Origin of the sequence: Bradyrhizobium sp. 172 (genome assembly GCF_023101065.1) — a bacterium.
In the GTDB taxonomy this organism is placed as follows: Bacteria; Pseudomonadota; Alphaproteobacteria; order Rhizobiales; family Xanthobacteraceae; genus Bradyrhizobium; species Bradyrhizobium canariense_D.
Map to the genome: position 1 here is coordinate 5,019,615 of NZ_CP064701.1, position 114,382 is coordinate 5,133,996.

The 114,382-nt window shown below is 63.7% G+C and carries 108 protein-coding genes and 4 pseudogenes (2 of these 112 only partly in view); 61 read left to right on the plus strand and 51 right to left on the minus strand.

Annotated elements, in window-relative coordinates; all coding sequences use genetic code 11:
* From IVB07_RS24295 to IVB07_RS24310, 4 genes and pseudogenes are all read right to left on the minus strand, one after another.
* Positions 1–829 carry the beginning of a cytochrome b5 domain-containing protein gene (locus tag IVB07_RS24295; RefSeq protein ID WP_018458797.1) on the minus strand. Its footprint begins 833 nt before the window's first position, so only the first 829 of its 1,662 coding nucleotides appear in the window; it begins with the start codon at positions 827–829; the stop codon falls past the left edge of the window.
* Positions 830–1,380: 551 nt separating this feature from the next.
* Positions 1,381–1,701 (minus strand): annotated as a pseudogene (locus tag IVB07_RS24300) (MBL fold metallo-hydrolase); the annotation flags it as partial.
* Positions 1,702–1,715: 14 nt separating this feature from the next.
* On the minus strand, positions 1,716–1,913 hold the full coding sequence (locus tag IVB07_RS24305; protein ID WP_051113050.1) for a Myb-like DNA-binding domain-containing protein: 198 nt from the start codon (positions 1,911–1,913) through the stop codon (positions 1,716–1,718).
* A 509-nt stretch (positions 1,914–2,422) separates the two neighbouring features.
* Complete coding sequence (locus IVB07_RS24310) at positions 2,423–2,641, minus strand: response regulator (RefSeq protein ID WP_018458793.1); 219 nt, start codon at positions 2,639–2,641, stop codon at positions 2,423–2,425.
* Positions 2,642–2,906: 265 nt separating this feature from the next.
* Between IVB07_RS24310 and IVB07_RS24315 the strand changes: the two genes are divergently transcribed.
* Entirely contained in the window at positions 2,907–3,200 is a 294-nt protein-coding gene (locus IVB07_RS24315; RefSeq protein WP_345946553.1) for a response regulator, read from the plus strand.
* Positions 3,201–3,292: 92 nt separating this feature from the next.
* On the opposite strand, the gene IVB07_RS24320 is transcribed toward IVB07_RS24315, so the two are convergent.
* Entirely contained in the window at positions 3,293–3,592 is a 300-nt protein-coding gene (locus IVB07_RS24320) for a hypothetical protein (RefSeq protein ID WP_143273925.1), read from the minus strand.
* Positions 3,593–3,911: 319 nt separating this feature from the next.
* Here IVB07_RS24320 and IVB07_RS24325 point away from each other — a divergent pair, with 319 nt between their 5' ends.
* From IVB07_RS24325 to IVB07_RS24340, 4 genes are all read left to right on the plus strand, one after another.
* Positions 3,912–4,334 carry a hypothetical protein gene (locus IVB07_RS24325; protein ID WP_018458790.1) on the plus strand — a complete coding sequence of 141 codons (423 nt, stop codon included), beginning with the start codon at positions 3,912–3,914 and terminating at the stop codon, positions 4,332–4,334.
* Positions 4,298–4,768, plus strand: coding sequence for a hypothetical protein (locus tag IVB07_RS24330; protein WP_018458789.1), 471 nt, complete (start codon positions 4,298–4,300; stop codon positions 4,766–4,768). The genes IVB07_RS24325 and IVB07_RS24330 overlap by 37 nt, the downstream gene beginning before the upstream one ends.
* A 5-nt stretch (positions 4,769–4,773) precedes the next feature.
* Positions 4,774–4,929, plus strand: a complete 156-nt coding sequence (locus IVB07_RS24335; protein WP_018458788.1) for a hypothetical protein — start codon at positions 4,774–4,776, stop codon at positions 4,927–4,929.
* Positions 4,930–5,177: 248 nt separating this feature from the next.
* Complete coding sequence (locus IVB07_RS24340; protein ID WP_018458787.1) at positions 5,178–6,380, plus strand: hypothetical protein; 1,203 nt, start codon at positions 5,178–5,180, stop codon at positions 6,378–6,380.
* Between the two features lie 306 nt (positions 6,381–6,686).
* Here IVB07_RS24340 and IVB07_RS24345 read toward each other — a convergent pair whose 3' ends face one another.
* From IVB07_RS24345 to IVB07_RS24370, 6 genes are all read right to left on the minus strand, one after another.
* Positions 6,687–8,312 (minus strand): FGGY-family carbohydrate kinase, encoded by a 1,626-nt coding sequence (locus IVB07_RS24345; RefSeq protein WP_018458785.1) that lies wholly within the window; start codon positions 8,310–8,312, stop codon positions 6,687–6,689.
* Positions 8,313–8,336: 24 nt separating this feature from the next.
* The gene (locus IVB07_RS24350; RefSeq protein WP_018458784.1) at positions 8,337–9,065 is read right to left on the minus strand and encodes an SDR family oxidoreductase; all 729 of its coding nucleotides are present in this window, start codon (positions 9,063–9,065) and stop codon (positions 8,337–8,339) included.
* 27 nt (positions 9,066–9,092) lie between these two features.
* On the minus strand, positions 9,093–10,349 hold the full coding sequence (locus IVB07_RS24355) for an ABC transporter permease (protein ID WP_018458783.1): 1,257 nt from the start codon (positions 10,347–10,349) through the stop codon (positions 9,093–9,095).
* Complete coding sequence (locus IVB07_RS24360; RefSeq protein ID WP_018458782.1) at positions 10,346–11,170, minus strand: ATP-binding cassette domain-containing protein; 825 nt, start codon at positions 11,168–11,170, stop codon at positions 10,346–10,348. The genes IVB07_RS24355 and IVB07_RS24360 overlap by 4 nt, the downstream gene beginning before the upstream one ends.
* Before the next feature lie 60 nt (positions 11,171–11,230).
* Positions 11,231–12,304, minus strand: coding sequence for a sugar ABC transporter substrate-binding protein (locus IVB07_RS24365; RefSeq protein WP_026233659.1), 1,074 nt, complete (start codon positions 12,302–12,304; stop codon positions 11,231–11,233).
* A 206-nt stretch (positions 12,305–12,510) separates the two neighbouring features.
* Positions 12,511–13,398 carry an AraC family transcriptional regulator gene (locus IVB07_RS24370; protein ID WP_018458780.1) on the minus strand — a complete coding sequence of 296 codons (888 nt, stop codon included), beginning with the start codon at positions 13,396–13,398 and terminating at the stop codon, positions 12,511–12,513.
* A 170-nt stretch (positions 13,399–13,568) separates the two neighbouring features.
* On the opposite strand from IVB07_RS24370, the pseudogene IVB07_RS24375 reads away from it, so the two are divergent.
* Positions 13,569–13,742, plus strand: a pseudogene (locus tag IVB07_RS24375) (acetyl-CoA C-acetyltransferase); the annotation flags it as partial.
* Positions 13,743–13,760: 18 nt separating this feature from the next.
* Here the strand turns inward: IVB07_RS24375 and IVB07_RS24380 are convergent.
* From IVB07_RS24380 to IVB07_RS24410, 7 genes are all read right to left on the minus strand, one after another.
* On the minus strand, positions 13,761–14,057 hold the full coding sequence (locus IVB07_RS24380; RefSeq protein ID WP_018458779.1) for a YciI family protein: 297 nt from the start codon (positions 14,055–14,057) through the stop codon (positions 13,761–13,763).
* A 152-nt stretch (positions 14,058–14,209) separates the two neighbouring features.
* Positions 14,210–15,220 (minus strand): nitronate monooxygenase family protein, encoded by a 1,011-nt coding sequence (locus tag IVB07_RS24385; protein WP_018458778.1) that lies wholly within the window; start codon positions 15,218–15,220, stop codon positions 14,210–14,212.
* Between the two features lie 22 nt (positions 15,221–15,242).
* Positions 15,243–16,430 carry an acetyl-CoA C-acyltransferase gene (locus tag IVB07_RS24390; protein ID WP_018458777.1) on the minus strand — a complete coding sequence of 396 codons (1,188 nt, stop codon included), beginning with the start codon at positions 16,428–16,430 and terminating at the stop codon, positions 15,243–15,245.
* Positions 16,431–16,444: 14 nt separating this feature from the next.
* Entirely contained in the window at positions 16,445–17,575 is a 1,131-nt protein-coding gene (locus IVB07_RS24395) for an acyl-CoA dehydrogenase family protein (protein ID WP_018458776.1), read from the minus strand.
* Positions 17,576–17,598: 23 nt separating this feature from the next.
* Entirely contained in the window at positions 17,599–18,780 is a 1,182-nt protein-coding gene (locus IVB07_RS24400) for an acyl-CoA dehydrogenase family protein (RefSeq protein ID WP_247393679.1), read from the minus strand.
* Positions 18,781–18,789: 9 nt separating this feature from the next.
* The gene (locus tag IVB07_RS24405; protein ID WP_018458774.1) at positions 18,790–19,527 is read right to left on the minus strand and encodes an SDR family oxidoreductase; all 738 of its coding nucleotides are present in this window, start codon (positions 19,525–19,527) and stop codon (positions 18,790–18,792) included.
* Between the two features lie 14 nt (positions 19,528–19,541).
* Complete coding sequence (locus IVB07_RS24410) at positions 19,542–19,787, minus strand: hypothetical protein (protein ID WP_157643067.1); 246 nt, start codon at positions 19,785–19,787, stop codon at positions 19,542–19,544.
* A 229-nt stretch (positions 19,788–20,016) separates the two neighbouring features.
* Here IVB07_RS24410 and IVB07_RS24415 point away from each other — a divergent pair, with 229 nt between their 5' ends.
* Complete coding sequence (locus IVB07_RS24415) at positions 20,017–20,760, plus strand: SDR family NAD(P)-dependent oxidoreductase (RefSeq protein WP_026233658.1); 744 nt, start codon at positions 20,017–20,019, stop codon at positions 20,758–20,760.
* Between the two features lies 1 nt (position 20,761).
* Positions 20,762–21,439 (plus strand): glutathione S-transferase family protein, encoded by a 678-nt coding sequence (locus tag IVB07_RS24420; protein ID WP_026233657.1) that lies wholly within the window; start codon positions 20,762–20,764, stop codon positions 21,437–21,439.
* A 33-nt stretch (positions 21,440–21,472) separates the two neighbouring features.
* On the opposite strand, the gene IVB07_RS24425 is transcribed toward IVB07_RS24420, so the two are convergent.
* Together IVB07_RS24425 and IVB07_RS24430 are read right to left on the minus strand one after the other, a co-directional pair.
* Positions 21,473–22,672, minus strand: coding sequence for a CaiB/BaiF CoA-transferase family protein (locus IVB07_RS24425; protein WP_018458770.1), 1,200 nt, complete (start codon positions 22,670–22,672; stop codon positions 21,473–21,475).
* Positions 22,673–22,770: 98 nt separating this feature from the next.
* Positions 22,771–23,403 (minus strand): 2-hydroxychromene-2-carboxylate isomerase, encoded by a 633-nt coding sequence (locus IVB07_RS24430; RefSeq protein WP_018458769.1) that lies wholly within the window; start codon positions 23,401–23,403, stop codon positions 22,771–22,773.
* Positions 23,404–23,641: 238 nt separating this feature from the next.
* Between IVB07_RS24430 and IVB07_RS24435 the strand changes: the two genes are divergently transcribed.
* Positions 23,642–24,154: a helix-turn-helix domain-containing protein gene (locus IVB07_RS24435; protein WP_018458768.1), complete on the plus strand. Its 513-nt coding sequence runs from the start codon at positions 23,642–23,644 to the stop codon at positions 24,152–24,154.
* 26 nt (positions 24,155–24,180) lie between these two features.
* Here IVB07_RS24435 and IVB07_RS24440 read toward each other — a convergent pair whose 3' ends face one another.
* From IVB07_RS24440 to IVB07_RS24460, 5 genes and pseudogenes are all read right to left on the minus strand, one after another.
* Entirely contained in the window at positions 24,181–25,983 is a 1,803-nt protein-coding gene (locus IVB07_RS24440; protein ID WP_018458767.1) for an AMP-binding protein, read from the minus strand.
* 57 nt (positions 25,984–26,040) lie between these two features.
* A complete protein-coding gene (locus IVB07_RS24445) occupies positions 26,041–27,240 on the minus strand; it encodes an ABC transporter substrate-binding protein (protein WP_018458766.1) in 1,200 nt (399 codons plus the stop codon).
* Between the two features lie 430 nt (positions 27,241–27,670).
* Positions 27,671–28,048, minus strand: a pseudogene (locus IVB07_RS24450) (efflux RND transporter permease subunit); the annotation flags it as partial.
* A gap of 70 nt (positions 28,049–28,118) precedes the next feature.
* Positions 28,119–28,574, minus strand: a complete 456-nt coding sequence (locus tag IVB07_RS24455; protein WP_018458764.1) for a nuclear transport factor 2 family protein — start codon at positions 28,572–28,574, stop codon at positions 28,119–28,121.
* Between the two features lie 39 nt (positions 28,575–28,613).
* Complete coding sequence (locus IVB07_RS24460; RefSeq protein WP_247299695.1) at positions 28,614–29,696, minus strand: efflux RND transporter periplasmic adaptor subunit; 1,083 nt, start codon at positions 29,694–29,696, stop codon at positions 28,614–28,616.
* A gap of 86 nt (positions 29,697–29,782) precedes the next feature.
* Between IVB07_RS24460 and IVB07_RS24465 the strand changes: the two genes are divergently transcribed.
* The 3 genes from IVB07_RS24465 to IVB07_RS24475 all read left to right on the plus strand — a co-directional run bounded on the left by IVB07_RS24465 (position 29,783) and on the right by IVB07_RS24475 (position 31,995).
* Complete coding sequence (locus IVB07_RS24465; protein ID WP_026233656.1) at positions 29,783–30,361, plus strand: TetR/AcrR family transcriptional regulator; 579 nt, start codon at positions 29,783–29,785, stop codon at positions 30,359–30,361.
* 35 nt (positions 30,362–30,396) lie between these two features.
* On the plus strand, positions 30,397–31,557 hold the full coding sequence (locus tag IVB07_RS24470) for an iron-containing alcohol dehydrogenase (protein WP_018458761.1): 1,161 nt from the start codon (positions 30,397–30,399) through the stop codon (positions 31,555–31,557).
* A 141-nt stretch (positions 31,558–31,698) separates the two neighbouring features.
* Entirely contained in the window at positions 31,699–31,995 is a 297-nt protein-coding gene (locus IVB07_RS24475) for a hypothetical protein (protein WP_231188681.1), read from the plus strand.
* 225 nt (positions 31,996–32,220) lie between these two features.
* Here IVB07_RS24475 and hydA read toward each other — a convergent pair whose 3' ends face one another.
* Together hydA and IVB07_RS24485 are read right to left on the minus strand one after the other, a co-directional pair.
* Positions 32,221–33,630, minus strand: a complete 1,410-nt coding sequence (hydA, locus tag IVB07_RS24480; RefSeq protein WP_026233655.1) for a dihydropyrimidinase — start codon at positions 33,628–33,630, stop codon at positions 32,221–32,223.
* An 11-nt stretch (positions 33,631–33,641) separates the two neighbouring features.
* A complete protein-coding gene (locus IVB07_RS24485; RefSeq protein ID WP_018458758.1) occupies positions 33,642–34,382 on the minus strand; it encodes an aspartate/glutamate racemase family protein in 741 nt (246 codons plus the stop codon).
* A 206-nt stretch (positions 34,383–34,588) separates the two neighbouring features.
* On the opposite strand from IVB07_RS24485, the gene IVB07_RS24490 reads away from it, so the two are divergent.
* Together IVB07_RS24490 and IVB07_RS24495 are read left to right on the plus strand one after the other, a co-directional pair.
* Entirely contained in the window at positions 34,589–35,305 is a 717-nt protein-coding gene (locus IVB07_RS24490) for a GntR family transcriptional regulator (RefSeq protein ID WP_018458757.1), read from the plus strand.
* A complete protein-coding gene (locus IVB07_RS24495; RefSeq protein WP_018458756.1) occupies positions 35,302–36,051 on the plus strand; it encodes an aspartate/glutamate racemase family protein in 750 nt (249 codons plus the stop codon). The genes IVB07_RS24490 and IVB07_RS24495 overlap by 4 nt, the downstream gene beginning before the upstream one ends.
* Here IVB07_RS24495 and IVB07_RS24500 read toward each other — a convergent pair.
* Positions 36,048–37,487 carry an amidase gene (locus IVB07_RS24500; protein WP_247363394.1) on the minus strand — a complete coding sequence of 480 codons (1,440 nt, stop codon included), beginning with the start codon at positions 37,485–37,487 and terminating at the stop codon, positions 36,048–36,050. The genes IVB07_RS24495 and IVB07_RS24500 overlap by 4 nt on opposite strands.
* Before the next feature lie 40 nt (positions 37,488–37,527).
* Here IVB07_RS24500 and IVB07_RS24505 point away from each other — a divergent pair, with 40 nt between their 5' ends.
* The 4 genes from IVB07_RS24505 to IVB07_RS24520 are packed head-to-tail and all read left to right on the plus strand — an operon-like array spanning position 37,528 to position 41,395.
* The gene (locus IVB07_RS24505) at positions 37,528–38,622 is read left to right on the plus strand and encodes an ABC transporter ATP-binding protein (protein ID WP_018458754.1); all 1,095 of its coding nucleotides are present in this window, start codon (positions 37,528–37,530) and stop codon (positions 38,620–38,622) included.
* A 30-nt stretch (positions 38,623–38,652) separates the two neighbouring features.
* A complete protein-coding gene (locus IVB07_RS24510; RefSeq protein ID WP_007608710.1) occupies positions 38,653–39,699 on the plus strand; it encodes an ABC transporter substrate-binding protein in 1,047 nt (348 codons plus the stop codon).
* 17 nt (positions 39,700–39,716) lie between these two features.
* Positions 39,717–40,580 carry an ABC transporter permease gene (locus IVB07_RS24515; protein ID WP_026233654.1) on the plus strand — a complete coding sequence of 288 codons (864 nt, stop codon included), beginning with the start codon at positions 39,717–39,719 and terminating at the stop codon, positions 40,578–40,580.
* Positions 40,580–41,395: an ABC transporter permease gene (locus tag IVB07_RS24520; protein ID WP_018458752.1), complete on the plus strand. Its 816-nt coding sequence runs from the start codon at positions 40,580–40,582 to the stop codon at positions 41,393–41,395. The genes IVB07_RS24515 and IVB07_RS24520 overlap by 1 nt, the downstream gene beginning before the upstream one ends.
* Here the strand turns inward: IVB07_RS24520 and IVB07_RS24525 are convergent, their stop codons facing one another.
* A complete protein-coding gene (locus IVB07_RS24525) occupies positions 41,396–41,731 on the minus strand; it encodes a hydroxyisourate hydrolase (RefSeq protein WP_026233653.1) in 336 nt (111 codons plus the stop codon).
* Positions 41,732–41,757: 26 nt separating this feature from the next.
* On the opposite strand from IVB07_RS24525, the gene IVB07_RS24530 reads away from it, so the two are divergent.
* Together IVB07_RS24530 and IVB07_RS24535 are read left to right on the plus strand one after the other, a co-directional pair.
* The gene (locus IVB07_RS24530) at positions 41,758–42,954 is read left to right on the plus strand and encodes an MFS transporter (protein WP_026233652.1); all 1,197 of its coding nucleotides are present in this window, start codon (positions 41,758–41,760) and stop codon (positions 42,952–42,954) included.
* Positions 42,935–44,302 carry an amidase gene (locus tag IVB07_RS24535; protein WP_018458749.1) on the plus strand — a complete coding sequence of 456 codons (1,368 nt, stop codon included), beginning with the start codon at positions 42,935–42,937 and terminating at the stop codon, positions 44,300–44,302. Before IVB07_RS24530 ends, IVB07_RS24535 begins: the two co-directional genes overlap by 20 nt.
* Positions 44,303–44,335: 33 nt before the next feature.
* Here IVB07_RS24535 and IVB07_RS24540 read toward each other — a convergent pair whose 3' ends face one another.
* Together IVB07_RS24540 and IVB07_RS24545 are read right to left on the minus strand one after the other, a co-directional pair.
* Positions 44,336–45,292 (minus strand): MurR/RpiR family transcriptional regulator, encoded by a 957-nt coding sequence (locus IVB07_RS24540; protein ID WP_018458748.1) that lies wholly within the window; start codon positions 45,290–45,292, stop codon positions 44,336–44,338.
* A 23-nt stretch (positions 45,293–45,315) separates the two neighbouring features.
* Complete coding sequence (locus tag IVB07_RS24545; RefSeq protein ID WP_157643066.1) at positions 45,316–45,516, minus strand: hypothetical protein; 201 nt, start codon at positions 45,514–45,516, stop codon at positions 45,316–45,318.
* 15 nt (positions 45,517–45,531) lie between these two features.
* On the opposite strand from IVB07_RS24545, the gene IVB07_RS24550 reads away from it, so the two are divergent.
* From IVB07_RS24550 to IVB07_RS24670, 25 genes are all read left to right on the plus strand, one after another.
* Entirely contained in the window at positions 45,532–47,073 is a 1,542-nt protein-coding gene (locus IVB07_RS24550) for an ABC transporter substrate-binding protein (protein ID WP_026233651.1), read from the plus strand.
* A 78-nt stretch (positions 47,074–47,151) separates the two neighbouring features.
* A complete protein-coding gene (locus tag IVB07_RS24555; protein ID WP_018458746.1) occupies positions 47,152–48,096 on the plus strand; it encodes an ABC transporter permease in 945 nt (314 codons plus the stop codon).
* Entirely contained in the window at positions 48,093–48,953 is an 861-nt protein-coding gene (locus IVB07_RS24560) for an ABC transporter permease (protein ID WP_018458745.1), read from the plus strand. Before IVB07_RS24555 ends, IVB07_RS24560 begins: the two co-directional genes overlap by 4 nt.
* A 3-nt stretch (positions 48,954–48,956) precedes the next feature.
* Positions 48,957–49,931 (plus strand): ABC transporter ATP-binding protein, encoded by a 975-nt coding sequence (locus IVB07_RS24565; RefSeq protein WP_026233650.1) that lies wholly within the window; start codon positions 48,957–48,959, stop codon positions 49,929–49,931.
* The gene (locus IVB07_RS24570; RefSeq protein WP_018458743.1) at positions 49,928–50,893 is read left to right on the plus strand and encodes an ABC transporter ATP-binding protein; all 966 of its coding nucleotides are present in this window, start codon (positions 49,928–49,930) and stop codon (positions 50,891–50,893) included. Before IVB07_RS24565 ends, IVB07_RS24570 begins: the two co-directional genes overlap by 4 nt.
* A 339-nt stretch (positions 50,894–51,232) precedes the next feature.
* On the plus strand, positions 51,233–52,483 hold the full coding sequence (locus tag IVB07_RS24575) for an ABC transporter substrate-binding protein (RefSeq protein ID WP_026233649.1): 1,251 nt from the start codon (positions 51,233–51,235) through the stop codon (positions 52,481–52,483).
* Between the two features lie 130 nt (positions 52,484–52,613).
* Positions 52,614–53,441, plus strand: a complete 828-nt coding sequence (locus IVB07_RS24580) for an AraC family transcriptional regulator (protein WP_018458741.1) — start codon at positions 52,614–52,616, stop codon at positions 53,439–53,441.
* Positions 53,442–53,641: 200 nt separating this feature from the next.
* Positions 53,642–54,652, plus strand: coding sequence for a branched-chain amino acid ABC transporter permease (locus tag IVB07_RS24585; RefSeq protein WP_247766703.1), 1,011 nt, complete (start codon positions 53,642–53,644; stop codon positions 54,650–54,652).
* Between the two features lies 1 nt (position 54,653).
* Complete coding sequence (locus IVB07_RS24590; RefSeq protein ID WP_018458739.1) at positions 54,654–55,775, plus strand: branched-chain amino acid ABC transporter permease; 1,122 nt, start codon at positions 54,654–54,656, stop codon at positions 55,773–55,775.
* Positions 55,768–56,550: an ABC transporter ATP-binding protein gene (locus IVB07_RS24595; protein ID WP_007593014.1), complete on the plus strand. Its 783-nt coding sequence runs from the start codon at positions 55,768–55,770 to the stop codon at positions 56,548–56,550. Before IVB07_RS24590 ends, IVB07_RS24595 begins: the two co-directional genes overlap by 8 nt.
* Complete coding sequence (locus IVB07_RS24600; protein WP_018458737.1) at positions 56,543–58,756, plus strand: ABC transporter permease; 2,214 nt, start codon at positions 56,543–56,545, stop codon at positions 58,754–58,756. The genes IVB07_RS24595 and IVB07_RS24600 overlap by 8 nt, the downstream gene beginning before the upstream one ends.
* Before the next feature lie 3 nt (positions 58,757–58,759).
* Positions 58,760–59,593, plus strand: coding sequence for a phosphoenolpyruvate hydrolase family protein (locus IVB07_RS24605; protein WP_018458736.1), 834 nt, complete (start codon positions 58,760–58,762; stop codon positions 59,591–59,593).
* 25 nt (positions 59,594–59,618) lie between these two features.
* On the plus strand, positions 59,619–62,522 hold the full coding sequence (locus IVB07_RS24610; protein ID WP_026233647.1) for a flotillin family protein: 2,904 nt from the start codon (positions 59,619–59,621) through the stop codon (positions 62,520–62,522).
* Positions 62,523–62,531: 9 nt separating this feature from the next.
* A complete protein-coding gene (locus IVB07_RS24615; RefSeq protein ID WP_018458734.1) occupies positions 62,532–62,969 on the plus strand; it encodes an SRPBCC family protein in 438 nt (145 codons plus the stop codon).
* 5 nt (positions 62,970–62,974) lie between these two features.
* Positions 62,975–63,424: an SRPBCC family protein gene (locus IVB07_RS24620; protein ID WP_018458733.1), complete on the plus strand. Its 450-nt coding sequence runs from the start codon at positions 62,975–62,977 to the stop codon at positions 63,422–63,424.
* Positions 63,421–64,239: an FAD binding domain-containing protein gene (locus IVB07_RS24625; RefSeq protein ID WP_018458732.1), complete on the plus strand. Its 819-nt coding sequence runs from the start codon at positions 63,421–63,423 to the stop codon at positions 64,237–64,239. The genes IVB07_RS24620 and IVB07_RS24625 overlap by 4 nt, the downstream gene beginning before the upstream one ends.
* A gap of 5 nt (positions 64,240–64,244) precedes the next feature.
* Positions 64,245–64,721 (plus strand): (2Fe-2S)-binding protein, encoded by a 477-nt coding sequence (locus tag IVB07_RS24630; protein WP_007593025.1) that lies wholly within the window; start codon positions 64,245–64,247, stop codon positions 64,719–64,721.
* Positions 64,722–64,732: 11 nt separating this feature from the next.
* Positions 64,733–66,328: a molybdopterin cofactor-binding domain-containing protein gene (locus IVB07_RS24635; protein WP_247766704.1), complete on the plus strand. Its 1,596-nt coding sequence runs from the start codon at positions 64,733–64,735 to the stop codon at positions 66,326–66,328.
* 1 nt (position 66,329) lies between these two features.
* Positions 66,330–67,352 carry a molybdopterin cofactor-binding domain-containing protein gene (locus IVB07_RS24640; RefSeq protein WP_018458730.1) on the plus strand — a complete coding sequence of 341 codons (1,023 nt, stop codon included), beginning with the start codon at positions 66,330–66,332 and terminating at the stop codon, positions 67,350–67,352.
* Between the two features lie 7 nt (positions 67,353–67,359).
* Positions 67,360–68,241: a MoxR family ATPase gene (locus tag IVB07_RS24645; RefSeq protein ID WP_018458729.1), complete on the plus strand. Its 882-nt coding sequence runs from the start codon at positions 67,360–67,362 to the stop codon at positions 68,239–68,241.
* On the plus strand, positions 68,238–69,359 hold the full coding sequence (locus IVB07_RS24650; protein ID WP_247766705.1) for a VWA domain-containing protein: 1,122 nt from the start codon (positions 68,238–68,240) through the stop codon (positions 69,357–69,359). The genes IVB07_RS24645 and IVB07_RS24650 overlap by 4 nt, the downstream gene beginning before the upstream one ends.
* Complete coding sequence (locus IVB07_RS24655; RefSeq protein ID WP_247766707.1) at positions 69,356–70,240, plus strand: amidohydrolase family protein; 885 nt, start codon at positions 69,356–69,358, stop codon at positions 70,238–70,240. The genes IVB07_RS24650 and IVB07_RS24655 overlap by 4 nt, the downstream gene beginning before the upstream one ends.
* A 41-nt stretch (positions 70,241–70,281) precedes the next feature.
* Positions 70,282–71,130, plus strand: a complete 849-nt coding sequence (locus IVB07_RS24660; protein WP_007593031.1) for an MBL fold metallo-hydrolase — start codon at positions 70,282–70,284, stop codon at positions 71,128–71,130.
* Between the two features lie 18 nt (positions 71,131–71,148).
* Positions 71,149–72,723, plus strand: coding sequence for an isochorismatase family protein (locus IVB07_RS24665; RefSeq protein ID WP_085394193.1), 1,575 nt, complete (start codon positions 71,149–71,151; stop codon positions 72,721–72,723).
* A gap of 3 nt (positions 72,724–72,726) precedes the next feature.
* Positions 72,727–73,353: an NAD(P)H-dependent oxidoreductase gene (locus IVB07_RS24670; RefSeq protein ID WP_026233646.1), complete on the plus strand. Its 627-nt coding sequence runs from the start codon at positions 72,727–72,729 to the stop codon at positions 73,351–73,353.
* A gap of 23 nt (positions 73,354–73,376) precedes the next feature.
* Here IVB07_RS24670 and IVB07_RS24675 read toward each other — a convergent pair whose 3' ends face one another.
* The 6 genes and pseudogenes from IVB07_RS24675 to IVB07_RS24700 form a co-directional block, all read right to left on the minus strand.
* Positions 73,377–74,426: a LacI family DNA-binding transcriptional regulator gene (locus IVB07_RS24675; RefSeq protein WP_247766709.1), complete on the minus strand. Its 1,050-nt coding sequence runs from the start codon at positions 74,424–74,426 to the stop codon at positions 73,377–73,379.
* Complete coding sequence (locus tag IVB07_RS24680; protein WP_026233644.1) at positions 74,423–75,067, minus strand: ThuA domain-containing protein; 645 nt, start codon at positions 75,065–75,067, stop codon at positions 74,423–74,425. Before IVB07_RS24680 ends, IVB07_RS24675 begins: the two co-directional genes overlap by 4 nt.
* Before the next feature lie 10 nt (positions 75,068–75,077).
* Positions 75,078–76,175 carry a Gfo/Idh/MocA family oxidoreductase gene (locus IVB07_RS24685; RefSeq protein WP_247299704.1) on the minus strand — a complete coding sequence of 366 codons (1,098 nt, stop codon included), beginning with the start codon at positions 76,173–76,175 and terminating at the stop codon, positions 75,078–75,080.
* A 22-nt stretch (positions 76,176–76,197) separates the two neighbouring features.
* A pseudogene (locus IVB07_RS24690) lies at positions 76,198–77,045 on the minus strand (carbohydrate ABC transporter permease).
* On the minus strand, positions 77,038–77,931 hold the full coding sequence (locus IVB07_RS24695; RefSeq protein WP_088930799.1) for a sugar ABC transporter permease: 894 nt from the start codon (positions 77,929–77,931) through the stop codon (positions 77,038–77,040). The pseudogene IVB07_RS24690 and the gene IVB07_RS24695 overlap by 8 nt, the downstream one beginning before the upstream one ends.
* 50 nt (positions 77,932–77,981) lie before the next feature.
* Entirely contained in the window at positions 77,982–79,241 is a 1,260-nt protein-coding gene (locus IVB07_RS24700) for an extracellular solute-binding protein (protein ID WP_018458720.1), read from the minus strand.
* Between the two features lie 163 nt (positions 79,242–79,404).
* Here IVB07_RS24700 and IVB07_RS24705 point away from each other — a divergent pair, with 163 nt between their 5' ends.
* On the plus strand, positions 79,405–80,163 hold the full coding sequence (locus IVB07_RS24705) for an SDR family NAD(P)-dependent oxidoreductase (protein WP_018458719.1): 759 nt from the start codon (positions 79,405–79,407) through the stop codon (positions 80,161–80,163).
* A gap of 34 nt (positions 80,164–80,197) precedes the next feature.
* On the opposite strand, the gene IVB07_RS24710 is transcribed toward IVB07_RS24705, so the two are convergent.
* Positions 80,198–81,346, minus strand: coding sequence for an ABC transporter substrate-binding protein (locus tag IVB07_RS24710; RefSeq protein ID WP_018458718.1), 1,149 nt, complete (start codon positions 81,344–81,346; stop codon positions 80,198–80,200).
* A gap of 1,067 nt (positions 81,347–82,413) precedes the next feature.
* On the opposite strand from IVB07_RS24710, the gene IVB07_RS24715 reads away from it, so the two are divergent.
* Positions 82,414–83,550 carry a GNAT family N-acetyltransferase gene (locus tag IVB07_RS24715; protein WP_018458717.1) on the plus strand — a complete coding sequence of 379 codons (1,137 nt, stop codon included), beginning with the start codon at positions 82,414–82,416 and terminating at the stop codon, positions 83,548–83,550.
* A gap of 30 nt (positions 83,551–83,580) precedes the next feature.
* Here the strand turns inward: IVB07_RS24715 and IVB07_RS24720 are convergent, their stop codons facing one another.
* Positions 83,581–84,804: an NAD(P)/FAD-dependent oxidoreductase gene (locus IVB07_RS24720; protein WP_018458716.1), complete on the minus strand. Its 1,224-nt coding sequence runs from the start codon at positions 84,802–84,804 to the stop codon at positions 83,581–83,583.
* Between the two features lie 433 nt (positions 84,805–85,237).
* Between IVB07_RS24720 and IVB07_RS24725 the strand changes: the two genes are divergently transcribed.
* From IVB07_RS24725 to IVB07_RS24735, 3 genes are all read left to right on the plus strand, one after another.
* A complete protein-coding gene (locus IVB07_RS24725; RefSeq protein ID WP_247766711.1) occupies positions 85,238–86,584 on the plus strand; it encodes a polysaccharide biosynthesis C-terminal domain-containing protein in 1,347 nt (448 codons plus the stop codon).
* Positions 86,585–86,885: 301 nt separating this feature from the next.
* Positions 86,886–88,061 (plus strand): glycosyltransferase family 4 protein, encoded by a 1,176-nt coding sequence (locus IVB07_RS24730; RefSeq protein ID WP_018458714.1) that lies wholly within the window; start codon positions 86,886–86,888, stop codon positions 88,059–88,061.
* A 30-nt stretch (positions 88,062–88,091) separates the two neighbouring features.
* Complete coding sequence (locus IVB07_RS24735; RefSeq protein ID WP_247766712.1) at positions 88,092–89,627, plus strand: hypothetical protein; 1,536 nt, start codon at positions 88,092–88,094, stop codon at positions 89,625–89,627.
* Here IVB07_RS24735 and mdlC read toward each other — a convergent pair.
* The 6 genes from mdlC to IVB07_RS24765 form a co-directional block, all read right to left on the minus strand.
* Positions 89,624–91,231 (minus strand): benzoylformate decarboxylase, encoded by a 1,608-nt coding sequence (mdlC, locus tag IVB07_RS24740; RefSeq protein WP_018458712.1) that lies wholly within the window; start codon positions 91,229–91,231, stop codon positions 89,624–89,626. The two genes, IVB07_RS24735 and mdlC, sit on opposite strands and share 4 nt — an antisense overlap.
* A 35-nt stretch (positions 91,232–91,266) precedes the next feature.
* Complete coding sequence (locus tag IVB07_RS24745) at positions 91,267–92,715, minus strand: aldehyde dehydrogenase (RefSeq protein ID WP_247766713.1); 1,449 nt, start codon at positions 92,713–92,715, stop codon at positions 91,267–91,269.
* 35 nt (positions 92,716–92,750) lie between these two features.
* Positions 92,751–94,076: an MFS transporter gene (locus IVB07_RS24750; protein WP_026233642.1), complete on the minus strand. Its 1,326-nt coding sequence runs from the start codon at positions 94,074–94,076 to the stop codon at positions 92,751–92,753.
* A gap of 89 nt (positions 94,077–94,165) precedes the next feature.
* Positions 94,166–95,875 carry an FAD-dependent oxidoreductase gene (locus IVB07_RS24755; protein WP_026233641.1) on the minus strand — a complete coding sequence of 570 codons (1,710 nt, stop codon included), beginning with the start codon at positions 95,873–95,875 and terminating at the stop codon, positions 94,166–94,168.
* Between the two features lie 46 nt (positions 95,876–95,921).
* Positions 95,922–96,389, minus strand: coding sequence for a MarR family transcriptional regulator (locus IVB07_RS24760; RefSeq protein WP_018458708.1), 468 nt, complete (start codon positions 96,387–96,389; stop codon positions 95,922–95,924).
* A 43-nt stretch (positions 96,390–96,432) separates the two neighbouring features.
* Complete coding sequence (locus IVB07_RS24765; RefSeq protein WP_018458707.1) at positions 96,433–97,356, minus strand: LysR family transcriptional regulator; 924 nt, start codon at positions 97,354–97,356, stop codon at positions 96,433–96,435.
* A gap of 108 nt (positions 97,357–97,464) precedes the next feature.
* On the opposite strand from IVB07_RS24765, the gene IVB07_RS24770 reads away from it, so the two are divergent.
* The 11 genes from IVB07_RS24770 to IVB07_RS24820 all read left to right on the plus strand — a co-directional run bounded on the left by IVB07_RS24770 (position 97,465) and on the right by IVB07_RS24820 (position 108,339).
* Positions 97,465–97,788 carry a Dabb family protein gene (locus tag IVB07_RS24770; RefSeq protein WP_018458706.1) on the plus strand — a complete coding sequence of 108 codons (324 nt, stop codon included), beginning with the start codon at positions 97,465–97,467 and terminating at the stop codon, positions 97,786–97,788.
* Complete coding sequence (locus IVB07_RS24775; protein ID WP_018458705.1) at positions 97,785–98,864, plus strand: maleylacetate reductase; 1,080 nt, start codon at positions 97,785–97,787, stop codon at positions 98,862–98,864. Before IVB07_RS24770 ends, IVB07_RS24775 begins: the two co-directional genes overlap by 4 nt.
* 4 nt (positions 98,865–98,868) lie before the next feature.
* Positions 98,869–100,239, plus strand: coding sequence for an amidohydrolase family protein (locus tag IVB07_RS24780; RefSeq protein ID WP_018458704.1), 1,371 nt, complete (start codon positions 98,869–98,871; stop codon positions 100,237–100,239).
* Between the two features lie 20 nt (positions 100,240–100,259).
* Positions 100,260–101,162, plus strand: a complete 903-nt coding sequence (locus IVB07_RS24785) for an NAD(P)-dependent oxidoreductase (protein WP_018458703.1) — start codon at positions 100,260–100,262, stop codon at positions 101,160–101,162.
* A gap of 15 nt (positions 101,163–101,177) precedes the next feature.
* Positions 101,178–102,062 (plus strand): intradiol ring-cleavage dioxygenase, encoded by an 885-nt coding sequence (locus IVB07_RS24790; protein ID WP_085352397.1) that lies wholly within the window; start codon positions 101,178–101,180, stop codon positions 102,060–102,062.
* A gap of 57 nt (positions 102,063–102,119) precedes the next feature.
* A complete protein-coding gene (locus IVB07_RS24795; RefSeq protein WP_026233640.1) occupies positions 102,120–103,514 on the plus strand; it encodes an FAD-linked oxidase C-terminal domain-containing protein in 1,395 nt (464 codons plus the stop codon).
* Positions 103,511–105,037, plus strand: a complete 1,527-nt coding sequence (locus tag IVB07_RS24800) for a sugar ABC transporter ATP-binding protein (RefSeq protein WP_018458700.1) — start codon at positions 103,511–103,513, stop codon at positions 105,035–105,037. Before IVB07_RS24795 ends, IVB07_RS24800 begins: the two co-directional genes overlap by 4 nt.
* Positions 105,030–105,980, plus strand: a complete 951-nt coding sequence (locus IVB07_RS24805; protein ID WP_018458699.1) for an ABC transporter permease — start codon at positions 105,030–105,032, stop codon at positions 105,978–105,980. The genes IVB07_RS24800 and IVB07_RS24805 overlap by 8 nt, the downstream gene beginning before the upstream one ends.
* Entirely contained in the window at positions 105,977–106,954 is a 978-nt protein-coding gene (locus IVB07_RS24810) for an ABC transporter permease (protein ID WP_018458698.1), read from the plus strand. The genes IVB07_RS24805 and IVB07_RS24810 overlap by 4 nt, the downstream gene beginning before the upstream one ends.
* Before the next feature lie 42 nt (positions 106,955–106,996).
* Positions 106,997–107,971 carry a sugar ABC transporter substrate-binding protein gene (locus tag IVB07_RS24815; RefSeq protein ID WP_085352393.1) on the plus strand — a complete coding sequence of 325 codons (975 nt, stop codon included), beginning with the start codon at positions 106,997–106,999 and terminating at the stop codon, positions 107,969–107,971.
* Between the two features lie 80 nt (positions 107,972–108,051).
* Positions 108,052–108,339 carry a YciI family protein gene (locus IVB07_RS24820; RefSeq protein WP_018458696.1) on the plus strand — a complete coding sequence of 96 codons (288 nt, stop codon included), beginning with the start codon at positions 108,052–108,054 and terminating at the stop codon, positions 108,337–108,339.
* Between the two features lie 179 nt (positions 108,340–108,518).
* Here the strand turns inward: IVB07_RS24820 and IVB07_RS24825 are convergent, their stop codons facing one another.
* The 6 genes from IVB07_RS24825 to IVB07_RS24850 form a co-directional block, all read right to left on the minus strand.
* A complete protein-coding gene (locus IVB07_RS24825; RefSeq protein ID WP_247766721.1) occupies positions 108,519–109,511 on the minus strand; it encodes an oligopeptide/dipeptide ABC transporter ATP-binding protein in 993 nt (330 codons plus the stop codon).
* Positions 109,508–110,497, minus strand: a complete 990-nt coding sequence (locus IVB07_RS24830; RefSeq protein WP_026233639.1) for an ABC transporter ATP-binding protein — start codon at positions 110,495–110,497, stop codon at positions 109,508–109,510. The genes IVB07_RS24825 and IVB07_RS24830 overlap by 4 nt, the downstream gene beginning before the upstream one ends.
* Before the next feature lie 19 nt (positions 110,498–110,516).
* The gene (locus IVB07_RS24835) at positions 110,517–111,440 is read right to left on the minus strand and encodes an ABC transporter permease (protein ID WP_018458693.1); all 924 of its coding nucleotides are present in this window, start codon (positions 111,438–111,440) and stop codon (positions 110,517–110,519) included.
* A complete protein-coding gene (locus tag IVB07_RS24840; RefSeq protein ID WP_085352392.1) occupies positions 111,437–112,378 on the minus strand; it encodes an ABC transporter permease in 942 nt (313 codons plus the stop codon). The genes IVB07_RS24835 and IVB07_RS24840 overlap by 4 nt, the downstream gene beginning before the upstream one ends.
* A gap of 17 nt (positions 112,379–112,395) precedes the next feature.
* Positions 112,396–113,997 carry an ABC transporter substrate-binding protein gene (locus IVB07_RS24845; RefSeq protein WP_018458691.1) on the minus strand — a complete coding sequence of 534 codons (1,602 nt, stop codon included), beginning with the start codon at positions 113,995–113,997 and terminating at the stop codon, positions 112,396–112,398.
* A 141-nt stretch (positions 113,998–114,138) separates the two neighbouring features.
* Positions 114,139–114,382, minus strand: partial view of an ABC transporter ATP-binding protein gene (locus tag IVB07_RS24850; RefSeq protein WP_018458690.1) — the final stretch only. It continues 1,427 nt past the right edge of the window; the window shows 244 of its 1,671 coding nt (coding positions 1,428–1,671); the start codon falls outside the window, past its right edge; it ends in the stop codon at positions 114,139–114,141.

A 114,382-nucleotide genomic window follows, 5' to 3' on the forward strand; every position in this document is an offset into this window, starting at 1 on the left:
TGACGGGAAACCAGTCGCCCTCCTCCTGCTCGAACGCGGCGGACTCAGGCTCATAATGCGCGATCCACACGTTCAACAACTCGCCGCCGCGTACCCAGTACGTGGTCGCGCCGCTCCTATCCGCCCGATGGCGGTCCATGCTGAAGGAGTTGATGGGATTGTGGTCCAGCGGGTTACCGTTCGCTTTGCGGAGGGACGCAACCCCCGTCCGCGGAATGAGTCCTCGAAAGCAGGTTACCTCCGTCCAACGCTTGGGACGCGAATTCGGCCACGCCAGCTGTAACGTCGCAGAGTTGATCCCGTCCGCACCTACGAGAAGCTCTCCCGTGGCGGTTCGACCATTCGAAAAGGTCGCTAGTACCTCGCCTGCGGTCTGACGCAGCTGCGTCAGTCTGCAGTCCATGTGCACCGCGATCGGGCATGGCGCGCCGCTGTCGATACCGAAGTCGGACACTCGCTTGTACAGGCACATCAAAAGGTCCAGCCTGTGCATGTGATGAAAGCCGGCGCCGTCGCCTGCGGCGGTGACATGATCGAATGGCCTCTTTGTCACGCTCCCATCTGCGTTGAACTGTCGTGTCGACTCCAGGATTGCCGCGCGGCCGCCGTCAATGACCCCGTCGGGGCCTTTGGAATCTCCCCCATCCAGGTCGACGCCTAGCCAACGACATATTCGCGCCCCGTTGGGCGGGATGTTCAACCCGGCGCCTGCGGTGCTAGGCACCTTCGTTTGCTCGTAGACATAGACCGATGCGAACGCTCCCGACTGACGCAGCGCCAAGGCCGTCATCAACCCGCCCATTCCCGCACCGACGATCACTGCCCTCATCCATCTTCCTTCCGATGCAATCGAACGCCCCTCAACTCGCGGCTGGAATAAGTTTAAGGCGCCTCAATGGGCTCGAGACTAGCGCCGGGCTGATTGGCAATAAAGGATCTTGTGGCACGCCAAATAGAGTTCTGGAGTTCCTCGGTCATCGGCCTCCGTGAGCAAACACGCCGACCGAGCGCCAACTTCCATTGAGGATGAGCCAGTCGCGTCGGCTTGGCGCTGCGTTGCAAACCTCGGTCCTCGTCTACGAACCGACATTTGGCGCCGCCTTCCGAAGGGAGCGACCGGGCAGTGCGAAAGGTCGTCGGACCTACCCGATCCTTTCATTGGCCCTCGCAGCCAGCAGCCAGACGGTGCGGTATACTCGGCGGTACAGGCATCATCGGCAGCACCGGCACGAATGGCGGCGCCCTGGCGCCCGGCAGCGGGTCCGGTACCCTGCGGCCCAAGGCAGCCTGGTATTCACGGCAGCATCGAGCCATTTGGTCGAGGTCTCGTCGGCGAGCAGCGACCGCACCGATGTAACGTGCACAGCTACGCTTCCCGGCATCCTCGACTTCGAACGAATGCGACAGCCGAGGATAAAGCATGTAGCGCCCGGTCGCACAGGCAAGCTCGCGCTCCTGAAGGTGAAACCGCGCATGCGCAAATCGGTCGAAATTGCCGGCGTGGTCGTAGTGCAGATGCGTGAGAATCACGTCCTTGACGTGGGCAGCGTCGATATCGAACGCGGCAAGCGTCTCTACCGGGCAGCGCAGGTAATTTCGCCTGCGCTGCTTCGCGACCTCGGCATTGAACCCGGTGTCGATGACGAAGATGCGGCCGCCTCCCCTCGCCAGCCACACGAAATAGTCCATCGGCATTGGTCCAAACGCGCCCTTGATCATGGGCCGTTTCGCTTTTGCATCACCAGTCGCAGCGGGATGTTATGCAGGTTGGCGCGGCCTCGCACGGCCGGCTCTGTCCTGCCGAGCGCCTGGGCGATCTCGTCGGGTCGGCGCCCAGCCGCCGCCATCACCAGCAGCTGTTGATGCTCTTCCGGTGTCCACCTCCGGATCAACGGATAGCGTGACTGTGCCATCGTCCCGCGTCCCCAGCCTGTTGCCAGGTTATCGGGCTGCAATTGCTGAGTCGCGCTTTAACATATGATGCCTATCTCGCAGGACGAGGCGAGCGGATGGCGCCGGACTGAGCGAGCACAGGGCTTGGATGGAGGCTCCACGGCGGGGCAAGCCGGTAGTTTTCCGGGCCGTAAATTTTCGTCGGCTTTAATAATTCGAGCGAATGATCGCTCCGATGACCGGAGACCTTGACCATCAAGCAGAGGCCATCGCCGCAATGCGCAAAGCGGTCGCCGCGACCTGTGCTGCCGAGCGTTTGAAGTGGTTGAGGGCCGCTTTGGCGTGGAAACATCTTGAAAGCTTGGCGAAGGGCAAGTTGGCAGCGTGAAACTCCCCGCGAGCGGCCTGTTCGCTGGTCAAGACCTGGCGCAGTTTTCGATCATCTCCGCGAGCGCGGAGCAGAGGACGGGCTTCTCCAATCGGGGAGCATTGCGGAAGCCGCCCGGCAATCCATCGGATGCGTGGCCGGTCAGGAGAAAAATTGCAACCCGCGACCACGAGTGATCTCCGCCACCAGTTCAGTTGTTTCATCGGCAAGCCTCAGGTCGAGAATGGCCAGATCGAAGTCAGCCACCCGCGCGACTTCGATCGCTTCCTTCAGGGTGCCTGCTTCGGCGATGACCTTGTCGCCCAACTCCTCCAGCATGTCGCAGACCATCATGCGGATCGGCGCTACGTCCTCCACCACGGAAGATTGAGAGTGCGCCCATGCTCCGTCTCGTCGGCCTTGATATCCGCCATGCAGCCGGCCAGCTCCCTGGGGCCCTCGGATCGGCCTATGTTCACTTTTGGACACATTTTCAGGGAACAAAGCGCCGCAACATAGTAGGTTCAGCGTTCCGAGACGGAGTGAACATGACAGCGCCGTCGCCTCTCATCTTGGTGGTGGAGGATGAATACCCATTGCAGGCGGTGTCGAGGAAGCCCTGCTGGAGGCAGGCTTCGCGACTGACATCCTCTCGTCTGCCGAGGAAGCCCTGACTCTCTTCAGAAGCGGCATGAAGGAGTACCGGGCGGTCGTCGCGGATGTGAACCTCAAGGGCACGCTCAGCGGCTGGGAATTGGCCAGACAGCTCAGACAACGAGAGCCGACGTTTCCCGTGGTCTACATGACGGGCGCTGCAGCGAACGATTGGGGTTCGCAGGGCGTCTCAAATAGCATCCTGTTGCAGAAGCCGTTTGCACCGGCCCAGCTTGTCACTGCGGTCTCGAAGCTCCTCAATGAGGTCCCACCGACGCACAAGTAAAAACCGCCGCCGTCACTGGCTCGCACAGCAAGCCAGCGTCCCAACCGTCCATGGCGGCAGGAACGAAGCTCGGCAATGAACATTTTTTAGTCTCAGTTGCCTCGTTCGCTCCGCCTGCAATAGCGCAGGGTATGCTCACGTGCGGCAAATGCGATGAGATCGACAACAAGATCGCGCGCCATAGTCGGTTGTTGTCTCTTGTCACTGACAAGATCGCGAGAGACGGTATCGCCGACTTGATCCAGGAAATGACGACGGCGAAAGCGGCACTTCATCCCAACCAGAGGAGAAGTAAGCTCGCACTCGAACGCGCCAATCGGCGGTAGATCCTCGCCGACAGTTCCATCAACATTCTCTTTCTCGCGGCCGCGACCGCAGATCGATGCGAGCAATCAAACTCTCTCCTGAATTCTTGCAAATCTCTGCCATTTACCAAGGGCAGATTTGCTTCCGGTGAACCGTGTCGATCAAGCGTGTCGCAAGACTGGTGCACACGTCCGGCCCGCTACCGACATGAAATGGGAGTTACGCCATGCAGCATCTGCCGAACGATACCTTCGACGTCATCCTTGACCAGTTTGGTCAAATCGAGACCGTGTACGGAGATCTCGGATTTCCCGCAGCCAAGGACGTCTCGGGCGGCAACGACACCGTGACGGCAACGTCACCGAGCTCAATACGAGGCTCACGATCTTCGGCGATGACCAGTCGATGCTGCTTGGTCACTCGCAAGGCGGAAACGACACATTGTTCGCCGATATCGGCGGCGGCTGGAACACCGCTCTCGTGGTGGGCGATGCCAAATCGATGATCGACGACGCCAAGGGCGGCAATGACACCATCGTCGCGGATGCCCATGGCACGGCCTATACCACTGTCTCGGCCTTCGGCGACGTCGCGGGGGACATGTCGGGCAACGCGCAGGGCGGCCATGACGAGATAACCGGCTCGATCGCGTGGCGCGGTGGCGCCAACCTGTTCGCCGGCGATGCCGGCGGTTCCATGATGACACCTCGCACGGCGGCAACGACACGCTCGATGTCAGCGTGCTCACCACGGACGGCGTGGCGACCGTCAGTGGCGACGCCATCGGCGCCTTGCGCGGCCTCGCGCAAGGCGGCAATGACAATATGACGGTCACCTTGAACGGCGACAGCGCCATAGCCGGCGCGACCTTGTCGGGGGACTCGTCGACGTCCCTGATGGATCTTACCGAGGGCGGCGACGATGTCCTGACCGTCAAGATCGAAGGCCAGTACGCGGATGCGGTCTCGTCAGTGTACGGCGACGCGCCGATCATGGCCGGTCATTCTCATGGTGGCAACGATATCAATGGCGGCGTCGGCCGGGATTTCATGTATGGCGATGCAGGAATCTATGAACCGGCGGCGCCAGGCTCGATCACCGGCGGCAGCGACACGCTGAACGGCGGAGCGGGCGACGACTGGATGTGGGGCGGAGGAAACAGCGACTTCTTCGCCTTCAGCACCGGCTCCGGCAACGACACGATCGCCGACTTCGATCAGGGCACAAGGCCGTCGGCAGCACCGCAGCGGAACACGATCTGATCGATGTGCAGGATTACGGCTTCGCGGACTGGGCGGCGCTGTCGAGTCTGATCAGCGACAATGCTTCCGGCGATGCCGTGATTCATCTCTCCGGCAACGACTCGATCACGCTGGACGGGATTCACGCGGCGAACCTGCATCCGACCGACTTCATCATCTGAGGGAATAAATCAAAGCGGCGATGTCGTACCCCGACGCGCGGGGCGACATCGCAATCGCGAGTGCGCAACGACCAGTTTCGCCGCACGGCGCAGCGAAACCTGTCGCGAACAAACTCTGTCCCGAATTCCAGCAAATCTCCGCCATCGACCAAAACTAGATTCGTCTCCGTGAAGCGTGGTCACAGCACTTCGCGCAAGAGTTTTGCCGATGTCAGGCCCGCCTCCGACAATGAAATGGGAGTTACGCCATGCAGCATCTGCCGAACGACACCATCGACATCCTGCTCGACCAATTTGGCCAAATCGAAACCGTCATCGGAGATCCGAACTTTCCGACCACCACGGACGCCCGGGGCGGCAACGACACCGTGACCGCAACCATCACTCAGCCCGAAGCAGAGGTCACGATCTTTGGCGACGACAACACGACGCTGCATGGCCAGTCCCACGGCGGCAACGACACGCTCACGGTCAACGTCAACTACGGCTGGAACGCCGCCCTCGTGGTCGGCGATGCCCAGGCGATGACCGACGACGCCAGGGGCGGCAACGACACGATCGATACCCAAGACCACTCGATGTACACCAACGTGCATGCTTTCGGCGATGTCGCCGGCGACATGTCCGGCAATTCGCACGGCGGCAGTGACACCATCACGGGCGCTGTGGGCTGGCGAGGCTTCGACAATGTGTACGCCGGCGATGCCGGTGGCTCCATGAGCGGCCCGGCGCAGGGCGGCAACGACACGCTCGACATCAGCTTGAACACCCGGGAGGGTTCAGCGAGAGCCAGCGGCGATGCCATCGGCTCCATCAGCGGCGATGCGCATGGCGGCAACGACAACATCATCTTGACCATGAGCGGCGAAAACGTCTGGGCCGGTGCGTCGCTGTCGGGAGATTCCTCCACGTCCCTGACCGACAACGCACAGGGTGGCGATGACATCCTCACGGTCAAGATCAGCACCGAGTACACCGACGATGCGCGCGATCTGCTGTTCGGCGACGCTCCGACCATGTCCGGCAATGCCCATGGCGGCAACGATATCCTCACCGGCGGAGCGGCCACCGACTTTCTGTATGGCGATGCGAAGGTCTATGATCCCGCAACACCGGGCTCGATCACCGGCGGCAAGGATATGCTCAACGGGGGCGCCGGAAATGACCAGCTTTCGGGCGGCGGAAACAGCGACACCTTCGTCTTCAACACCGGGTCCGGCAACGACCTCATCACCGACTTCGATCAAGGAAACAAGGCGGCCGGCAGCACCGTGACCGAGCACGATCTGATCAACCTGCACGATTACGGCTTTACGGACTGGACGGCGCTGTCGAAGCTGATCAGCGACAATGCCGACGGCGATGCCGTGATTCATGTATCGGCGAGCGACACCATTACACTCGACGGTGTCCACGCCGCGAGCCTGCACCCGACCGACTTCCTCATCTGAGAAAAGCAGGCATCTCGCCCCGCCTACAGCGGGGCGAGACCCGGGTTCCTCCCCGCCCACAGGATCCCTTCAGCCGCCCCCTGACGCTGGCCACCCGCCTTTGGCCGCGACGAGCGAGTTGATGTCGTCGAACTTCTCCGTCAGGTCCGCGACCAGATGCGTCGTGCCGGGATGTAGCGGTCCTGCCTCATTGGCGGTCACCGTTCACGAACTTGCCCCATGGGCTCTCCGAACCGCGGATAGTCTAGGATCGCGGCTCGGCCCGGGTCAGATGCCGTGCTTGGTGCCGGGTCCAGTTGGCAAGAGCTAAGAAGCTCTTCTAATTGCCCGGCCGACCTTCTGCAGAGCCTCGAAGGCTCCCATGCGCTGATCAACCCAGCCTGCCAAAGCGGCCTGGGGTTGATGGATGTCTCCCAAGACCGACATCGCCTGCATCGCCTCACTGAGGTCGGAATGGTCGCCCGAGGCAACTGATCCAAGCATCGCGGAGCCGAGCAGGACGGCCTCCGGAGAGGCTGGCGCAGCGACCGTCAAACCCGTCATATCGGCGAGGACCTGCCGCACGAGGCGGCTCTTTGCGGCACCGCCGCTGACCACGATCGTATCGACCGCAATGCCCTTGTCTTGCTGAGCGCGAACGATCTGCCGGGCCCCGCAGCCGAGGCCGCAAAGCCCTGCAAGATAAAGCGCGAGCAGACTCTCCAGATCCGAGCGCATATCAAGGCCCGCAATCAGTGCGCGCGCGCCGGGATCGGCGAACGGCGCTCGATTGCCGAGGAATTCGTGGACGACATGAAGCTGGCCGACCAAATCCGGGAGCATTTCGGCACCGCCGCGTGATTCGATTTCCGAGGCAAGCCAATCGGCAAGCGTCTGCTGCTTCTGGCCCGCAGCCTGTGTCGCTTGCGCGGAATTCGGATGCATCTGCAACAGATGCTCGATCGCAGCGCCGGCGGCCGACTGTCCGCCTTCATTGAGCCAAAGCCCAGGCACCATGGCCGAGAAATAGGGTCCCCAAACGCCAGGGACGAAGAAGGGGTCCGGTGTGGTCGACATGGTGCAGGCGGACGTTCCGAATACATAGGCCATGCGCGTGAGCACCGTGCCCGCCGCTCCGCGCGCCCCCACCGTACCAACACCGCCGGCATGTGCATCGATGAGGCCGGCGGCGACCGGCGTACCCATCGCGAGTCCGAGATCGGCCGCGGCCTTCGCCGTCAGGCCCGCTGCCAGCCTGGTCCCGCCGGGCACGATCTCGGTGCCGATCCTGCGGAACTGCTCATCCGGCAGCACGCCGAGGCCAATCCTGCGGAAGAATTGATCGTCCCAGCGGTCTTCGTGGCCCAGATAGGTCCACTTGCACGTCACGGTACAAATGGAGCGGGACAAACTCCCTGTTGCACGCCAAGTGAGAAAATCAGTCAAGTCCATAAACTGCCACGCATGGGAGAACGTCTCGGGCATGTTTTCGGCGAGCCACAACAGTTTCGGCGTCTCCATCTCGGGAGAGATCGTTCCGCCGACATAGTCGAGAACTTTCTCGCCCGTCTGGTTGATACGGCGCGCCTGATCCGCAGCGCGGTGATCCATCCATACAACGACGTTGCGAGCAGGATCGCCGGACGGCCCGACGGGCAGCGGCACACCCGCCTCGCCAAGCACCACCAGCGAGCAGGTCGCGTCAAAGCCTATGCCGGCGATACTGTCCGCCGCGATACCCGCCTGCACCACCGCGCTACGCACGCTGCGGCATACGGCACGCCAGATATCCTCGCTCGACTGCTCGACGACGTCGCCAGCCTCCCGCCAAAGTGCAACAGGGGCGCTGTCACTCGCCAGGAGCCTGCCAGAGCGGTCGAAGAGTCCGGCCCGTGCGCTGCCGGTGCCGACATCGATGCCAAGGAAATGGCGGTTATCGGGTTGCTTGTTCATCTCAGGATCGCCGATCGGAAGATGTTACAGATCGTTGCTCTGCGGCAGAATGACGAGGTCGCGGATGGTGACGTTTCTCGGGCGCGTCAACATGAAGAGCACTGCCTGCGCGACTTCCACCGGCTGCATCAAGCCACCGGCCGCCATTTCCTCCTCGATCTTCTCTTTGGGCCAATCCTTGATGAGCGCGGTCACGACTGGACCGGGCGCAACGGCGCCGACGCGCAAACCGTGTTTCGCGACCTGCCGGCGCAGAGTATGCACAAAAGCCTGCACGGCGTGCTTGGACGCGGTATAGATCGGTTCCCAGACGACAGGCACGAGACCTGCGATCGAACTGGTGACGATGATGTCGCCGCTCTTGCGCTCAACCATGTGCGGCAGCACCGCATGGATCGACCGGAACAGCGCATTGACGTTCAAATTGAGCATGCGGTCCCACGCGTCGGGATCGCCGCCAAGCACCTCGCCGCCGACATAGGCACCAGCATTCGCATGGAAGATGTCCAGTTGACCCGCTTTCTCCAGCACCTGCGGCATCATCGCTTCCATGCTCAGGGGATCGGTGAGGTCGATACGTAACGGAATCGCCTGATCGCCCAGCGCAACGCAGGCGCTGCTCAGCGCCTCTTCCGCCCGATCGATCAGCACCACCCGCGCGCCGGCCCCGATCAATGTTCTGGCGCATTCGAGACCGATGCCCGATGCGGCGCCGGTGATCGCCGCGACTTTTTCTGCAAGTTCCTGGGCCAAGGCTTGTCCTTTTCCTATGAGAGTTGTTCAAGCTCGGCCGTGGGAAAGGCGCGAGCGCCGTGCCAGCGAATCGACGATGACTGCAATGGCAAGGACCGCGCCCGTAATCATGTACCGCAGCGACGAGGAGAGATCGAGCAGCGTGAGGCCGCTCGCGATGGACTGGATGACGATGACGCCGAGGAGCGCGGAATAGGCGCTCCCGCGGCCGCCAAACAGGCTTGTGCCACCGATGACCGCGGCGGCGATCGCGTTGAGGTTCACATCCCCGGTCCCGGCCTGCTGGCTGGAAGATGCCAGCCGCGCTGCGGCCAGAATGCCGCCGGCCGCGGCCAGCGTGGAGCACAGCATGAATGCGGTCGAATAGACCCGGCGAACGTTGATGCCAGCCCGACGGGCCGCCTCGCGATTGCCGCCGACGGCAGACATCGAGCGGCCCCATTTGGTTCTCGTCAATGCGTAATTCATGATCACGCACAAGCCGACGAACAGACCAAACATCCAGGGAATGCCGCGCCCGAGATTGAGATAATAGACAACGAATTCGAGCACGATGGTGACCAGCAGCGCCTTCAGCACCATGCGACCAAGCGAACTGGCCGATAGCCCCGCCGCCCGCCGGCGCGCGGCCGTTCGGTAGCCGGTCACGAACATAACCACGCTCGCGACCGCCGCCAGCACGTAGGATACGATCGACGGCATGACGAGCATCTGTCCGAAATTGACCAGCGCCGATCCATACGGAAGGTTGATCGAGCCGGAGGAGCCGAGCAGATACAGCTGCAGGCCGAGCCACGTCAGCAGGCCGGCCAGCGTCGAGACGAAGCTCGGCATACCCAGACGATTGAACAAAAATGCATAGAGCGCGCCGATGGCAGCGCCCAGCACCAACGCCGTGACGATCGCCACGGCGACCGGCCAATCCTGAGCGACCCAAAGCACGCCGACGAGCGCCGAAGAGAACCCGCTCACCGATCCGACCGACAGATCGATCTCGCCGACCATCAGGATACAGACGATGCCCAGCGAGATCACACCCACTGTCGCGCAATCGAAAAGCAAATTGACCAGATTGTTCGGCGCGAGAAAAACAGGGTTGAGGGTCTCGAACGCCGCGCAGATGACGATGAGCCCGACGACCACCGGCAGCGATCCGAGATCGCCCGACCGCACACGGTCCACAAAGGCGCCGATCGTGTTTCCAAGCGTGTCCGCGTGCTTGACTCGTTCGTCACTGCGGTCGAGCAACCGCGCCGTCGAAACCTGTTGCGTGTCGTCGGTCATCGCCCAAGCTCCGGCGACTGATGGGCGCGGCGCCGCCTGGCGCGGCGCGAGACAGAATTTTCGTCCGCTCCGGTAATCGCCGTAACGAGATCCTGATTGGACACGTCGGGATCGAACTCGCCGTTGTTGCGACCGAGGCGCAGCACCACGATCCGATCGGCAACCGCGCGGACGTCCTCCATGTTGTGACTGATCATGATGACGCCGAGACCGCGTGCGCGAACGCGTTCGACGAGGTCTAGCACCTCAGCGGTTTGGGCAACGCCGAGCGCCGCAGTCGGCTCGTCGAGCAGAATGAGTTTCGGCTCAGTCAGCAGCGAGCGCGCGATCGCCACGGTCTGGCGCTGTCCGCCGGAGAGCGACGCCACGGGCTCTCGCACGCTCGGGATCCGCGCTGACAGCTCGTTGAGCAAGGTACAGGCGCGAAGCTCCATGGAGACCTCGTCGAGCCGCAGCGGGTTGAGCTCGCGGCCGAGGAAGATGTTTGCGACCACGTCGAGATTCTCGCAGAGGGCCAAATCCTGGAAAACGGTGGCGATGCCGAGGCCGAGTGCCATGGATGGGTCGGACAGGACAACATGTTCACCGCCGAACGTGATCGTTCCGGAGGTGGGTTGGTGCACGCCGGCAAGGATCTTCACCAGCGTGGATTTTCCTGCACCGTTATCACCCACAAGTGCCACGACTTCGCCGGCATGCACATCGAGATCAACATCGGTCAGGGCGGACACGGCGCCGAAATGCTTGGAAATTCCGCGAAGACTCAAGACCGGCTTGCGCGGTCCGCCCTGCGCGTCATCGGCATCCGAGATCGTGGTCATGTCCCAATTCGCCCTCTCATCCTTCGTCCCGGCCGCCGGAAGCGGCCGGGACCGACGTCGTCACTGCGTGATGCCAAGCTTCTTGCAACCCGCGGCATATCGGCCCGTGCAGAGCTGATCGGCCGTCTGGATCTTCTTATCGATAATCTCCGCCTTCAGGTTCTCCTGAGTGACGACGGCCGGCACGAACAACTTCGATGGCGCATTGAATAGCGTAGCTTCCGCCTTGGGCATCTCTCCGGAGAGGAATTTCACCGCCGCTTGCGCCGCAGCAGCTGCCACGATCTCACTGGGTTTGGAGATCGTGTTGTACTGATCGCCTGCGATGACGAGCTGAAGCGCGGCAATCGTCGCATCGTTGCCCGTCACCGGCGGCACCGGCTCGATACCTGCGGCCTTGAAGGCGGCAATTGCGCCACCGCCCGTGCCGTCATTGGCAGCTACGACGCCGAGGATCTTCTTGCCGAAGCGGGTGATCTGGCCACTCGCCCATTGCTGCGCCTTCGGCGGCGCCCAGTCCGGCGTGTCGTATTCGGCCAGAATTGGATAGCCGCTCTTATCAAGCCCCTCGTGGATCCCCTTCTTGATGAGTCCCGCAGCGGCATCGGTCGGCGATCCATTGATTTCGAGTACGCCTTCGCCCTCCTTCGCCGTCGCGTTGGCGGCCTTAAGATGCTTGACGAGCGATTCGGAGATAGCCTTGCCGATGGCTTGATTGTCGAAGGACACGTAAAAATCGACCTTGGCGTCGGGGACCGGCCGGTCATAGGCAATGACCTTGATGCCTTGCGATTGTGCCATCTTGACCAGGGATGCCGCGGCAGTGGAGTCGACGGGGTCGAGCACGATTACCTTGGCGCCCTGCGAAATCACCGAGTTGAATTGCTGTTGCTGCCGCGCGGCATCCGCGCTGGCGTTCTGGTAGATCACCTTGCAACTGTCGCACAGCTTCTTCATCTCTGCGACGAAGCCCGGATAATCATGTTGTTCATAGCGGGTGGAGGCCTGGTCCGGCATCAGGAAGGCGACGGTCGCGTTCTTCACCTCTGCGGCCCGCGAAGAAATGGCTGTTGTGCCGAGCAGCGAGAGGGCTATGCCAATTGTGCCCGCATATTTAGCAGAGAACTTTCTCATTTCAGATTTCCTTTCCAGACTGGGTGTCAGGGTGTCGTCGTTGATCCTTCGAAGTCAGGCCCTCGCTGCTTCCGTTTCCGACGGCACGATGAGCGCCGGTGCTCGGAGCCGCGCAGAATTCTGGTCGAACGATTGCTGTCGCGGACCGCCGTCGGCGTGTCCGCGTCATTCTTCCGTAACGATCCTCCTTCTTTGCTCCTATGCGGCTAGGCCGCGTGCGCCTCATCGATGTTGTGCGCCAACAATCGTCTGAAGCGCGAAGGGGGCATGCCTTTCTCGGCCAGGAACTGCCGGTTAAAATTGGAGAGATTGTTGAAGCCGACCTCGAAGCAGATGTCGGTGATGGAAGCCTGCTCGTCGCTCATCAATATCTGACAAGCGAGATTGATACGCAGCCGCTTAACGTATTGCACCAATGACATGCCCGTGTGCCGGCGGAACGAGCGCGAAAATGCGCTTTGCGATTGACCGGCGATCGCAGCAAGCTCCGCTTCGCCGAAAGGTTGCGTCAGATTCTTCCGGATGAATGCGAGTGCCTTGTTCATTCCCACGGACATGTAGCCAGACGGATCGGGCAGATAGTTTGGGCTGGACAGCGGACGCGCCTGTCGCGCGGCGCGACAGAGTATCCCCAAGATCATCAAGAACAGCTCGATCCGGCGCACGCCGTTCGCCGTGACGATCTCCTCCATGAGTGGGACGAGCGCATCGCTCGTGCTGCGGGTGAACAGCGCACCACGCCGGGAAAAATCCAGCAGTGCGGCAAGGCCCGAAAGCTCAGGCATGACCTTCATCAGGTCGCCGATGAATTCTTCGCTGAATTGAAGGATGCGTCCGCGTAGCGGGATGGCGCACTCTGCCGGCAGATCGCTCACCCAATTGTGCGGCAAATTGGGGCCGGTGAGCACGAGATTACCTGGTTCGAAGTCGCCGATGAAGTCACCGACGAAATAGCGTCCGCTGGTGGCCACGACCTGATGGAGCTCGTACTCGGGATGGAAATGCCAGCGGACGGTGTGGAATGGGTAGCCGTGCGACCACGCCTTGAATGACTCGCCGCGCCGTATCTGGACAACTTCCAGGTCCGGTTCCATGTCCCCTCCCTTCAGGCCGGTGCGGCTTGTAATGATCCGCCTCCGCTCCCTTATCGGCTGATTGGTTCAGCGCTTCCTCTCGTTGGCAGAGTAGCGACCAGTACCTAGGCACGCCACCACCATTTCAGATGTGAACTGATACTTTTTTGACGTGCAGCACGCCGTCCGGCCAAGTTCCCGGATTGAAGGCAGCGTTCCGCACCAACGGCACTATTACGCCGGCCGCCTCCCCCGCCAATGCCGACGGCGCCGCGGCTCCCATCCTTGCAAAACGCTGTCTCGCCGATCGCGATGGCCTACCCGTGCTGGCACAGATCAAAGGTCATGCCACCCACGCTGCCAAATTGGTCCAGGGGAGGATCTCAGCCGCGCGCCTTCAAATGCATCATCGGGTAATGCTCATAGTGGCCGGCGCCGTTCTTCACGACAGGATCTTCCGAGGTGACCGCCTCGATGTCGAGATCGTTTGGGATCTGATAGAGCGACACGCCATAACCGCCACGCGGGTCCGTGACGGGACCGTGCGCGACGATCTGCCCCTTTGCGAGCAGATCATCCAGGAACGCACCGTGCTGCTTCATCCATTGTTTCTCAGCGGCGCTCATGGTCGCCAGGAAATCCGCCCGGGGCGGAATGTACTTGCAGAGATAGTACTTCATTGGCCGCTCCTCGGTGAAAACGACATTTCAGCTTGCTTGTCGGCCTGGCCCGCCCCCCCAACTTGAGAGATCAATCGGTCACGCCGATCCGCTGCTCAATGCGATCAGCGAGCATTGATCTCGGCACTGAAGCGCTCGCATGCAAACCTTTGTCAAGCAACGGCGCGCGTGGCCAGATCGGCGACAGTACCGTCAAGAAATCCAGTCAGCCGCTGCCGGATGATCTGCTCGGCTTCCCTCATGATGCGGTCGATCAGCTCCTTCACCGTCGGGATATCGTGGATCAGTCCGACCACCATGCCGCAGCTCCAAGCACCGGCATCCATGTCACCATCGACCATCACCCTGGGGTAGACACCCGCGACCTGCTCATGGATGTCCTCGATCTTGAGGCTCGCCCCCTTCTCGCGCTCGACCTCGAGCAATTGATCGACACCCTTGTTCTTCAGCACGCGCTCGGTGTTACGCAGCGCGCGCATGACCAGCACGGTATCGAGTTCGGTGGCTTTGACGAGGGCCTGCTTGACGTTGGCGTGGACGGGAGCTTCCCTGGTTGCGACGAAGCGGGTACCCATGTTCATGCCGGCGGCGCCCATCGACAGCGCAGCAACGAGGCTGCGCGCATCCGCCATGCCACCCGAGGCCACGAACGGAATCTTCAGTTCATCCGCCGCGCGCGGCAGCAGGATCATGTTCGGGATATCGTCCTCGCCGGGATGGCCGCCGCATTCGAAGCCGTCGACGCTGACGGCGTCGCATCCGATCTTCTCGGCTTTCAGCGAATGCCGCACCGAAGTGCATTTGTGGATCACCTTAATGCCGGCAGCCTTCAGCGCGGGCATGTACGCTTCCGGGCTGCGGCCGGCGGTCTCCACCGCCTTGACGCCACCTTCCTTGATGGCGGCGATATATTCCGGATAAGGCGGTGCAGTGAAGCTCGGCAGGAAGGTCAGGTTCACACCGAACGGCTTGTCGGTCATGTCGCGACAGCGCGCGATTTCCTTCGCCAGCAGCTCCGGCGTCCGCTGGGTCAGGCCGGTGATGATGCCGAGACCGCCGGCATTCGAGACCGCGGCGGCAAGCTCGGCAAAGCCGACATAATGCATGCCGCCCTGGATGATCGGATGCTGGATGCCGAACAGTTCAGTGATTGCTGTCTTCACGTGCGCTTTCTCCGCTTTCCGATCAGTTGACGAGTTCAAATAGGCCGGCCGCGCCCATGCCGCCGCCGATGCACATGGTCACCACGCCGTACTTCGCCTTGCGCCGCCGCCCCTCGATCAGGATATGGCCCGCAAGCCGGCTGCCCGTCATGCCGTAGGGATGGCCGATCGCGATCGAGCCGCCATTGACGTTCAGCTTGTCCGGATCGATGCCGAGCTTGTCGCGGCAGTAGATCACCTGGACAGCATAGGCTTCGTTCAGCTCCCAAAGATCGATGTCATCGATCCTCAGGCCGTGGCGCTTGAGAAGGCGCGGGATCGCCGCGACCGGACCGATGCCCATTTCGTCCGGCTCGACTCCGGCGGCGACGAAGCCGCGGAAGATGCCGAGCGGCTTAAGGCCCTTCTTGGTGGCGGTCTTGTCGCTCATGAGCACGCAGGCCGATGCTCCGTCGGAGAGCTGGCTGGCATTGCCGGCCGTGATGGTCTTGCCTTCGAATACCGGCTTGATCTTCGCCAATCCTTCCGCCGTGGTCTCGGGGCGCGGCCCTTCGTCCTTCGACAGCGTCACCTGCTGATAGGAGACCTCCCTGGTGTCCTTGTTGACGACGGCCATCGTCGTTGTGATCGGGACGATCTCGTCATTGAAGCGACCGGCCTGCATCGCGGCACCAATGCGGCGCTGACATTCGAGGCTGTATTCGTCCTGCCGGTCGCGACCGATCTTGTAGCGCTCGGCGACAATCTCGGCAGTGTCGAGCATCGACATGTACATCTCGGGCTTCATCGCCATCAGCTCGTCGTCGACGGCGTGGAACCTGTTCATGTGGTCGTTCTGCACCAGGCTGATCGATTCGATGCCGCCTCCGATCGCGATCTCGACGCCATCCAGCATGATCGAGCGGGCCGCGACCGCGATCGCCTGCAGGCCGGAGGCGCACTGCCGATCGATCGTGGTGCCGGCGACGGTGACCGGCAGGCCGGCACGAACCGCCCCCTTGCGTGCGACGTTCATCACCATGGTGCCCTGCTGCATCGCGCAACCCATCACCACGTCTTCGACCTCGTCCGGCTCAACGCCCGCGCGCCTCACCGCTTCGGCCATCACATGGCCAGCCATGGTCGGCCCCTCGGTGTTGTTCAGCGCACCGCGATAGGCCTTGCCGACGCCGGTGCGGGCGGTGGAAACGATAACTGCCTCTGTCGTCATGGCTGCCTCTTTGGTTACGCTGCCGCGTCGAGCTGCACATAACGCAGCAAGTGGTGAGCGGGATCGCCGAACTGGATATTGATCGAGGAGATTCGCTTAAAGTAGTGACCGACGTTCAATTCGTCGGTCATGCCCATGCCGCCGTGGAGCTGCACCGCCTGGTCGGCGATGAACTTGCCGGCATAGCCGACCCTCGACTTGGCGCCGGAGGCGAGGCGCGAGATGCCACTTTCGCCGGCACCGAGGCTGAGACTGAGATGCTGCATCAGGGAAAGCGCCTCCTGATGCGCGATGAACATGTCGACCATCCGGTGCTGCAACACCTGGAAGCTGCCGATGGTGACGCCGAACTGCTTTCGGGCCTTGGCGTATTCCAGCGTCGCAGAGTTCAGTTCGGCCATCGCGCCGACCGCCTCGGCGCAGAGCGCGCCGATGGCCCTGTCGCGGCAGCCTTCCAGCAGGGCGACGCCTTCGCCCTCGCTGCCGAGCAACTCGCCGCGCACATCGCGGAAAGTGATCTCCGCGGCACGGCGGCCGTCGATGGTCTTGAAGCTCCGCAATTCGAGATTCGCCGCCCGGGCGTCGACGACGAACAGGCTGACGCCGCCACAATCGTCGCGCTTGCCGGCAGTCCGGGCGGAGACGATGAGATAATCGGCCCAAGGCGCCGCTATGACGGCGGTCTTCTCACCACTAAGCGTGTAGTCCTTTCCCTCTCGCCGCGCCGTGGCCGCGACATTGGCGAGATCGAAGCGCGAGTTTTTTTCGGTCCAGGCCAGCGCCCAGATCTTGTGTCCGGCGATGATATCGGGAATGAAGGCCTGCTTCTGCTCTTTCGTCCCTGCCTGCTCGATCAAGCCGCCGACCAGCACGACCGTCTCCACGTACGGCTCCACGACAAGGTGGCGGCCGAACTCCTGGGCAACGATCATAGTAGAGAGCGGGCCGCCACCAAGTCCGCCGCTCTCCTCGGAGAATGGCGCGGCGAGCAGGCCGAGCTCCGCAAAAGCGCCCCACTGCTTGCGGCTCCAGCCCTCTTCGCTGGCCACGATCTTGCGGCGCGCCTCGAAGCTGTATTGGTCGCGTAGCATACGCTGTACGCTGGAGCGCAACAGTTCCTGCTCTTCCGTGAACTGGATATCCATCCGATCCTCTTGTTGCGCTGTTGCTAGAGACCGAGCACCGCTTTGGCGATGATGTTGCGCTGGATCTCGTTTGATCCACCGTAGATGCTGAGCTTGCGCGCGTTCAGGTATTTCTCCGACGCTGTGTGGCCGTAATCGGCACCCGGCATGAACTGGTTTGCGCCCGACGGTTGCTCGCGAAGCGCCAGGCCATAGTTGCCGATGGCACGATGTGTGAGCTCGGTAATGCCCTGGAAGATCTCGGTGCCGCGGATCTTGAACAGCGAGGCCGCGGGCCCCGGATCGATGCCGCGCGCCATCTGGGCAACGACCCGCAGCTCGGTGGCCTCGAGCGCGAGCACATCGAGCTCGAGCCGGCCGATCTCCTTGCGAAATTCGAGATGCGCCGGATCGTCCGCTGCGATCTCCGCTTTCACGATCTTCTTCAACCGGTCGAGGTAGCGCGTCGACCGGCCGATCCCGGCCATGCTGGTGCGCTCGTTGCCCAGCAGGAATTTTGCGTAGGTCCAGCCCTTGTTCTCCTCGCCGATCAGGTTCTCGACGGGAACGCGGACATCCTCGAGGAAGACGTCATTGACCTCGTGCGAACCGTCGATCGTGATGATCGGACGCACGGTCACGCCTGGCGACTTCATGTCGATCAGGAGGAACGAGATGCCCGCCTGAGGCTTGGCGCTCGAATCAGTACGCACCAGGCAGAAGATCCAGTCGGCGTGCTGCGCCAACGTTGTCCAGGTCTTGTGACCGTTGACGATGTAATGGTCGCCGTCGCGCACAGCCTTGGTCCGGACGGTGGCGAGGTCTGAGCCTGAGCCCGGCTCGGAATAGCCTTGGCACCACCAGTCTTCACCCGACAGTATCCGCGGCAAGAACTTCTGCTTCTGGGCATCATTGCCGAAGGTGTAAATGACCGGACCAACCATGGTGACGCTGAACGCCAACGGCGGCAGCGTCCCGGCCCGGCTGGTCTCCTGCTCGAAGATGAAACGCCGGGTGATCGACCAGCCGGGGCCGCCAAATTCCTTGGGCCAAAGCGGCGCGATCCAGCCCTTCTCGTAGAGAATTTGGTGCCAGAGCAACGATTGCTCTTTGGTCAGGTCGGTCTCCGGATTAGGGACCCGCATTTCCTTCGGATAGTTTTCGGCGATGAAAGCGCGCACCTCATCACGGAAGGCCGCATCTTCGGGAGGCAGTGCGAGTTCCATCTGCGCTTCCTACCACTTCTCACCGAAGGGGCGGATTTCCAGCTCAAAGGTCCAGGCGCTCTTCGGCTGCTGATACAGCTGCCAATAGGACGCCGCGACCGAGGCCGGCGGCATCAGCAGATCCGGATCGTCGAGCGCATTAGGCCCGAGCGCTTCCAGGCGCCGCTGGCGGACCCATTCGGTGTCGACGCCGGAATCGATAACGAGGTGCGCGACGTGGATATTCTTCGGGCCGAGTTCGCGCGCCATTGCCTGCGCCACAGCGCGCAGTCCGAATTTGGCGCTGGCAAAGGCGGCATAGCCGCTGCCACCGCGCAATGAAGCGGTCGCACCGGTGAAGAAGATGTTGCCCTGGCCGCGCGGCAGCATCAGCCGGGCCGCCTCGCGCCCGGCGAGGAAGCCGGAGTAGCAGGCCATCTCCCAGACCTTGCGGAACACGCGCTCGGTCGTCTCGAGGATCGGGAAGTTGACGTTGGCACCGATATTGAAGATGCAGACATCCAATGGTGCGTGCTTGTCGGCGTCGCTCAGAAAGGAGACGATCTCCTCCTCCTTGCGCGCGTCGAGCGAACGTGCGTGGATCTCGCCGCCGGCAGCCTCGATCTCCTTGACCAGCGGCGCCAGCTTGTCGCCGTTGCGGCGACCCGCGAAGACAGTAAAGCCCTCGGAGGCAAATTTCTTGGCGATCTCGCCGCCGATGAAATCGCCCGCGCCGATCACGGCGACGGTTGCATTTCTCTTTTTCAAGGAACTTCTCCCAGTTAGGTTAGGCGCGCTGTGTGCGAAGCAGTTCTATCGGCCCTGGTGGACCACATTTTTTGAGCGAGACCAGAACGATCGGGATTCGCCATCGCGCCGATCGAGGCTACCATGGTCGTGGCGCAGTCCTCGATCGGCCCGATCTGGTCCACCGCTTTGGCAAGATGGCGATCTGTCGATTGGTCGATGCGGCCAGCAAACCGAAAAGCGGTTTGATCGAGACCGAGTGCTTGCGACAGCTTCGCCACGACTAACCGCCTCCCGACTGAAAAACATCGGCGCCTTTTTCAGCATTGCGCCTCGAAGCGAAACATGCGTTCTTTTTTAGAACTCGTCAATCGCTATTTTGTTGTCACGATCGGATCAGAAAACGGCAAGCTTACTGCCCTGTTCCAGCGCTCTTGAGAACACCGTTTACAACCGGACTTCCAACCGATACCCATAGCGTATCAAATAAGAACTTATGGGAGAGGCAGCATGGGAGAAAGTCGCGGGGTCGCGATGCTGGTCGGCGCGGGTGATGCCATCGGCGCTGCCGTTGCGCGGCGGTTTGCCAGCGGCGGCTACACTATTTGCATCTGCAGACGCGATCCGACCAAATCTCAGGCGCTTGTCGACGAGCTCAGGGCGAAAGGCCACAACATCCACGCCTTCAGCGTCGACGCCCGTCAGGAAGCAGAAGTCCAGAAGCTATTCGCGGGCGTCGAGCGCGACATCGGTCCGATCGAGATCTGCCTGTTCAATGCCGGTTCGAACGTCAACAAGCCCCTGCTGGAGACTACCGAAAAGCTCTTCTTCAAGGCCTGGGAGCTGGCCTGTTACGCCGGCTTCCTGGTCGGACGCGAAGCCGCGCGCGTCATGCTGCCGCGCCGATGCGGCACCATTCTTTTTACCGGTGCGACCGCAAGCATCCGGGGCAGCAAGGGATTTGTCGCGTTCTCGTCGGCAAAATTCGGCCTTCGCGCGCTGGCCCAGGCGATGGCGCGCGAGCTCGGGCCCAAGAACATTCACGTCGTCCATCTCATCATCGACGCTGGCGTCGATAGCGAGGCTATTCATCAGCGCATGAAAGCGGCCAGGGGGATCGAGGCCAGTGAGATCCCGCCCGACAGCCTGACCAAGACCTCCTCAATTGCCGAAGCGTATTGGTTTGCCCATCAGCAAAGCCGCGACGGCTGGACCCATGAACTCGATCTTCGCCCCGCCGTAGAGAAATGGTGACATGAGCGACAATCCAGACCTCACTTTGTGGGGCGTCGGGACAAGCCGCACCGTTCGGCCGCACTGGGCGATGCACGAGCTGGGGCTGGCCTACGAGATCAAACCGATCGGCCCACGGACCGGCGAGACCAAGACCGCCGAATATACCAGGCTCAATCCGCGCCAGAAGATTCCGCTGCTGCAGGACGGTGATTTCCGCATCGGCGAGAGCGCCGCGATCGTCGCTTATCTGTCGCGGATGTACTCAACGCCGGAGCGTGCATTGATCCCTGAATCCACCCGCGACTATGCCGCGTGGCTGGAATGGTGCTTCTTTATCGTCACCGAGCTCGACTCGACTAGCCTGTATGTGATGCGCCGTCACAGCGCCGATGCGCTCGGCCCAATTTACGGCGTCGCGACGGAGGTCGTAGCTCAAGCCGCAGAATACTTTCGGGCGCAGCTGCGCCATGTCGAGGTCGCGCTGGCCGACGGCCGACATTTTATCATGGGCGAGCGATTCAGCAGCGCCGACATCCTGCTGACGACGTGCCTGGACTGGGCGGTCGCCTACGGGGTAGGCATCTGCGACAATGCGCGGCCCTATCTCGAGCGCATGCGAAGCCGGGAGGCTTACCAGCGAGCGGTTGCCGCGAATGCTCCGCGCGCACCAATTAAACCGACGCCTGCCAAGGCCTGAGAACCGTTCGCCGGACGCGCGAAGCGCTTCGACCTACATGGCCACGCGTAGCGTCCGTGCAGCGACCATATCGTCGATCGCGCCATCATCGTAGCCCAGTTCGCGCAGCACCTCGCGCGAGTGCTCCCCGACGCGCGGGGCCGGTCCGCCGATGGCAGCCTGGTTGACCTCGAAGCGGGCCGCGGGTTTGGGCTGGCGCACACGACCGACCTTCGGTTGGTCGAACTCCGCGATGATTCCTCGCGCCACGACCTGCTCATTGTGGATGATCTCGCCGCGCCGCAGGATCGGCGCGCAAGGGACATCCGCAGCGTCCAACCGCTCCAGCCATTCGGCGGTCGTGTGCCGGCCGATATACTCCGCCATCTTGTTGATGCGCGCCGTGGCGTTCACCGAACGCGCGGACGGGGTCGCAAACCGGGCATCGTTGGCGAGCTCGGGATCGCCGGACGCGCGGCAGAAGCCCTGCCATTCGGAATCTGAGATGGTGCCGGCCGTGATGTAACCATCGCTGGTCTTGAACACGAGATCCGGGCGGTCGTTGGGATCGGCGGCAGCGGCCTCGGCTCCGACCACCGTGTACTGCATCATGCCTTCCGGCCAGAGGTAGGAAATCATCGCGTCCAGCATCGCGACCTGGATATGATCCCCCTGCCCCGTCTTCTCACGCGCGTAGAGCGCCGCCGCCACCGCCTGCGCGGTGAACACGGCGGTGGTCTTGTCGCACACGATGGTGCGGATCATCTGCGGGCGATTGGTGACCGGCTGCGACTGGATATCGGCAAAGCCCGACAGGCCCTGAATGATTGGATCGTAGACGCGCTTCTTCACATAGGGCCCGGTGTCGCCGACGCCGCTGATCGAGACATAGATCAAGCGCGGATGACGCTGGCGCAGTTCTTCGACGCCGAGGCCGAGGCGCTCCATGGTGCCGGGCCGGAAGTTCTGCACCAGAACATCGGCCTGCGCGACCAGCTTGGCCAGCACCTCGTGCCCGGCGGGGCTCTTGACGTCGATCGAGAGCGAACGCTTGCCGCGGTTGGACGAGATGAACAGCGCGGAGAACTCGCCGTCCTTGTCGATGGTGGCCCGGCTGCGACGGGTGATATCGCCACCGATCGGCTCGATCTTGAGCACGTCGGCGCCCTGGTCCGCCAGAAACATGGTCGCAAACGGGCCCGACACCACGCCGGTCAGATCGAGGACACGAACGCCGCTAAGCGGACCAGCCATTTCACTCTCCTGGATTGTTTTTCTGCCGACGGGCTGAGGATAAACTCCGGCTTACCGTCAGCCCTTCGCCTCAACCCGCACGGACCGCAAGTCGGTAACTAGCCGGTCTTGGAAACGGGCTGCCGGGTCTGTTCGACGATCGATTCCTCGACGTCCCGGAGTTGATCCTTGCCGAAAAACATCTCCTTACCGACGAAGAATGTCGGCGAGCCGAAGGCACCGCGGGCGACCGCGTCATTGGTCAGGTCAATCAGCTTCTTTTTGACATCATCCTGCTGCGCGCGCGTAACCAGCCTGTCGATGTCGATCCCCGAGGAGGCAAATGCGGTCCGGAACACTTCGGGATCATCCATCTTCTTGGGCTCCTCCCACATGTGATGATAGGCGGCGCGGAAATAGGGTTCGAATACGCCTTCGAACTGGGCCGCGACGGCGCCGCGCATCAGCATCAAAGTGTTGACTGGAAAGAAGGTATTCTGACGAAATTTCGTGATGTTGTGGCGGCGGATAAACCGCTGGGTCTCGAGCGCCTGGTATTCCGGCTTGTTCTTGATCCCGCGAAGCGAGTCGAACGGGGACATGTTGCCGGTCGCCTTGTAGATCCCGCCGAGCAGGACCGGGACGTACTCGAATTTTACCCCGGTCCGCCGCTCGATCCCGGGGATGGCGACCTCCGCCAGATACGCGTTTGGGCTGCCGAAATCGAACTGGAATTCAACCTTGAGGGTCATGACCGCTTCTCCCGCAGAGCGTATTGGATGGTCAGGGACCGGCGATCCAATCGCATGGCTTGCCTGTTCTCACTTCTACAGTTCTAAAAACGAACTGTCAAATTCGGCTAGATTTATGCTGGTTTGACCGTTTCATCGGGTATTGTTTGGAATTCAGTACCTATCTAGAATGCAAGGCAAACATGGCGGCCTCGGCAGCGATTCGAGCGGGTCTCGCTGGGATGACTGGAGAATACGGATGAAGTGGAAAGAACTGGAGGAAGAGCCGTGTTCGATGGCCCGGACCATCGGCGTGATCGGTGACCGCTGGACCCTTCTGATCCTGCGCGAATGTTTTTTGCGCACGCGGCGCTTCGAAGGATTCCAGTCGGCGCTCGGAATTACACGTCATCTCCTCGCCGAACGGCTGAAGAAGCTGGTCCGGCAGGGCATTCTGCGCCGCATTCCCTACCAGGAGGCGCCAAAGCGGCACGAATATATCCTGACCCAGAAGGGTCTCGATCTTTATCCGATCATGATGGCGCTCGTGCATTGGGGCGACACTCACATGGTCGACGAGCGCGGCCGGCCGCTGCTGCACCAGCACCGCAAGTGCGGAAAGGACTTCGACCCGGTCATGGTGTGCTCTGAATGCGGCGAGCCGCTCTCGGCCAAAGAGGTTCATACCCATCCAGGCCCCGGCGCCCAAAGCCCGCTGACGACAGCCGCACCTGACAAGCCGAAGGCAAAGGCGCGCCGCAGCGCCGCTTGAGCCGGCCACCGGCGTCAGGCACTGAATCAGACTCGAATCACGGCTGCGTCGGGTTCGTTGCAGTGGAGACGGTCCGCTTGTTCAGCCCGGTGCTTGAGCACAGCACGTTGATTGACATAGGCCTTGTCGGTGATTTCTCCCGCGGCCAATGAGGGCGGATCCTTCAGCAGGGTGAACGTGCAGATTTTTTCGCTGCTTCCGACGGCCTCATTGTATTCCTGCAAACGATGTCTCAGGAATTCGAGCACCTTGGGGTCGCAGGTCAAATCCGCAGCCGGCGCGTTCGAAATCCGCGCCGCCTCGGTTGGATTCAGCCAGCATAGCAGCGCGCAGGCATCACGGTTTTCTCCGGCAACGACAATGTCCAGTAGGACGCCGCGCGTTGCGGCCAGGATGGCGGCACGCATATTGCCGATCGCAACCCAGGTGCCGTTCGCGAGCTTGAAGTTCTCCGAAATTCTGCCGGTGAAACGCAGACCGAACTCCGGCTTCTCGGGATCGATAAACGACACGGTGTCGCCGATGCGGTAGAACCCCTCCTCGTCGAAAGCCTTCTCCGTCAGATCGGCTCTGCCGAGATAACCGGGGGTGACGTTGGGGCCCTTGACCCTGGCCTCGTACGTGTCGGAAACAGGGATCAGTTTCAGCTGCACGCCCGGCGCGGGAAGGCCAATCTCGCCCGGCCGATCCGTTGCCCAATGCGTCGTGCTGATTGTCGGCGCCGTTTCGGTCGTCCCGTACCCCGACATCACCGGAATCCGCCGGCCCGTGACCGATGAAGTCAGCCGATAGAGTTTTTCGAGCGTTCCTTGCGAAATGGCAGCCCCCGCGTAGCTCAATCGATCCAGCCGTTTGCAGATGCTGGCGCCGAGGGCGAAGTCGTTCTCGATGGCATCGCACAACAGGTTATAGCCGGCGGGAACGTTGAACATCGCCGTCGGCGAGATCTCCTTGAGGTTCGCCACCGATTTGTGAAAGAGCTGAGGCAGCGGCCGACCGTCATCGATGTAGAGCGTCCCGCCGTTCCTGAGAATGCCGTGAAGAATGACGTTGCTGCCCATCGTATGGTGCCACGGCAGCCATTCGACCTGAACCGGCGCCTCCGGAGGCGACACCAGCAGGCTCCCCATTTGCAGCGAGCTCGCCATCATGCGATGCGTGTTCAGCACGCCCTTTGGCAGGCCGGTCGAACCGGAGGTGAAGAGAATTTTTGCAACGGCGTCGCTGGGAATTGCACCCGACGCACGCGTGAATCCTTCACGGTCCGTTCGATCCGTCAGGACCCGGAAGGGCGTCGTCTCCGGCGCGCCATCGACGCTGATCCAGGTCGAGTCTGCCAATTCGGGAATGGAACGGGCCGCGGAAAAGTCGCGTCCACTCTGAACGAAAACGAAGTTCGGACGCAGCACCTGCGCGATGTCCTTGAGGCGCGCAAGGCCGCCGGGCATCAGCGTGTAGTTCGGCGATATAGGCGCCAGAATGACACCTATCGACATCGCCGCAAAGGAGATCACCGCGTTCTCGATGGAGTTGCCCGAAAGCACTGCCAGCCTGTCAGCCGGCTTTGCGCCCATGTCGATCAAGCTCTGGCCGACCGCCTGCACCTGCGACCATGCCTCGCTATAGGTGATCTCGTCCCATCCCCCTTTGGGATTGCGTTGCGCGAGGAATATTCTGTCCGGAGCCGCGTTTGCCCAGCGCGGCAGAAAATCGGTGACGCGCCAGTCGCATGGCCCCAATTCGAGCGGCGACCTCAATATGAGCGTGCCGTCGGTGCGGCGCTCGACAGAGAGCTCCCGTGGCGCAAACGTCAATGGCTTCGCCGACATCGAAAACGATCTCCTGAATTACCGCGGATGGATAGAACGGGCGGGCTGCGCCAAGCGTCACTCCGACCTGGCGTCCAAGACGTCTCCGAACGCTTGCCACGTCGTGCCGGTCCAGCGCTGCAGCCGCATCTGCGTCCAGATCATGTTCTCGGTCTCGCTCGTGTTGACCTTGATCCCGGGCAGCACAGTCGGAACGACGACGTCTTTCAGGTTCTTCGCCTGCGCCAGAATATTCTTCCGCGACAGATCATCACCGCATTGCTTGAGGATCCGCTCGAGCAGGACGCCTTGCTGATAACCGGTCAGATAGCTGCCGTTGGTGATATCGGCGCCCATCAGATACTTTTCGAAAAACGCCCGGTAGGCCTGCATACCCCGGTCGTCTTTCCATGTCTCGTCCAGGACGTCCTTGTTGGTGGTCCCGACCATCACGCCGACCGATTTGTCGAGGCCGGCCGGTGCGAGCGTGCCTCCGACCGATCCGGACGGGAAATTGATGATTACGGTCGCCTTCCAGCCAATCACCGAAGCTTGCCGGATGGCCTGCGCCGCAAACTTCGGCGTCCCGGCGATCACCAAGGCCTCGGCACCCGAGCTCTTCAGATTGGTAATCTGTGAGTCAATCGTCGGTTCAGTGACCTCGTAGGAAGCACTGACGACCTTGCGGTCGAAATCCTTGCCGAGAAACGCCTTGAAGGCAGCGACGTAATCTTTGCCAAGATCGTCGTTCTGATAGAGGATGGCATACTTGGCGTTCGGTAGCGTTCTCGTCAGGTATTTGGCGTAGATTTTTCCTTCGGTGTCGTAGCTGACAAGACCCGTGGTGATCAGCGGGTAATTGGCGACGTCCGTGAACTTGGACGAGCCGCTGACGATGGCGACACTCGGTACCCCTTTGGCCCTCAGGTATTTTGCAGTGGCCGAGATGCCGGGCGTGCCGAGCTGGCCGAACATGAACGACACTTCGTCGCTTTCGACCAGCTTGCGGACGTGCTCCACCGCTTTGGGAGGACTATATCCGTCGTCATAGGCGATGTAGTTGATCTTGCGTCCTTTGACGCCGCCGCGGTCGTTCAACGCCTGAACGTAGGCCATGAGCCCCTTGCCCACGAGACCGATCGATGATGCCGGTCCGCTGAAGGGAAAAACCCCGCCAATCTTGATTTCGGTAGCAGAGATTCCCGGCTCGTCGGCGGCGAATGCGGGACCACTCAGGAATAGAGCCAGAGCCGCGACGATCTTCCATCTCACCAGCATTGCGTCCTCCCAAACTTGCACCCCTTCTCGAGTGTGCGGCTTTGTTTTGTTGCGCCGGTGGCGGCTCGTCGCGCCCTTTGCGAAGAGGCATCGCGCAGAACAGGTCCAGCCGCAAATCCGGCACGTCGCGGCCGTTGCGTTCGGCCATCTCGTGCGCAGCCTACAGTTCTTTTTTTGAACTCGTCAAGCGATTAGATGCTCACGTGCCGTGACTTGGACGACAGGCCCCGTCCTCGTACTTGGAAATAACTTGGTCTAAATCCTGCGTATAAGGCCGCGTTTTCGGCTGTTCTAGGACAGGATCGCTGGCGCATTTCCATGCTGCTGCACACATTCTTTTTTTGAACTATAAGGCCGCCGCGAGACCACGCAGTGCCTGGCTTATCTAGCCAGGCACCCACGGCGCAGCAGGGATAGATTTCGCCGAGCCCTACTCGGCGGCGATTGCTGTTCGCAATTCTGCATCCTTCGCCGAACGCTCATAGGGGGCTGGCTTGATGCGAAACCAGGCCACATAAAGCGCAGGAAGGAACAGCAGGATCAGGACCTTGCCAACTGCCGTGCCGCCAATCAGCGTATAAGCCGTCGATCCCCAGAACACGGAATGCGTCAGAGGAATGAAGGCCAGCACGGCGGCAAGTGCGGTCAGGATCACCGGCCTGGTGCGTTGCACGGTGGCTTCGATGACGGCGTGATAGTCATCGAGGCCGGCAGCACGATTCTCCTTGATCTGTTCGGTCAGGATCAGGGTATTGCACATCAGGATGCCTGCCAGTCCGATCAGGCCAAGAATGGCGTTGAACCCGAACGCAGGATGATGAAGACAGGGTAACGGCCCGTTCGCGAACGGCGATCGCGGAAAGATTAAGGTTCATCTGCTAACTTACAATTGGCTGGGCGGCAGCTTCCTTGAGGCCAGCTGCCGCTTGGGCGGCAAGCCCGCGCGCGGCTTCCTGTGAATCTTGAAATTCCTCGAGGGCATGGACTCTGCCCCACCGCAGGGTGAACACGTGGAGACCGCGGTTGACGTACGAGCCGTCGCCATCGAGCAGCGTTGCGGTGCCGTCCCATTCGACAAACACGGTGGTGTTCCAGGGCCAGCCCTTCACCCAGACGTTGTTGACCCTGATATGGAGCGTGGGCAGGACGCGTCCGAGCCGCTCGAACCAGCGGCGCAGGGCCGCTTTGTCGTGGCGCTCCCCGCCCAACGCGTGATGGCCGGAAACACGGTGATGGATGTGCGGCGCGACCGCCTTCACCGCTTCATCCCAGCGATGGTTGTTGACATGGTCGAAGGTCTTTCGGATTTCCTGCTCGACGATGTAGCTGTACATGTGCTTCTCCAGCGGCTGGGGCGGAACGATTGAGACTCTTCAGTTGCTCCGGCTTTCAGCGGCGGTCCTGACACGAGCGCCCTCCTGCAGGAGGTGAGCGCCGAGCGAAACAATTGGATCACCAGAATTCAAGCCGGAGATCACGGCGGTTTCGTCGGTCACCCGAACAAGCTTGATCGGCCGAAAGCGTACGGTTGAGGTGGCGCTGTCGAGGATCCAAACTCCGGTCTTGCGGCCATCATCGAGCACTGCTCGGAGCGGCACCTGAACTTGCGGCTCGCTCGTTTGGCTCGGTAGCCGAATGGTCACCGTCGCGCCAAGTGGTGCGGCCGCGGCTTCACCGTCCAGGACATACCGGGCTTCATAGGTTCGGGTCTGGGCATCGGCGGCGTCGGACAATTGCCGCAAACGCGCCGTATAGCGCCACCCTTCGGCTGCTCCGTACACGCTGGCCTCGGCCACGGAGTCGATTGCCGGCCGGATCGTTTCAGGGAGCGCGACCACCGCCTCGCGAGGACCGGCCTTGGCAATCCGAACAACCGTCTGGCCGGCCGAAACGACCTGCCCGGGCTCGCCAAGCGTTTCGACCACCGTTCCGTCCGCGTCCGCGACCAGGATCGAGTACGTCGCCTCGTTCTCGGCAACCCGTGCATCGGCTTCAGCGCTCGCAAGCTGCGCCTCGGCCGTATCCAGCGCGGCCTTGGCTTGCTCGTAGCGCTGTCGGGAAGCCCAGCCGTTGCTCACCAACTTGGCGTATCGCGGTTCGTCCGCTTCGGTCTGCACGACGGACGCGCGCGCGGCAGCAACGGCGTTGCGCTTCGCCGTGACCGCAAGACGAAGGTCGGTTTCGTCGATCCGCATCAGCGGCTGACCGGCTTTGACCTGCTCACCGGTATTCACAAGCCGCTCCACGATCTTGCCGGGAACGCGAAAACCGAGGCTGCTCTGCACCCGCGCCCCGATCCGGTCACCCGCGCCCGCGGCCGCGATCCTGACGATCGGGGCTTCTTGCCTCGGATCGCTCACGGCCGAGGCCGCCGGCGCGCGAAGCGTAACGAATGCGGCCACCGCGCATCCCGCGATCAGGACGCTCCCCAGCACGATCATCTGTCGCTTTTTCATAACGTGGCCTCATGCCAGATAGATTGCGTTCGAGCTCTATACCGGATAATAGATGTCGAACGCAATCTAAAATGGGGAGACCAATGATGCGAGTGAGTCGCATTCAGGCTGAGGAAAACCGGCAAAACGTCATCAATGTCGCAAGCCGCCTGTTTCGGTCGCGGGGATTTGACGGCATCGGCCTCAAGGACCTGATGGAAGCTGCCGGGCTGACCCAAGGCGCATTCTACAAGCAGTTTGAGTCAAAGGAGGACCTGGCCGCGCAGGCGTCGACGCGCGCGCTGGAGAGCGCCACGCTGCGATGGTCGACCGCCATCGCCGCGGCCCCTGAGGATCCCCTCGGGGCGGTGATGGGGTTCTATCTCAGCACGGATCATCGCGACGAAAAGATGGACGGTTGCCCGATCGTGGCGCTCGGCTCGGATGTGGCCAGACAGAGCAGCGAGGTGAAAGCGTCGTTCGAAGGCGGGATCAAAGCGCATATCGAAATCCTCAGCCGCCTGATTGCCGAAACGAGCGACGAGGAATCCAGGAGCAAAGCCATGGCCATTCTTTCGACGATGGTCGGAGCGTTGACACTCTCACGCGTCGTCAACGATCCCGATCTCGCTCAGGCCTTTCTGGAAACGGCGTCGCGACAGATTCGCGACACTGTCGCCGCTTGAAGATCGGTGCTTGATAACTCACAGGGAGAACGCAAATGCGCAAAGCAGGGATACACAATTTTCCGGCGATCGACCGTGTCGTTTACGGCAAAGCTGCGTCTGAGGCCTTGAACGATGAAGCGGTGCGGCTGGATGCCAAGCGCGTCTTCCTGATCGTCAGCCGCACCTTGAATACCAAGACCGACGAGATCGAGAAGATCCGGCGTGCGCTCGGCGAAAGACATGTCGCGACCTTCGATGGAATTGCAGAGCACACCACGCGCAAGCAAGCTGCCGAGGTTGCCCGTCAAGCCAAAGACGCCGGAGCCGACCTGGTGGTCGCCGTCGGGGGAGGCTCGGCGATCGATCTCGCCAAGATCGTCATCATGGCGATGGAACATGACATCCGTGACGAAGCGGGTTTCGATCCATTTCCCATGGGCCCGGGCGTCACCGTCTCTCCGTTCCGATCGCCAAAGGTTCGACAGATCGCGGTGCCATCCACGCTGAACGGCGGCGAATACAATGCAGCAGCGCTCGTCACCGATGAACGCAGCAGGCTGAAGCAGATCTTCTTCCATTCTCTGATGATGCCGGTGGCGATCATTCTCGACCCTGCCCTTACCGTCCATACGCCCTCGAAGCTCTGGATGGGATCGGGAACGCGCTCGATGGACCACGGCATCGAAGCATTGTGCTCACCCGCCGGCACGCCGCTTAGCGACGAGGTGGTCCTGGCCGGCATCCGCACGCTTCGGGAGGGAATGCAACGGACCTTGCAGCAACCCGATGATCTGGAGGCGCGTCGACTGTCTCAATATGGCGCGTGGCTCGCCGCTTTCGGCCTCCAGGCGCGGGTCCCGATGGGAGCCAGTCACGGCATCGGCCACGTGCTTGGCGGGACCTTCGGCGTACCACACTATTATTGCACACCGGTCATCATGCCGAGCCTACTTCGCTACAACAAGGCGTTCACAGAGGATGCGCAAACGCGCTTAGCAGCGGCTCTTGGCGAGCCGGGCATGGAAGCGGCAGCCGCCTTCGCAGAATTCACCAGGAGACTTGGACTACCCGGTCGCCTTGCCGACGTCGGGATCGGCGAAGACAATTTCGAGCAGATCAGCAAGATTGCGATCAATCATCGCTTCGTGCAGGCCAATCCGCGGCCTTTTAAAAGCGAAGCCGACATCGTCGATCTGTTGCGAATGGCCGCCTAGCCAAATCCGAATGAACTGATACTTGCCCAAATTGACGTGCGGGAGAATCCAGCCATGACATCAGCTCCGCGCCCACGCCGGCAAGTAGGGCCGGCGACGCGCCGGCAACCGTCTATCAACTGTTCATGCAGGAGAGCGCGGATGCTGCCCGCTGGCATGAACATCCACGGTGGAGAAAGCCGTAAAGACAAGGAGGCGATCCCTTGCTCAACCTGTCACATGACTTCGACGCAAGTAAACGAACCGGCTCCCGCTCCGCCCCGCGCCGGCATCGACTGGCAACTCGCTCCCGTTGACTTCATCCGGTTCGGAAAAAGCGGCGCCGAGATCTGCGCGCAAATGAAGGATCCCAAGCGCAATGGCGGCCGCGATGCCGCCGGGCTGGTCGAACATCTGCGCCATGACGCTTCGTTGAACGGCTTCATTCCGCACGGCTGAGCGCCCGGCACAGGTCGGACGACGCCACCAGGCAGCTTCGAGAATCGTGTCAAGGACGTCGCCTTATGGGGGACGGCCTGACAACCTTGTCCGAATTGATTAGATTCGTTTTGCCGCATGCGAAGGCTGGATACGAACATATGACCGGCATGATCTGTGGACTTGAGACGGCCGTCGCGCCGCGCGCACGGGCGCCATAGCTGAGCAGCAACGCGTTGAGTCCGATCAGATCAGGCTCGACCTGCCGCGGCTGAGAATGTCGCCTGCGCCTTTGTCGCCGACGATCCTGCCGTGTTCGTACACCACCCGGCCACGGGCGATCGTCGTTACCGGCCATCCGGTGACGTCGAACCCTTCCCATGGCGTGTAGTCCGAACCGTGATGCAGATCGGCCTGCCGAATAGGCTTCTTCAATTTGGGATCCCAGAGCACGATATCCGCATCGAAGCCGACGCCGATCGAGCCCTTGCGCGGATAGAGGCCGTAGATGCGCGCATGGTTGGTCGCGGTCAGCTCGACGAATTTTTGCAGGCTGATCCGTCCCTTCGACACGCCTTCGGAGAACAGAATCGGCAGCCGGGTCTCGACACCTGGAATGCCGTTCGGCACCCAGCGGAACGAGGTGCGGCCGTTCGGCGTCAGCTTGCCCCTGGGATCGTCGTAACGGAACGGGCAGTGATCGGACGAGAAAGTCTGGAACACGCCCGTGGTGATGCCTTCCCAGATCGCCTGCTGGCTTTCCGCGTCGCGCGGCGGCGGCGAGCAGACATATTTCGCGCCTGACATGTCCATGTTCAGACCCTTCATGTCGTCAGCCGTCAGCGTAATGTATTGCGGGCAGGTCTCGGCATGAACAGGCAATCCGCGCTGCTGAGCCCAGCGCACCTGCTCCATCGCCTCGCGCCCGGAGACGTGCACGATCATGATGGGAACGCCGATCACCTCGGCATGACTGATGGCGCGATGCGTGGCTTCGCGCTCGACCGCCTGTGGCCGCGACACGCCGTGATAATAGGGCGCGATATGGCCCTCGCGTTCCAGCTTGGAGGTCAGGAAACGGATGGCGTCGTAACCCTCGCAATGGACCATCACCAGCGCCTCCTCGCGGCGCGCGACCTCGAAGACCTCGAGCAGCTGCTTGTCACTGAGCACGAGGTCGTCATAGGTCATGAACACCTTGAACGAGGTGTAGCCGTCCTTGACCAGGGCCGGCAGCTCCTGCCCGAGCACGACCGCGGTCGGATCGGAGATGATGAGATGGAACGCCGTGTCGATATAGCACTCGCCTTCGGCAAGCTTGCGGTAGTTCTCGACGCAGGTCCGCAGCGACGTGCCCTTCTGCTGCAGCGCGAACGGCAGCACCATGGTGTTGCCGCCGGCGGCTGCCGAACGGGTCGCTGAGGCGAAGTCGTCGGCCATCACCACGTCGGGGCCGGAGGCCTGCGAGATGTGGACATGGCTGTCGATCCCGCCCGGCAGGGCCAGCAGCCCGGTCGCGTCGATCTCGCGCGCTGCGCCTTCGAGATGATCAGCAATGCTGACGATGCGGCCGTCGCGAATGCCGATATCGGCGCGGAACTCGTCGCTGGCCGTCACGATGGTGCCGCCGCGAATAGCAAGATCGAGCTGCGTCACAGGAGTCTCCATCACTTGATGACCGTCGATGTCTGGAAGATCCGCCCCCAGTCGGCAAGAGCCCCGGCATCGCCGCCGGCGAGCTCCAGGGTTCGCCACAGCGTGACCGCTACCGAATCGACCACCGCGACATTCAATTCCCGTTCGAGCGAAGCCGCCAGCGCGGCGCCGTCGAGGTTGGTGCAGAGGATGACGACAGCATCGGCGCCGTCAGCCGCCACAGCGCGGATCATGCCAGCAATCGTCGCAGGCGCGACCTCGCCGAAAGAGAAATTGTCGCGCAGTCCGAGGTGCCGCTCCGCGTGCGGGGCGATCCCCTCCTCGGCCCAGACGTGACCGATCCGCCGCTGCACGTCGTCGGTATAGGGCGAGACCAGGCCGACACGTTTGGCGCCGAGCGCGCGAGCGGCATCGATGCAGGCGAGCGTGGAGGTCGTCGCCGGCACGCCGGTGCGCACCGTGATTGCCTCGCAAAGGCTCCGGTCTCTGCCGATGCCGAGCCAGCTTGCGGACGTACCGTTCCAGGCGATGGCATCGACCTTCGCATCGGCCAGCAGGTCCGCCGCAGGCAGCATCACCGAGGCGTCGAACTGGTTCAGCGCGGCGGCGTCGAGTGCGATCTCGGTGACGCGGAAACGCGAGAAATGCGCGGTGACATCGGCCACGCCGGCGAGCATCGCACTGGTGACGGGCTCCAGCACCGAATTGGAGGACGGCGTGATCATGCCGAGGCGTTTGCGCACAATTGACATCGATCGCAGTCGCTCCGTTGCGGCGAAAGCGCTCCTCCGCTTCCTCAAAAGGATCATCCGCGTCCGCATCGGTCCACGCAACCCGCAATCTGCATGCTGCATACAATTTATTCGATATGCACGTGTTTTGAGCCACATACGTCTTCTATTTGGGCACCTCACGTGAAGGAAATTAGCTACGATCGCACGTCAGCAGGAAGGCCGGCGTGCCGCAAAAATCCGAACCCAACCCGGGCCGAAAGTCGCCCAAACTCAAACGGATGGGCCTGCATGAGCGCGCCGCCGCGCGGATGCGGACGATGATCATTCGCGGCGAGCTGCCGCCGGGATCGCAGACCCAGGAAACCAGGCTGTCGAAGGAGCTGGGCGTATCGCGCACTCCGCTGCGCGAGGCGATGAAAGTGCTCGCGGCCGAGGGATTGATTGAGCTCCGCCCCAACCGCAGCCCGCGCATCGCCGACCTCGCCGTCGACGGCATCTCGGAATTGTTCGAGGCGCTGGCCGGCATCGAGCGGCTGGCCGCCGAGCTCGCCGCCGAGCGCGCCACCGAGCGCGATCTCGCCCGCCTGCGCACGCTTCAGACCCGCATGGAAGGTCATCATCGCAACGGCAAGCTCGACGAGTACTTCGCCATCAACGGCGAGATCCACGACACCATCGTCCGCATGGCGCGCAACACGCCGCTGCGCGAGGCGCACGTGACGCTAATCTCCCGCGCCGAGCGCGCGCGTTACCTCGCGCTCGGCGCCGACCGGCGCTGGAGCAATTCGGTCGACGAGCACGCCGGCGTCCTTGCCGCGCTCGAGGCGCGCGATAGCGAAACCGCAGGACGCCTGCTCGGCGCCCATGTTCGGCGCACCGGCACGGCGCTGCTCGAAGTCATCGCGGCCTCTCAAGCCAAGCAGACGGCGGCGCAATCATGAAGCTGCTGCTGCTCAACCCGAACACCAGCACCGCAGTCACCCAGTTGATGACGGATGTCGGGCAGCGCGCGGCTGCGCCCGGGACCGAGCTGATCCCCTGCACCGCGACCCGCGGCGTGCCCTATATCTCGACACGCACCGAGGCACAGATCGGCGGTGCCATTGCGCTGGAGATGCTGGCCGGGCAGCATCGCAAGGTCGACGCCGCGATCATCGCCGCCTTCGGCGACCCCGGCCTGTTCGCCGCGCGCGAAACCTTCGACATTCCCGTGGTCGGCATGGCGGAAGCGGCGATGCTGACCGCCTGCATGGCCGGACGGCGTTTCGCCATCGTCACCTTCGCCCAGGCGCTCGGCCCCTGGTACGAGGAATGCGTCCGCGCCCACGGGCTGTGGGAGCGCTGCGCCGGCATCCGCATGCTCGATACGCCGTTCCAGGCGATCTCCGAGGTCGGCACCGAGAAGGAGGATGTGCTGGTCGATCTCGCCAGGCGCGCGATCGTGGAGGACGACGCGGACGTCTTGATTTTTGCAGGTGCGCCGCTCTCGGGCCTCGCCGAGCGCGTGGCCGACCGGATCCCCGTCCCAGTCGTCGATCAAGTCATCGCGTCGGTGAAGCAGGCCGAGGCCCTGGTCGCGCTTCGCCTGCGCAAGGCAACCGCAGGCACGTACCGCCGGCCCGCCGCCAAACCCACCCTTGGTCTTGCCGATGCGCTCGCCGCCCGGCTCGAGCATCGCGATAACTAGGGGAGCTGCGGCCAGCGATGCGAAAAACCAAGCTTGTTCTCAATCGTACGGCCGAAGGCAAACAGGCGGGATTCGCATCCCGGCGGTGCAATGATCTGGATACCGAACGGCAGCTCGTTCTCCGCTCGGGGGGCCGGCAGGGTCAGCACCGGGAAACCGACCAGCGACACGATGAAGGTGACGGCGAGATAATCGATCGGCGTCTCCAGCGCCGCGCCATCGATCGTGGTGACGTCGCTGATCTCATTCGGCCAGGGCAAAACGGACGCCGCCGGCGCTACCAGGAAATCGGCGCGGCTGAACAGCTCGCGAAAGCTGCGATAGATCGCGGTGCGGCGACGCTCGGCATTGAGATAGTCCTCCGCGGAGAGCTTTGCGCCCGCCTCGATATTCCAGATCACGGTGGGCGTCAGCTCGGCGCGGCGCGACTTCAGCAGCTCGCCATAGCCGTTGGCGATGTGCGCGGCGCGCAGCGTCCGAAATGCCTCGATCGCACCGCCGCAATCGGGCGCGGACGGCACCACATCGGCCACGGCTCCGAGCGCCTCGCAGGCCGCGGCGAAACGTGCACGGACATCGCGCGCGACGGCCGCGATCCCGAAATCGGGCGTCGCTGCGATCCGGGGACGCACTGCAACCGGCCGATCCTCATTGACGACACCGATCGAGAGTGGGTCGTGCACATCGCCTCCCCCACAGATCGACAGCGCAAGCTCGAGATCGTCGACGCCGCGGGCGAGAAAACCGTGGGTGGCGAGCATGTCCCAGCCGAGGGGGCGATGCGGCGCCGGGATGCGACCGGGCGTCGGCCGGATCGAGGCGACGTCGCAAAAACTTGCGGGCGTGCGCACGGAGCCACCGAAATCGGTGCCATGGGCCAACGGCACCATGCCGGCCGCGACCGCAACCGCGGAGCCACCGGAAGATCCACCCGAAGTCAGTACCGGATCGAACGGATTGCGCGTCGGCCCGCACAATTTGTTGGTACAGACCGCGCCGAAGCCGAATTCGGGTGTGTTGGTCTTTCCCAGAATGATCGCGCCAGCGCGCCGCAATCGCGCGACCACGAGATCGTCTTCGGCCGGAATATGATCGCGGAACAGAGCCGATCCGTACGTGGTCGCAACCCCCGCAGTGTCGGTGAGGTCCTTGATCCCTATGGGCACCCCATGCAGCGGGCCGACCCGCGTTGGCGCGGCGTCGCAGATATCAGCGGCACGGCGGGCCCCCTCCGCATCGACAGTCACGAAGGCCGCCAATTGGCTATCAAGACTCGCGATCCGCGCCAGATGCGCCTCGACCGCGTCGCGCGAGGAGAGTTCGCCCTTCGCGAGGGCGCCTGCGAGGGCCGTGGCAGTGAGGTCGCAAACCGATCGATCCGACGTCATCACCCCACCATGCCAAACCTCGCGGCGAAAAGCGACCGGTGCGGGCATGAGACTTGCTTTCTACTCCGGGGCAACGGGAGGCAACACCATGGCTGAAGCGCAAGGCGGCCGATCGCTCGTGGTCGACGCCGTCACCCACCGCTATCCGAGCGGCGCGCTCGCGGTCGAGAACATCAATCTCAACATCAAAGGGGGCGAGATCATCGCCCTGCTCGGCCCCTCCGGCTGCGGCAAGACTACCCTGCTGCGCATCATCGCCGGCTTCATCGCGCAGACGCAGGGGCGGATCATCATCGGCGACGACATCGTCGACGCGCTACCGCCGAACCGCCGCGCGGTCGGCATCGTGTTCCAGAACTACGCACTATTCCCCCATCTCAGCATCAGCGAGAACGTCGCTTATGGGCTTGCCGCGCGCGGGATCGACAAGGCGACCCGCCAGCGCGAAGCACAGCGCTTGCTGGATCTGGTGCAGCTGCCGACCATGTCGGAACGGTTGCCACGGCAGCTCTCCGGCGGCCAGCAGCAGCGCGTCGCGCTGGCCCGCGCGCTCGCGATCAAGCCGTCAATCCTGTTGCTCGACGAGCCCTTTGCCGCGCTCGACAAGAATCTGCGGCTCGACATGCAGATCGAGGTCAAGCGGCTCCAGCGCGTCTCCGGCATCACCACGCTGATCGTGACCCACGACCAGGAAGAAGCGCTGTCGATGGCCGACCGCGTCGCCGTCCTGAGCCACGGCAAGCTCGAGCAGTTCGGGTCGCCGTCGGACGTCTACGACCGGCCGCAGACCCTGTTCGTCAACACGTTCGTCGGCGCCAGCAACCGCATGCCCGGCGTGGTCGTCTCGGCAGACCGCACGGCCGCAAAAGTCCGCCTCGATGCCGGCGCGGAAATCATTGCGCGTCCCGCCGGCGGCGCTCTCACCGAGGGCGGCCGCGTCACCGTGTGCATACGCCCCGAGCATCTGCAATTCGTTGGCGACGAGACCGGCTTTGCCGGCGTGGTCGGCATGTCGCTGCCGTTAGGAGCCACCGTCGTCCACGAGGTCACCACCGCGGACGGCTCCGGCGTCAAGATCTCCCAGGCGCGCATCGGCGAGACGCGCACCCTGGAGAGCGGCGCCGCGGTGCGCCTCGCGCCGCTCGCCCCGTCGCTCGCAAACGCTTTTCCTGCAACGCTTTGAATTCAGTTTTTGTCCAGAGGGAGTTCGACCATGATCATGAACCGCCGAAGCCTGATGACGACCGCACTCACACTCGGCGCCATGAAGGCGTTTCCCGGACTGAGCTACGCCCAGGCCCGCCCGCTGGTGTTTGCGACCTTCACCGGAAGCTGGGAGGAGGCGCACAAGGCCGTGCTGGTGCCGGCCTTTCGCAAGGCGAACGCCGATGCCGCGATGGTGCTCGACCCCATGCTCTCGGTCGACCAGATCGCCAAGGTGAACGCCGCCAAGGCCAATCCGCCGATTGACGTCATGCTGCACGATCCCGGCCCGGCCCTGGTCGCAATCGGCCAGGATCTGGTCGAGCCATACCCCGTCGAGAAGAGCGCCTATTACAAGGACCTGATCGCCGAGGCCCAGGAGCCGATGGGCCCTGCCCCCTTCTTTCAGGTCGTCGGCCTCACCTACAATCCGGAAGCCGTCAAGACGCCGCCGACCTCCTGGGCCGATCTGTGGAAGCCCGAGTTCAAGGGCCGCGTTGGCATCACCAACCTTAACTCGACGCTCGGCACCGGCTGGCTGGTCGAGATCGCCAAGATGCGCGGCGGTTCGGAAGCCAATGTCGATCCCGGCTTCAAGGCGATCGAGGAGCTGAAGCCCAACCTCGCCGCGGTCGCCGCCAATCCCGGCGCGCTCGCCACCCTGTTCCAGCAGGGCCAGATCGATATCTCGCCCGGCAATTTCAACGCCATCCAGATCCTGAAAGCGCGCGGCGTGCCGGTCGAGTTCGTGGCCCCGAAGGAAGGTGCCATCGCCTTCAAGACCACGATCCACATCGTCAAGAACTCGCCCAACCGCGAGCTCGCCTTCAAGCTGATCGAGGCGTCGTTGACCCCGGAAGTGCAGACCACGCTGATGAACCCGCCCTACCTGATCGTGCCGACCAATTCCAAGGTGGCGATGGGCGGCGAGATCGCGCGCGTGCTCGCCAAGGACACGGCCGAGCTGAAGCAGAAATTCGTGTTCCAGGACTGGAAGAAGATCAACGAGCAGCGCTCGGCCTGGATCGAGCGTTTCAACCGCGAGATCAAGATCTAGAGCTTCAAGGACTCATGATGGGCACAGCACCGGCATCACGAGACGTCACGTCCTACGGGATGGGATTGGCAGCGCCGCTGGCGCTGTTCTTCCTAGTGTTCTTAGTGGCGCCGCTGCTGCAATTACTGTGGCTCTCGTTGCACAACGACACGGCCGCGCTCCATTGGGGACTCGGCCAGTATCTGCACTTCCTCACCGATCCCTTCAGCCTCAGCGTGCTCGGCTCGACGCTGCTGCTTGGGGCCGAGGTGACGGCCGTCTGCCTCGTGCTCGGCTTTCCCATCGCCTGGCTTTACCAGCGGGTCGGGCCGCGGCTTCAGACCATCATCATCCTGATCGTGCTGCTGCCGCTTTTGACCAGCGTCGTGGTCCGTACCTTCGCCTGGATCGTCATCCTGGGCCGCCAGGGCATCATCAACGCGACGCTGCAATCGCTCGGCATCATCGAGACGCCCCTGAAACTGCTCTACACCCAGTTCGGCGTCGTCCTCGCGCTGGCGCAGGTGCAGATGCCGCTGATGACGCTGCCGCTGATCACCGCGCTCGGCCGGATCGATTCCAATCTCGACGACGCCTCCTGCTCGCTCGGCGCTGGAAGCTGGCGCACGTTCTTCCGGATCGTGCTGCCGCTGTCGCTGCCCGGCGTGATCGCCGGCTGCACGCTGACCTATGCCGCCGCGATCACGGCCTTCATCACCCAGTCGCTGATCGGCGGCGGACAGATGCTGTTCATGCCGATGTATCTTTACCAGCAGGCTTCGACCCTGCAGAACTGGCCGTTTGCCTCCGCAATCTCGATCATCTTTTTGCTCGCGGTGCTCGCGGTCGTCTCCGTCTTCACCACGCTCGGCCGCCTGTCGCGCGGCTATGGAGGTGCGTGATGAGCGGGCGCAAGCGCACCCTGGAGGCGTTCAGTTTCGAGCTGGTCATGAGCCTGATCGCCGCGATTGCGCTGATCATCATCATCGCGCCGTCGCTGGTGGTGCTGATCGTCTCGTTCACCAGCGGCTTCTCGCTGCGTTTTCCGCCGCCGGGCTATTCGCTGCGCTGGTACGCCGAATTGTGGAACGCCTGGCAGCTGCACTTCGCAGCCAAGAACAGCCTCATCGTGGCACTGTGGGCGACGGGCCTGTCCGTGGTGCTCGGCGTTGCCGCCGCGCTCGCGATCTCGCGCTCACCGACGCTGTCGGCGCGGCTGCTCGATTCCCTCTTCATGTCGCCGCTGGTTCTGCCGGCGCTGGCCTTTGGCCTTGCCGCGTTGATGCTGTTCTCGCTGGTCGGCCTGCCGGTGTCGCCGTTGACGCTGGTAATCGGCCACACCGTGGTCTGCGTGCCCTATGTCGTGCGCAATACGATTGCGGCGCTTGCCCAGCTGGAGCCGACCCTGCTGGAGAGCTCGGCCGTGCTGGGCGCCGGCCGCATCTACACGTTCCGGCGCATCGTGCTGCCGCTGATCCGGCCGGGCATCATCGCGGGCGCCTTCATCGCCTTCATGTCGTCCTTCGACAACGTGCCGGTGTCGCTGTTCCTGCGTGATGCCGCCACCGACATGCTGCCGATCCGGATGTGGCAGGACCTCGAGGGCAAGCTCGACGTCACCATCGCCGCGCTGTCGGGCGTGCTGATCATTGCAACCGTCGCGTTGGTCGCGATTATGGAGCGCGTCACGGGGTTATCGCGGCGGCTGACCAACTGATCAGGCGCCGCGGAACAGCGAATAGCCCCAGCGCGTGAATTTCAGCGGCAGGTGAAAATGCTCGTCAACATTCTTGATGCGAAAGCGGAACGGCGTCACCGTGAGAAACCCGTCGCGCTCGCCAAAGAACTCGCCGAGATGAAACAGGACCTCATACTCGCCCGCCGTCACGCCCGCCCCCTGCGCAACGGGATGATCGAGCACGCCGTTGACACCAAGCCGTCCGTCGGCGACGCGCAGCGAGTCCGGATCGATCCGCCAGATCTCGACGCGCAGACCCTGCGCCGGGCGTCCGCTCGCCACATCGACCGCGTGAATGGAAATGCCACCTGCCACAATGTTCCCCCCGAGAGCGCTGCACCATGGTAGACGCAAACACGGCCGTTCGACCAGCGCCCGCATTGCTGCCCGCGCTTGGCGCCACGACCTCATTGCAGGCGCTGGTGGCTCTGGCTCTGTTCGCGCCGGGCGTGGTGGCACCGCGCGCCCATATCGAGGTCTGGCAGCTCTCGATGTTCTCCTGCGCCGTGTTCGCGGTCGGCATTCCCGCCTCGTTCTGGGGCGGCGGCTTCATCGCCCGCCTGGGCTCGATGCGGATCGCGAGCCTCTGCGCGGCGGCGATCATCGCCAGCATGGCGCTGGCTTCGCTCGGCTCGACGGCGGCCCTGCTCGCAGCCGGCCTCTGTCTTGGCCTCGCCTTCGGACCGGAGACGCCCGCAAGCGCGGTGCTGCTGGCGCGGCTCGTGACGGCCGAGCGGCGCGCGTTCGTGTTCTCGGTTCGCCAGACCGGAAACCAGATCGGCGCCGTCTGCGGCTCGCTGGTTCTGCCCGCGATCGCAATCTCGCTCGGGCCCGCCTGGTGCTATGCCGCCGTGGGCGCCTGTGCGCTGCTGGCGATAGCGTGGTTCGAGCGCCTGCGGCCCGCCTACGCCGTCAAGGTCGTGCCACTGCCGGAGCTTAGCCTTCGCACGCGGCTGGCACTGGTGATCGCGGACCGGCGCATCGCAATGCTGGCGCTGGCCTCGATGCCCTTCAGCGCGATGCAGGTGTCGCTCAATACGGTCTTCGTCACGCTCGGCACCCGCGAGCTCGGCCTCAGCCATGTCGAGGCCGGCATGGCGCTTGCTTGCGCCCAGGCCGGCGGCCTGATCGGCCGGCTCGGCTGGGGCTTCGTCGCAACGCGCCTCAATGCCTCGCGCGGAGTTCTCGTCGTCATCGGCCTCGGTATGACGTTCTGCGCCGCGCTGCTGGGTCTCGATGGCGTATCGCTCGGGCGGACCGGCCAGTTCGCGATTGCAACTCTGTTCGGCCTGACGGCCTCCGGGTGGAACGGTGTCTTCGTCGCCGAGATCGCACGCCTCGCCCCGCAGGACAGGATTGGCGAAACCACCGGCGCGGTGCTGACCGCATCCTACGCCGGCCTCTTGGCAGCACCGGCGCTGGTGTCCTTCCTGGACAGCGCAGCCAGTCTCGGTGCCGCCTTCTTCGCCTTGGCTTGCCTCGCCCTCTGCGGCACATTGGCACTGGTCTGGGGAGGCCATGACAAAGGGAAGAAGTAGCGCGTGCGAGATTGCGGCCGACGTCTCCGCCGGACGAACGAGTGCGGTCGAGACCGCCAAGGCCGCGCTTGCGCGCATCGAGGCCGCCAAGGCGCTGAACGCAGTGGTGACGACCGCTCCTGCGCGTACGCTTGCCGACGCCGCAGCGGTCGATGATCGCCTGCGTGCCGGCGAGACGATGCCGCTCGCCGGTGTCCCCGTCGTCGTCAAGGACAACATCTGGGTCCGTGACTGGCGTGTGACACAGGGCTCGCGCCTGTTCGCCGAATTCGTCGCGCCGCAGGATGCGATTGCGATCGAGCAGCTGCGCAAGGCCGGCGCCGTCGTCGTCGGCATCGGCGCAACGTCGGAATTCGCCTGCAAGGGCGTGACCACCTCGCCGCTGTATGGGCCAACGCGGCATCCGCTGGATCCCACGTTGACGCCCGGCGGCTCGTCGGGCGGCCCTGCCACGGCGGTTGCGGCCGGCCTCGTGCCGCTAGCGATCGGCACCGATGCGGGCGGCTCGAGCCGCAGGCCGCCGGCCCATGTCGGCGTCGCGGGGTTCAAACCGTCCTATGGCGCGATCCCCTATGGGCCAGGCTTCGCCGAACCGTTTTTCGGCCTCTCCGTCATCGCGCCGATCGCCACTGACGTTGCCGATATCGCGCTGGCGTTCGAGGCCATGGCCGGCGTCGATCCGCGCGATCCGGATTCAGCCGGCATCGCTCAAGAGGCCAAAAACATCGCCGGTCTGCGCATCGCGTTCTCGCCGCGCCTTGGGCTCGACGTCGCCGTCGACGATGTTGTCGCTGAAGGGCTCGCTTTCGCCATCGCGCGTCTCTCCGCCGCTGGCCTCAGCATCGCGCAGCGCGATCCCGTCTGGCCGGCGGGCGCGACGGAAGAGGCTATCATGCCGCTTCAGCAGGCCGGCCTCGCCGCACTCTATCGAGATGCCTTCCGCGAGGATCCGACCGTGTTCGATCCTGACATCGCCAGACAGATCGAGCGAGGGCTGTCGTGGTCGGGCGCCGACGTTGCCGGTGCGCTGCTGGCAAGCGCCGCAATCGCCAATGCTTTCGCGGCATTCTTCACCGAGGTTGATCTGCTGCTGGCGCCAACCGTTCCCTGTGTCGCCTGGCCATTCACCCAGCTCGGACCCGACATGATCGGTGGCCGCGCGGCGAGCCCGCGCGCGCACGCGGCGTTAACGCCCTTTGTCAATCATGCTCGTCTGCCGGCGATTTCGCTGCCGTGCGGAACGGATCGGTGCGAACTTCCATTCGGCCTTCAGGTCATCGCCGCGCGCGGACAAGACCGCACGCTGCTTGAAGCAGCGCAAGAGATCGAGGCCATATTGCGAACATAATCCCGAGAGGCGGGCGGTGGGCTAATTGCCCGCTCAGTCTCCCAGCGGCCCTTTGGCGTCCCCGTCGCTCCCCTTCAGCAACTCGTATTTGATCCGCCGCATGCGCGCCTGGGCTTCGAGCGGTTTGCAATAGGCAGTTGACGCCGCAAGCAGATCGATGGTGGCGAGAAATGCATAGCGCGACGCCGTCGGCTTGAGCGCGTCGGGCGCCTCGGGCACGTGTACGCCAAGCGCAATATCGGCGATCGAGGCCAGCCTGCTTTGCGGCTTGGTAATTGCGATGACCAAGGCGCCGTATTGCTTGGCGATACTGGCTGCCTCGATCACCTCGTTGGCTGCACCGGTGGTCGAGATGGCAACGACGACATCATCCCGTCCGAAGGTCGCGGCAATCATGCGCATCAAGCTCGGATCGGAGGCATGCGAGACGGCAATCCCAAGACGAAAGAACCGGTTCTGAACCTCCGCCGCCGCAAGAGTGGAACCGCCCCCCACCCCGAACGCTGCAAGCTTCGAACAGCGGGAGATAGCTTCGGCAGCCCGCTCGATGTCCTCCTTGCGAAGTCCCTCCTCGGCAGCGGCAATTGCACGGCGAATTTCCTGAAACACCGACCGCCAGAGCGCGGGGCGCGCCAGATCGGTCCCGACATGCGGGGGAAGCTCAACGTAAATCCGCCCGACCGCCATTGCTTGAGCCAGCCTCACCTTGAGGTCGCGGACGCCCCGGCAACCGACGGAGCGGCTGAACCGGGTTACCGTCGGCTCGCTGACGCGCGCCCGACGGGCCAACTCGGAATTGCTGGCGTGAACGGCAAACTCCATATCGGCCAGCAGCACCGTGGCAACGCGTTGCTCGGACGGGCTGAGGCTTAGAGCGCTCTGCCTGATGAGGGAGATGATGTCGCCGGCCACGACATTGTCGTCGCCGGGCGGCTTCGAGATTGCTGCACCAACGGCTCTCGCCGGGTGATTTCGCTTTGCACGCGCCATTGCCCGCCCTTTCCCAGGTCAGATCAACCTGCGCCCTTGGCAAGAAGCTGCCGTAAGAAACCTTCAGCATCGACCAAACGTATATCGGCATGCCACATCAATAACAGCATTTTCTGCTTGATAATTGCCAAATTGTGTATGTAACTTTCAAACAAGCAATAGCGCGCCGTCAGCCCAACAGCTGAAAGGCACATCCCTGCACCGGGAAGCAGGCGGCTCAACAAGGCGGGAGGGCGATCATGAGATACGGTCCAAGTGTCTTGATGCGTGGCGTCGTGGGGCTGGCCACCGCGTCATTTTTGATTGCGCAGGCCAATGCCGCCACCCTGCTACGCGAAGCCACCATCGGAGAACCGCCGCCGCTCGATGTCATGCTGACGACCGCCGACGTCGCATCGGTCATCGGCCGCCACATCTTCGAGACCCTGTATGCGCTAGACTCGACCTATACGCCGCGTCCGATGCTGGCCGAGAGCGATCGCACGGAAGACGGCGGTCGGACCATCGTCATCAAGCTCCGCGAAGGAGTCCTCTTCCACAACGGCAAGGAGATGACCGCCAAGGACGTAGTCGCCTCGATGACGCGATGGGGCAGTTTCGGTGCACGCGGCAAGCTCCTGATGGCGGCGGCTACGTCGGTCGAGGCGACCGGAAAGTATGAAGTCACGCTGAAATTGTCCGCGCCGAACGGCGCCTGGAAGGCTCTCATTGCGGACGTCAATGGCGGTCTTGCGATCTATCCGGAAGACATAGCCGCCAAAGCGGGGAACCGGCCGATCGAGCAGAAGGACTATATCGGCACCGGGCCCTACAAGTTCGTGGAGTGGCGGCCGAACCGCTATGTCGAGGTGGAGAGGTTCGAGGGCTACAAGCCGGTGAAGGAAAAGGGTGACGGCTTCGCCGGCGCCCGCGTTGCGAGCTTCGACAAGATCCGGTTCATTCCGGTGCCTGACGTCGGCACGCGCGTGAGCGGCGTGCAGGCGGGTGACTACGACTATGCGGAAATGATCTCCGGCGATCTGTACGAGTCCCTGAGCAAAGATCCATCGGTCCAGGTGCAGCGTACCAACGCGCCGATCTTCGGCCTTTTCTTCATGAACTCGAAGCAGGGAATCCTGAAGGACAATTACAAGCTCCGCCGCGCCATCCAGACCGCGCTGGACAAGTCGCAGGCGCTGCGCGTCGCCTTCGGTCCCAAAGACCTGTGGAATGCCGAAGGATCGATCTTTCCCAATGGCACCCCCTGGTACTCGACGGAAGGCGCCTCAAATTATAGTGCGCACGATCCGAAGAAGGCCAAGGAGCTCGCAAAGGAGGCGGACTACACGGGGACGCCGATCCGCCTGCTGGTCTCGACGAACTATCAGGCACACTATGACGAAGCCTCCGTCTTCACCCGTCAGCTGGCCGACGCCGGAATCAATGTTCAGATGATGGTCGTCGATTGGGCGACCCTTCTGAAGATGCGCGGCCAGCCGGAACAGTGGGACATCTTCGTCACGCACCATTCCTTCGCGCCGGACCCGCTGCTGCTCACGTTCCTGAATGCGAGTTATCCCGGCTGGTGGGACAGCCCCGAGATCGGCTCGCTTCGGGCCGAGTTGATCAACACGACCGATCCAGCCGCGCGCAAGTCGACATGGGACAAGATCCAGTCGCTGATCTATGAGCAGGTACCGGTGATGAAAGTAGGCGATGCCTACACCTACGACATTGCTTCTCCCAAGCTCAAGGGGCTCAACCCAAACGGTCCGGTGTTCTGGAATGTGTCCACGAAATAAGGACGGGCAATGAGGCCGCGAGGACTGTCGAGCGCCGGCGCCGGCGCGCATCGTTGCCGCTGACAGGCGCCCAATCACATGTGGTCTTACGCATTCAAGCGCGCAGGAACGACGGCGGTGACGCTGCTGGCAGCGTCCATCATCATCTTCGCGTTCATCCATATCGTGCCGGGTGACCCGATCTATGTTTTGCTCGGTGATACCGCGACTCCCGACCAGATCGACGCCTTGCGACACCAGCTCGGTCTCGACCAGCCGATCATCCTGCAATATCTCACTTGGGCCGGCCATGTGCTCGAGGGCGACCTCGGGCGGTCGATCTTCTTCCAGGCGCCCGTGCTGTCGATGATTGCCGATGGCGCCGAGACCAGCACCTTGCTCGCCACCATGACGATGATCTGGGTTGCCGTCATCGGCGTGCCGATCGGAATGATTGCGGCGGTCCGGCACGGCACGTGGCTCGATCAGGGATTGTCCGGTGGGGCGATGCTGATGGCCTCGATACCCACGTTCTGGGTCGGGCTCTATCTGATCCTGATCTTCGCCGCGTGGCTCGGCTGGTTTCCGAGCTCCGGCTATCCGTCGATCTTCGAAGGCGGTGTCGTCAATCTCCGCTATCTCGTCCTCCCCAGCCTGGCGCTTGCGGCTCCGAATGCTGCTTTGATCCTGCGGCTGACGCGCGCCAGCATGCTCGACGTCTCCCGGGAGGACTACGTGCGCACGGCGCGGGCAAAGGGAATCCGGCCGTGGCAGGTCGTGCGCCGCCACATCTGGCGCAATGCACTCCTGGCGGTCGTCTCGGCCTTCGGCTTCACCTTCGCCGCGCTGCTGTCCGAGGCGGTGGTGACCGAAACCGTGTTTGCCCTGCCCGGCATCGGCCGCCTCGTCGTTCAGTCGATCCTTCGCCGAGACTACCCTGTGATCCAGGGCGTCATCCTGGTCATCGTGGTGGTTTATCTCCTGATCAATCTGATCGTCGATCTGAGCTATCGTCTGCTCGATCCGCGGGTTGAACTTCAATGAGCAGCAACAGCGTGACATTGTGGCTCAAGCCGTTCATCGCCCGCCCGATCGCGCTGGCCGGGCTCGGCGTCCTTCTGGCGACTGTGCTCGCCGCGGTCTTCGCACCCTGGCTGTCGCCTTACGATCCGTATGCCATCGATCCCCTGATCCGCCTGACGCCCCCGAACATGACCCACTGGTTCGGCACCGACCAATTCGGCCGGGATACCCTGTCGCGCACCATTCATTCAGCACGCATGGCACTTTTGATCGGCTCGGGCGTGGTCGTCTTCGCTCTCGCGACAGGCGTTCCGGCCGGCGTACTTTCCGCACTGTTCCCGCGGCTGGGTCACCTGCTGATGCGCATGGTCGACGTGCTGATGGCCTTCCCGACTCTGCTTCTCGCACTTGGCCTGATTGTCATCTTGAGCCCGAGTGTGGCCACCGTCATTCTGGCCATTGGGATCGGCTACATGACGACGACGACCCGCATCGTCTACGGACTGACGCTGCGCTTGCGCGCGGAAACCTATGTCGAGGCGTCCCGCAGCATGGGCGCCGGAGCGGCATGGCTCATCAGTCGGCACATCTTGCCGAACCTGGTCTCGCCACTTCTCGTGCAGGCCAGCTTCGTCTTCGCGTTCGCGCAGCTCGGCGCGGCTTCACTCGATTTCCTGGGCCTCGGCGCCCCTCCGGACATTCCGAGCTGGGGCAATATGCTGGCGGAGTCACGGACCTTCATCACCCGCGCGCCGTGGCTGCTCTTCTTCCCGGGCATGATGATCGTGGCGACGGCATTTTCTCTGAACCTGGTCGGCGATGCATTGCGCGATCGACTCGATCCGCGGTTCCGTCAAGTCTTTGGTGAGAAGGGTTAGGCCGTGCTGACAGTTTGCGACCTTACGGTGTCAGTGGGGCCGGAAACCGCGCCGGTCGACATCGTCGCGGGCGTGTCCTTCGGCTTGGCCAAGGGCGAAATCCTCGGCCTCGTCGGCGAGTCCGGCTGCGGAAAGAGCATGACCTCGCTTGCGGTCATGGGATTGCTGCCGCAGCCCGGTCCCCGAGTCCGGGCCGGGCGCGTCCTGTTGGAGGGCTGCGACGTAACGCAGCTGCAGCCCTGGCAACGTGTCGAAGCGGGCCACGGCCGCATGGCAATGATCTTTCAGGAGCCGATGACCTCACTGAACCCTGTTCGTCGGATCGGCGATCAGATCGCCGAAGCCGTACGCGTGCATGAGGGAATTTCGGGCGCAGCGGCGCTGGTCCGTGCGCGCGAACTGCTCGAACTGGTACGTATGCCGGACCCCAAAATGCAGCTGTCCGCGTATCCCCATCAGTTGTCCGGAGGCCAACGCCAGCGGGTCATGATCGCGATTGCGCTGGCCTGCAGGCCACAGGTGCTGGTCGCCGACGAACCGACCACTGCGCTGGATGTCACCATACAGGTTCAGATTCTCGGGCTCTTGCGCGAGCTCTGCAATCGGCTCGATATGGCGATATTGTTCATCACTCACGACATGGGAGTCATTGCGCAGCTCGCCGATCGTGTCGCTGTCATGTACGCCGGCCAGATCGTGGAAACCGCTTCAGTCGATGCGCTGTTCGGCGCACCCCGTCATCATTACACCCGCGGACTGATGGATTGCATGCCGTCGCGAAATTCCGGCGCGCGCCGGCTGCCGACCATTTCTGGTCAGCCGCCGCTGCCAGGTTCGGTCGCCGCTGGCTGCGTGTTTGCCTTGCGTTGCGCAGCGGTGCGCGATGAGTGCCGCGTGGCGACCCCGCCCCGCCTGGAGGCTTCCCAAGGGCACGAGGTGCTCTGCGCGTTTCCGCTGGCCGGCGGAGAGCTGCCATGAGCGGCAATGTAATCCTCGAGGTCCGGGACATGATGGTCTCGTTCAGTGCCAGGCGGGCCGGTCGGAAATACCGGGTGCAGGCGGTGGATGGTGTATCGCTGTCGCTGGCCGAAGGCGAGGTCCTCGGGATCGTGGGCGAGTCCGGCTGCGGCAAGACCACGCTGGGCCGAGCCCTCGTCGGGCTGGTCCAGCCCGACAGCGGCAACTTCAATTTGAAGGGAACCGAAATGATCGGAGCCCGCGGCTCCGGCCTCCGCGAGATGCGTCTGAGCGTCCGGATGGTTTTCCAGGACCCCAATGCATCGCTCAACCCGCGGCGCGCAATTGGAGATTCGGTGGCGGAGGCGGCCGACATCAGCGGCTTCTTCAAGAACCGCGCCGAGCGCAGCGCGGCCATAGCTGCCACCTTGACGGCCGTCGGGTTGAACCCGTCTTTCGCCGCTCGCTACCCCTACGAACTGAGTGGCGGGCAACGGCAACGGGTCGGAATCGCACGCGCCATTCTTCCCACGCCGTGCATCATCGTCGCCGACGAGCCGGTCTCGGCCCTCGACGTGTCCGTGCAGGCCCAAGTGCTCAATCTGATGATGGATCTGCGTGACCAATTGAGACTGTCGATGCTCTTCATCTCGCACGACCTTGGCGTGATCGGGCAGATCAGCAGCCGCGTTGCTGTCATGTATATGGGCCGCATCGTGGAGCAGGCCGGGACGCGGACGGTCCTGGATCATCCGCTCCATCCCTATACGCGCGCGTTGGTGGCGGCAATTCCGAAGCCCGATCCATCGAAACGGATCCAGGGCGCGATCGAAATGGGTGAACCGCCAAGCCTCTTCACGCGACCGCACGGCTGTGCATATGCGCCCCGCTGCCCTATGGCCAGCGATCGCTGTCTCGTCGATGTGCCACAACTTCGATTTGTCGGTGCGGACGGTCGGACGATCGCCTGCCACAACGTATAACCAGCGAGTGCCGCGCGCCGCGAAATGACGCAACGCCTACGATTGATTTCTCCTCTATTCGAGCGATCCAATTCAAGCGGCGGCAGTCCGCGGCCGCCATGCGGCTGGCGGGTGCAAATCGGGAAGCCTGACGCCTGTTGCACCGCGATGTTAATCGCGACGCAACATTCAAAATGAGACTGCCCGTTAAGCCGCGCACGGCTCCAGCACGTGCGCTGCATCGGAGTTCGGTTAGCCTCCGTTTCAAGCACCGTTAGCCTTGTCCGAACGCCGCACCGCGCGGCGGGCGCGTCAAGGCGCGGTGAAAAACAGTGACAAGAACGCCCAGGGAGGAGAGCAATGTTGAAAGGCAGTCTAGGACTGATCGCGTTGAGCAGCCTGTTACTTTCGGGCACCGCCTTCGCACAGGAGAAGATCAAGGTCGGCGTCACCGCGACGCTCGAAGGCACCTACACCGTACTCGGCGAGGACGGCATCCGCGGCTTCCAGACGGCCCTCAACGTCCTCGGCAAGAAGGTCGGCGACAAGGAACTCGAATTTGTCATCGCCTCGACCGACGCGACGCCGGACTCCGCCGTACGAGCCGTGCGCAAGCTGATCGAGCAGGACAAGGTACAGATCCTGCTGTCGCCGCTCTCTGGTGACGAAGGCATCGCGGTCAAAAATTTTGCAAAGACCCATCCCGAACTGACCTTCATCAACGCCGCCTCCGGGGCCCAGGAAACGACCTATGTCGATCCGGCTCCGAACTTTTTCCGCTACAACATGGACGGTGCGCAGTGGCAGGTGGGCCTCGGCAAATATGCTTATGACGAAAAGAAGTATCGCAAGATCGCGACCGTCGGCGAAGACTACTCCTTCATCTATACGCAGGTGTTCGGCCTCGTGCTCGAGTTCTGCGGTGCCGGCGGACAGGTCACCAACCGGCAATGGGTGCCGCTCGGCACCAAGGACTTTGCCTCGGTCATCGCCGCACTGCCCGACGACGTCGACGCAATCTATCTCGGCCTCGGCGGCGCCGACGCCGTCAACTTCCTGAATCAGTACCAGCAGGCCGGCGGCAAGGCGCATCTGATGGGCGGCTCGATCATGATCGACCAGACCATCCTGTCGTCCAAGGGAAACGCCAAGAATGCCCTGATCGGCACGCTGGCCGCGAGCGGCCAGGCCGACACTTGGGAGAACCCAAGTTGGCAGAAGTTCGTGAAGGACTATCAGGACGCCTTCCCGCCCAACAAGCGCTTCCCGAGCCCATCGCTGCTCGCCACCAACTATTACGGCTCGACCATGGCGCTGATCCAGGCGCTCCGCCAGGTCAATGGCGATCTCTCCAACAATCAGGCCAAGTACAAGGAGGCCCTTGCCAAGATCGAGATCGACGCACCCAACGGCAAGATCAAGCTGGACTCCAACCGCCAGGCGATCGGCACCAACTTTGTCACCGAGGTCGTCGACGACGGCAAGGGCGCGCTGTTCTCAAAGGTCGTGAAGGTGATCCCGGACGTCAACCAAACGCTGGGCTACGATCCCGCGGTGTTCGCCAAAATCGGTTTGCCGAGCCGCACAGTACCGGAATGTAAGAAATACTGACCTAGTCTCATTCGCGAGCGATGACCGGCCGGGGAGAGATTTGCCAGAAGCGCGACACGTGCGCCCTTGCATTCTCTCCTCGGTTGTTGAACGCTACCAAAAAATACCAAGAGCTTTTGGGAGGAGAGGCATGAGCCGGGCGCTCGCCGTCTTCCACGGCCGCTTTGGTCGGGCGACGGTCTATCAGTTGAACCGCCCTTTCAACATCCACGCACATCGCGAAGGTCATTTGATCTTCCATGTCGGCGGGCGTTCCGCATGCATCGATGTCAGTGACGGACGTTACGAGCTCACCGAAGGTTCCGTCGTCGCGGTCAATCCGTGGGAGCCGCATAATTTCCTGCCGTCCGATCTCGAAGGCGGCGCCGTTTTCTTCGTGCTCTACGTCAATGCGGAGTGGTTTGCGCCCGACGCGCCCGGCGCCGACCGCCTGCGCTTCGGCCGCACCCAGTTCACGCGGTCCGTTGCGCTGGACAAGCACATCAGGCACGCAGCCGCCCTCGTGTGCGGCGCTCCCTCGCTCAACAGCCTCGATGGCGAGCTGAGAAGCCTGATCGACATCTGTTATGACGAAAGCTGGCAACAGGCGGTGACCGCGCGCGATCCGCGCGCAAACGGTTCCGTCACGGATTTTCGTGTGCGCAAGTGCATCAAGATGATGTCGGAGAGTCCTGGCGCCGAGATCGAGCTCGATACCATCGCGCGCGAATCTGGCCTTTCCCGGCCGCATTTCTACCGGCTCTTCCGCACCCAGACCGGCGTCACGCCACACCTCTATCTCAACACGCTGATGATGGAGCAGGCGCTGGAGGCGCTGGTGGCGAGCGAAGCGCCGATCGCCGATATCGGCTTCGATCTCGGCTTCTCGTCGCAGAGCGGATTCACCCGCTTCTTCGCTGCCAATGTCGGCATGGCGCCGACCGATTATCGCCGCGCGGCCAAGGTTTTGCGCGCCTGAGGTCACGCGAAAAGATACTCACGATCAAGCGCCTCCGTTACAGCCGCATTAGGATGCGACAAACGCGATCCCGAAACGAGGATCGCGCGCGATAGGGAGCGCACGTTCATGGCAGGGCTTGCGGCCGGCGACGGTCTGCGTGCCCCTCCGCCCCGCTTGCGGGGTGAGAGATGGGGTGACGCGAAGACGGAGCGGCGATCATGACCCGCTTTGTCGAACGCCATCCCGCCTGGGCACTGATTGTCATCATCGCAATCGCGGCAGCACTTTGGCTAATTTTCGCAGTGTGGCCGCAGAGCGTCGAAGATGCGTTCGGCCGCAAGCGGGTCTTCCTCAACGCGCTCTTCAACGGCATCACGCTCGGCGGTCTCTATTTCCTCGTCGCCAGCGGCTTTACGCTGATCTTCGGCTTAATGCGTAACGTCAACCTCGCGCACGGCTCGCTCTATTTGTTCGGCGGCTATGTCGGCTACGCCATCAGCGTCGCGACCGGTTCATGGGTCCTCAGCTTCATCGTCGCTTTCATCCTGACGGCACTGGTCGGCGTCCTGCTCCAGGTCCTCGTCTTCCGCCGCATGGAAGGCCAGGACCTGCGCCAGACCATGGTGACGATCGGACTCTCGATCGTGTTCGCCGATTTGATGCTGTGGGCATGCGGTGGCGATTTCTATCAGATCCAGACCCCGAACTGGCTGATCGGACCTGTGGAGCTGCCGCTGGTCACTGCGGTCAAGTCCTCAGGTGAGCCGGTCTATCTCCGCTATCCCCTGGTCCGACTCGTGATCTTCGTCGCCTCCGTCGTGATCGGCGTGGCGATGTGGCTGGCGCTCAACCGCACGCGCATCGGCATGATCATCCGCGCCGGGGTCGACGATCGCGACATCCTGGCTGCGACCGGAGTACGGATCCAACTCGTTTTCGTGGTGGTGTTTGCGCTCGGCGCCGGCCTCGCTGGCGTTGCGGGCGTTGTCGGCGGAACGTTCCAGTCGCTCTCACCCGGCGAGGATATCCGCTTCCTGCTCGCCTCCCTCGTCGTTGTGATCGTCGGTGGCATGGGCTCGATCCCAGGGGCTGCGCTGGGCGCGCTCATCATCGGCCTCGCCGAACAGCTCGGCTCGGTCTACATCCCGACCTACGCCATCGTCGTGACCTTCCTGATCATGGTTTTGGTGCTGGCAATTCGGCCGCAGGGCCTGTTGACGAGGCGCTGACATGTCCCTCGCCCACGACGCCCGCGTCCCGGTTCGTCCCGCCACTGCGGTGCAGCGCTCGAAATTGCGCGGATGGCCGGAGATCGACAATCCGGCGGCCTGGGCCGTCGCGGCCATTCTCCTAATCATGCCCCTGATCGCCAACGGCTTCTTCCTGATCGAGATCTTTGCGACCACGCTGATCCTCGGAACCATGGCGCTGAGTCTGATGTTTCTTGCCGGCTATGGCGGCATGGTCAGCCTGATGCAGCTCACCATCGCGGGTTTCTCCGCCTATATGGTCGCGGTGTTTGGCGTCAGCGGCAACGCCAATATCAGCCTGGGCTGGCCGTGGTGGCTTGCGGTCCCAATGGCGCTCGCGCTCGCGACCATATTCGGCACGCTCGGCGGCGCGCTGGCGGTGCGCACCGAGGGCATCTACACCATCATGATCACGCTCGCGATCGGCGCGGCGTTCTATTATTTCACTAACCAGAACTGGGCGATCTTCAACGGTCATACCGGCATCAATACCGTTGCCACACCGCATTTCTGGGGCGTCAACTGGCGCGCCGACATTCCATTCTACTATATCGTCCTCGCAGTAGCCGCGCTGTGCTACTTCGCCGTCGACTACATCTCCCGCGCACCGTTCGGCCTCGCGTTGCAAGGTGTCCGCGACAATCCCCGCCGCATGGCGGCACTCGGCTTCAACGTCAATGCGCATCGCGTCGCGGCCTACGTCTTCGCGTCCTTCGTCGCGGCGCTGGCAGGGGTACTCCAGGTCTGGAATTACCGGCAGATTTCGCCGGGATCCGTGAGCGTTGGGGCCTGCATCGATATCCTCATCATCGCAGTCGTCGGCGGCATCACGCGTCCCATCGGACCCTTTATCGGCGCGCTGATCTTCGTACTGCTGCGGACCTTCGCACTCGACTTCCTGGTCAAGCTGGGGCTCGACGGCAACCGCTTTCGGCTCCTGATCGGCCTCGGCTTCCTCGCTATCGTGTTCTGGTCCTCGGACGGCGTCATCGGACTCTGGCAGAGCTGGCGGCGCCGCCAACGCTCCGGCGCGGCAAGTTCAAGCGGACGACGTGGCCGAGAATCTGACCAAGGATCCAGCCAAGGATCCCACCATGGATAGCGTCGCGCAACGCCTCTCTGTCGTGGGCGCCGGCGCGGCGCTGGAGCTGCGCGGCGTGACACGTCTGTTCGGCGCGCTGGCGGCACTCACCGACATCACCATTACCGTCCGCCCCGGCGAACGGCGCGCCGTGCTTGGCTCTAACGGCGCCGGCAAGACTACGCTGTTCAACTGCATCACCGGCGACTTCCCACCTTCTTCCGGCACCATCCGCTTCTTCGGCGAGGACGTCACGCACTTCCCGCCCTATGAGCGCATCCGCCGTGGCCTGCGCCGGACTTACCAGATCTCCGCGCTGTTTCCGGGCCTTACCGTCCAGGACAATGTCTACCTCGCCTGCCGTGGCGTCTCACGGGGACGCTTCTCGTTTCTCCGCCCCGGTCAGAACGATGCGTTGATGCACGCGGCCGAAAATCTCGTACAGGCCGTCCATCTCTCGGGCGTGAAGGATCAGCGCGTTGCCGAGCTCGCGCATGGCCAGCAGCGCCAGCTCGAGATCGCACTTGCGCTTGCCGGCGCGCCGCGATTCGTCCTGTTCGATGAACCCGCCGCGGGGCTGTCGCCGACCGAGCGTGCCGAGCTGATCGAGATATTGACCTCCCTGCCCGCGCATATCGGCTACATCATCATCGAGCACGACATGGACGTCGCCCTGCGCGTCGTCGAGAGCGTCACGATGATGCACAACGGGCGGATCTTCAAGGAAGGCCGTCCGCAAGAGATCGAGTCCGATCCCGAAGTGCAGGAGCTTTACCTCGGAGGCGGCCATGAATGAGGTCCGCAGTACCGCCGCCGCGCTCGAAGTCCGCGGCCTGGACGTCTATTACGGCCATTCGCATGCGCTGCAGGGCGTGGATCTGACGCTCGAGGCCGGCGTGTTCTCGGTCGTTGGCCGCAACGGCATGGGCAAGACCACGCTATGCAAGGCCATCATGGGGCTGGTGCCGGTCAGCGGCGGCTCGATCCGCATCCGCGGGGATGAGATCACCCGACAGCCGCCTGCCCACATAGCCCGACTCGGCGTCGGCTACGTTCCGCAGGGACGGCGGCTGTGGCGTTCACTCAGCGTCGATGAGCATCTGCGGCTTGCCGCCGGCTTGCGCCGCGGCGCCTGGACGGTCGAGCGCATCTACAAGACGTTTCCGCGGTTGGCCGAGCGCAAGGATCACGGCGGCGGCCAGCTCTCCGGCGGCGAGCAACAGATGCTTGCGATCTCGCGCGCGTTGCTCACCAACCCGCGGCTCCTGATCATGGACGAGCCCACTGAGGGGCTCGCGCCCGTCATCGTGGCCCAGGTCGAGGAGATGCTGCTACGACTTGGCGAGGACGGCGACATGTCCGTGCTCGTGATCGAGCAGAATATCGGCGTGGCGACCGCCGTGTCGCGCAATGTCGCGATCATGGTCAACGGCCGCGTCAACCGCATCATCGATTCGGTGCGGCTTGCCGCCGATCGCGAACTGCAGCAGCGCCTGCTCGGTGTCGGAATGCACGCCGGACTCGAGCTCGACCTCGACGTGCCACCGGCGGATACGGAAGCGAAGCCTCGTCCGCAGCAGACGCGTCCAGGCGGCGCGATCCGCATCTACATGTCAAACCCGACGCCGCCGACACGGTGGTCGCAACCTGTGCCGATCGCCCGCATCGAGGCTGCGGCCCGCATGTTCTCGACACAGGTGATGCGACTCGACGAGACGGCACGGCGACGGCGCGAACCGGTCGCCGCACAAACGCAGGGCCCTCCGGTCGTCCTCGTCGTCGGTACGCTCGACACCAAGGGCACGGAGCTCCGCTTCATCCGCGACATCATCGCCGGGACCGGCCTGCGAACCCGATTGGTCGATGTCTCCACCAGCGGCAGGCACGCGGCCAGCGACGTCTCCGCCCAGGAGATTGCCTTGAACCATGGTCGCGGCGGATCGGCGGTATTCGGACCCGACCGCGGCGCCGCCGTCGCCGCGATGGCCGAGGCCTTCGCCAGCTGGTTGCGACGCCAGAACAATGTTGCCGGCGTGATTTCTGCCGGTGGCTCGGGCGCAGCGTCGCTGGTCGCGCCCGGTATGCGGATGCTTCCTGTCGGGGTGCCGAAGCTCATCGTCTCGTCCGTCGCCTCTGGCGACGTCGGGCCCTATGTCGGCCCCGCGGACATCACCATGATGCATTCGGTTACCGACGTTCAGGGCCTCAACTCGATCTCGCGCGCCGTGCTGGCCAACGGCGCCAACGCGCTGGCCGGCATGGTCAAGGCGCGCCTTGATCAGCATTCGCGGAAGGATCGCGGCGACAGCGGATTGCCGTCGGTCGGCATCACCATGTTTGGTGTCACCACGCCGGCGGGGCAGAAGATCGCGGCCGACTTGCGCGAGGATTTCGAGTGCCTGGTCTTCCACGCCACCGGCGTCGGAGGACGCTCAATGGAGAAGCTCGTCGATTCCGGACAGCTCGCAGGCGTCATCGACCTCACGACCACGGAGGTCGGCGATCTCCTGATGGGCGGCGTGTTCCCGGCCATCGACGACCGCTTTGGCGCCATCATCCGCAGCCGGGTGCCTTATGTCGGCTCGGTGGGCGCTCTGGACATGGTGAATTTCGGCGCCCCCGAGACCATCCCGGAGCGCTACCGCGGCAGGAAATTCCACGTCCACAACCCGCAGGTCACGCTGATGCGCACCACTGCAGAGGAGAACGAGCGCATGGGGCACTGGATCGCCGACCGGCTCAACCGGATGGACGGCCCGGTGCGCTTCTTCCTGCCTGAGGGCGGTGTCTCCGCGCTCGACGCGCGAGGACAGTCATTCTGGGATCCGGACGCCGATGCGGCGCTGTTCCGCACGCTGGAGCGCAACGTGCGGCAGACCGCCAACCGTCAGCTCATCCGCATTCCCAAGAATATCAATGACCCCGAGTTCGCCTCCACCATCGTCAGCGCGTTCCGAACATTGTTCGGCCGCATTGGGGCGCGCCGGAGACTAGCGAGGTGACCGATGGCCCGGTTTGAACGCGCTGCACTGTTGAATCGCTTCCGCGAGATGGCAAGGCGCGGCGAGCCCATCGTCGGCGGCGGCGCCGGCACCGGCCTGTCGGCCAAGTGCGAGGAGGCCGGCGGTGTCGACCTCATCGTCGTCTACAATTCCGGCCGCTACCGCATGGCCGGCCGAGGCTCGCTCGCGGGATTGATGGCTTACGGCGACGCCAACGCCATCGTGCTGGAGATGGCCGGCGAAGTGCTGCCCGTGGTGACCAGGACGCCAGTGCTCGCCGGCGTCAATGGCACGGATCCGTTCCGCGACATGGATCTTTTCCTGGACCAATTGAAAGCGCTCGGATTCGCTGGCGTACAAAACTTTCCGACCGTCGGCCTTATCGACGGCGTGTTCCGCGCCAATCTCGAAGAGACCGGTATGTCCTATGCCCTCGAGATCGACATGATCGCAAAGGCGCGCGAGAAGGACCTGCTGACGACGCCCTACGTCTTTAGCGAGAAGGAAGCTGCCGCGATGGCGATCGCAGGCGCGGATATCATCGTCTGTCATCTGGGCCTGACGACCGGGGGCAGCATCGGCGCGCAGACCGCACTCAAGCTGACCGATTGCCCAGCGCACATCGACACCTGGGCCTCCGCCGCGCTCGGCGTCAATCCGGACATTCTGGTGCTCGCTCACGGCGGACCAATCTCCGATCCGGACGATGCCGATTTCATCATGAGGAACACACGCAACTGCCACGGCTTCTACGGCGCCTCCTCAATGGAACGGCTGCCGGTCGAGCGGGCGCTGACGGATCAGGTTCGCAAATTCAAGGCGATCGGCGCGCGATAACGCCGAAAGGTCGAGGGAGAGAAACATGTCAGGGACTCTGGTCGGTGAATTGATCCTCTGGCTGATCGTCGCCGTCGTGGTGATCGTGGTCGGCGTCTACATCGTGAACTGGCTCTATCACCGCTCGTCCAAGGAGACCTCATTCGTCCGGACCGGCCTGCTCGGCGAGCGCGTTGTGATCAACGGCGGCGCCTTCGTGCTGCCGTTCATCCACGACTACACGCCCGTCAACATGAACGTGCAGCCGATGGGCATCGTGCGCTCCCGCCAGGACGCCGTGATCACCCGTGACCGCATGCGCGTCGACATCGAGGCCGATTTCTATGTCCGCGTGCAGGCGACCCGCGAAGCCGTGTCTATCGCGGCCGCCACACTCGGCCGCCGCACCATGGAGCCCGAACAGCTCCACGCCCTCCTCGCCGGCAAATTCATCTCGGCCATTCGTTCCGTTGCCTCGGAGATGACCCTCGAGCAGATGCACGAGCAGCGCGGTGAGTACGTCGCCCGCCTCAAGGCGAACGCCGCAGAGGCCCTCGCCCAGAACGGGCTCGAGCTGGAATCAGTCGCGATCACCGATCTCGACCAGACCGATCTCGAATTCTTCAACCCCTCGAACCGCTTCGACGCCGAAGGTCTGACCCGCCTGATGGAGGACATCGAGGCCAAGCGCAAACTGCGCAACGACATCGAGCAGGATTCGATGATCAAGATCCGCTCCCGCAACCTGGAGGCCGAGCGGCAGGCTCTCGAGATCGAACGCGAAAGCGAGACGGCGCGCCTCGAACAGGAGCGTGACATCGAGATGCGCCGCGCCCTGCAACGCACCGAGGTCGCACGCGAACGGGCCCTGCGCGAGACCGAAGCTGAGCAGGCGCAGATTTCCGCCCGTGAAACCATCGAGAAGGCGCGAATCGCCAACGACCAGGCGATCGCCGAAGCCCGTATCGCCTCGGAGCGTGAGACCCGCCAGCGGGAGATCGAGCGCACCCGCACCATCGAGGAGAAGGAACTGCTCGCACGGGAGGAAATCGAAAAAGCCCGGATCGCCAACCAGCGCTCGATCGATACCAGCCGCATCGCTTCCGAGCGCGAGGTGCGCCAGCGCGAAATCGAGCGGATGCGGACCGTCGAGGAAGCCGAGATCACCGCCCGCGAAGCGATCGAGAAAGCGCGTATCCAGCAGGACCGCGTCGTGACCGACGCCCGCATCGCTAACGAAGAGGAGACCCGGCGCCGCGAGATCGACCGGACCCGCGCCGTGGACGAAGCCGAGATTGCTGCCCGCGAGACGACCGAAAAGGCCCGCATCGCCCAGACCATGATTGTCAATGTCGAGCGCATCGCATCCGATGAGCGCACCCGTGCGCTGGAGATCCAGCAGGTGCGTAACATCCAGGAAGCCGAGATTGAGGCGCAGCGCGCGGTCGAGGCGGCGCGAATCGACCGGGAGCACAGGCTCGCCGTCGAGCGCATCGCGGTCGAGCAGAATACCCGGCAGTTGGAAATCGAGCGAAATCAGACGCTGGAAGTCGCAGAGGTCGCGGCGCGCGAAGCCACCGAAGCTGCCCGCATCACCCAGCAAGAGCGCGTGCGGTCGCTGGAAATCGCCCGCAACCGCGCCGTCGAGGAAGCCGACATTGCCTCGCGGGAAGCCATCGAAGCCGCCCGGATCGCGCAGGAGAAGTCCGTTGCAGCCGAGCGTATCCAGGCCGAGCGTGACACACGCGCGCTCGAGATCGAGCGCTCAGCCGTGCTCGAGGCGGCCGAGTTGAAGCGCCGCGACGCCATCGAGCGCCAGCGCATCGGCGTCGATCTCGCGCTCGAGGCCGAGCGGATCACGTCCTCCAAGAAGCGCGAAGTCCTCAATATCGAGCACAAGAAGGCGATCGAGATCGCGGATGAGGACCGCGTCATCGCGCTCTCGACCAAGAAGTCCGAGCGCATCGACGCCGACCGCCAGGTCAGGCAGGCCGAGATTGTCGCGCGCAAGGAGGTCGAGACCACCGACGTCTCGCGCGAGCATGCGCTAGAGGCGGCGCGAATCGAGCGCCGCCGTTCGATCGAACAGCTCGAAGTCGCTCGCGTCCAGTCGCTCCAGGAAGCCGAGATTGCCGCGCGGGAAGAGGTTGAGCGCTCCCGCATCGCCTCCGATCGCGGCCTCGACGAGGCCCGCATCGGCCGCGAGCGCGAGTTGCGCAAGCTCGAAATCAATCGCGAGAAGGAGGTCGAGACCGTCTTGATGGAAAAGGCGATTGCTATCCACCTCAAGTCGCTGGAGGAATCCGCGGCCAAGGCCTCGGCTGAGGAAGCGCGGGTGCATGCCACTGAAGCCACCGAGCGCGTCATAACCGCGCGCGAGAGCGAGATCGCGAAGCGTCGCAAGACCGTGGAGATCCTGATCGCCGAGAAGCAGGCCGAGGAGACGCGAATTGCCGCGGAAGCCGAACGGATCCGCGCTGCAGTCGAGGCCGAGGCGCAGCGTATGCTCAACGAGGCCGAGAACGTGCTGACCGACCAGGCGCGCTACTCGCTATTCCGTAGAAAGCTGCTCGACCGCATCGAGGGCATCGTCCGTGAGAGCGTCAAGCCGATGGAGAAGATCGAGGGCATCCGCATCCTGCAAGTCGATGGTCTCAACGGCAACGGCCATGGCGGGAATGGCGGCCGTAGCGCCACCGACGAGGTGATCGACTCGGCGCTGCGCTACCGCGTCCAGGCGCCGCTGATCGATTCGCTTCTGGCGGACATCGGCGTCGAAGGTGGCAGCCTCGCCAAGATGCCAGGCCTGATCCGGGAAGCTCGCGACATGCAGGGCATCAAGGACTCCGCGCGCAAGAGCGGCGGCGGTGGCGAGAAGCCAGCCGCTGCACCCTCGCCTGCAGCCGACGGCGAGCCGCCCGCCGAGCGCAGCCCCCGAAAGAAGAGCTGAGGTCGCACCATGGCCCGCGTCTACGTCTCGACCGTCGTCAAGGCGCGCAACGATCGCGTCTGGGCGCGAGTGCGCGACTTCAACGGTCTGCCGAACTGGCATCCCGCGATTGCGGAAAGCCGCATCGAGGGTGGCGAGCCCTCCGACAAGATCGGCTGCGTCAGGGATTTTCGCCTCCGCAACGGCGATCGCATCCGGGAAAAGCTGCTTGGCCTGTCCGATTACGACATGTTCTGCACCTACTCGATCCTCGAATCCCCGATGGGGGTCGAGGACTACGTCGCGACGCTTCGGCTGACGCCGGTCACGGATGGCGACCAGACCTTCATGGAATGGACCGCTGAGTTCGAATGCGCACCCGAGCGGGAGGCGGAGCTTGTCGCGAATATCGGCGGCGGCGTGTTCCAGGGCGGCTTCGACGCCCTCAAACGCCAGTTCGGAGGCTGAGCGCAGTGCCGCATATCGTCAAGAGCACGATCCTGGATGCGCCGACCGGGTCCGTGTGGGCGGTGCTGCGCGATTTCAACGGGCACGATCGCTGGCATCCGGCGGTCGCGGCCTCCACCATCGAGCGGGCGCAGGCCTCGGACAAGATCGGCTGCGTCAGGCGGTTCAAGCTGCAGGACGGCTCGGAGCTGCGCGAGCAATTGCTGACGCTGTCGGATCTGGAGCAGACCTTCAGCTACTGCCTGCTCGATACGCCGGTCCCGATGTTCAACTACGTAGCCCACGTCCGCCTGCTGCCCGTGACGGACGGCGACCGTACCTTCTGGCACTGGGAATCGCGCTTCTCGACGCGGCCGGAGGACAAGGATCGTATCACCCACATGGTCGCGGAAGATATCTACCAAGCGGGATTCGTAGCGATCCGCCGACACCTCAAGGAGGCTGTGTCAACATGACTGTGACGGTGAAGACCTTCACAAGCTCGAGCGAGGCCGCCGCCGCGCTGTCGTCCGATCGCACCGCTCGCTATCTCGGTGGCGGCACGCTCGTGATGCGCGCTCTGAACGAAGGCGATATCTCGCTCTCGACCATCGTGCGCGCCAATGACCAAGCCTTGACGCGCATCGACCCATCTGGTCCGCGGATCACCTTGGGTGCTGGCGTAACTTTCGCCCGGATTCTGGGCGAGCGTGACCTCGCTTTCCTGCACGCCCCTGCCCGCTCGATTGGCGGCCCGGCGGTGCGCAACATGGGTACGGTGGGCGGCAATCTGTTTGCGCCTAATCCCTATGGCGATTTCACCGTCGCCCTGCTTGCGCTCGATGCCACGGTGGCCCTGCAAGGCGGCTTTGGATCGCGCGACATTCCAATTGAGGAGTTTTTGCAGTCACGTGAAAGGCAGGCGGGCGCGCTCGTGCTGTCGGTGTCATGCACGCGACCGACTAGCGCGGAGGCTTTTCGCTACCGCAAGATCGCACGGATCAAGCCCAAGGGCGGCTCGGTCATCACGCTCGCCGCACATCTGCCCATCAGTGGCGGGCGGGTCGCCGGGGCACGAATCGCATTGGGATCGATGGCGCCGACGCAAATACGTGCGCGGGCGGCCGAACGCGCTCTGGAAGGTCGCTCGCTCGATGCCGCGACCGTTGCGGCCGCAGCCTCCGCAGCGGCGGAAGGAACATCGCCCTCCGACAACGCGCTCGGCAGCGCCTGGTACCGCCGCGAGATCGTCGGCGTCCATCTGCGTCGTCTTCTCTTGGGTCAGGAATAGATCGTATGGCCAAGACTGCCCTGCAATTTCGTCACAATGGCAGCGATGTCGCCATTTTCGTCGATGGCGGCACCAACCTGCTCGTCGCGCTTCGCGAATTGATCGGCGACATGACGCCGAAATTCGGCTGCGGCCAAGGGGGCTGCGGCACGTGTAGCGTCCTGATCGACGGCGAGCTCCATCTCTCCTGTCTGACGCTGGCCGAGACCGTCGCCGGCCGCTCTGTCGAGACGCTGGATAGCCTGAAGCAGGGACCGAACCTCCATCCGCTGCAGCGCGCCTTCGCCGAGAATTTTGCTGCCCAGTGCGGCTATTGCACGCCGGGCATGCTGATGGCTGCCAAGGCGCTGCTCGACCGCAATCCCTCCCCGAGCCGCGCCGAGATCGTGGAGGCGATCTCCGGCAACATCTGCCGCTGCACCGGCTACGAGCCGATCATCAACGCCATCCTCGCCGCCTCCGGCGGCAGGGTGAGCGCCTGAAGGACCAGATCATGCTGGAACTACGCAAGGACATCTTCGCCGACGAGCGCGACGATAATCTCAACGAGATCGGCAAGGGCACACAGCGCCAGGACATGCTTGGCCATGTCACGGGCACCTCGAGCTATTTCAACGACCACAAGCTCCAGGGCATGCTGCACCTGAAAGTCGTTCGCTCGACCCATTCGCATGCAAGGATCCGGCGGATCGATACCGCGGACGCCGAGCGCTCAGCCGGCGTGCGCCGGATCATCCGCGGCTCCGACGTGCCCCGCAACCTCAACACACTTTTGAGCCTGATCAATTTCGGCAAGGACGACGAACCATCGCTGGCCGTCGACAAGGTCCGCTACAAGGGTGAGCCGATCCTGGCCATCGTCGCCGACAGCGAGCGCGAGGCGTTCGAGGCGATCGCAAAGGTGCGGATCGACTATGAGCCATTGCCAACCGTGTTCGACGTGGAAGATGCGCTGAAGGCCGGCGCGCCCGTCGTCAACGATACCTATCCGAAGAATGCCTTCATTTATCACGACACATACGACCACCAAAAGCTCCGCTTCGGCGATGCCGATGCCGCACTCGCGACCGCCGATCACGTGCTTGAACAACGCTACCAGATGTCACCAATCGAGCACGCGCCGACCGAAACCAATGGGTCGATCGCGGCGCCCGACACCAACGGGCGCTATGTCGTCTATACGTCGACGCAGGCGCTGTTCTTGTCGGTCGACACCTGCGCCAAGATCCTCGACGTCCCTTCCAACACCTTCCATTTCATTGGCGGCACCGTCGGCGGCGGCTTTGGCGGCAAGGTCGACACGCTGACCGAACCGTTATGCATCCTGGGTGCGATGCTGACGGGACGTCCCGTGCGCTACGTGTTCGGACGCGAAGAAGAGATGCAATACGGCCCGCCGCGCGGCGCCGAGCGCATCTACATCAAGGACGGCGTGATGCGCGATGGCCGCGTCGTCGCGAGAAAGATCCGCGCATATTTCGACAGCGGCGCATATACGCGGCTCTCCAGTTATGCAGCGGTGAAATGCGCAGCCCATCTGCCAGGACCCTACACCATCCCGAACGTCTATGGCGACGTCTACTGCGTCTTCACCAACCGTACGCCTGCAACCGCGATGCGCGGCTTCGGCGTCACCGCCATGGACTTTGCGATCGAATGCCAGATGGACAAGCTCGCGAACCTCGTCGGCATGGACCCGATGGAGTTCCGCATCCTCAATGCCTATCGCGACGGCGACATGAAGGCGCATCGGCGCGAGGCCAAGAACACGGCGCTGATCGAGTGCGTCCAGGTCGCGGCCGAGAAAGCCAAATGGCCGATCCGCGACGAGTTCAAGCGCGCCTCCTCCCGCAAAGACGGAGGCGGCAGCCGCGCTGCCATCCCGCGGACGCCTGCCGACATCCACGTACGGACGACCGCGCCGGCGCAGCAGCGCACGAGCTATGATCGCCTGCCAACGGCCGCGTCGCGCGAACCCCCGCGCGAGCCCCCACCGCCCGCGCCGCCACCGCCATCGCCACCGCGACCAACATCGCCCTCGCATGGGGCGGGCCGATTCTCATCCGTGTTCGGCACCAGGAGGCGTTGAGATGACGCGACATCGCGGACGCGGCATCGCGTCGGTCAACTATCCCATCGGCATGAACCTCGGCGGCGATCCCAGCCAAGCCCTGGTTCATTCCAATCCAAGCGGCAAGTTCACCGTAGCGCTGTCCTCGATCGACCTCGGCCAAGGCATGAAGTCGGTCACGCGGCAGATTTGCGCAGAGACGCTCGGCGTACCCGTCGAGGACGTCTATGTCGATACCGCCGATTCCGATACTGGCCCGCATTGCATGGGCTCGTTCGCCTCGCGCGGCACCCATCGCGTCGGCAATGCAGTGATGGCGGCGGCGCGCGAGGCGCGCGGCGTGATGATGGAGGCGGCCGCAGAAGAACTCGAGGTCAACGCCGCCGATCTCGAAACCGACGGACGTGGCAACATCCACGTCAAGGGCGCGCCGCACCGCTCGATCTCCACCAAGGACGTCGCCATCGCCGCGCAGTTCAAGCAGGGCAAGACCATCGCCGGCCGCGGCATCTTCCTGGTTCCTCTGTCCAATGTCGATCCGGAAACCGGCGAGATGTCGCCGGCGACCTGTTACGCCCATGCCTGTCTCGTCGCCGAGGTCGAGGTTGACGACGAGACCGGCGAGGTCACGATGATCCGCATGGATTCTGCCTATGAGCTCGGCCGTGCGCTCAACCCGCGCCTGGTCGAGCAACAGCTCGTCGGCGGCGCCTGGATGGGCGTCAGTCACACGCTCTACGAGACGCCAGAACCCTATTATCCCGACCCGGTCCACGGCCCTCGCGACTTCGTCGAATATGTCATGCCCGGTCCTGGCGATATCTGCCCGCACGACATCGCCGTATTGGAACGCCCCGCTCCCGATGGCCCCTTCGGCGCCAAGGGGCCCGGCGAAATGTGCGCGAATCCCGTATTGCCGGCCGTTGCGAACGCCATCTTCAACGCCGTCGGCGTGCGCATCGACGATCTGCCGATTACGCCGGAGAAGGTGCTGCGCGCGATCAAGGCCGAGGGCGGCGCGCGCCCTCAGGCGCGGCGCTGAGGTCTCGATGGCCGTCCGCAGCAACATCGTCGGCATCGACAGCCCAGAGGCACTGGAGAAAGCGCTTCGGGCAGCCTATTACCTTGCCGACGAGGGGCTGGCGACCGCAGCCTATCTCGGGCTGGCACTCGGCAAGCCATTGCTGCTCGAGGGCGCGCCGGGCGTCGGCAAGACCGAGGCCGCCAAAGCCATTGCCGCGGTCCTCGGCCGCCGCCTGATCCGCCTGCAATGCTACGAAGGCATCGACGCATCTGCCGCACTCTACGAATGGAACTATCCGCGCCAGATGCTCGCAATCCGCCAGGCCGGCGATGAGAGCGTCGACATCTACGGCGAAACGTTTTTAATCGAGCGACCGATGCTGGCGACGCTGCGCGCACCTGACTCAACTGTGCTGCTGATCGACGAAATCGACCGCGCCGACCAAGAATTCGAAGCCTTCCTGCTCGAGTTCCTGTCCGACTTCCAGATCTCGATTCCGGAGCGCGGTACGGTTCGCGCCTCTGAGCGCCCGGTTGTCGTCCTGACCTCGAACCGCACGCGGGATCTTCATGAAGCGTTGCGGAGGCGATGCGTCTATCACTGGATCGACTATCCCTCCGCCGAGCGCGAAGCGCGCATCGTGATGATGCGGGCCTCCAGCGTCGCCGAGGGGACCGCGCGGGCCGTCGTCGCCGCCGTCGAGAAGCTGCGACGCGAACCACTCAGCAAGGCGCCCGGGATCGCCGAGGCCGTCGACTGGGCCGAGGCCGCCACGCTGCTGCACAAGGGCGGCGCACGGTGGCCTGATGCCTTCAGGCGCTCGATCGGCGTTGCCTTGAAAGACGAGGAGGATCTGCACTTCATTTCGCCGCGCCTCGATGCCCTGCTGGCGGAGGCCTCTGCATGAGCGCCGAACCCGAACTGCCGCGCGCTGCGCGTGTATTCATCTCGTTCGTCGGCTTGTTGCGAACGAACGGATTTGCCGTCGCACCGGAACAGACGACGTCGTTCCTTGCCGCAATCCAGTTGCTCGGTCCCCGCAGCCTGGAGGACATTCGGCAGGCAGCCCTCGCAACACTGGCTCCTCCACCGGAGCGTCGCGCAACGTTCGACCGGCTGTTCGATCTGCACTTTCGCGGAAACGAGGCAATCGAGCGCGTCGATGACGGTGAGGACGACGAGACTGTTCGGCTGCAAGAGGAGGCCCGTGGAAACGACGAGCCGCTGTTGTCGGACGAGGCCAACGAGTCCGGTCTCGCAGCTGCGCGCGCCGAAACCCTGGTCGAGCGCCGCTTTGCGCAGCTCTCGACCACCGATGCGCTGCGCCGGCTGTCCCGCGAGGCGCCGAGGCGCCTGCCGAAGCGGCGCGGCCATCGCCGCATGCGGGCTCGCAGCGGACCCTACGCCGATTTGCGCCGCACCCTGCGCGACTCCGTTCGCAGCGATGGCGAAATTCTCCGGCTGGGGCGTTTGAAGCGGCGGCAGCGCCCACGCAAGATGTTGCTTCTGATTGACGTCTCCGGCTCGATGAAGACCCGCACCGAAGAGAATATGAAGTTCGCGCACACGTTGGTGCAGGCGGCGCCCAGCGTCGAGGTCTTCACCTTCGGCACGCGGCTGACCCGCATCACCCGCCCGTTGCGACTCAAACGCCGAGAGCAGGCGCTCAGGGCGGCGGCCCATGCGGTCAGCGACTGGGACGGCGGCACCCGAATCGGCGATGCGCTTCAGGCGTTTCTCGCCGTGCCCCGCTTCGGTGGATACGCGCGGGGCGCTGCCGTGATCATCGTTTCCGACGGCCTGGAACGGGGCGAACCCGATGCGCTGCGCGATGCGGTCGCGAAACTATCGCGCCGTGCGTGGCGCGTGAGCTGGCTGACACCGCTCGCGGCTGGTCCCGACTTTCGCCCGCAGACCGAAGCGCTGGTCGCGATCGAACGCTTCGTCGACGACCTCGTCGATGGTGGCTCGAGCGCGTCGATCGTCGCGCATGTGCTGGCGCTGGGACAAAGGAGAGCTGCGTGACCGACGTCGTCGATGGGCACCATCATATCTGGCGCCAGACCGACCTGCCCTGGCTGGTGGGTCCGATGCAGCCGCGCATCTTCGGTCCGTACGAGCCGATCCGGCGCGATTACCCGATCGAGGAATATCTCGGCGACATCGAGGGCAGCGGCGTTACCCGCTCGGTCTATGTCCAGACCAACTGGGCCAATGACCGCTTCGAGGACGAGGCCGCTTGGGTGCAGCAGACCGCCGAGGAGCACGGCTGGCCGCATGCCATCGTAGCTTACGCCGACTTTTCGGTGGACGACGTGCGTCCACAGCTCGACCGCCTGAAGCGTTATGCCCTCGTACGCGGCGTTCGCATGCAACTGCATTGGCACGAGAACCCGCTTTATCGCTTTGCCGCGCGGCCGGACCTTTGCACCGATCCCGTGATCCAGCGCAATATCGCCCGCCTTGCGGATTATGGCTGGAGCTTTGAGCTTCAGGTGTTCACGCCACAGATGCCTGACGCTGCGCGCCTTGCGGAATCCTGCCCGAAGGTGACCTTTATCCTCCAGCACGCCGGCATGCTGGAGGACCTTTCACCGGCAGGCCGCGCCGCGTGGCGCGCCGGGATGGCCCGCCTCGCCGCATGCCCGAACGTCGTGTCGAAACTATCGGGGCTCGGAACCTTCATCCACCGCAACGACCCCGCGCATATCGCATCCGTCCTGACCGATACGATTGCGATCTTCGGCGCCGAACGCTGCCTGTTCGGCTCGAATTTTCCGATCGAGAAATTGTGGACCAGCTATCGCGCGTTGATCGATGCATTCCGTGCCGCCGCGGCGCCGCTACGCGATGATCAGCGCGAAGCCATTTTCAAGACCACCGCTATGCGCGTCTATCGGGTCTGAGCGCCGAGGAAACAACGAGAACGGACACAGGGAGGGACGGAATGCCGCTGGAGATCAAGATTTTGGACTATGGCGATATTGAGCTGGAATCGAGCTTTTTGGTTCTCGGCCGCGATTGCGGCCGCACCCGCCGCGTCCTCACCCTCGGTTTCCTGATCCTCGGCGGCAAGTATCCGGTCGTGGTAGACACCGGTTACCGTTCCAACCAGATCATGGAAACGCTGGGGATGCGCGGCCTGCAGTATCACGAGCACATGATCGAGAACCAGCTTGCGCGGCACGGCGTGCGGATGGGCGATGTGCGTTTCGTCTGCCACACCCATCTGCACATCGACCACGCCGGCAAGGACGATCTGTTTCCGATGAACACGACCGTCGTCCTCAACCGTCGGGAGCTTGAATATTCTGTGTCCGGCCTGATGCATCCGCAATATCCGGCACCGGATATCAAGCATCTGATCGACCGTCTGCACACCAAGAGTGCGCTGCGCTTTCTCGACCTCGAGATCACAGGTCCCATCGAGTTGATGCCGGGTGTCTACTGCGACGCCGCGAATGCGCATACCGAGGGATCGATGAATATCATCGTCGAAACGGCCGACGGCATCGCCACCATCTGCGGCGACGTCATCTATGATTTCAACGACCAGATCGTGACGCCCTTCAACGAGATCCACGACTGGGAGCCGCGCACCACTGGCAACCACGGCACCACCAAGCGGGCCGAGAAGGCCGCCATCAAAAAGCTGCTCAGCAATTCGCGCTATCTGCTGCCGGTCCACGACCGCCCCGCCAAGATCGAAGGCGGCAACGTCGTCGGCCGGCTGCACGACCAGGTGCCTGGGCCGGTCGTGCAGTCTCTGCCCCAGCGCAACTGGTTTCCGGCCTAGACGCCAGAGGATCGACCGATGACCCACGTCACCTTGCGCTCCGAATTCGAGACCCTGATCGATCCCTACGCACCAGTCGCGCAAATCGGCACCGGTTTTGACTTTACGGAAGGACCGATCTGGCATCCGGTGGATCATTATCTGCTGTTCTCAGACATGCCGGGCGACGTGCGCCGGCGCTGGGATGCGCGGCGCGGCGTCGCCGAGGTCAAGCGTCCCTCGAACAAATGCAACGGCATGACCTATGACGCCGAGCTCAATTTGATCGTTTGCGAGCACGCGACATCGTCGTTGATCCGCGAGCGGCCGGACGGACGGCGCGAGGTGCTGGCCTCGCACTTTGGGGGACAGGAGCTCAACAGCCCCAACGACGTCTGCGTGCACTCCTCCGGCGCGATCTATTTCTCGGACCCCTGGTATGGCCGCATGCCGGTCTATGGCGTCGAGCGGCCGAGGCAGCTCGGTTTCCAGGGCGTCTATCGCGTCGTGCCCGGCGCCGACCCGAAGCTCGTCGTGGACCGCAATCTGTTCGACCAGCCGAACGGGCTGTGCTTCTCGCCCGACGAGAAACTGCTCTATGTCAACGACACCGTGCAGGCACTCATCCGCGTGTTTGATGTCAATTCTGACGGTTCCCTGTCGACCGCGCGGGTGTTCGCGAGCGCCATCCGCTCCGAGCTCGAGCCCGGCTTGCCCGACGGCATGAAGTGCGACCAGCACGGCAACGTCTGGGTTACGGCACCCGGCGGGGTCTGGGTCTATTCGCCGCGGAGCGAGCTGCTCGGCAAGCTCCGCCTGCCCGAACTCGTCGCCAACCTTACCTGGGGCGGGCCGGATTTCCGCACGCTGTACCTGACTTCGACGCACTCGGTCTATGCAATTCCCACCAGGGTCGGACCGCGCCACGAGCCCTATATGAGCGGCAAGCGAGGCAGCGGCACTGCGGCCGCGGGCTCTGCTTCCGCTGCCCCCATCCTTGCCGACGGCGAAATGCAGCTCGACCCGCGACGCTGCGCCATGATCATCCAGGATCTCCAGAACGACGTCATCATGGATGGCGGCGCCTTTGCCGATTCCGGCGCGCCAGGTCACGCGAAGCAGCAGCGCGTCGTCGAGAATGTCCGCCGCCTAGCCGAAACGGCGCGGGCGCGAGGCGTGGCCATCATTCATGTCTGGTTCGTCGTCGAGCCCGGCGCGCCCGGCGTGACGCTGAATGCGCCGCTGTTCGAGGGTCTCGTCGACAGCAAGGCGATGGTGCGCGGAAGCTGGGGGGCGGCACCGGTGTCAGGTCTCGAACCACGGCCCGGCGATTTCGTGGTCGAGAAGGTGCGAATGAGTGCCTGGGAAGGCACGAGGCTCGAAACGATCCTGAAAGCCACCGGCCGCGACATGATCATCAACACCGGCGCCTGGACCAACATGTCAGTTGAGCACACAGCGCGGACCGGTGCCGACAAGGGCTACTTCATGATCGTTCCCGAGGATTGCTGCTCGACCATGAACGCCGATTGGCACGCCGCGTCGATCAATTTCGCCATGCAGAACGTCGCCGTCGTGACCAAGGCCGATGCGGTCATCAAAGCGCTGGGATGAGCGGTGGCGAAGCTCCTGCACCTGTCTTGCTCGCCCCGCGGCGACTCCTGGTCAGGCGCCGGCGCATGCGTTTTCCTCGACGGCTTTCGCCGAGCTCGGCCCGACTGGGACGTGGACGTTATGGATCTCTGGCGCGAGCGCTTGCCGGAATTTTCAGGCCCCATTGTCGAAGCCAAATATGCACGGATGAAGGCGCAGGCCTTCAACGACGCGCAGCGGGACAGCTTCGCGGAAGCCGAGCGGATGGCGGTGCGCTTAGCGCTCGCCGAGCGGGTGCTGATTTCGACGCCAATGTGGAACTTCGGCATTCCCTATAAGCTCAAGCAATGGTTCGACATTATCGTCCAGCCCGGGCTCACCTTTCGGTTCGATCCGTCGCTGGGGTATATCCCGTTGCTGAAGGACCGGCCGACCATCGTCATCATTGCCAGTGGCAGCGATTTCGCCACCGGAATGAATCGCGGGCGCATCGACATGGCAGCGCCTTACCTGCGCGAAATTTTGCGTTTTGTCGGCATCAGCAATGTCCGTTTCATTCCGATCGGACCAACCACCGGACCGCAACAGCCCATTGAGGTGGCTCGCGAACGAGCCCATCGACGCCTGGCCGCAATGGCCGAGAGCTTCTGATGCGCCCCGCAGGTCAGTCGAGGCTACGGCAGATTGTCCCGCAGAAAAATGTCGATGCGGATGCGCTCCTGGTCGGGGCTGATCGGCTCACCCGAACAATGCGCGAGCAGGACTCGCGCCGCAGACCGTGCCTCGTGGCCGGGATCCTGGTTGATGATGGCATCGAGCGTGCCGCGGACCAGGAAACGCCGCGTGTATTGGGTCAGCTCATGGGCAATCCAGACCACCTCGCGCGCCCGTCCCGAGGCCTCAAGCGCGTCGGCGATGCCACGGTTCCCGGCGCCGCAGCAGTATATGCCGCGCAGATCGGGCTGGCGCGCGAGCAGTGCCGCAGTGAGCTCCCGGGTGCGCTCGCTGTCGTCGCGGCCCTCGATCACCGGCAGCGCGACTAGGCTCTGATATTCGCTGGACAGGATCTGGTGGAAGCCGAATTGCCGTTCGGTGTGATCGCGCAGCGACAACGATCCCGCGATGACGGCCACCGTCCCCTTGCGACCAGTGAGGAACCGTCCCATCAGCGTTGCAGCGGTGCGGCCTGCCGCCGGGTTGTCGATGCCGACATAGTGCAGCCGGCGCGAGCTCGGCGCGTCCGACACGAGGGTCACCACAGCGACCCCGCGCGCAGTGAGTTCGTCGATCGCGGCGCGCACCCTGGGATGGTCGAGCGCGATCACGGCGACGCCCTGATAGGCAGGCGAGAGATTTTCCAGCGCGGCGGCGAGTACGTCCGGATCGAACAAGTCGACACGCAGGATATCAATGAAGCCGCGCTGGCCGGCGAGCCAGTCTGCGGTGCGCTGGACCTGCTCGGTCAGGTTGGTCATGAAGCTGTTGCTGCCCGTCGGCAGCACAAAGGCAAAGCGGAACGTCTGCCCGCGGGCAAGCCGCGCGGCCGCGACGTCGGCTCGATAGCCGAGTTTTGCCACCGCGGCCTCGACCCGCGCGACGGTCTTGGCGCGCACGCCCTCGCGCCGGTTGACGACGCGGTCGACCGTGGCGAGCGAAACACCCGCCGTGCGCGCAACGTCCTCAAGCGTGGCACGAATCACCGGCTGGCTCGCACCAGCATTCATTCGCGCGCCGCCCACAGCATGCCGCGCGTCATCAACGTCCGGATCTCCGGTACGTCGAGCTCGTAGGCGCGGTGGCCGAGCGAGGAATAGAACACCCTGCCCGCGCCGTATCGCTTCTTCCAGACCACGGGCATTACCACGCCCTCGATCCAGGGCGCGTGCTCGCCGGTGAAGGTCGTCGTCGCCAACACCTCGTTGGCGGGGTCGACATGCATGTAGTACTGCTCGGAACGATGCTCGAAACTCTTCAGGCCCTTCATGATGGGATCATCCGGCTTCGTCAAGTCGACCTTGTAGTCGATGATGTTGCCGGGATGCGCAACCCACTGCCCGCCGCACAGGAACTGGTAGTCGACGGAATCGCGGAACGCGTCACCCATGCCGCCATGATGGCCGGCGAGCCCGACGCCGCTTCGGACCGCAGCGCAGAGATTGAGCGCTTCCGCCTTCTCGATCTTCGACATGGTGTAGATCGGGATGATCAGTGACAGGTCGTGAATCGCGGGATCGGCGAACGCGGCGGTGGTGGTTTCGATCCGCACCTCGAAGCCTTCAGCCTTCAGCCAGCCGCGGATCATCGAAGCGCAGAGATCGGGATCGTGTCCCGGCCAGCCGCCCCATACAATCATTGCCTTGCGCATGGTCATTCCCTCAGTCGATCTGTCCGGTTTCGCGCCCGGCCGGCAGCATCGCCGGCCGCTCGACGCGGCTCTCGATCTTGACGCGCCGGCCTTCGTCGGCAGAGATCTGGAACGCCTCCATCACCTCCAGCACGTGGAAAGCGAGCGCGCCGCTCGCACGATGCGGCCGGTTGTTCAGTATCGCGGAGGCCATATCGGCGGCGCCAATGGAACGGAACTCGCCATCGACATGACCGTGGGTCAGCGGGACCGGCTCCCAGTCGCCGCCAGCCTTGGCGACCTGCACCTCGCCGCCGAAGCGGTTCGGGTCCGGCACCAGCATGCTGCCCTTGTCGCCATAAATCTCGATCGGCGCGTGCCGGTGCTTGGGCACGTCAAAGCTCATCGCGATCGAGACGATCGCCCCGCTCTCGAATTCGAGCGTGCCGGCGACATGGGTCGCAACTTCGACCGGGATCAGCGTTCCGTTCATCGGCTGGCTGGTGACCAGCCGTTCGGATTTCGGGCGCGCGGTCGAACCCATCACGCTCGCCACGGGGCCGAGCAGCTGCACGAGATCGGTGATGTAGTACGGGCCCATGTCAAGCATAGGCCCGCCGCCGCGCAAATAATAGAAACCCGGCGCCGGATGCCAGCGCTCGTGGCCGGGGCAGCCGAAGAAGGCGCTGCCGGCCACGGGCGTGCCGATCGCGCCATCGTCGATCAGCTTGCGCGCGGTCTGGTGCCCACCGCCAAGGAACGTATCGGGTGCGCAACCGACGCGAAGACTCTTCTGCGCAGCGAGCTCCATCACCTTGCGCGCTTCCGTGACGTTGATGCCGAGCGGCTTCTCGGAATGAACGTGCTTGCCGGCGTTCAGCACTGCGAGACTGACGTCGGTGTGGGCGAGTGGCACGGTGAGATTGATGACGATCTCGACGTCGTCTCGCTTGAGCAGCTGATCAACCCGCATCGCCGGCAACCCGAAGGCGGCGCCCTGCCGCTCTGCCGCATCGCTGCGCATATCGGCGAGCGCCTTGATTTCCATGACCGCGAAGCGCTGGGCCGCCTTCAGATAAGCGGTGCTGATATTGCCGCAGCCGATGATGCCGATGCCGACTTTTCTCATTGTGATCTCCGTGAGGTACCGTTCATCCCTTGACCGCGCCGGCGGTGAGGCCTGCGACGATGTGCTTCTGCGCCAGGAGGAAGAGAATGATCGTCGGCAGGATGGTCAACGTGATGAAGGCCAGGATCAGATGCCACTCGGACGAATACTCGCCCTGATAAATCATGATACCGAGCGGCCAGGGATAGAGCGCGTCGGTGTTGAGCATCACCAGCGGCAGCAGATAGGCGTTCCAGCTGTTGACGAAAGTGATGGTACCGACGGTCGCCCGATATGCCGGGACAAAGGCAGGGTCACATAGCGGAAGAATTTGATATAGCTGCAGCCGTCGACCAGCGCGGCCTCCAGCAATTCGTACGGGATGTCCTTGAAGAAACGCCGCAGCAGCAGCACGCTCATGGCGAGACTGAAAGCCGTCTGCGGCAGCGCAACGCCAAAGTATGTATCGAGCAATCCGAGATCGCGGACCTTGATGAAGAGCGGCAGCACCGCTGTCGCGGCTGGAAACAGCAGGCCCAGCGTCAGGTAGCTCAGCAGCATCGAGCTGCCATAGAACCTGATATGGGCGAAGGTGAACGCCGCCATCGAGGCGACGATCAGGGTCAGGGCCACCGTGAGGGTCGAGATGATCAGCGAGTTGCGCAAGAGCTGCCAGTAGCGTGCCGAGAACAGGATGTCGGCGTAATTCTGCCACTCCCAGTGACGTGGCAGGCCGAACGGATTGACGCGCAGCTCGCCGAGCGATTTGAAACCACCGAACAAGGTCGCAAGCAGCGGGACCACTACGATGATGGCGACGACGGCGAGGAACACCAGCTTGAACAGCATTGCGGGATCGAATGGCGCGCGGATCGCCTTGGCATTACTCATCGCGCATGAACCATCGCTTGTACGTGAAGGCAAAGGTCACGCAGATCGCAAACAAAATGACGCCGATGGCACTGCCGTAGCCGACCCGCATGCGCGAGATGCCGTTGTTGTAGAGAAAGCTCACCATCGTGTTCGAGGAGTCCGCTGGCCCCCCGCGCGTCAGCGGCATGACGAGGTCGAACAGCTGCAGCGAGCCGACGATGGCGAAGAACACGGATAGCCTTATCGTCGGATAGAGCAAGGGGATGACCACATGTCGCAAGGCTTGCGATCGGGTCGCGCCGTCGATACGCGCCGCCTCGACCAGGCTCTTGTCGAGGCCCTGGAGCGCTGCGATGAATAGCATCATGTGGAAGCCAAAGTACTTCCAGACGACCACGATCAGCACCGCCAGCATGGCCGTATCCGTCGATGCAAGCAGATGCGGCGGCTCGGCGCCGAAGCTGCGCCAGATCGAGGCCACAAGGCCGTAGTCGCCATCATAGACGAAGCTGAAGATCAGCCCGGTTGCGATCTCCGCCAGGATATAGGGCATGAAGACCAGCATGCGCAGCGCCACCGCCCCTCGAAAGCGTTCGGCGAGCATCAAGGCCAGGGTGAGCGCAAGCGGCAGCTGGATGGCGAGCGAAACAGCGATGATCAGGCCGTTGTTGCGCAGAGCGAGCCAGAAGGCGCGGGTCTCCAGCACAAAGCGGTAATTGTCCAGGCCAATCCAGTTGGTCGGCCTGCCGAATCCGTTCCAATTGAAGCCCGAGTACCAAGCTGCTTCGCCGATCGGCAGCACAACGAACAACGTGAACAACAGCAGCGCCGGCGGCAGGAACAGGATGAGCACCGTCAGCCTGCCGTCCCAACTCGGGCCACGGACCGTGACCTGCGGGACCATCTCGCCAGCAGCGCCGATCGCCGACACGCTCGCGGTCCGCCGCGTCACCGTCAGTTGCCCTGTTTCCACGCCGCCTCGATCGCCTTGGCAGCCTCTTGCGGGCTCATGCTGCCGCCGGCGATCTCGGCCGTGACGTCGTTGACGACGCGGCCGACGGACGGACCCAGGCTCTGGTCATAGAAGTTCTGGTGGTAGTTCGACTTCGCCAGATTGGCGGCGATCAGCTTCATGAAGCCGTTGTTGAGGCCGACATCCGCGCCCTGCACCACCGGGATGATGAAGTTGCCGGCGGCAAGCCGCGTCTGCACCTCTTTGGAGACGAAGTACTTCAGGAAATCGACAGCCTCCTTCGGCGAGCCTTTCGTAATCAGCCAACCGGTGATGCCCCCGAGCGTATCGGTCGGCGCGCCCTTACCGCCGGTCACGACCGGGAAGTCGAACCAGCACATCTTGTCCTCGGTCAATCCGATCTTGTCGGCGGCGAGAGCGCGCTGCAGATGATAGACCGTGCTGATCGCGAGCGTCATCGCCGCCTTGCCGTCGCCGAAATAGCCGACCGCCTGCGGGTTCTTGAAACCCAGGAAGCCATTCTGGAACGGTTGGAGATCCACGAGTTGCTTGAACAGCTCGCCGGATTTCTGGAAGGTTTCCCCGGCAAAGCCGCCGTTCTCGCCACGCAGCGCCGCATCGAACGCCGCCTTGCCGCCGATGCGCACAGCAAGATGCGTCCAGTAGAAGTGCAGTGGCCACTTATCGGCGCCGCCGACCACGATCGGGGTCACGCCGGCGGATTTCAACGTCTTCACGGCAGCAAGCAGATCGTCCCAGCTCTTGATCCCGGCAGGGTCGACCTTCGCCTTGGCCATCAGCTCCTTGTTGCAGAGGAAGCCGACCTGCGAGAGCGCCGTGGGCAGACCATAAACACGGCCGTTGCTGGTGAAGGCGGCGAGCGCCGCGGGTGTGAGACTGTCGCTGTAGCCCTTCACGGAATCGGTGATGTCGTCGAGCACGCCGGCCTCGATCTGCGTCTTCAGGACACCGCCGGACCAGCTGTAGATGATGTTGGGCCGGTCCCTGGATTGCAGGATGGTCGGCAGCTTGGCCTTGTAGGCCTCGTTCTCGAGGAACTGCATCTCGACCTTGACGCCGGGATGCGACCCCTCATAGGCGCGCGCAACCTCCTCCCAGATTTTGACCTGGGCCGGGTTGGCCTCGATGTGCAGCCACTTGACCGTCGTTTCGGCCGCAGCGAGTTTCGCTCCGAACAGGCATGCGACAACGGCTAGTCCCAGTTTCCCGAGCAGTCTCATCACATTCCTCCCAAGGGCTCTTATTCTTTGATGCAATCCTGCCTTCGATTTTTGAGGTACGCAACTGAAATTCTGACCTATGCACCTCACGAGGGAGGTCGCTAAGGTGAGCGGGAGAGTCGGGCCGCGTCGCGCTGCCCCCAACGCAAATCGAGGGATATCCATGGCTGCCGTTTATTCCGACCTCGCCGGCAAGGTCGTTCTCGTCACCGGAGGCGCATCGGGAATTGGCGCTGCGATCGTGCGGCGCTTCGCACAGCAGAAATCCAATGTCGTGTTCTTCGACATCAATGTCGACGCGGGCCAATCGCTGGCACGCGAGCTGTCGGATCAAGGTCTTAGCGCGCGTTTCATGCGTGTCGACTTGACCGATATTGCCGCGTTACGTGCCGGTGTCGCGGAGGCGCGCAATGTGCGCGGCGCGATCAACATCCTCGTCAACAATGCCGCGCATGACGAGCGGCACAGCACCGAGGAAATGACACCGGAATATTGGGACGACCGCATCGGGGTCAACTTGAAGCACCAGTTCTTTGCTGCGCAGGCCGTGTTGCCGGACATGAAGGCGGCGAACGCCGGCGCTATCATCAATTTCGGCTCGGTATCGTGGATCGCCGGACAAGGCGGCATGGCCGCCTACACCGCCAGCAAATCGGGTGTGATCGGTCTCACACGCTCTCTGGCGCGCGATTACGGCGCCTACAATATCCGCGTGAACGCGATAGCGCCGGGATGGATCATGACTGAGCGCCAGCTCGATAAATGGATGACACCCCAGGGCGAGGTCGAGCTCATGCAACGACAATGCCTGAAGCGCAAGCTCATGCCCGACGAGGTCGCGAAGTTCACCATCTTCCTCGCTTCCGACGAGGCTTCTGCCTGCACAGCCCAGCACTACATCGTCGATGGCGGCTGGGTCTGAGGCGGACCAGACCAGATCGTGCATCGGCGCGCCGCTACTTTGCCAGGCGGAACTTCCCGCCTTCGACCTTGATGAGAAAGGCCGAGCGCTCATCATAGCCGTTGTGATCGGCCTTGCTCATGTTCGACAGCCCATTGTTGAGATAGATGTTCTGCCCACGCTCGAGTGCGTCCCGCAGCGCCGCGCGAAATTCGATTGTGCCAGGCTTTGCCGTCTTCAGCGCATCCGGTGCAGCTTTTCCGATCAGTGCCACGACATCCCAGAGGTGAGCAGCGAACATGTTGGGCTTTTGTCCGTTCGCCGCTTCATACGCGGTCACGAACTCCTCCGTCGAACGACGGAACGGATCTCCTGCGGGAAGATCGGCGGCAATGGTAAAAGCTTCGCCCGCGAATACCGCACCTTCGACGTTCGCGCCGCCGAGCTTGATGAACTCCTCACTGGCCACGCCGTGTGTCTGAAATATCTTCCCGGCGTATCCGCGCTCGCGGAGCGCCTGCTGCGGCAGGACGGCCGGAGTTCCTGCGGACGCGATGAAGACGGCATCGGGATTGGTCGACATCACCTTCAGCGCCTGACCGGTGACGCTGGTGTCGGCGCGCGCGTAGACCTCATGTGTGGCTACGGTCAGCCCCAACGCAGGCGCGAGGCGGCTCACCTCCTTGTAGTAGCCCTCGCCGTAGCCATCCGAAACGCCGATATAGCCGAGCGTCTTCACGCCTGATGTCGCGATATGCTTGAGGATGGCGGCCGCCATGAGGTCGTCATTGGGAACGACCTTGAAAGCCCAGGCACGCTTCTCATCCATCGGTTGAACGATGGCCGTAGCGGCAGCGAGCGACAGCAGCGGCGTCTTCGATTCGAGCGCGACATCCAGCATCGGCATGGTCACCGGGGTCAGAGAGGAGCCGACCAGCACGTCGACCTTATCCTGGATCACCAGCCGGCGTGCGTTCTGGACCCCTTTGGTCGAATCCGACTCGTCGTCCAGGACGATATAGGTCACCTTCTCTCCACCGATCTCTTTCGGAAGAGCTGCAACCGTCTTGAGCTGCGGCTGTCCCAGAGCGGATCCCGGGCCGCTTGCCGAAATCACAATTCCAATTTTGATGTCCGCGTGAGCAGCATTTCCAAAAAGGACGCATGCCACAAGAAGCGAGGCTCGCGCGAAACCGATCTTCATGTCCCGTTCCTCCCTGTCCGCTTTGATGACTCCGCCGGCTGCATCGGGCGCCCCGGCTCGAGCTTGCACTGCTCTCCGGGACGCACCGACGCTGCCCAGAAGGCACGTCGTCCGACATACGCGTTCCCTCCTGCGGTCCCGAGCAAGCGGGCGGATCATGCTAAGCGGATCGCGGCAACGTGTCTGTCCCTAGCGTTAGGGACAAGACATCGGTGCTCGAACCGGAATCTCGAGGTAGACGGACACGCCTTCGCGTTCTCGCGGCGCATTTCGCCCGAGCTTTGCTTGGTCGCTTCACCCTCTTGTCCAAGAGGGCGCAGGGAAGGCCGGGTGCCGGCTGGCACCCGCGGTCCGCTGCGCGAAAAGCACACGCAGGAAAACCGCACAGCAGCATACAGGTGTAGCCAATCACTCGGCCTTCCCTGCGCGATGGTTGGACGGCTTATGCCGTGCTCTCCCGGGAGCCGAGTTCTCTTTGGCCTCCCTCGTCCCAACGAAAGTCACCGCCACCGCGCCGGTTGACGCAGATGCCGCATTCGCCAGGGCTTGACCGTAGCAACGACGGCCAGGACCACACGGTTTTTGCCGTACGCACGGTTCGCCATTTCGCCGCAGTTTTCCCAGCCCTGTCGACGGAGCCGGAAACTTACAGACGAGACGAAGCCTAGCAGCGCCGCTCGTCGGAACGCAGCCTGGGCTCACGGAGAGCAATCCGCCCTGCCCTTAGCCTCTCGCACCCGAACGCTGCCGCGTCCACCGCAAGCCCGGCTCGCGAACATGACGACCACAAGATCGCCCCTCAAGGATGAGCCGGGATGGACGACACATACGCTAAAACCGAATTTCGGTAAAGTGGAATATTTCTGACGAGGGGGGTTGACGCGGTCGTGGCTGTTTCGGCTGCGAGGCCGCTCGATGAGGAATTAGCGGTTTGGTAACCATACGCGCCTCGCTCGAAGGATTAATGCAAATCATACGCCGCCGGTGTCTCCCCCGTAACGACCCTGCTATAGAGCGTAGATCCGGCTCCATCAATCGTCCCGAGCCATCTGCTTTCTTGGTTGCGTATGAACAGACCTAGCAACACATTCGACATCGCCATCGAGCAGGGATTCGACTTCCTGTCGCCGGACTACGCGGAGCTGTTCGACAACTCGGCCGCCACCGCGTTCCAGCATCCGCTTTGGCTCGACACCCTCTACACCAGGCTCGCGTCTCATGTGAGCGCAACTCCTCTGGTTGTCGTGGTCCGCCACCGCGCGACGGGCGCCCTTGCGATGGTGTTGCCCTTGCTGCGGATCCGGCGCGGCCCGATACGGACCGTCGAATTCGCCGACCTCCGCGTTTCCGACTACCTCGCGCCCGTATGCAGCCCGCAGGTATTTTCCGAGCTGCTCAAGGACGAGAGTGCCTGCGCAGAAATCCGGTGCCTCGTCCGCCCGTTCGATCTGCTCCGGATGACCAAGCTGCCGGATGGACGGCTTCCGATCGAGAACCTGCTGGCTGCGCCCCGCCGCATAGCGATGGACACCAATGCCTATGCGACCGTTCTGGTCGCGCCGTTCGAGCAATGGCGCGCCAGTGCGCTGGACCGTTCCTACCAGAAGGAGCTCGCAAAGAAAGCCCGGCAGCTCCAGAAGAAGGGGGACTTGAGTTTTTCATGCTGCCGCGACAGTGCCGCTGTCTTGGAGGTGCTGGACGTGATGAAGAAATTTCGCGGGCCGCGCTTTCAGGCACACGGCGACGGAGATCTGCTCCAGCGCCCCGAATATTACGGCTTCTATTCCGACGTGGCGCAGCGCGGCCTCGGCTCCTTTGTCCGGCTCTATGCGATGAAGATGAACGGCGAGGTCATCGCAGCCGTGCTCGGACTCAGCCATCACGGCAGCTTCCTCGTGATCATGGGCGCCTTCGACATTGCCGGATACAAAAGCCAGTCCTTGGGCGCGCTGATGTTCGAGCAGGTGGCGAAGGATTGCATCGAGCGCGGGGATCAGATGCTCGATTTCACCATCGGCGACGAGCCCTACAAGAAGCAGTTCGGCGCTCAGCCTTCACCGATGTGGACGGTCACGCAGGCGGGCAGCACCACGGGCGCCATCTCCTTGTTCGCACTGAAACAGGCGCCTTGGCTCAAGCTGGCCGCCAAGCGGATGTCGGAGTTCAGGTTCCTGCCGACCCGGACCTCAACGCCGACGCGCTGACCGGTGCGAGGGGCCGACCGGGTGCCGCTCTCAGGCGCGTAGCGCGCTTCGAACCTGCGCGAGCCAGCCGGGCCGCATCTGATCGAGCCGGTGGGTGATACTGCGTCGCAGGAAGTGCAGCCGCCGCCGCACGTCCCAGCCAATATCGTTGCGGGACGTCAGGGCCTGCCGGAAGCGCGCCATCTTCAGTGACTGCTGGTCCGCCGCGACCTTGTCGGGATCGGAATAGAATTCAGAAATCTTCTCCCGACCCATGCCCTCGGTCCCGAGCCAACGCGGCGCATATTCGGTGCAGAGGCGCTCGACGTCGACCAGCAGACGGGCGACGCCCGTGCCGGCGGCCGGACAATTCGTTTGGAACGCATCACCGATGAGCACGACTCCGGGCTGGAGATGTCCTTCCACGACGGACAGGTGCATCACCCAATTCTGCACCCGGTCGATCACGTGGAAGTCGCCAAGGTAGGGCCGCAATCCCGGAAGCAGGCGCAAGACCGTCGCCTCCGGTTCACGGCGCAGCTCGCGCATGATCGGATCGGTCGGGTCTCGGAACATGAAGAGATTTGCCCGCATGCCGGCACGCACGGGAAACAGGCTGAGATAATCGATGCCGTCCGCTGTGCGCTCCCCATAACAGGTCAACGCCTCGAAATCGAACGGCGCGTGGTCGCGGCGGGCGATCGTGAAGCCGAACGAAACCGAATGGCGCTCGGCCAGCACGCGCCGCTTGATGCCGAGCTTGTAGCCGAGCACGCCCGCCATGCCCGTGGCCAGCACGACGAGGCGCGCAGTTATGCGCCCCCCTGACGCGAGCTCGACATGTTGGAGATCGTCGCGACAATTGACCGCAGTGACCTCATCGACAATGAGGCTGGACGGATCAGGCAGCTGGCTGCGCGCCATGGCGACGAGATCGGCATATGGAAGCCCGTAAGCCCGGCCGACGCTGACATCGACCACCTTGCCTTCCCTGATGTTGAGCACCTGATCATATCGACAGGCCACGTTGTCGAGCGCATCGAGGAAGCCCAGCTTGCGCAACATCTCCAGCTGACGGCCGCCTATTTTTTCGACCCGAAACTCGTCCGGATGGACCGCGCGCTTGTCGACGAGAGCGACACGATGCCCTGCCCGCGCGAGCACGGCCGCCGCGAGCGAGCCCGCAAGGCCGCCGCCGACGATCGCGATGTCGACGACGATCGCCGCGGTCGCAGATCCAGCGCTCGGCTCGGTCACGTTGCTATCCGCCGTCATGGTCCAGGCTCCCACGGTCAACGATGGTTGCCCGTGCAATTCTCTCGCCTGATGTCGCATCGCAGGACCAAACGCGATCATTTCTCGATATCTCGGTTAACGCAGCGGAGACCTGCCCGGCCCGATGAGATCCGGCACGCGCCTTGCTCGGGATGGCCATTCCCGCCGAGCCGGTCCGCATTCCAACGGCTCATCTCGCCTCATCGGCCGTCGATGCGGCGCTCTGCCGCCACGCGACCGGGCCGCACTTTGCTCTATCTGGGACAATGGGGTCAGCGATGTTCCATAGTGAAGCAACAGGCATGGCCGCGACGTCGCCGCGGCCGGCGGGATCATGGAGGCCGTCCATTAACACTCGCGGTTTTTCGGCATGCTAGGCTGTCGCAGGTAATCGGAAAATGTCTCTTCAGGGGAAGTTGCCCCTTAAATCTCCATGATCGAATCCATCGTCCAGTTCATGCGGCGCGACGTGACGCGCGGTGTTGCCGGAACCATCCTTCTCAAGGTTGGTAGCGGCGCGCTTGCGTTCGCGTTGTTCTCGCTTGCGGCACGAACGATGTCGCCCGATGGGTTTGGCATCTTTGCGACCTGGCTTTCGGTCGCCCAGATGGCAGCGGTCGTCGGTCTGGTGGGCCAGGAATCGCTGCTGGTGCGATTTCTGAACGAGTATCGGGTGGGAAATCAGCCTGATCTCACCAAGGGCGTGCTGCTATCGAGCTTCAAGATTTCCTCCGTCGCGATGCTGATTGCGATCGGCGCAATCGCGATCGGCGCGAACATCAAAGGCGCCTCGTGGCTGCTGGTTGTCGCGGTGTCGGCCTACACAGCCGTGAATGCCGGACTGATGCTTGGCAGCCAGATCGCACGCTCGCTGGTCAGCATTCTCATGGGGGAAGGAAACAGGGAGTTCTTCTGGCGAGTCAGCGTGGTGCTGTTTCTGCTCGCAATCATGTTCGGCCATCGGCAGCTTGATCCCGCCGAATTGATCGCCGTGATGACGATTGCCATGTCGGTCGGACTGGTCGCACAGATCATCGCGATTGCGCGAGTTCTACCGGATTTCCGCGGCACGGCGGTGCGTTCCGAGCCGTCGCGCTGGAGATCGAGCGCGCTTCATTTCTGGGTCGCATCCATTCTCGAAGCCGCGAACCAGTATTTCGACGTCATTCTGGTCTACTGGATGCTGGACCCGGCAACCGCCGGAATTTATTTTGCCGCTTCGCGCCTGGCCAACATCTTCGCCATGCTGTCGGCCGCATTGTACAGCTTTGGCGCACGTCGGCTCCCCTCGCTGTACTTCAGCAAGAACCATCAGGAATTCGAGCGAACGTTGCGGCTCATGGCGGAAGTGACCGCGGTGTGCGTGGTCAGCGGACTCCTCCTGATCTGGGTTGGAGGTCCCCATCTACTCAACTTGTTCGGGCCACATTTCGCTGCGCAGCACTGGGTCCTGATCGTGCTCGCGATCGGAATGGCGGTCCAGGCGGCGGGCGGTCCGTCTGCGGCGATATTGCAACTGACCGGCCATGAGCGCGAGTATGTCCCCGTGATTGCCGGGAACGTAGCGCTACGGCTGGTTGGATTTCTCGTCCTCATTCCCTGGCTCGGCGTTCTTGGCGCAGCGATCTCGGCCACTGTGTCGCTCGCGTTAGCGACCATCGTCCTCAACATCCTCTGTCGCCGGCGAACCGGCGTCGATCCTTCGATTCTAGGGCTTCTGCGCTTCTCCGCATCGAAGCCCAGCGCCTACGCGGTCCGTGGCGCGGACTCCGGCGAATAGAGCGTCAGCATATGTCGCGCGTGTCCCGCATGAAGGAGAGCGCACCAGCAGCCGTCGGCGCACCGGCGGAATGTGCGTCGTTTTCATATGCTTTAGTGGGCCCGCTCCAACCCAAATATCGATGGTTAATCGGCGGTTGCCCGCGTCCTCTGCACTTCGTCGGAACCAGCGGAATTCCCTCATGCCCTTGCGGCAGGGCGCATTAACTCCGTTTATTGCTAGTCGGTGTCCGCGCGATGCCCGCATGGTAGATACGGAGTTAAGAAGGTGAAAAATTCGCTTCTCTAATGGGTCGGGATCCGTGCTGCATTACCAGCCAAACAAGGCGTTGGGCGAGACGACTGCGACAGCACTCCCGTCGCCCAACGGTGGCGGACGCAAGCCGCACGTGCTGCTCGTACAGACCCAGGCTGAGAACGCCGGTGCGCAGGAGATCTCGCGCCTGCTTGGCGCCGGGCTGACCGCCCGCGGCTATCGCGTCACCAATCTTTTCTTCTTCCGCAAGTCGGATTCGTTCGATGAGCCGCCCCACACGGTCTATTGCGCGTCGAGCCGGCCGGGAAATCCGCTGGCGCTGCTGCAAATGCTGTGGACGCTCGGCCGCCATATCAGGGCCACCAGGCCTGACGCCGTTCTGACCTTTCAGCACTTCGGCAATGTCATCGGCGCCGGTGTGGCGCGCCTGATCTGCCGCGCACCTGTCATCGCCAATCAGGTTTCATCCGCGCTGTCGATGAGCTGGCCGGTCCGTACGGCCGACATCGTCATGGGCAGCCTCGGCTTCTTCGACCGCATCACGCTCAACTCGCTGGACATGCAGCGCGAGTATTCGCGCTACCCCAGGGCTTATCGCGCGCGCATGGTGCATGTCCCGCACGGCTTCGACGACAAGGCGCTCACCCTGTCGAAGCAAGCTGCGCGACAGAAGTTCAATCTCCCGCCGGATAGCCCCCTGCTCGGCTGCGCAGCAAGATTGCACCCGCACAAGCGGCTCGACGCGGCGATACGTCTGTTGCCGGATCAACCATCCTGGCATCTCGCGCTGGCCGGCCAGGGAGCCGACGAGGCCCGGCTGCGGCAGTTGGCGGATGAGCTGAGAGTATCGGACAGGCTGCATCTGCTCGGCGAAATCACCCCGCGCCAGATGGCGGAGTTTCTCGCCGCTCTCGACGTGTTCGTATTTCCGACGCAGGCGGAGACCTTCGGCCTCGCCGCTGTGGAGGCTGCAAACGCCGGCGTTCCCTCGGTCGTCACCGATCTTCCGGTCTTGCGCGAAGTGTTGTCCGTCGAAGGGAAGCCGACAGCGCTGTTCGTCGATACCTCCGATCACGCCAAGCTGTCAGCGGCCGTCTCGAGGCTCCTGACGGACCAAAGACTGAGCGACGAACTGCGGCAAAACGCCAAAGGCCTGAAGCTGCGCTATTCAGTGGACGCCATGGTGGAGGAATACGTTCGAATTCTCGGCCAGGTCATTTGATCGGGGCGCATGGAAACGGATCGGCTCGACATGACCATCGAGTTTCGCTGTGAAATTGAGAATGCGCGGCGGTGGATGGGCCGCGAGACGCTGTCGATCGACGGGCGGGATGTACCGGTCCAGATCGCGTGGACGGCAACGGCGGAGCCGCGGCCGGCGGGTCTCGACATGCTGTTCGAGCTCGAACGTTTGGTGTTGCACAAGGGCAAACACAGCGGCACCGAAAGGCTGAAGATCAGTCCGGACCGGATGCAGGCTCGCGCCGGCACGGCAGACGTCGTCGTCAATTTCACCGGTGGCGCGCGGGATCCGAACTGCTCCGCCCGGCAGTATCTCCGCCCGCTGTTCAATGGAGTGGCAGGCGAAAACGCAGCTCTTGCCGCCATTCTCGCCGGCGATCTGCCGGTGATCGAAATCGTCGACGAGGTCGACGGTGCAGTCCTCGATCGTGGCCATCCCTCCGCCGAAATCGCGGCCGGTCTGAGCGGGGGCCTGGAAACGGTCATGGCGCGAACCCTGACCATGGTGGCCGCCATCCTGTCGGGACGACCGCGCATCGTGCCGCAGCTGGCACGACCGGCCCGAGCGGACAACGGCCGCCCGCCAACGGCTTATGTCGCGCGCGGCCTCACCATATCGATCGCCAAGGAGATCTATCGCCTCTGCTGCTATGCCCCGCATTGGCATGTCGGATGGCGCATCAACAAGGGCGCAGGCGTCTGGCAGACCGGAGACCTGTCAGGGCCTCGCTGGAACGTCCTTGCCGATCCCGGAAACCACTTCTACGCCGATCCTTTCCCCATCACGTGGCAGGGAAGAACATTCGTCTTCTTTGAGGATCTCGATCACCGGATTGGAAAAGGAATCATTTCCGCGATCGAGTTCGACGATAAGGGCCCGGTCGGAGCGGTCGTGCCCGTATTGGACGAGCCCTGGCACCTCTCCTATCCGTTCCTGATCGAGGACGATGGCGCATTGTGGATGATCCCGGAGAGCTCGACCAATGGGGACGTCGCCATCTATAAATGCGTTCGGTTCCCGGACAAATGGGAGCGCCACGCGACGCTGCTTTCAGGACTTGAACTCGCCGATGTGACGATCACGCGGCACAACGGCCTGCACTATCTGTTCGGAGCCTGGCGCGATGGCACTGGCGGGTATTCGGATTCGTTGGCGATCTATCACGCCGAGCACCTCATGGGCCCGTGGTTGCCGCATGCCAGCAACCCGGTCCTGATCGACCGCGCGAGCACGCGGCCTGCGGGGAATTTCGTCACCATCAATGACAAATTGTGGCGCCCGGTCCAGGATTGTGCCGGCGGATATGGGGCAGCGCTCGCCCTGGCGGAAATCGTCGAACTGTCGCCGACGACGTTCAAGCAGATTATCCGCCACTCTCTGCGGCCAGGGCCAGCATGGCCCGGCAGGAAGTTGCATACCTTGAATCGCTGCGGACAACTCGAGGTGATCGACGGGTCGCGTGTCCAACCGAAGACCCGTGCCTTCGGAGGCAAATTTCCATCGGCTGTCTTGTCGCCGCGGACCAGCCCCTCTGCCGCCAGCTAGCGCGGATGGCTGAACAGGTCCGTCGTGGCGTCGTCGACGGCGATATCGACCAGCGCGGGACCGCTTGATGCCAACGCTTCGGTCAAGATGGCGTCGACGTCGCCGACATCGGTCATGCGCTGCCCCGGACAACCCATTCCCCTTGCGAGCGCCACGAAGTCGAGCCCGGGCAGGTCGATCCCGGGCGGGCGATGCGCCTGCATCAGCTGGCTGAAGGCGCGCATCGCGCCATAGCCTGAATTGTTCATGATCACGAAAGTGATCGGCAGGCGGCGTTGCACCGCGGTCCAGATTGCCTGGATGCAATACATCGCCGATCCGTCACCGATCAGGGCGACGATGCGGCGGCCCGGCCGCGCCAGCGCCACGCCGACCGAGGCCGGCAGGCTATAACCAAGTCCGCCGCTCGCCATCGTGTAGAAGCTGTCCGCGCCGGGCCGAGGCAGGAATTGCTGAATGGCGGGGCGATGCGACGGCGCCTCCTCGACCACGATCGCATCGCCCGGCATCAACGCCGAGAGCCGGGCGAGCGCATAGCCCGGCGGAATCGGATTTTGCGCGGCAGGAGCGGCAGGCCGCAACCGCGCGGCCGGCACCTCGCGCTCCGCGATGTCAGGCATCACCGACAGCAGCCCAGCCAGCGCCTTCGGGAGCGTGCTGATGATGGTGTCACCGACAGAAGCGGATGCGGCTTCCGTCGGATCATCCGTGATCTGCCAGACCGGCGTTCCATCGTCGAGCAATTCGCATTGTCCTTCGACATGGAAAGTAAACACCGGCGCGCCGACCACGACGATCAGATCGGCGCCGCGCAATGCGCGGGCGAGCCCTCCCGGTGCTGCCGGAAGGAAGCCGGCGAACAGCGGATGCAATTCCGGAAAGCTCGAACGGCTCGACATCGGGCTTGCCCAAACGGCCGCGCTCGCCTGCTCGGCCACAGCGACCATCGCGTCGACGCAGCCGCTGCGATCGATCTCGGGTCCGACAACGAAGATAGGTTTTTTGGCGGCTCGGATCGCCGCGCCGAGCCGAACGATCGCCGCCGGATCGGGCGCAAACTCCGTCGCGATGCAGCGGACCGGTGGAGCGGTTGCGGGCCGCGCCCAATCATCCGACGGGACCGACACGAATGTCGGACCGCGGGGATGCTGCATGGCGGTGAGGAAGGCCTGCGCGATCGCCGCTGGAACATCTTCGGCGCGCGCCGGTTCGGCGCTCCATTTCACATAGGGCTTTGGAAACTGTGCGGCGTCCTCGGAGAAGAGATAGGGTCGCATCCGCAATAGGCTGCGCGCCTGCTGCCCGGCTGTCACGACCATCGGTGTCTTGTTGCGGAATGCGGTGAAGAGATTGCCGAGGGCATGACCGAGCCCAGCCGCCGAGTGCAGATTGACGAACGCCGCTCGTCCCGTGGCCTGCGCATAGCCGTCTGCCATGCCGACGACGCAGGCTTCCTGCAATCCGAGCACGTAGTCGATGTCGTCGGGCCAGTCGCCAAGGAAGGCAAGCTCGGTCGAGCCGGGGTTGCCGAAAACGCGATCGACGCCAAAGGAGCGAAGCACACCGAGGGTCGCTTCCCGAACCGTGAGAACTTTCGAATTCATGAATAGCGTCCTGATGGGCTTCGCTTGTTGCGCGGTCAGAAGGGATAGTGCTGCGGCTGGGTCTCGATGGTGATCCAGCGCAGATCGGTGAACTCGGCGATCCCGGCCTGACCTCCGAAGCGGCCGTAGCCCGATCCCTTCATGCCGCCGAACGGCATCTGCGCCTCGTCATGCACGGTCGAGCCGTTGACGTGGCAGATGCCGCTTTCGATCCGCTGCGCCACCGTCAGCGCACGCGCGACGTCGCGGCCGAACACGGCGGCCGAGAGGCCGTACTCGGTATCGTTGGCAAGCCGCACCGCGTCATCCACGCCACTTGCCCGGATCACCGAGACGACGGGACCAAAGCTCTCCTCGGTATAGATGCGCATGCCGGGCACCACGCGGTCGAGCACGGTGGCCGGGACGACCGTGCCAACCCGGTCGCCGCCCGCGAGCTTGACGGCGCCTTTGGCGACCGCGTCGTCGATCAACGCAACGACATGCTTGGCCGGCGCCTCGTCGATCATCGAGCCGACGACAACGGGACCGGAGCGCGGGGGTCCGGCCGGAAGCGCAGCCGTTTTCTTCGCGAGCTTGTCGACAAAGGACGCCGCTACCGCCTCGTCGACGATCACCCGTTCGGTCGACATGCAGACCTGGCCCTGATTGATGAAGGCGCCAAACGCCACGGCCGCGACGGCGGCATCGACGTCGGCATCGTCGAGCACGACCAGAGGCGCCTTGCCCCCTAGTTCGAGCAGCACTGGCTTGAGCTGGCGCCCGGCCAGCTCGGCGATGACGCGACCGACGCGGGTCGAGCCGGTGAAATTGATCCGCCGCACGGCCGGATTGGCGATCAGGCGCTCGACCAGAGCGGGCGCATCGGCCGGTGCGTTGGTCAGAACATTTACGACACCGGGCGGAAAGCCTGCGTCCTTGAAGACCTCGCCGATCAACCGGTGCGTCCCCGGGCATATCTCGGAGGCCTTGAGCACGACGGAATTGCCGCAGGCGAGCGCCGTCGCCACGGCGCGAACGCCGAGAATGATCGGCGCATTCCACGGGGCGATGCCGAGGCACACGCCGACGGGCTGTCGAATGGAGATCGCGAGGCATCCCGGCTTGTCCGACGGGATCACCTCGCCGGCGATCTGCGTGGTGAGCGACGCCGCTTCGCGCAGCATGCCGGTCGCGAGCTTGACGTTGAAGGCCGACCAGATCTCCGTCGTGCCGATCTCGGCCATCATGATCCGGACGAAGGCGTCGCGCTTGGCCTCAAGCGCATCTGCGGCCTTCAGCAACAGGGCTCGCCTCGCATTCGGGCCGAGCGCCGACCATGCGGCAAACGCGGCGGAGGCCGCCGCCACCGCGGCGTCGGCATCGGAAGCGGTCGCGGCGGCCGCGCGGCTTGCGACCTCCTGCGACAGCGGATTGCGCCGCTCGAACACCTTGCCGCTGGAAGCGGCCTGATCCTGCCCGTTGATGAGAAGACTGACGTCCATGAAAAACCTCCCTGGGGTTGATAATGGCGCTCGCTCTAGCCGAGCAGCCGCGATTTTCCGGTTTCACGCGCAAAGCCGAGCGCAATCATCGCCGCGAGCGCGAGCGCAACGTAGTATCCTGTGATCGCGTAGGTGGAGCCCGTCTGCGCAAACAGGCTGGTGGCGACCAGCGGCGCAATGCCGCCGCCGAGCACCGTCCCGAGCTGCTTTCCGATCGACACGCCGGTGAAGCGAATGCGGGTCGGAAACAATTCCGGAAAATAGCTTCCTTCGCTGCCGAACATCAGCGGATGGATCACCCCCGCGGCGAGGATCACCGCGCCCGTCACCAGCACCGTGTCGCGGCTCGCGACCACACCGTAGAATGCAAACATCGAGATGGCTGCAAGCACCACGCCGGCCAAGAACAGACGCTTTCGTCCGATACGGTCGGACCAGGCTCCGATGAGTGGCATCGCAACGAGCCCGACGAGATTGGCGAACAGCACGGCCTGCGTGATGACGTCTTTCTGGACGCCGAGCTGACGGGTCGCGAAGGAGATGGTGAAGATGGCTGTCAGATAGAAATAGGACGTCTGCGCCATCTCGGCGAAGAATACGATGAGGATCGGCCGCCAATGTTCCCGCAGCGCTTCGACCACAGGCGCTACTTCCGTCACCTTCGCCTTTCGGAATGTCGCGCTCTCCTCGATGCGCAGGCGCATATAGACGCCGAGCGCGACCAGAACCGCGCTGATCAGGAACGGCACGCGCCAGCCCCATGACAGCAGGTCCGCTTCCGGCAGCCGCGCGATCGTGAGCGCCGCAAACGAGGCGAGCACGACACCGACGGGTCCTGCGGCCTGGATCACCGCGGCCGAGAAGCCGCGCCGGTGCCCGGGCGCCGTCTCGATCGCCATAAGGATCGCCGCAGTCGATTCGCCGCCGAGCGCAAACCCCTGAACGAAGCGCAACGCCACGAGCGCGACGGTCGCAGCCACGCCTGCACTGGCGTAGGTCGGCAACAATCCGATCGACATGGTCGCAAGTCCCATCATGAGCAGCGTACACAGCAAGACGGACTTTCGGCCGAGACGGTCACCGAAATGGCCGAATACAAGCCCGCCGAGCGGACGCGCCAAAAATCCGACGGCAAACGTCGCGAACACCGCAATCGTCGCCGTGAGCTGGTCGAACTTCGGAAAGAACAATTGATCGAACACCAGCGGCGCGATCAGGCCGTAGATGAAGAAGTCGTACCATTCGATCGCGGTGCCGATGGTGCCGGCGATCAGGATACGCCGGCGGCTGCTCGCCGTCTGCTCGGCAGTGGCGCCGGCGGCGGCATGGTCGTCGTAGTGCTCCAATGCTCTTGTCGTCACGGTTTCCTCCTCCGGTGTCATTTGTCGTTTTGTTGTCTTGTTGTTATTGGCCGCCGCAGCCGCTGGTCGGATGCAACGGCGAGAGTCGATCAGCTTGCCAGCCGTGCGCCGTCGCTCGCGTTGTGTCCGAGTGCTCGGGCAAGGACGCGCCCGATCGTACCAGCCTGTGACGCGCTGCCGCGCCAAGCCACGATCTGGTCGGGGCGTATCAAAGCCAGATCCGCCTCATAGAGATCGCGCAGGGATTTCGGCAGCGTGACGAGTTTCACATCAACCCCGATCGCACGGATGGTCTCGACGACTGACGCTTGAGAGGTCATGACCTCGCCGAACTGGAGCAGCGTCCACTCGAACCCGAACAGGTCGTACAGCGAGACGCCGTCCTCCAACCACGTATGCGGGGCGCGGCCGCCGGGACAGGCGCTCGGAACGTAGACGTTCGCGGCATCGGGCGGCGGCTGGCTGCCGTCGGAGACGATGATCGGCGAGCCGTCGTAGCGCCCACCGAAGGTGACGCCGGGAATGTTGAATTCCGCGCGGGCGTGCTGTTCGAGATAGACGCCCGCCGTCCGCCGCGCCTCGTCGCCGGCCTCGGTGGCGTCCTCGATGTCAGGCGCGGGAGCGAACAGACCGAGCGAGTCGGCAAAGCGACGCGCATAATCGGTGTTGCGCAGCGCCACCGGACGCCGCTCGACCTCATAGCTGTCGAGCAGCCCCGCCGGGCTCACACCCTTGACGACGCTTGCGAGCTTCCAGCCGAGGTTGACCGCATCCTCGATCGCGGTGTTGTAGCCAAGGCCTCCGGTCGGCGTGAACAGATGCGCCGCGTCGCCGCCGAGGAACACTCTGCCCCGCTGCATTCCGTTCGCGACCAGCGCGTGGCCGGCGGTCCAGGTCACGAATGACAGCACTTCGCAGTCAATCGGCGCGTCGCAAGCGCGCTGGAACGCTGCTTTGGCCTCGTTGATTGTGATCGCAATCTCGTCTTCCCCGGGCCGAAGCTGCGTGTGAAACGCAAATTCGTCGCGACCATTCACGGATGCCATGAAGGCGCGGCGGTCGCCGTTGAAGCAATTGTACATCCACGCCTTGGCATGCGGGATGCTCGCGTAGAAGCCAGGCGAACGGAGATAGACCGCCAGCATGCGGCCGCCCATGAAATCGCGCTGCGTTCCGGTTTCGCCGCCGTAGACGATCTCGAGCGATTGCCGGACCATCGAGCGCGGCCCGTCGGCTCCGACCAGGAAGTCGGCCCGGACCTGAAAGCGGCTGTTGTCATCGAGACATTCGATCTCGGCGATAACGCCGTCACCGCTCTCGACGTAGCTGATCAGACGATGACCGTAGCTGAGCCGTATTCCGGGAAGCCGTTCGGCGTGGCGGCGCAGCACCGCCTCGACGTATTTTTGCGAGACCCGATGCGGCAGCTCGGCGGCGCTCCAGGAGCCCGACATGCCCTTGACGAGCTCGCCCGCGCGTGACGATGACGGCAATTGAAATCGGGCCAGCTCGTAACCGGTGTAGCGCGTGAAATACGCAACGTCGGTCGGATAATCCGCAGGCAGACCTTCGCGTCGGATCTCGTCGGCAAAACCCAGCCGCCGATAGTGCTCCATTGAGCGCGCTTGCGTCGCATTGGCTTGCGGATTGAATGCCGTGCCCGGCTTTTCATCGACCAGGATCGCGGACACGCCGCGCCGGCCGAGCTCGTTGGCGAGCATCAGGCCGCAGGGCCCCCCACCCACGATGAGCACCGAGGCCGTCAGACATGTTTCCAAGGCGCTTCTCCCAACCAGCATTATTCCGCATGGTAAGGTCGCCTGACGATATCGTCAAGTAGCCTGACTACTTGGCGTCATCGAGCGTATCGAACGTCGCGCCATAGACCGCCAGTCCCTTCAGGATTGCATCCATCGTGGCCTTGCCGAGTTCGGCGCGCATCTCCTGCTCGGCGACGTCGACCGCGTCGCGGAACGCATCGAGCCATTTGCGCCCGGCCGGCGTGAACATGACGATGCGCGCGCGGCGATCGGTCGGATCGGCGATCCGATCGACCAAGCCGAGCTCGGCGCATTGATCGACCAGCTCGCCCATCGCCTGCTTGCTCATGGAGGCGCGGCGGGCGAGCTCCGTCAGTCTGGTCCCCTCCACGTCGAGATTACGTGTGAGGCCGACATGCGCGATCCTCGTTTCGCCATGCCCCTTCTCGCTCATCAGTTCGAGCACACGACCTTCGAAGCGCCGCACCGCGTTGTTGAGCAGCCGACCGATGTTGGCATGCCGCCATGCGGTGCCGGATGTCCTGGCTTTCAATGGATGTGCCTTCTACAAAGCCGCCTGAATTCGAAAATGTCGCTCACTTCGCCGCGTCGATCCAGATCCCCGGCTGCGAATGCTCGCGGATGTGGGTGACCAGGAAGTCGGAAAAGACCCTGATCTTGGCAGGCAGTCCGGCACGGTTCTGGTAGGCGATGTTCATCGTGAGCAGCGGCAGCTCCCAGTCCATCAGAACGGGGACGAGGCGGCCCGCAGCGATATCGCTTTGCACGATATAGAGCGGCTGGATGAGGATGCCGAGCCCCGCCAGCGCGGCGCCGCGGATGACCTGGCCGTCATTGCTGTCGAGCGTCGACGTGATGCGAACAGTCTGCGCGCCATTGCCCTTGCGCAGGCGCAGCGAATAGGGATCGTTGGCGAGATTGTAGATCAGCATGTTGTGGCGCGCGAGATCGGCGGGCTGCTCCGGCTCGCCGCAGCTTGCGAGGTAGGACGGCGCAGCAGCGAGCACCCGCCGCATCTGGCCGATGCGGCGGACGATGATGTTGGAATCCGGCTCCTGCTCGCGCGTCCTGATCGCCACGTCGATGCCGGCCTCGATGAAATCGGAGTACCGGTTGGCGGTGGTGATCTGCATGTTGAGCTTCGGATAGCGCGCGCGGAAGGCTGGCAGCATCGGCGCCAGATAGATCACCGCAAAGGACAGCGAGCTCGTGACCCGCAGCATGCCTTGCGGCGACAGCGCCCGATCGCTGACGATGTCCTCGGCCTCGGCCAACTCGCTCAAAACCCGGCTCGAGCGCTCCAGCAGCTCCTGCCCCGCCTCAGTCAACCACAGCCGACGGGTGTTGCGCTCGATCAGCCGGACTGCAAGGCGCTCCTCGAGAGCGCTGAGATGGCGGCTCGCGGCAGCATTCGACATCCGTAGGGCTTCGGCAGCTTTGGACATGCTGCCGAGCTCGGCCGTCTTGGCGAATACTTCCAACTGGAGCAGGCGGTCCATTTTTTCGCAAACAGGAAAAGAGACTTACGATTATTGAGCTTTATTTCCGTATCCCGCAAGTCAAAATGGCCTAAACACAAGCAAGATAGCAGGCGAGGAAACAGGGAAATGTCGGGCCCGATCAGGCACATCGTGATGTGGCGGCTGCGCGGCGAGACGCCGGCGGAGCGTTCTGCCGCCCGGGTCAAGGTCAAGACCCTGTTCGAGGGGCTGCGCGGCCGGATCGACGGCCTCACCCATATCGAAGTCGGTCTCGATGTCAGCGATGTCGACTACGCCTGCGACGTCGTTCTGTTCTCCGAATTCACCGACCACGCTGCGCTCGCGGCCTATGCCACCCACCCGGAACATCTGCGCGTGCGCGAGGCGCTGGGCGACTTGCGGATCGGACGCTTCCAGGTCGATTATCCCATCAAAGAGACCGGCGCATGATCGGTACGTTCACCTTTGAAAACCTGCCCTGCCGCGTCGTGTTCGGCAGCGGAGCTTTGGCCTCGGCCAAGGCCGAGGTCGAGCGGCTCGGTGGCAAGCGCGCCCTGGTGCTGACGACGCCGCAGCAGGAGGCGCAAGGCAAAAGTTTGGGCGCGGCGCTCGGTCCGCTCTACGGCGGCATCTTTCCGGGCGCGACCATGCACACGCCGGTCGAGGTCACGGAGCGGGCGCTCGCGGCGATGAAGGCGTGCGAGGCCGACTGCGTCATTTCCCTCGGTGGCGGATCCACGACCGGCCTCGGCAAGGCGCTGGCCTTGCGCACCGGCATCAACCAGCTTTGCATTCCCACGACCTATGCCGGCTCGGAGATGACGCCGATCGTCGGCCAGACCGAGAATGGCCTGAAGACCACGGTCCGCGACGCCGCCATCCTGCCGGAGACCGTGATCTACGATGTCGATCTCACTTTGACGCTGCCGGCGAGCCTGACCGCGACATCAGGCATCAACGCCATCGCACATGCGGTAGAAGCGCTCTACGCGCGCGACACCAATCCCGTCACCTCGCTGATGGCAGAAGAAGGCATTCGCGCCTTGGCGCGTGCCCTGCCCGCCATCGCCGCCAAGGGCGACGATCGCGAGGCTCGCACCGAAGCGCTCTATGGCGCCTGGCTGTGCGGCGTCTGCCTCGGCACCGTCGGCATGGCGCTGCATCACAAGCTCTGCCACACGCTCGGCGGCACCTTCGACCTGCCGCATGCCGAGACCCACACCATCGTGCTGCCGCACGCGCTGGCCTATAACGCGCCGGCCGTGCCCGATGCGATGGCGCGGATCTCACGCGCAATCGGCGCCGCCGATGCACCGCAAGGACTTTTCGAGCTCGCGAAGCGGCTGGGTGCGAAGGTCGCATTGCGCGACATCGGCATGCCCGAAGGCGGCATCGACAAGGCTGCCGACCTCGCGGTCACCAACGCCTACTGGAACCCGCGCCCGCTCGAACGCGACGCCATTCGCGACCTGATCGCGCGCGCCTGGGCCGGCGAGCCGCCCGGCGCCATCAAAACGGCAGTTTGATTCGATGCGGCGCACGCTCATCAAATCCGCCGTCATCATCAGCATGGATGACACGATCGGCGATTTACCTGGCGGCGACGTGCTGATCGAGGGCAGCCGCATCGTTGATGTGCGTCCATCGATCGACGTCGGCGGCGCGACCGAGACCGAGATCGTCGATGGCACCGGCCGCATCGTCATCCCCGGCCTGATCAACGCCCATATGCACACCTGGCAGACGGGCTTGCGCGGTTATGCCGCCAACTGGACGCTGCTGGAATATTTCCGCCGCATGCATGCTGGTCTCGCTACGGTCTTCAGGCCCGAGGACATTTATATCGCGACCTTGGTGGGTGTGCTGAACCAGATCAATCACGGCACCACCACGCTGGTCGACTGGTGCCACAACAATCCGACGCCCGATCATACCGACGCCGCGGTGCGTGGCCTGATCGAATGCGGTATCCGGGCGGCCTTCTTCCACGGCTCGCCCAAGCCCGAACCGAAACCGGGCGAACCGCATTTCTCGGAGATCCCGCATCCACGCCGTGAGGTCGAGCGACTGCTGGCGGGGCCCCTCGCCGACCGCGACGGCCTCGTCACGCTTGGACTCGCGATCCTCGGCCCGCACTATTCGACGCTGGACGTCGCCATGCACGATTTTCGCATGGCGCGGGAACTCAAGCTGATCGCATCGATGCATCAGGGCGGTGGTCCTGCGAAGACGCCCGGTGGCTGGGAGAAGCTGATCGAGGCGGGTCTCGTGGGCGCCGGAATCAACATCGTCCATGGCAATGACCTGCCTGACGAACTGCTGGACCGGATGGTCGATCTCGGCGTCTCCTTCTCGGTGACGCCGGAGAACGAAATGATCCAGGGCCACGGCTTTCCGATCACCGGACGGCTGCTCAAGCGCGGCGTGCGGCCGACCATCGGCATCGATCTGGAATCCGTACTGGCGGGCGACCTCTTCTCCGCCGCGCGCGTTGCGCTCTCGATGCAGCGGGCGCTCGACAACGCCGAGTCGCGCAAGGCCAGCGGCACCATTCCGGCGACGACCACGATCCCCGTCCGCGAGGCGCTGCGCTGGATCACGACGGAAGGCGCCCGCATGCTCGGCCGCGAGGACCAGATCGGCTCGCTGACACCGGGCAAGCTCGCCGACCTCGTCATCATCAATTGCTCCGATCTCAACCTCGTCCCGGTGCACGATCCCGTTTCCACCGTGGTGATGCAGACGAGCCTTGCCAATATCGAGGCCGTGATGATCGGCGGCGTGTGGAAGAAGCGGAATGGTCGGCTGCTGGCCGAGGGCCTGGGGGCGAAGAAGGAACTGCTCGTGCAATCCGGCCGGCGACTGGTGCACGACATCGAACGACAGGGACACGCCGCCTGAGGGCGTCAAGGACAACAACAATGACGGACGCTTCGAAACACATCGCTTTCATCGGGATCGGCAAGATGGGCTTGCCGATGTCGGTGCTCGTCGCCAAGGCCGGTTATGCGGTGACCGCGTTCGACCGGAGCGCCGCACGGCTCGAGGAGGCTCGCACGCAAGGCATTTCGATTGCCGCTTCACCGGCCGAGGCCGTGGACGGCAAGGCCGCGATCGTCACGTCCTTGCCCGATGACGCTGCCTTGCGCGGCGCATTGCTCGGCCCAACCGGCCTCATCGCCGCGATGGCGGCTGGATCTGTTGTGATCGAGACCAGCACCGTGAGCGTCGAGGCGTCCGCAGAGGTCGACGCCGCCGCCCAGGCGCGCGGTGTCTTCTACCTGCGGGCGCCGGTCTCGGGCAATGCCAGTATCGTCCACACCGGCGCGCTGAGCTGCTTCGTCTCGGGCCCGGAGGACGCCTACGAAAACGCAAAGCCGCTGCTTGCCGCCTTCACCCGCGCCCAGACCTATCTTGGGCCCGGCGAGGAAGCGCGATATGCGAAGCTTGCGGTCAATCTGATGATCGCGGTGTCGGCCGCGATGATGGCGGAGAGTCTGGCGCTGGCGCGCAAGGGCGGCATCGGCTGGCAGGACATTCTGAAAGTCCTCGACGACAGCGCGGTCGCCTCGCCGATGGTGAAATACAAGACCGCGCCGCTGCGCAGCCGCGATTTCGACTCGACTTTCTCCTGCAGGCAGATGGCCAAGGATCTCGACCTGATCCTCGGTGCCGGCCACGCCGTCGGCGTGCCGCTTCAGCTCGCGGCCCAGGTGCGCGAGACCTATGGCTCGCTGGTCGCGCAGGGCGACGGCGACGCCGACTTCATCGCGACCGTCAAGCACCTCGAGCGGCTGTCCGGCCTTGGCGAGCCCAAACTCTGATTCACGGAGGCACCTATGCGAAATTTCAACGAGAACACGATCACGGACGCGGTGCTGGATCGGATCGCAGGCGCGACCGATCCGCGGATCAAGCAGGTCAGCGAAGCGCTGGTGCGCCACCTTCATGCCTTCGTCCGCGAGGTGCGACCGACCCAGAAGGAATGGGAATACGGCATCGAGTTCCTGACCCGCACCGGCCACATGTGCGACGACAAGCGCCAGGAGTTCATCCTGCTGTCGGACGCGCTCGGCGTCTCCATGCTGGTCGACGCGATCAATCATCCCGTGCCGGAAGGCGCCACCGAAACCACGGTGCTCGGTCCGTTCTTCGTGCAGGCGTCGCCCGAGAAAGACAACGGCGCTGACATCTCCGGCCCGATGGAAGGCGATCCGATGCTCGTCACCGGCTCGGTGTCGACCGTCGACGGACGGCCGCTTGCCGGCGCCGTCGTGGATGTCTGGCATTCCGACGATGATGGCTATTACGACGTGCAGCAGCTCGACAAGATCGGCGACCTTGCGATGCGGGCGCGCTTCCACACCGACCAGAACGGCCGCTTCAATTTCTGGTCGATCAAGCCGGCTGCCTATCCGATCCCACATGACGGCACAGTTGGGGACATGCTGGCGGTCCAGGGCCGCCATCCCTGGCGCCCGGCGCACGTGCATTTCATGATCTCGGCGCCCGGCTTCGAGCAACTCGTGACCCATGTGTTCGTGGCCGGCGACCAGTATCTCGACAGCGACGTGGTGTTCGGCGTCAAGGACAGCCTGATCCGCGAATTTGTGCAGTGCCCGCCCGGCCGTGCGCCCGATGGTCGCATGGTAGACATCGAGTATTTTCACCTCAACTATGATTTCGGCCTGAAGCAGGTCGCTAGCAGCGCAAGAGCCGCTTAAGCTGAACGACGGCGGACCAGACAAGAGTCCGACAACAGGGCCAGACAGGGAGTAAGAATGGGACCGCGAGTCAGCACGAGCATATTGGCCGATCGCCTCACAGGCATGATCGGCCCGCGCGCGAGCGTCGCGCGTGGCGTGCTCGATCAGCATGGGCAGAGCGAGTCGCATTATCGCAACCTGCCGCCCGACATCGTCGTCTTCCCTGAAACCACGCAGGAAGTCGCGGAGATCGTCAAGCTGTGCGCTGGCGCGAATATGCCCATCGTACCGTTCGGCGCCGGGACCTCGCTCGAAGGCAATGCGGCCGCGGTCGCGGGCGGCGTCTGCTTCGACTTCGCACGCATGAACAAGGTGCTGACGGTGCACGATAGCGACATGGACGTCGTCGTGCAGCCCGGCATCACCCGAAAGCAGCTCAATGCGGAGCTGCGCGGCACTGGGCTTTTCTTTCCGATCGATCCCGGCGCCGACGCCTCGATCGGCGGCATGACGTCCACGCGAGCTTCCGGCACGATGGCGGTGCGCTACGGCACCATGAAGGACAACGTCATGGCGCTGGAGGTGGTTCTGGCCGACGGCCGCGTGATCCGGACCGCCAGACGCGCGCGCAAGTCAGCCGCCGGTTACGACCTGACGCGCATGTTCGTCGGCGCCGAGGGCACGCTCGGTTTAATCACCGAAATCACGCTGAAGGTGCATCCCGTGCCGCAGGCGATCTCGGCCGCGGTTTGCAGCTTCGACACCCTGCCCAACGCCGTGGACAGCGCGATCTCGATGATCCAGTCCGCGATCCCCGTGGCGCGTATCGAGCTGCTCGACGACGTCATGATGCGCGGCATCAACGCCTATGCGAAGCTCGGCTATCGCGAAGCCCCGACGCTGTTCTTCGAATTCCACGGCTCCGAGGCCTCTGTTGCCGAACAGGCCGAGGCCGCAGAGGCGATCGCCGCCGACCATGGCGGCCACGGTTTTGCCTGGGCCAAGGCGCCGGAGGATCGCAGTCGGCTCTGGCACGCCCGCGACAATACGCTCTATGCCGGCCTGGGCCTGCGACCCGGCGCGCGCGCAGTGATCACCGATGTCTGCGTGCCGATCTCGCGGCTCGCCGAATGCTTGACCGAAACGCGGCGCGACGCGGACGCGCACGGCTTCACCGCGCCGATCGTCGGCCATGTCGGCGACGGCAACTTTCACATGCTGATCCTGGTCGACCCGGCCAGGCCCGAGGAAGCCGAAGGCGCCAAGGCGCTGCAGGCCCGCATGGTCGCCCGCGCGATTGCCATGGACGGCACCTGCACCGGCGAGCACGGCATTGGGCTCGGCAAGATCGATTATCTCACCGACGAGCTCGGCGAGGCCGTCGATGTGATGCGGTCGATCAAGAGCGCGCTCGACCCTGACGGACTGATGAACCCCGGAAAGATCTTTGCAGGCGGAGCGCAGGCATGAGCACCGCCGCATTAGCCGTCGAGCCCGCCTCACCTGTCCCGCTCCTTGAGCTGCGCGGCATCAGTAAGGAGTTTCCCGGCGTCAAGGCGCTGGACGACGTCTCCTTTGCCGTCTTCCCCGGCGAAGTCCACATGCTGCTGGGCGAGAACGGCGCCGGCAAGTCGAGCCTGATGAAGGTGCTGTGCGGCGCCTATCGCGCCGATGCCGGCGAGTTCTACTACAGAGGCGAGCCGGTCGCGATCCACTCGGCCGCGGACGCGCAGAAGCTCGGCATTGCCGTGATCTTCCAGGAATTCTCCCTCGTCCCCCATCTCGATATCGCCCAGAACATTTTTCTCGGCCGCGAGCCGAAGGGCCGCATCCCCGGCACGATCGATCGCCGCAAGATTTTGGCCGACGCGGCGCGCGTGCTCGGCACGATCGGCTTTGACATCGATCCCTCCACCATCGTTGACAAGCTGGGGGTGGCGCAGCAGCAGATGGTCGAGATCGCGAAGGCGATCAGCCAGAACGCCCGCATCCTGGTGATGGACGAGCCGACTGCGGCGCTATCCGATCGCGAGACCGAGCTGCTGTTCGCGCTGATCGCGCGGCTGAAGGCCGACGGCGTCTCGATCGTCTACATCTCGCACCGCATGGCGGAGGTGTTCGCGCTCGGCGACCGCATCACCGTGCTGCGTGACGGCCGCCGCATCGACGGCGTCAAACCTGCTGACGTCACGCCGGACCAGCTCGTCCGCATGATGGTCGGTCGCAACGTTGACATGACCTACCCGCGCAATTTTGCCGACAAGCCCGGCGAGCTGCTGCTCGAGGTCAAGGCCTTGAGTTCATCGACGGGGATCGCCGACATCAACATCGAGGTGCGCCGCGGTGAGATTGTCGGCCTGTGTGGCCTGGTCGGCTCCGGTCGCAGCGAAGTCGCGCGCGCGATCTTCGGTGCCGATCCCGTGACATCAGGCGAGATCGTGTTCGACGGCAAAGTCATTTCCGGTGAGCCCGACCTCGCCGCCCGCCGCGGCATTGCGCTGATCCCGGAGAGCCGCAAGAGCGAAGGTCTCGCGCTGCTGCGATCGGTGAGCGACAATCTGGTAGTGTCGGCGCTGCGAAAACTGTTCCCGAGCGGGTTGTTCGACCAGCGCAGTGCGCAGCGCACTGCCGACGGCCTGATCCGTCAGCTACGCATTGCGACGCCTAGCGCACGGCAGACCGTCGGCCTGCTTTCAGGCGGCAATCAGCAGAAGGTCGTGATCGGCAAGTGGCTCGCCGCCGGCTCAAAGCTTTTCATCTTCGACGAGCCGACCCGGGGCATCGACATCGGCGCCAAGGCCGAAATCTTCGCCCTGATCGACCGCCTTGTCGCGGAAGGCGCGGCGGCGCTGATGATCTCGTCCGAACAGGTCGAGATCTGCCACGTCTGCGACCGCGCCTATGTGATGCGCGAAGGGCGCATCGCCGGGCATCTCGCGCGTAGCGAGCTGACCGAGGAGAACATCGTGCGACTGGGGATGCATCATGCGTGAGGCCGCGGTCGTCTCTCAACCGAATCCGCTGCAACGGATTCCCGGCGTTGCCATCGTGCTGGTGCTGCTGATCGCGCTGTTCAGCACGATCGCGCCCGGCTTCCTGTCGGTCGCCAACCTCTCCAACGTGCTGGTGCAGTCGACGATCCTGACCATGCTCGCGCTGCCGATGACCTTGATCATCATGACCGAGGGGCTGGACCTGTCGATGGGCGCGGTGCTGACGCTGACCTCGCTCTGCGTCGCCATCGTCTCGCTCACCACCCACTCGATGTTGCTCGGCCTCGGTGCCGGGCTCCTCGTCGGCGCGGCCTTCGGCTTCGCCAATGGCTGGCTGGTCGCCATCGTGGGCATCCCGCCCTTCGTTGCGACCTTGGGCACGCTCGGCATGGCGCAGGGCCTATCGCTGATCGTCAGCGACGGCCAGAGCGTGGTCGGCATCCCCCACAGCGTGCGCGACATCTATTCGGCGACGCTTTTGGGAATTCCCGTGCCGATCGTGATGGCACTCGTGACCTACGCGGTCTTCCACGGCCTGCTCTATCACACCCGCTTCGGCACCTACATCTTCGCGCTCGGCGGCAACCGCGAGGCGCTGCGCTACGCCGGCCTCTCACCGAATAAGCTGCTGATCGCGGTCTATGCGATCGGCGGCGCCATGGCCGGCATCGCCGGCCTCTTGATGACTGCGCGGATGAATTCCGGGCATCCAACCGCGGGCCTCGGTCTCGAATTCGATGCGATCGCGGCCGTCGCCGTCGGCGGCACGTCGTTCGAGCGCGGCAATGGCTGGCTGCTCGGCACGCTGCTCGGGGTGCTCTCGGTCGGCGTGCTGCGCAACGGGCTGAACCTGATCTCGCTGCCGTCCTCGGTGCAGGTCGCAAGCGTCGGCGTCCTCGTCATCGTTGCCCTCTTCCTTGACGGCCTGCGGAGCCGCGCATGACCGACATCAGCAAAGACGCCATCGCGCCGCCCCGCTCGTTCCTGTCGCAGGACGCGATCCAAATGTTCTATCGCCTGCTTGCGGCGCTGCTGATCTGTGCGGTGCTCGCCGTGCTCAGCGATTCCTTCCTGAGCCTCGGCAACATTCTCAATGTGCTCAGGCAGGCGAGCCTGACCTTCTTCATCGCCTCCGGCCTGACCCTGGTGGTGCTGACCGCGGGCCTCGATCTCTCCGTCGGCGCCAATGTGGCGCTGTCCGCCTGCATCGCCGGGACCGTGATCCACAAGACCGGCTCGCCGGCGCTCGGCATACTCACGGGGCTTGCCTGCGGCGGCATCGTTGGGCTCCTCAACGGCGTCATGGTCACCGCGCTGCGCATCCCCTCCTTCATCGCCACTTACGGCATGCTCTGGGTGCTGAACGGCCTCACCTATTGGTACATGGCGGGCGAAACCCTTCACGGCTTCCCGGCCGGCTTCCGCCAGATCGGCAGCGGCTATCTATTCGGCCTGCCGATCCCGGTCTATCTGCTGCTGGTGTTCCTCGGGATCGGAACGCTGTTTGCGCAGCGAACGATCTGGGGCCAGGAGATCTACGCGATCGGCGCCAATCCGGTCGCGGCGCGGCTCTCCGGCATTCCGGTCGCCCGACGCCTGCTGCTGGTCTACGCCGTCTCCGGCACCATGGCGGGGCTCGCCTCGATCATCTTCCTGTCGCGGCTCAATTCGGCCGAGGCCGACATCGGCGAAAGCCTGACGCTGCCCGCGATCGCCGCGGTGCTGATCGGCGGCACCTCGCTGTTTGGCGGCGTCGGTACCGTGTTCGGCACCTTCATCGGCGCACTGATCCTGACGCTGGTGCTGAACGGCATGAACCTCTTGTCGGTCAGCGCCAACTGGCAGCCGATCGTCACCGGCATCATCGTCATTCTCGCGGTCTGGCTCGACATGAAGACCCGCCGCCGCGCGCAATGAGTTCTTGAACGACCAACAAGCAAAACGAGGGATGGAGGCAACATGAAACAGACACTGGGCTATTTGGCGCTGCCGCTGCTGATGGCGGCTGCGCTCACCACGCAAGCGCGAGCCGACGGCGAGACCATCGCCGTCTTCACCAAGAACCAGACCAACCCGTTCTTCCAGACGGTGCGAGTCGGCGCGGACAACATGGCGAAGACGCTGAACGCCAAGACGCTGCAGTACATCCCGACCAAGCCCGACAGCATTCCGGAGCAGCTCAGCCAGATCGAAGACGTCGTGGTGAAGAAGCCGAGCGCCATCGTCTTCACGCCGGTCGACTACAAGGCGATGGTGCCGGGCGTCGAGAAGATCAACGACGCCAAGATCCCCGTCGTCAACATCACCGACCGCTCGGCCGGCGGCAAGTTCCTGTCCTTCGTCGGCGCCGACGATTACAGCCTCGGGCTCGAGACCGCGCGCTTCCTGCTCAAGACGCTCGGCGGCAAGGGCAACATCGTCATCATCGAGGGCGTCAAGGGCTCGCTGACCAATGTCGACCGCGTCCGCGGCTTCAACGACGCGTTGAAGGAAAACGCCGGTGCGAAACTGCTGGCCTCGCAGCCCGGCAATTACCAGCGGCTCCAGGCGCTCCAGGTGATGGAGAATCTGATGCAGTCGAACGCGCAGATCGACGGCGTGCTCGCCGCCAACGACGCCATGGCGGTCGGCGCGATCGAGGCCCTCGACGGCGCCAACCGCAAGGCGCAGGTGATCGGCATCAACGGCACCAAGGAAGCGATCGACGCGATCAAGTCCGGCAAGCTGCTCGCGAGCGGCGATTACAACGGATTCTTTCAAGGCTGCCTCGGCACCATGATGGCGATCCGCTCCTTGCGCAACCAGCCCGTCATTGCTGAGATCGTGCTGAAGCCGACCGTGATCACCAAGGACAATTACCAGCCGTTCGACGTGCCGCTGGAGCAACGGAGCTGCCCGACTTTCGAAGAAGCCAGCAAGCTCGGCGGCAAGTAACCAACCGCCGCCATCACGACAAGCCCGGACGGCCGCAGCCGCGGCCGTCCCAAGAAAACGTGATATAAACGGAGACCATCATGCTGTTCGCCATTCACGCCCTCGACCGCGCCGGCGCGCTGCCGATCCGGCTCGCCAATTACGACGCCCACAAGGCTTTCCTGAGCGACACCTCGCGCTTCGGCGTCAAGATCGTGATGTCAGGGCCGCTGGTCTCCGACGACGGCGAGAGGATGATTGGCAGCCTGTTCCTGATCGAGGCGCCCGGCCGCAGCGAGGTCGAGGCTTTCAACCAAGCCGATCCGTTTGCCGCGGCCGACATCTGGGAAAAGGTCACGATCACGGGCTTCCTGCGCCGCCAGGGTTGAAGGCGGCTAAAACAAAAAACGCGAAAACAACCCCATGCACAGTAGAATGAGGTTGTTTTTACACATGAATTTTCGTCGCAAACGTTTTTGACTCGTCGGGCAAAACAGGAGCAGAGTGTCATCCTCGCCCGATTGACGCCCCTGCGCCTCGATCCAGAGCTTTGCGACCGCCCAGACGGCTAGCCGCTCGTCACCGTCGCACCTTCTTCGAGATGACAGGCCACCCACTGCTCGGGTCCAGCCGCGCGCAATGTCGGCTCCTCGGTCCGGCAGCGATCGAATACGTATGGGCAACGGGTGTGGAAGCGGCACCCGCTCGGCGGGTTGATCGGACTCGGCACGTCTCCCTTGAGGATGATGGGATTGCGCTGAGCGCCAGGCTCGGGCAGCGGCACCGCCGAGAGCAGCGCCTTGGTGTAAGGATGCTTTGGCGCGGCGAAGATCTCGTAGCGCGGCGCCACCTCGACGATCTTGCCGAGATACATCACCGCGACGCGATGGGTCATGTGCTCGACGATCGCGAGGTCATGGCTGATGAACAGCAGCGCCAGGCCGAACTCGCGCTGCAGATCCTGCAGCAGATTGACGATCTGGGCCTTTACCGAGACGTCGAGCGCCGACACCGCCTCGTCGCAGACGATCAGCTCGGGCTCGGCGGCGAGCGCACGCGCGATGCCGATGCGCTGGCGCTGGCCCCCGGAGAATTCGTGCGGCCTGCGGTTCAGCGCCTCGCGCGGCAGGCGCACGGTGTCCATCAGCGCCGTCACGCGTGTCTCGAGATCGATCGCGGATTTGGCGAGGCCGAAATTGCGGATCGGCTCGGCCAGGATGTCGCGCACGCGCATGCGCGGATTGAGGCTCGAGAACGGGTCCTGGAACACCACCTGCACGCGGTGGCGCATCTGGCGCATCGTGCTCGGATGGGCGTCGTCGATTCGCTGGCCGTCGAGGATGACCTGCCCCGCCGTGATGTCGAACAGGCGCAGGATCGCGCGGCCGACCGTCGATTTACCGCAACCGGACTCGCCGACCAGCGACAGCGTCTCGCCGCGCGCGATCTCGAACGACACGCCATCCACCGCATAGACCCATTCGGACTTGCGGCTGAACAAGCCTTTTTTGACCGGGAAGTGCTTCTTGAGGTCGTTGACCTGGAGCAGCGGGGGACTCATGCCGCGACCGCTCCCTTGGCCGCATAGTGGCAGGCCGCAACGTGACGTGGCCCCTTCTCTTCGAGCCCCGGCGCATACTGCCGGCAGAGATCGGTCGCGAGCGCACAACGTCCGGCGAAGACGCAGCCGACGATGGGCTTGCGCAGATCAGGCACCTGCCCCGGAATCTCTGCAAGCCGCCTCGCGGTGCCGGTCAGCGACGAGCCGAGCCGCGGCACTGCGCCGAGCAGGCCCTGCGTGTAGGGATGACGCGGCGACCGGAACAGGTCCGCCACCGGCGCTTCCTCGACCTTGCGGCCGGCATACATGACCATGACGCGCTCGGCGATCTCGGCGACGACACCGAGATCGTGGGTGATCAGGATGATCGCCGCGCCAACCCGGTGCTTGAGATCCAGCATCAATTTCAGGATCTGCGCCTGGATCGTCACGTCGAGGGCTGTGGTCGGCTCGTCGGCAATGAGAAGCTTTGGATTGCAGGCGAGTGCAATGGCGATCATGACGCGCTGGCGCATGCCGCCGGAGAGCTGATGCGGATATTCCCGCACGCGCCGCTTCGGCTCGGGAATGCCGACCAGAATCAGCATCTCGATCGCGTGCGCCTCGGCGGCCTGCTTGTCCAGCCCCTGGTGAATCATCAGCGTTTCGCGGATCTGACGGCCGACGGTCAGGACCGGGTTGAGGCTGGTCATCGGTTCCTGGAAGATCATCGAGATGTCGTTGCCGCGGATCGCGCGCATCTCGCGATCCGACATTTGCAGCAGGTCCTTGCCCGCGAAGCGGATGCTGCCGGCGATCCTGCCGGGCGGTTCCGGGATCAGCCGCATCAGCGACATCGAGGTCACCGACTTGCCGCAACCGGACTCACCGACGATGGCGAGCATCTCGCCCTCGTTGACATGGAACGACACGCCTTCCACCGCGCGGTTGATGCCGCTGGGCGTGCGGAAGTGGGTCTGGAGATTTTCGACTTCAAGCAGTGCCATCGCGATCAACCCCTCGCCATCACAGGCTCTTGGCCATGCGCGGATCGAGCGCATCGCGAAGGCCATCGCCGAGCAAATTCACGGCGAGCACGGTGACGGACAGAAACGCCGCCGGAAAGAACACGATGTAGGGCTTGACCTGCCACAGCGCCCGCCCCTCGGCCATGATGTTGCCCCAGGACGGAATGGTCGGCGGCGTTCCCGCGCCGATGAAGGACAGGATCGCTTCCGTGATCATCGCACTGGCGCAAATGTAAGTCGCCTGGATCAGCATCGGCGCCAGCGTGTTCGGCAGGATGTGGCGCAGGATGATCATCGGTGTGCGCGTGCCGCAGGCTACCGCTGCATCCACGTAAGGCTGCTCGCGCAGCGACAGCACCACACTACGGACAAGACGGGAAACCCGCGGGATTTCGGCAACCGTAATCGCCAGAATGACGTTGCCGACGCTGCCGCGTGTCAGCGCCATCAGCGCGATCGCCAGCAGGATCGGCGGGATCGACATCAGGCCGTCCATGAAGCGCATCAAGATGCCGTCGGCCCAGCGGATGAAGCCGGAGACGATGCCGATGGCGAGACCGGCCGCGGAGGCGAAGATCGCAACGGACAAGCCGACCGTGAGCGAGACGCGCGCGCCGAACAGCACGCGTGAATAGATGTCGCGACCGAGCACGTCGGAGCCAAACCAGTAAAGCGCCGACGGCGCGCGGGTGCGCTTGGCCGGCGCAAGTGCGGTCGGATCCACCGTGCCAAGATAAGGCGCAAAAATCGCGATCAGGACGAGTATCAGCAGCAACGTGCCACCGATGGCGACGGTGGGATGGCCCCGCAGCAGGCCGATGAAGCCGCGCCGGATCACGACGGGCCGAAGAATCTCCGGCAGTTGCGGCGCGAGGACGAAGCCCGCCGGCAGCGCTTGCGGATTGACGGTCGTGTCGGTCAATAGCGGATCCTCGGGTCAACGAGCGTATAAACGACGTCGATCATCAGATTGACGAGGACGTAGACGAAGCTGAACAGCAGCACGATGCCCTGGATGACGGGATAATCGCGGCGCAGGATCGCGTCGATCGTGAGCCGGCCGAGGCCGGGAATCGCGAACACGCTTTCCGTGACGACCGCGCCGCCGATCAGAAGCGCAATGCCGATCCCGATCACCGTGACGATCGGCACTGCCGCGTTCTTCAGCGCGTGGACGAACAGGATGCCGCCCTGCCCGAGGCCCTTGGCGCGCGCGGTGCGGATATAATCCTGTTGCAGCACTTCGAGCATGGTGGCGCGCGTGATACGCGCGATCAGCGCGATGTAGACACAGCCGAGTGCGATCGACGGCAGGATCAGGTTTTGCAGCCAGGGCCAGAGGCCCTGGGCGAGCGGCGTATAGCCCTGCACGGGAAGCCATTCGAGCTCCAGCGCAAAGACGTAGGCGAGGACATAGCCGACGACGAAGACCGGCAGGGAGAAGCCGAACACGGCAAAGGCCATGATGGCCCGGTCGATCAGGCTTCCCGCCTTCCAGGCCGCCAGCACGCCGAGCGGCACCGCGACCACGATCGTGAGCAGGAGCGTGACCATCATCAGCGACAGCGTCGGCCCGAGACGCTGGCCGATCATGGTCGAGACCGGCAGATTGGTGAAGATCGAGGTGCCGAGATCGCCGTGCAGAATGCGCCAGACCCAGCTGCCGAACTGGATCAGGAAGGGTCGGTCGAGCCCGAGGCTCTGACGGATGCGCTCCACATCCTCCGGACTTGCCTGATCGCCCGCGATCACCACGGCGGGATCCCCCGGCGCGATGTAGAGCAGGCTGAACACGAACAGCGCGACGATCGCCATCACGGGCAAGGTCGAGGCGATACGCCGGAGGATGTAGGAGAGCATCTGGCTTCAGCGCAGGGTCATGCGGATTTCGACACGCCCCAGAAGAACGGCAGCGGCCCTTTCGTGATGCCGGAGACGTTCTTGCGCCAGGCCGTGTAGCTGAGGAAGAAGCCGGTCGGCGCGTAGACGACGTCCTCGAGCGCGACCTTGTTGAGGCGAGCGACCGCGGCCTTCTCCTCGTCGAGGTTCTTGGCCTCGAACCAGGACGTGACCTCCTTCTCGGTGCCGGGGCTGCTCGGCCAGCCGAACCACGCCTTGTCGCCGTTGGCGCGAATGGCGGTGTAGGGCGCCGGATTGATGCAGTCCGAACCTGCATGCCAGGTGTGGAACATGTTCCAGCCGCCCTGCCCGGGCGGTGTCTTCTGCGCGCGGCGGGAGCCGACGGTGCCCCAATCGGTCGCGACGAAGTCGACATTCATGCCGAGCTTCTTCAGGAGATCGGCGGTCACATCGCCGAACGCCTTGGTGATCGGCTGATCCTGCGCCACCAGGCACGTCACCGGCTGGCCGGAATAGCCGCTCTCCGCGAGCAGCTTCTTGGCGGCGTCGAGATCGCGCTTGCCCTTCAAGACTTCGCCGCCCGCCTCGGTGTAGAGCGGCGTATCGGGCGTGAAGAAGCCCGGCAGCGACTTCCACAGCGAATTGTCGTCGCCGACGAGCGCACGCATATAGTCTTCCTGGCTCATCGCCATCAGCACTGCGCGCCGCGCCCGCACGTCGTTGAAGGGCGGATACAGGAAGTTCATGCGGAACGAGCCGACATTGCCGAGGGGATCGCCGATGTCGACGCTGATGTTCTTGTTCTTCTTCAGGACCGGGACGAGGTCCGCGATGGGGTTCTCCCACCAGTCGATCTCGCCGTTTTGCAACGCGGCCGCGGCGGTCGCCGGATCCGGCATCACGATCCATTCGACGCGGTCGAGCAGCATCTGCTTGCCGCCGGCGAGCCACGATGCCTTCTCCTGCCGCGGCACATAGTCGGCGAATTTTTCGAACACGGCTTTGGCGCCCGGGACCCACTCACCCTTGGCGAACTTCATCGGCCCCGAGCCGACATAATCGCCGATCTGCTTGAACGGGTCGGTCTGCGCAATGCGCTCCGGCATGATGAAGGCGCAAGGCGAATTGTTCTTGCCAAGCGCGTAGAGCATCTTCGGGAACGGCTGCTTCAGCACCCATTTGAAGGTGCGGTCGTCGACAGCGGTGAGTTCCTGCTGCAGCGCCTTGAGCATCAGCCCCATCGGATCGCGTGCCGCCCAGCGAGTGAGACTCGCAACGACGTCCTTGCTCAGCACCGGCTCGCCGTCGTGGAATTTGAGCCCCGGCCGCAATTTGAACGTCCAGGTGGTGCCGTCGTCGGTCACTTCCTCGGACTCGACCATCTGCCGCTGCGGCTGCAGCGCGGAATCGACGCCGTAGAGCGTATCCCAGACCAGCGCGGCGGCATTGCGCACGACATATTGCGTGCCCCAGATCGGGTCGAAATTGGCGAGATTTGCTTGCGGCACGAAGCGCAGGGTGCGCGCGGAGGCGCCTTGTGCGATCGCAGGGGCCGAGAGGCCGCTCAATGCCAGACCGCCCGCGCCGGCCAGTCCCTTCAATACGGTCCTGCGATCCATGAAATCCTCCCAATAGTGCCGTGATGCCGGCCATCGTTGGCCAAGAACAGGTGAAACCAGAGCTCATTGGCGTGCAAATGGTATGCCACTAACCAGACCTTCGCCAGCGCGATATCCGCACTAGCTGGGCCAGTCGAGACCTCAAAGCGCGGCCGCCAGCACCGGGCCGGTCTCGATATGCGGGATCGCCTCGACCAGCTTGCGCGTGTAGTCGGTCTTGGGATTGTCGAACAACGCCCGGCTCTCGCCCTGCTCCACGATGCCGCCATTGCGCAGCACGATGGTGCGGTCGCAGAGCATCCGCACCACGTTGAGATCGTGGCTGACGAACAGCAGCGCGATGTCGTTCTCGCGCCGCAGGCGGTCGAGCAGTTGCAGCACCACG

Bases quoted from the DNA above. Each gene is read 5' to 3' on its own strand.
- IVB07_RS24305 (WP_051113050.1), bottom strand. From the start codon at position 1,913: ATGGCACAGTCACGCTATCCGTTGATCCGGAGGTGGACACCGGAAGAG.
- IVB07_RS24325 (WP_018458790.1), top strand. From the start codon at position 3,912: ATGCTGCTTGGTCACTCGCAAGGCGGAAACGACACATTGTTCGCCGAT.
- IVB07_RS24340 (WP_018458787.1), top strand. From the start codon at position 5,178: ATGCAGCATCTGCCGAACGACACCATCGACATCCTGCTCGACCAATTT.
- IVB07_RS24345 (WP_018458785.1), bottom strand. From the start codon at position 8,312: ATGAACAAGCAACCCGATAACCGCCATTTCCTTGGCATCGATGTCGGC.
- IVB07_RS24355 (WP_018458783.1), bottom strand. From the start codon at position 10,349: ATGACCGACGACACGCAACAGGTTTCGACGGCGCGGTTGCTCGACCGC.
- IVB07_RS24360 (WP_018458782.1), bottom strand. From the start codon at position 11,170: ATGACCACGATCTCGGATGCCGATGACGCGCAGGGCGGACCGCGCAAG.
- IVB07_RS24365 (WP_026233659.1), bottom strand. From the start codon at position 12,304: ATGAGAAAGTTCTCTGCTAAATATGCGGGCACAATTGGCATAGCCCTC.
- IVB07_RS24370 (WP_018458780.1), bottom strand. From the start codon at position 13,398: ATGGAACCGGACCTGGAAGTTGTCCAGATACGGCGCGGCGAGTCATTC.
- IVB07_RS24380 (WP_018458779.1), bottom strand. From the start codon at position 14,057: ATGAAGTACTATCTCTGCAAGTACATTCCGCCCCGGGCGGATTTCCTG.
- IVB07_RS24390 (WP_018458777.1), bottom strand. From the start codon at position 16,430: ATGACGACAGAGGCAGTTATCGTTTCCACCGCCCGCACCGGCGTCGGC.
- IVB07_RS24395 (WP_018458776.1), bottom strand. From the start codon at position 17,575: ATGGATATCCAGTTCACGGAAGAGCAGGAACTGTTGCGCTCCAGCGTA.
- IVB07_RS24400 (WP_247393679.1), bottom strand. From the start codon at position 18,780: ATGGAACTCGCACTGCCTCCCGAAGATGCGGCCTTCCGTGATGAGGTG.
- IVB07_RS24415 (WP_026233658.1), top strand. From the start codon at position 20,017: ATGGGAGAAAGTCGCGGGGTCGCGATGCTGGTCGGCGCGGGTGATGCC.
- IVB07_RS24420 (WP_026233657.1), top strand. From the start codon at position 20,762: ATGAGCGACAATCCAGACCTCACTTTGTGGGGCGTCGGGACAAGCCGC.
- IVB07_RS24425 (WP_018458770.1), bottom strand. From the start codon at position 22,672: ATGGCTGGTCCGCTTAGCGGCGTTCGTGTCCTCGATCTGACCGGCGTG.
- IVB07_RS24430 (WP_018458769.1), bottom strand. From the start codon at position 23,403: ATGACCCTCAAGGTTGAATTCCAGTTCGATTTCGGCAGCCCAAACGCG.
- IVB07_RS24435 (WP_018458768.1), top strand. From the start codon at position 23,642: ATGAAGTGGAAAGAACTGGAGGAAGAGCCGTGTTCGATGGCCCGGACC.
- IVB07_RS24440 (WP_018458767.1), bottom strand. From the start codon at position 25,983: ATGTCGGCGAAGCCATTGACGTTTGCGCCACGGGAGCTCTCTGTCGAG.
- IVB07_RS24445 (WP_018458766.1), bottom strand. From the start codon at position 27,240: ATGCTGGTGAGATGGAAGATCGTCGCGGCTCTGGCTCTATTCCTGAGT.
- IVB07_RS24455 (WP_018458764.1), bottom strand. From the start codon at position 28,574: ATGTACAGCTACATCGTCGAGCAGGAAATCCGAAAGACCTTCGACCAT.
- IVB07_RS24460 (WP_247299695.1), bottom strand. From the start codon at position 29,696: ATGAAAAAGCGACAGATGATCGTGCTGGGGAGCGTCCTGATCGCGGGA.
- IVB07_RS24465 (WP_026233656.1), top strand. From the start codon at position 29,783: ATGCGAGTGAGTCGCATTCAGGCTGAGGAAAACCGGCAAAACGTCATC.
- IVB07_RS24470 (WP_018458761.1), top strand. From the start codon at position 30,397: ATGCGCAAAGCAGGGATACACAATTTTCCGGCGATCGACCGTGTCGTT.
- IVB07_RS24475 (WP_231188681.1), top strand. From the start codon at position 31,699: ATGCTGCCCGCTGGCATGAACATCCACGGTGGAGAAAGCCGTAAAGAC.
- IVB07_RS24485 (WP_018458758.1), bottom strand. From the start codon at position 34,382: ATGTCAATTGTGCGCAAACGCCTCGGCATGATCACGCCGTCCTCCAAT.
- IVB07_RS24495 (WP_018458756.1), top strand. From the start codon at position 35,302: ATGAAGCTGCTGCTGCTCAACCCGAACACCAGCACCGCAGTCACCCAG.
- IVB07_RS24500 (WP_247363394.1), bottom strand. From the start codon at position 37,487: ATGCCCGCACCGGTCGCTTTTCGCCGCGAGGTTTGGCATGGTGGGGTG.
- IVB07_RS24505 (WP_018458754.1), top strand. From the start codon at position 37,528: ATGGCTGAAGCGCAAGGCGGCCGATCGCTCGTGGTCGACGCCGTCACC.
- IVB07_RS24510 (WP_007608710.1), top strand. From the start codon at position 38,653: ATGATCATGAACCGCCGAAGCCTGATGACGACCGCACTCACACTCGGC.
- IVB07_RS24515 (WP_026233654.1), top strand. From the start codon at position 39,717: ATGGGCACAGCACCGGCATCACGAGACGTCACGTCCTACGGGATGGGA.
- IVB07_RS24520 (WP_018458752.1), top strand. From the start codon at position 40,580: ATGAGCGGGCGCAAGCGCACCCTGGAGGCGTTCAGTTTCGAGCTGGTC.
- IVB07_RS24530 (WP_026233652.1), top strand. From the start codon at position 41,758: ATGGTAGACGCAAACACGGCCGTTCGACCAGCGCCCGCATTGCTGCCC.
- IVB07_RS24535 (WP_018458749.1), top strand. From the start codon at position 42,935: ATGACAAAGGGAAGAAGTAGCGCGTGCGAGATTGCGGCCGACGTCTCC.
- IVB07_RS24540 (WP_018458748.1), bottom strand. From the start codon at position 45,292: ATGGCGCGTGCAAAGCGAAATCACCCGGCGAGAGCCGTTGGTGCAGCA.
- IVB07_RS24550 (WP_026233651.1), top strand. From the start codon at position 45,532: ATGAGATACGGTCCAAGTGTCTTGATGCGTGGCGTCGTGGGGCTGGCC.
- IVB07_RS24555 (WP_018458746.1), top strand. From the start codon at position 47,152: ATGTGGTCTTACGCATTCAAGCGCGCAGGAACGACGGCGGTGACGCTG.
- IVB07_RS24560 (WP_018458745.1), top strand. From the start codon at position 48,093: ATGAGCAGCAACAGCGTGACATTGTGGCTCAAGCCGTTCATCGCCCGC.
- IVB07_RS24570 (WP_018458743.1), top strand. From the start codon at position 49,928: ATGAGCGGCAATGTAATCCTCGAGGTCCGGGACATGATGGTCTCGTTC.
- IVB07_RS24575 (WP_026233649.1), top strand. From the start codon at position 51,233: ATGTTGAAAGGCAGTCTAGGACTGATCGCGTTGAGCAGCCTGTTACTT.
- IVB07_RS24580 (WP_018458741.1), top strand. From the start codon at position 52,614: ATGAGCCGGGCGCTCGCCGTCTTCCACGGCCGCTTTGGTCGGGCGACG.
- IVB07_RS24585 (WP_247766703.1), top strand. From the start codon at position 53,642: ATGACCCGCTTTGTCGAACGCCATCCCGCCTGGGCACTGATTGTCATC.
- IVB07_RS24590 (WP_018458739.1), top strand. From the start codon at position 54,654: ATGTCCCTCGCCCACGACGCCCGCGTCCCGGTTCGTCCCGCCACTGCG.
- IVB07_RS24595 (WP_007593014.1), top strand. From the start codon at position 55,768: ATGGATAGCGTCGCGCAACGCCTCTCTGTCGTGGGCGCCGGCGCGGCG.
- IVB07_RS24600 (WP_018458737.1), top strand. From the start codon at position 56,543: ATGAATGAGGTCCGCAGTACCGCCGCCGCGCTCGAAGTCCGCGGCCTG.
- IVB07_RS24605 (WP_018458736.1), top strand. From the start codon at position 58,760: ATGGCCCGGTTTGAACGCGCTGCACTGTTGAATCGCTTCCGCGAGATG.
- IVB07_RS24610 (WP_026233647.1), top strand. From the start codon at position 59,619: ATGTCAGGGACTCTGGTCGGTGAATTGATCCTCTGGCTGATCGTCGCC.
- IVB07_RS24615 (WP_018458734.1), top strand. From the start codon at position 62,532: ATGGCCCGCGTCTACGTCTCGACCGTCGTCAAGGCGCGCAACGATCGC.
- IVB07_RS24625 (WP_018458732.1), top strand. From the start codon at position 63,421: ATGACTGTGACGGTGAAGACCTTCACAAGCTCGAGCGAGGCCGCCGCC.
- IVB07_RS24630 (WP_007593025.1), top strand. From the start codon at position 64,245: ATGGCCAAGACTGCCCTGCAATTTCGTCACAATGGCAGCGATGTCGCC.
- IVB07_RS24635 (WP_247766704.1), top strand. From the start codon at position 64,733: ATGCTGGAACTACGCAAGGACATCTTCGCCGACGAGCGCGACGATAAT.
- IVB07_RS24640 (WP_018458730.1), top strand. From the start codon at position 66,330: ATGACGCGACATCGCGGACGCGGCATCGCGTCGGTCAACTATCCCATC.
- IVB07_RS24645 (WP_018458729.1), top strand. From the start codon at position 67,360: ATGGCCGTCCGCAGCAACATCGTCGGCATCGACAGCCCAGAGGCACTG.
- IVB07_RS24650 (WP_247766705.1), top strand. From the start codon at position 68,238: ATGAGCGCCGAACCCGAACTGCCGCGCGCTGCGCGTGTATTCATCTCG.
- IVB07_RS24660 (WP_007593031.1), top strand. From the start codon at position 70,282: ATGCCGCTGGAGATCAAGATTTTGGACTATGGCGATATTGAGCTGGAA.
- IVB07_RS24665 (WP_085394193.1), top strand. From the start codon at position 71,149: ATGACCCACGTCACCTTGCGCTCCGAATTCGAGACCCTGATCGATCCC.
- IVB07_RS24675 (WP_247766709.1), bottom strand. From the start codon at position 74,426: ATGAATGCTGGTGCGAGCCAGCCGGTGATTCGTGCCACGCTTGAGGAC.
- IVB07_RS24680 (WP_026233644.1), bottom strand. From the start codon at position 75,067: ATGCGCAAGGCAATGATTGTATGGGGCGGCTGGCCGGGACACGATCCC.
- IVB07_RS24685 (WP_247299704.1), bottom strand. From the start codon at position 76,175: ATGAGAAAAGTCGGCATCGGCATCATCGGCTGCGGCAATATCAGCACC.
- IVB07_RS24695 (WP_088930799.1), bottom strand. From the start codon at position 77,931: ATGGTCCCGCAGGTCACGGTCCGTGGCCCGAGTTGGGACGGCAGGCTG.
- IVB07_RS24700 (WP_018458720.1), bottom strand. From the start codon at position 79,241: ATGAGACTGCTCGGGAAACTGGGACTAGCCGTTGTCGCATGCCTGTTC.
- IVB07_RS24705 (WP_018458719.1), top strand. From the start codon at position 79,405: ATGGCTGCCGTTTATTCCGACCTCGCCGGCAAGGTCGTTCTCGTCACC.
- IVB07_RS24710 (WP_018458718.1), bottom strand. From the start codon at position 81,346: ATGAAGATCGGTTTCGCGCGAGCCTCGCTTCTTGTGGCATGCGTCCTT.
- IVB07_RS24715 (WP_018458717.1), top strand. From the start codon at position 82,414: ATGAACAGACCTAGCAACACATTCGACATCGCCATCGAGCAGGGATTC.
- IVB07_RS24720 (WP_018458716.1), bottom strand. From the start codon at position 84,804: ATGACGGCGGATAGCAACGTGACCGAGCCGAGCGCTGGATCTGCGACC.
- IVB07_RS24725 (WP_247766711.1), top strand. From the start codon at position 85,238: ATGATCGAATCCATCGTCCAGTTCATGCGGCGCGACGTGACGCGCGGT.
- IVB07_RS24735 (WP_247766712.1), top strand. From the start codon at position 88,092: ATGACCATCGAGTTTCGCTGTGAAATTGAGAATGCGCGGCGGTGGATG.
- mdlC (WP_018458712.1), bottom strand. From the start codon at position 91,231: ATGAATTCGAAAGTTCTCACGGTTCGGGAAGCGACCCTCGGTGTGCTT.
- IVB07_RS24745 (WP_247766713.1), bottom strand. From the start codon at position 92,715: ATGGACGTCAGTCTTCTCATCAACGGGCAGGATCAGGCCGCTTCCAGC.
- IVB07_RS24755 (WP_026233641.1), bottom strand. From the start codon at position 95,875: ATGCTGGTTGGGAGAAGCGCCTTGGAAACATGTCTGACGGCCTCGGTG.
- IVB07_RS24765 (WP_018458707.1), bottom strand. From the start codon at position 97,356: ATGGACCGCCTGCTCCAGTTGGAAGTATTCGCCAAGACGGCCGAGCTC.
- IVB07_RS24770 (WP_018458706.1), top strand. From the start codon at position 97,465: ATGTCGGGCCCGATCAGGCACATCGTGATGTGGCGGCTGCGCGGCGAG.
- IVB07_RS24775 (WP_018458705.1), top strand. From the start codon at position 97,785: ATGATCGGTACGTTCACCTTTGAAAACCTGCCCTGCCGCGTCGTGTTC.
- IVB07_RS24780 (WP_018458704.1), top strand. From the start codon at position 98,869: ATGCGGCGCACGCTCATCAAATCCGCCGTCATCATCAGCATGGATGAC.
- IVB07_RS24785 (WP_018458703.1), top strand. From the start codon at position 100,260: ATGACGGACGCTTCGAAACACATCGCTTTCATCGGGATCGGCAAGATG.
- IVB07_RS24790 (WP_085352397.1), top strand. From the start codon at position 101,178: ATGCGAAATTTCAACGAGAACACGATCACGGACGCGGTGCTGGATCGG.
- IVB07_RS24795 (WP_026233640.1), top strand. From the start codon at position 102,120: ATGGGACCGCGAGTCAGCACGAGCATATTGGCCGATCGCCTCACAGGC.
- IVB07_RS24800 (WP_018458700.1), top strand. From the start codon at position 103,511: ATGAGCACCGCCGCATTAGCCGTCGAGCCCGCCTCACCTGTCCCGCTC.
- IVB07_RS24805 (WP_018458699.1), top strand. From the start codon at position 105,030: ATGCGTGAGGCCGCGGTCGTCTCTCAACCGAATCCGCTGCAACGGATT.
- IVB07_RS24810 (WP_018458698.1), top strand. From the start codon at position 105,977: ATGACCGACATCAGCAAAGACGCCATCGCGCCGCCCCGCTCGTTCCTG.
- IVB07_RS24815 (WP_085352393.1), top strand. From the start codon at position 106,997: ATGAAACAGACACTGGGCTATTTGGCGCTGCCGCTGCTGATGGCGGCT.
- IVB07_RS24820 (WP_018458696.1), top strand. From the start codon at position 108,052: ATGCTGTTCGCCATTCACGCCCTCGACCGCGCCGGCGCGCTGCCGATC.
- IVB07_RS24825 (WP_247766721.1), bottom strand. From the start codon at position 109,511: ATGAGTCCCCCGCTGCTCCAGGTCAACGACCTCAAGAAGCACTTCCCG.
- IVB07_RS24830 (WP_026233639.1), bottom strand. From the start codon at position 110,497: ATGGCACTGCTTGAAGTCGAAAATCTCCAGACCCACTTCCGCACGCCC.
- IVB07_RS24840 (WP_085352392.1), bottom strand. From the start codon at position 112,378: ATGCTCTCCTACATCCTCCGGCGTATCGCCTCGACCTTGCCCGTGATG.
- IVB07_RS24845 (WP_018458691.1), bottom strand. From the start codon at position 113,997: ATGGATCGCAGGACCGTATTGAAGGGACTGGCCGGCGCGGGCGGTCTG.